The organism is Polaromonas sp. YR568 (assembly GCF_943372955.1).
GTDB lineage: Bacteria > Pseudomonadota > Gammaproteobacteria > Burkholderiales > Burkholderiaceae_C > Polaromonas.
Genome location: NZ_CALSAL010000001.1, coordinates 1,134,770 through 1,249,204, shown reverse-complemented (window position 1 = coordinate 1,249,204; position 114,435 = coordinate 1,134,770). Strand labels below are relative to the sequence as shown.

At 62.9% G+C, this 114,435-nt stretch carries 104 protein-coding genes, 2 tRNA genes and 2 pseudogenes (1 of these 108 running past the window's edge); 51 read left to right on the top strand and 57 right to left on the bottom strand.

The features are described 5' to 3' along the window. From AAG793_RS05935 to AAG793_RS05830, 22 genes and pseudogenes are all read right to left on the bottom strand, one after another. Positions 1-350 (bottom strand): annotated as a pseudogene (locus AAG793_RS05935) (efflux RND transporter periplasmic adaptor subunit); the annotation flags it as partial. Then, a complete protein-coding gene (locus tag AAG793_RS05930; RefSeq protein WP_341905299.1) occupies positions 347-1,633 on the bottom strand; it encodes a TolC family protein in 1,287 nt (428 codons plus the stop codon). The pseudogene AAG793_RS05935 and the gene AAG793_RS05930, both read right to left, overlap by 4 nt. A 76-nt stretch (positions 1,634-1,709) precedes the next feature. Then, positions 1,710-2,108, bottom strand: coding sequence for a hypothetical protein (locus tag AAG793_RS05925; protein ID WP_341905298.1), 399 nt, complete (start codon positions 2,106-2,108; stop codon positions 1,710-1,712). 340 nt (positions 2,109-2,448) lie between these two features. After that, positions 2,449-3,294: an S-methyl-5'-thioinosine phosphorylase gene (locus AAG793_RS05920; protein WP_341905295.1), complete on the bottom strand. Its 846-nt coding sequence runs from the start codon at positions 3,292-3,294 to the stop codon at positions 2,449-2,451. A 5-nt stretch (positions 3,295-3,299) separates the two neighbouring features. Beyond that, positions 3,300-4,298, bottom strand: a complete 999-nt coding sequence (locus tag AAG793_RS05915; protein ID WP_341905292.1) for a hypothetical protein — start codon at positions 4,296-4,298, stop codon at positions 3,300-3,302. After that, positions 4,295-4,777 (bottom strand): DUF302 domain-containing protein, encoded by a 483-nt coding sequence (locus AAG793_RS05910; protein ID WP_341905289.1) that lies wholly within the window; start codon positions 4,775-4,777, stop codon positions 4,295-4,297. The genes AAG793_RS05915 and AAG793_RS05910 overlap by 4 nt, the downstream gene beginning before the upstream one ends. Further along, on the bottom strand, positions 4,774-5,637 hold the full coding sequence (locus AAG793_RS05905) for an ATP-binding cassette domain-containing protein (protein ID WP_341905286.1): 864 nt from the start codon (positions 5,635-5,637) through the stop codon (positions 4,774-4,776). The genes AAG793_RS05910 and AAG793_RS05905 overlap by 4 nt, the downstream gene beginning before the upstream one ends. Beyond that, the gene (gene phnE, locus AAG793_RS05900; protein ID WP_341905282.1) at positions 5,634-6,524 is read right to left on the bottom strand and encodes a phosphonate ABC transporter, permease protein PhnE; all 891 of its coding nucleotides are present in this window, start codon (positions 6,522-6,524) and stop codon (positions 5,634-5,636) included. Before phnE ends, AAG793_RS05905 begins: the two co-directional genes overlap by 4 nt. Positions 6,525-6,531: 7 nt before the next feature. Further along, on the bottom strand, positions 6,532-7,428 hold the full coding sequence (locus tag AAG793_RS05895; protein WP_341905279.1) for a phosphate/phosphite/phosphonate ABC transporter substrate-binding protein: 897 nt from the start codon (positions 7,426-7,428) through the stop codon (positions 6,532-6,534). After that, on the bottom strand, positions 7,425-8,594 hold the full coding sequence (locus tag AAG793_RS05890; RefSeq protein ID WP_341905276.1) for an FAD-dependent oxidoreductase: 1,170 nt from the start codon (positions 8,592-8,594) through the stop codon (positions 7,425-7,427). The genes AAG793_RS05895 and AAG793_RS05890 overlap by 4 nt, the downstream gene beginning before the upstream one ends. A 55-nt stretch (positions 8,595-8,649) precedes the next feature. Further along, entirely contained in the window at positions 8,650-9,261 is a 612-nt protein-coding gene (locus tag AAG793_RS05885; protein WP_341905274.1) for a TIGR04282 family arsenosugar biosynthesis glycosyltransferase, read from the bottom strand. After that, positions 9,258-9,935, bottom strand: coding sequence for a TIGR04283 family arsenosugar biosynthesis glycosyltransferase (locus tag AAG793_RS05880; RefSeq protein WP_341905271.1), 678 nt, complete (start codon positions 9,933-9,935; stop codon positions 9,258-9,260). The genes AAG793_RS05885 and AAG793_RS05880 overlap by 4 nt, the downstream gene beginning before the upstream one ends. 1 nt (position 9,936) lies before the next feature. Then, complete coding sequence (locus AAG793_RS05875; RefSeq protein WP_341905268.1) at positions 9,937-12,102, bottom strand: FAD-dependent oxidoreductase; 2,166 nt, start codon at positions 12,100-12,102, stop codon at positions 9,937-9,939. After that, complete coding sequence (gene arsS / locus AAG793_RS05870) at positions 12,102-13,115, bottom strand: arsenosugar biosynthesis radical SAM (seleno)protein ArsS (protein ID WP_341905266.1); 1,014 nt, start codon at positions 13,113-13,115, stop codon at positions 12,102-12,104. The genes AAG793_RS05875 and arsS overlap by 1 nt, the downstream gene beginning before the upstream one ends. 98 nt (positions 13,116-13,213) lie before the next feature. Then, positions 13,214-13,906, bottom strand: coding sequence for a DUF3047 domain-containing protein (locus tag AAG793_RS05865; protein WP_341905264.1), 693 nt, complete (start codon positions 13,904-13,906; stop codon positions 13,214-13,216). An 870-nt stretch (positions 13,907-14,776) separates the two neighbouring features. Then, positions 14,777-15,472 (bottom strand): haloacid dehalogenase type II, encoded by a 696-nt coding sequence (locus tag AAG793_RS05860; protein ID WP_341905262.1) that lies wholly within the window; start codon positions 15,470-15,472, stop codon positions 14,777-14,779. Positions 15,473-15,502: 30 nt separating this feature from the next. Next, positions 15,503-15,811, bottom strand: a complete 309-nt coding sequence (locus AAG793_RS05855) for a hypothetical protein (RefSeq protein ID WP_341905260.1) — start codon at positions 15,809-15,811, stop codon at positions 15,503-15,505. 12 nt (positions 15,812-15,823) lie between these two features. Further along, a complete protein-coding gene (locus AAG793_RS05850) occupies positions 15,824-16,393 on the bottom strand; it encodes a carboxymuconolactone decarboxylase family protein (RefSeq protein WP_341905257.1) in 570 nt (189 codons plus the stop codon). Between the two features lie 161 nt (positions 16,394-16,554). Continuing rightward, positions 16,555-17,400 carry an AraC family transcriptional regulator gene (locus AAG793_RS05845; protein ID WP_341905253.1) on the bottom strand — a complete coding sequence of 282 codons (846 nt, stop codon included), beginning with the start codon at positions 17,398-17,400 and terminating at the stop codon, positions 16,555-16,557. Positions 17,401-17,437: 37 nt separating this feature from the next. Next, complete coding sequence (locus AAG793_RS05840; protein WP_341905250.1) at positions 17,438-17,797, bottom strand: thioredoxin family protein; 360 nt, start codon at positions 17,795-17,797, stop codon at positions 17,438-17,440. A gap of 133 nt (positions 17,798-17,930) precedes the next feature. Beyond that, positions 17,931-18,368, bottom strand: coding sequence for a carboxymuconolactone decarboxylase family protein (locus tag AAG793_RS05835; protein WP_341905247.1), 438 nt, complete (start codon positions 18,366-18,368; stop codon positions 17,931-17,933). 101 nt (positions 18,369-18,469) lie between these two features. Then, positions 18,470-19,303 carry a DUF547 domain-containing protein gene (locus AAG793_RS05830; protein ID WP_341905244.1) on the bottom strand — a complete coding sequence of 278 codons (834 nt, stop codon included), beginning with the start codon at positions 19,301-19,303 and terminating at the stop codon, positions 18,470-18,472. A 230-nt stretch (positions 19,304-19,533) separates the two neighbouring features. On the opposite strand from AAG793_RS05830, the gene AAG793_RS05825 reads away from it, so the two are divergent. Together AAG793_RS05825 and AAG793_RS05820 are read left to right on the top strand one after the other, a co-directional pair. After that, positions 19,534-20,100, top strand: coding sequence for a sigma-70 family RNA polymerase sigma factor (locus AAG793_RS05825; RefSeq protein WP_341905240.1), 567 nt, complete (start codon positions 19,534-19,536; stop codon positions 20,098-20,100). Next, a complete protein-coding gene (locus tag AAG793_RS05820) occupies positions 20,097-20,732 on the top strand; it encodes a DUF1109 domain-containing protein (RefSeq protein WP_341905238.1) in 636 nt (211 codons plus the stop codon). Before AAG793_RS05825 ends, AAG793_RS05820 begins: the two co-directional genes overlap by 4 nt. Positions 20,733-20,865: 133 nt before the next feature. On the opposite strand, the gene AAG793_RS05815 is transcribed toward AAG793_RS05820, so the two are convergent. From AAG793_RS05815 to AAG793_RS05795, 5 genes are all read right to left on the bottom strand, one after another. Next, entirely contained in the window at positions 20,866-21,351 is a 486-nt protein-coding gene (locus AAG793_RS05815) for a DoxX family protein (protein WP_341905458.1), read from the bottom strand. A 97-nt stretch (positions 21,352-21,448) separates the two neighbouring features. Then, the gene (locus AAG793_RS05810; RefSeq protein WP_341905455.1) at positions 21,449-22,213 is read right to left on the bottom strand and encodes a DNA-binding domain-containing protein; all 765 of its coding nucleotides are present in this window, start codon (positions 22,211-22,213) and stop codon (positions 21,449-21,451) included. Positions 22,214-22,215: 2 nt separating this feature from the next. Next, complete coding sequence (locus tag AAG793_RS05805) at positions 22,216-23,178, bottom strand: DUF692 domain-containing protein (protein ID WP_341905452.1); 963 nt, start codon at positions 23,176-23,178, stop codon at positions 22,216-22,218. Between the two features lie 126 nt (positions 23,179-23,304). Next, entirely contained in the window at positions 23,305-23,613 is a 309-nt protein-coding gene (locus AAG793_RS05800) for a DUF2282 domain-containing protein (protein WP_341905450.1), read from the bottom strand. 745 nt (positions 23,614-24,358) lie between these two features. Next, a complete protein-coding gene (locus tag AAG793_RS05795) occupies positions 24,359-24,649 on the bottom strand; it encodes a helix-turn-helix transcriptional regulator (protein ID WP_341905235.1) in 291 nt (96 codons plus the stop codon). Between the two features lie 64 nt (positions 24,650-24,713). Here AAG793_RS05795 and AAG793_RS05790 point away from each other — a divergent pair, with 64 nt between their 5' ends. The 5 genes and pseudogenes from AAG793_RS05790 to AAG793_RS05770 all read left to right on the top strand — a co-directional run bounded on the left by AAG793_RS05790 (position 24,714) and on the right by AAG793_RS05770 (position 28,398). Then, on the top strand, positions 24,714-25,172 hold the full coding sequence (locus AAG793_RS05790; protein WP_341905232.1) for a hypothetical protein: 459 nt from the start codon (positions 24,714-24,716) through the stop codon (positions 25,170-25,172). A gap of 58 nt (positions 25,173-25,230) precedes the next feature. Next, a pseudogene (locus AAG793_RS05785) lies at positions 25,231-25,359 on the top strand (transposase domain-containing protein); the annotation flags it as partial. Between the two features lie 759 nt (positions 25,360-26,118). After that, the gene (locus AAG793_RS05780) at positions 26,119-26,991 is read left to right on the top strand and encodes a PA0069 family radical SAM protein (protein ID WP_341905448.1); all 873 of its coding nucleotides are present in this window, start codon (positions 26,119-26,121) and stop codon (positions 26,989-26,991) included. 228 nt (positions 26,992-27,219) lie between these two features. Then, positions 27,220-27,912: an FRG domain-containing protein gene (locus AAG793_RS05775; protein ID WP_341905230.1), complete on the top strand. Its 693-nt coding sequence runs from the start codon at positions 27,220-27,222 to the stop codon at positions 27,910-27,912. Positions 27,913-27,951: 39 nt separating this feature from the next. Then, positions 27,952-28,398 carry an SRPBCC domain-containing protein gene (locus AAG793_RS05770; RefSeq protein WP_341905226.1) on the top strand — a complete coding sequence of 149 codons (447 nt, stop codon included), beginning with the start codon at positions 27,952-27,954 and terminating at the stop codon, positions 28,396-28,398. A 27-nt stretch (positions 28,399-28,425) separates the two neighbouring features. Here AAG793_RS05770 and AAG793_RS05765 read toward each other — a convergent pair whose 3' ends face one another. The 9 genes from AAG793_RS05765 to AAG793_RS05725 all read right to left on the bottom strand — a co-directional run bounded on the left by AAG793_RS05765 (position 28,426) and on the right by AAG793_RS05725 (position 39,455). Next, positions 28,426-30,108, bottom strand: coding sequence for a phosphoethanolamine--lipid A transferase (locus AAG793_RS05765; protein ID WP_341905224.1), 1,683 nt, complete (start codon positions 30,106-30,108; stop codon positions 28,426-28,428). A gap of 74 nt (positions 30,109-30,182) precedes the next feature. Then, positions 30,183-31,040, bottom strand: coding sequence for an S-formylglutathione hydrolase (gene fghA / locus AAG793_RS05760; RefSeq protein WP_341905222.1), 858 nt, complete (start codon positions 31,038-31,040; stop codon positions 30,183-30,185). Beyond that, on the bottom strand, positions 31,037-31,951 hold the full coding sequence (locus AAG793_RS05755; RefSeq protein WP_341905446.1) for an alpha/beta hydrolase: 915 nt from the start codon (positions 31,949-31,951) through the stop codon (positions 31,037-31,039). Before AAG793_RS05755 ends, fghA begins: the two co-directional genes overlap by 4 nt. A 25-nt stretch (positions 31,952-31,976) precedes the next feature. Further along, on the bottom strand, positions 31,977-33,083 hold the full coding sequence (locus tag AAG793_RS05750) for an S-(hydroxymethyl)glutathione dehydrogenase/class III alcohol dehydrogenase (RefSeq protein ID WP_341905219.1): 1,107 nt from the start codon (positions 33,081-33,083) through the stop codon (positions 31,977-31,979). A 136-nt stretch (positions 33,084-33,219) separates the two neighbouring features. Continuing rightward, positions 33,220-34,332: a glycerophosphodiester phosphodiesterase gene (locus tag AAG793_RS05745; RefSeq protein ID WP_341905216.1), complete on the bottom strand. Its 1,113-nt coding sequence runs from the start codon at positions 34,330-34,332 to the stop codon at positions 33,220-33,222. A 167-nt stretch (positions 34,333-34,499) separates the two neighbouring features. Continuing rightward, entirely contained in the window at positions 34,500-35,639 is a 1,140-nt protein-coding gene (dnaJ, locus tag AAG793_RS05740; protein WP_341905213.1) for a molecular chaperone DnaJ, read from the bottom strand. Positions 35,640-35,857: 218 nt separating this feature from the next. Further along, positions 35,858-37,801, bottom strand: a complete 1,944-nt coding sequence (gene dnaK, locus AAG793_RS05735) for a molecular chaperone DnaK (protein ID WP_341905210.1) — start codon at positions 37,799-37,801, stop codon at positions 35,858-35,860. A 158-nt stretch (positions 37,802-37,959) separates the two neighbouring features. Then, positions 37,960-38,520, bottom strand: coding sequence for a nucleotide exchange factor GrpE (gene grpE / locus AAG793_RS05730; protein ID WP_341905207.1), 561 nt, complete (start codon positions 38,518-38,520; stop codon positions 37,960-37,962). Between the two features lie 227 nt (positions 38,521-38,747). After that, a complete protein-coding gene (locus AAG793_RS05725) occupies positions 38,748-39,455 on the bottom strand; it encodes a GntR family transcriptional regulator (RefSeq protein WP_341905204.1) in 708 nt (235 codons plus the stop codon). 224 nt (positions 39,456-39,679) lie between these two features. Here AAG793_RS05725 and AAG793_RS05720 point away from each other — a divergent pair, with 224 nt between their 5' ends. Next, complete coding sequence (locus AAG793_RS05720) at positions 39,680-40,711, top strand: tripartite tricarboxylate transporter substrate binding protein (protein WP_341905201.1); 1,032 nt, start codon at positions 39,680-39,682, stop codon at positions 40,709-40,711. Between the two features lie 41 nt (positions 40,712-40,752). Beyond that, positions 40,753-41,916: a hypothetical protein gene (locus AAG793_RS05715; protein WP_341905198.1), complete on the top strand. Its 1,164-nt coding sequence runs from the start codon at positions 40,753-40,755 to the stop codon at positions 41,914-41,916. Positions 41,917-41,957: 41 nt separating this feature from the next. Here AAG793_RS05715 and AAG793_RS05710 read toward each other — a convergent pair whose 3' ends face one another. The 4 genes from AAG793_RS05710 to AAG793_RS05695 form a co-directional block, all read right to left on the bottom strand. Next, a complete protein-coding gene (locus AAG793_RS05710) occupies positions 41,958-42,284 on the bottom strand; it encodes a winged helix-turn-helix transcriptional regulator (RefSeq protein ID WP_341905196.1) in 327 nt (108 codons plus the stop codon). 165 nt (positions 42,285-42,449) lie between these two features. Next, positions 42,450-43,478 (bottom strand): Gfo/Idh/MocA family oxidoreductase, encoded by a 1,029-nt coding sequence (locus tag AAG793_RS05705; protein WP_341905193.1) that lies wholly within the window; start codon positions 43,476-43,478, stop codon positions 42,450-42,452. A 113-nt stretch (positions 43,479-43,591) separates the two neighbouring features. Continuing rightward, complete coding sequence (gene gudD / locus AAG793_RS05700) at positions 43,592-45,001, bottom strand: glucarate dehydratase (RefSeq protein WP_341905192.1); 1,410 nt, start codon at positions 44,999-45,001, stop codon at positions 43,592-43,594. A gap of 62 nt (positions 45,002-45,063) precedes the next feature. Next, the gene (locus AAG793_RS05695; RefSeq protein ID WP_341905444.1) at positions 45,064-45,831 is read right to left on the bottom strand and encodes a FadR/GntR family transcriptional regulator; all 768 of its coding nucleotides are present in this window, start codon (positions 45,829-45,831) and stop codon (positions 45,064-45,066) included. A gap of 240 nt (positions 45,832-46,071) precedes the next feature. Here AAG793_RS05695 and AAG793_RS05690 point away from each other — a divergent pair, with 240 nt between their 5' ends. The 11 genes from AAG793_RS05690 to AAG793_RS05640 all read left to right on the top strand — a co-directional run bounded on the left by AAG793_RS05690 (position 46,072) and on the right by AAG793_RS05640 (position 57,740). Then, on the top strand, positions 46,072-46,881 hold the full coding sequence (locus AAG793_RS05690) for an NAD(P)-dependent oxidoreductase (protein ID WP_341905189.1): 810 nt from the start codon (positions 46,072-46,074) through the stop codon (positions 46,879-46,881). A 68-nt stretch (positions 46,882-46,949) separates the two neighbouring features. After that, a complete protein-coding gene (locus AAG793_RS05685) occupies positions 46,950-47,930 on the top strand; it encodes a TRAP transporter substrate-binding protein (protein ID WP_341905187.1) in 981 nt (326 codons plus the stop codon). Positions 47,931-48,020: 90 nt separating this feature from the next. Further along, positions 48,021-48,548 carry a TRAP transporter small permease gene (locus AAG793_RS05680; protein ID WP_341905185.1) on the top strand — a complete coding sequence of 176 codons (528 nt, stop codon included), beginning with the start codon at positions 48,021-48,023 and terminating at the stop codon, positions 48,546-48,548. Next, positions 48,548-49,831 carry a TRAP transporter large permease gene (locus tag AAG793_RS05675; RefSeq protein ID WP_341905183.1) on the top strand — a complete coding sequence of 428 codons (1,284 nt, stop codon included), beginning with the start codon at positions 48,548-48,550 and terminating at the stop codon, positions 49,829-49,831. Before AAG793_RS05680 ends, AAG793_RS05675 begins: the two co-directional genes overlap by 1 nt. A 13-nt stretch (positions 49,832-49,844) precedes the next feature. Continuing rightward, positions 49,845-51,143, top strand: a complete 1,299-nt coding sequence (locus AAG793_RS05670; RefSeq protein WP_341905180.1) for a glucarate dehydratase family protein — start codon at positions 49,845-49,847, stop codon at positions 51,141-51,143. A 2-nt stretch (positions 51,144-51,145) separates the two neighbouring features. Further along, positions 51,146-52,156 (top strand): lactonase family protein, encoded by a 1,011-nt coding sequence (locus tag AAG793_RS05665; protein WP_341905178.1) that lies wholly within the window; start codon positions 51,146-51,148, stop codon positions 52,154-52,156. A 14-nt stretch (positions 52,157-52,170) separates the two neighbouring features. Continuing rightward, complete coding sequence (garD, locus tag AAG793_RS05660) at positions 52,171-53,760, top strand: galactarate dehydratase (RefSeq protein ID WP_341905175.1); 1,590 nt, start codon at positions 52,171-52,173, stop codon at positions 53,758-53,760. A gap of 93 nt (positions 53,761-53,853) precedes the next feature. Next, positions 53,854-54,840 (top strand): tripartite tricarboxylate transporter substrate binding protein, encoded by a 987-nt coding sequence (locus AAG793_RS05655; protein WP_341905172.1) that lies wholly within the window; start codon positions 53,854-53,856, stop codon positions 54,838-54,840. Positions 54,841-54,892: 52 nt separating this feature from the next. Beyond that, positions 54,893-55,669, top strand: a complete 777-nt coding sequence (gene garL / locus AAG793_RS05650) for a 2-dehydro-3-deoxyglucarate aldolase (protein ID WP_341905170.1) — start codon at positions 54,893-54,895, stop codon at positions 55,667-55,669. 132 nt (positions 55,670-55,801) lie between these two features. Further along, complete coding sequence (gene glxR / locus AAG793_RS05645; RefSeq protein ID WP_341905168.1) at positions 55,802-56,683, top strand: 2-hydroxy-3-oxopropionate reductase; 882 nt, start codon at positions 55,802-55,804, stop codon at positions 56,681-56,683. 7 nt (positions 56,684-56,690) lie between these two features. Beyond that, positions 56,691-57,740 (top strand): aldose epimerase family protein, encoded by a 1,050-nt coding sequence (locus AAG793_RS05640; protein ID WP_341905166.1) that lies wholly within the window; start codon positions 56,691-56,693, stop codon positions 57,738-57,740. Positions 57,741-57,809: 69 nt separating this feature from the next. On the opposite strand, the gene rpoD is transcribed toward AAG793_RS05640, so the two are convergent. Further along, entirely contained in the window at positions 57,810-60,005 is a 2,196-nt protein-coding gene (gene rpoD, locus AAG793_RS05635; RefSeq protein WP_341905164.1) for an RNA polymerase sigma factor RpoD, read from the bottom strand. Between rpoD and AAG793_RS05630 the strand changes: the two genes are divergently transcribed. Further along, positions 59,971-60,567 (top strand): hypothetical protein, encoded by a 597-nt coding sequence (locus AAG793_RS05630; RefSeq protein WP_341905162.1) that lies wholly within the window; start codon positions 59,971-59,973, stop codon positions 60,565-60,567. The two genes, rpoD and AAG793_RS05630, sit on opposite strands and share 35 nt — an antisense overlap. 122 nt (positions 60,568-60,689) lie before the next feature. Here the strand turns inward: AAG793_RS05630 and dnaG are convergent, their stop codons facing one another. The 3 genes from dnaG to AAG793_RS05615 all read right to left on the bottom strand — a co-directional run bounded on the left by dnaG (position 60,690) and on the right by AAG793_RS05615 (position 65,572). Then, positions 60,690-62,666 carry a DNA primase gene (dnaG, locus tag AAG793_RS05625; protein ID WP_341905160.1) on the bottom strand — a complete coding sequence of 659 codons (1,977 nt, stop codon included), beginning with the start codon at positions 62,664-62,666 and terminating at the stop codon, positions 60,690-60,692. A gap of 248 nt (positions 62,667-62,914) precedes the next feature. Further along, positions 62,915-64,723: a gamma-glutamyltransferase family protein gene (locus AAG793_RS05620; protein ID WP_341905441.1), complete on the bottom strand. Its 1,809-nt coding sequence runs from the start codon at positions 64,721-64,723 to the stop codon at positions 62,915-62,917. 81 nt (positions 64,724-64,804) lie between these two features. Further along, positions 64,805-65,572: a 3-hydroxyacyl-CoA dehydrogenase gene (locus AAG793_RS05615; RefSeq protein ID WP_341905158.1), complete on the bottom strand. Its 768-nt coding sequence runs from the start codon at positions 65,570-65,572 to the stop codon at positions 64,805-64,807. Between the two features lie 218 nt (positions 65,573-65,790). Here AAG793_RS05615 and AAG793_RS05610 point away from each other — a divergent pair, with 218 nt between their 5' ends. Then, complete coding sequence (locus AAG793_RS05610; protein WP_341905157.1) at positions 65,791-66,705, top strand: patatin-like phospholipase family protein; 915 nt, start codon at positions 65,791-65,793, stop codon at positions 66,703-66,705. Between the two features lie 198 nt (positions 66,706-66,903). On the opposite strand, the gene AAG793_RS05605 is transcribed toward AAG793_RS05610, so the two are convergent. Continuing rightward, positions 66,904-67,446, bottom strand: a complete 543-nt coding sequence (locus AAG793_RS05605; RefSeq protein WP_341905154.1) for a phasin family protein — start codon at positions 67,444-67,446, stop codon at positions 66,904-66,906. A 332-nt stretch (positions 67,447-67,778) separates the two neighbouring features. Between AAG793_RS05605 and AAG793_RS05600 the strand changes: the two genes are divergently transcribed. The 12 genes from AAG793_RS05600 to AAG793_RS05545 all read left to right on the top strand — a co-directional run bounded on the left by AAG793_RS05600 (position 67,779) and on the right by AAG793_RS05545 (position 80,240). Then, positions 67,779-68,783, top strand: a complete 1,005-nt coding sequence (locus tag AAG793_RS05600; RefSeq protein WP_341905152.1) for a histone deacetylase — start codon at positions 67,779-67,781, stop codon at positions 68,781-68,783. Then, on the top strand, positions 68,773-69,225 hold the full coding sequence (locus tag AAG793_RS05595; RefSeq protein WP_341905150.1) for a thioesterase family protein: 453 nt from the start codon (positions 68,773-68,775) through the stop codon (positions 69,223-69,225). The genes AAG793_RS05600 and AAG793_RS05595 overlap by 11 nt, the downstream gene beginning before the upstream one ends. Further along, positions 69,222-69,959 (top strand): nitroreductase, encoded by a 738-nt coding sequence (locus tag AAG793_RS05590; RefSeq protein ID WP_341905149.1) that lies wholly within the window; start codon positions 69,222-69,224, stop codon positions 69,957-69,959. Before AAG793_RS05595 ends, AAG793_RS05590 begins: the two co-directional genes overlap by 4 nt. Positions 69,960-70,013: 54 nt before the next feature. Further along, positions 70,014-71,897 (top strand): ABC transporter permease, encoded by a 1,884-nt coding sequence (locus tag AAG793_RS05585; protein ID WP_341905146.1) that lies wholly within the window; start codon positions 70,014-70,016, stop codon positions 71,895-71,897. Next, a complete protein-coding gene (locus AAG793_RS05580) occupies positions 71,897-72,709 on the top strand; it encodes an ABC transporter ATP-binding protein (protein WP_341905144.1) in 813 nt (270 codons plus the stop codon). Before AAG793_RS05585 ends, AAG793_RS05580 begins: the two co-directional genes overlap by 1 nt. Then, positions 72,702-73,364 carry an ATP-binding cassette domain-containing protein gene (locus tag AAG793_RS05575; RefSeq protein WP_341905142.1) on the top strand — a complete coding sequence of 221 codons (663 nt, stop codon included), beginning with the start codon at positions 72,702-72,704 and terminating at the stop codon, positions 73,362-73,364. The genes AAG793_RS05580 and AAG793_RS05575 overlap by 8 nt, the downstream gene beginning before the upstream one ends. Positions 73,365-73,472: 108 nt before the next feature. Beyond that, positions 73,473-73,826, top strand: a complete 354-nt coding sequence (locus AAG793_RS05570) for an FKBP-type peptidyl-prolyl cis-trans isomerase (protein WP_341905140.1) — start codon at positions 73,473-73,475, stop codon at positions 73,824-73,826. A 75-nt stretch (positions 73,827-73,901) separates the two neighbouring features. Further along, positions 73,902-75,089, top strand: coding sequence for a nicotinate phosphoribosyltransferase (gene pncB, locus AAG793_RS05565; RefSeq protein WP_341905137.1), 1,188 nt, complete (start codon positions 73,902-73,904; stop codon positions 75,087-75,089). Positions 75,090-75,209: 120 nt separating this feature from the next. Next, on the top strand, positions 75,210-76,595 hold the full coding sequence (locus tag AAG793_RS05560) for a sodium:proton antiporter (RefSeq protein WP_341905438.1): 1,386 nt from the start codon (positions 75,210-75,212) through the stop codon (positions 76,593-76,595). Between the two features lie 64 nt (positions 76,596-76,659). After that, complete coding sequence (locus AAG793_RS05555) at positions 76,660-77,646, top strand: D-glycerate dehydrogenase (protein ID WP_341905135.1); 987 nt, start codon at positions 76,660-76,662, stop codon at positions 77,644-77,646. A 19-nt stretch (positions 77,647-77,665) separates the two neighbouring features. Further along, positions 77,666-79,024 (top strand): DNA recombination protein RmuC, encoded by a 1,359-nt coding sequence (gene rmuC, locus AAG793_RS05550; RefSeq protein ID WP_341905133.1) that lies wholly within the window; start codon positions 77,666-77,668, stop codon positions 79,022-79,024. A 58-nt stretch (positions 79,025-79,082) separates the two neighbouring features. Continuing rightward, on the top strand, positions 79,083-80,240 hold the full coding sequence (locus AAG793_RS05545) for an MFS transporter (RefSeq protein ID WP_341905131.1): 1,158 nt from the start codon (positions 79,083-79,085) through the stop codon (positions 80,238-80,240). Positions 80,241-80,359: 119 nt separating this feature from the next. On the opposite strand, the gene AAG793_RS05540 is transcribed toward AAG793_RS05545, so the two are convergent. From AAG793_RS05540 to earP, 3 genes are all read right to left on the bottom strand, one after another. Then, the gene (locus AAG793_RS05540; RefSeq protein ID WP_341905129.1) at positions 80,360-81,223 is read right to left on the bottom strand and encodes a TIGR00730 family Rossman fold protein; all 864 of its coding nucleotides are present in this window, start codon (positions 81,221-81,223) and stop codon (positions 80,360-80,362) included. A 137-nt stretch (positions 81,224-81,360) separates the two neighbouring features. Beyond that, entirely contained in the window at positions 81,361-81,915 is a 555-nt protein-coding gene (gene efp / locus AAG793_RS05535) for an elongation factor P (RefSeq protein ID WP_341905127.1), read from the bottom strand. Between the two features lie 116 nt (positions 81,916-82,031). Next, entirely contained in the window at positions 82,032-83,180 is a 1,149-nt protein-coding gene (gene earP, locus AAG793_RS05530; RefSeq protein WP_341905125.1) for an elongation factor P maturation arginine rhamnosyltransferase EarP, read from the bottom strand. 66 nt (positions 83,181-83,246) lie between these two features. Here earP and uvrC point away from each other — a divergent pair, with 66 nt between their 5' ends. The 3 genes from uvrC (at position 83,247) to AAG793_RS05515 (ending at position 86,925) form a co-directional block, all read left to right on the top strand. Continuing rightward, positions 83,247-85,202: an excinuclease ABC subunit UvrC gene (gene uvrC / locus AAG793_RS05525; RefSeq protein ID WP_341905123.1), complete on the top strand. Its 1,956-nt coding sequence runs from the start codon at positions 83,247-83,249 to the stop codon at positions 85,200-85,202. A 188-nt stretch (positions 85,203-85,390) separates the two neighbouring features. Beyond that, the gene (gene pgsA / locus AAG793_RS05520) at positions 85,391-85,957 is read left to right on the top strand and encodes a CDP-diacylglycerol--glycerol-3-phosphate 3-phosphatidyltransferase (RefSeq protein WP_341905121.1); all 567 of its coding nucleotides are present in this window, start codon (positions 85,391-85,393) and stop codon (positions 85,955-85,957) included. 86 nt (positions 85,958-86,043) lie between these two features. Next, the gene (locus AAG793_RS05515) at positions 86,044-86,925 is read left to right on the top strand and encodes a DMT family transporter (RefSeq protein ID WP_341905436.1); all 882 of its coding nucleotides are present in this window, start codon (positions 86,044-86,046) and stop codon (positions 86,923-86,925) included. Between the two features lie 29 nt (positions 86,926-86,954). Here the strand turns inward: AAG793_RS05515 and AAG793_RS05510 are convergent, their stop codons facing one another. Then, positions 86,955-87,890, bottom strand: coding sequence for a LysR family transcriptional regulator (locus tag AAG793_RS05510; RefSeq protein ID WP_341905118.1), 936 nt, complete (start codon positions 87,888-87,890; stop codon positions 86,955-86,957). 153 nt (positions 87,891-88,043) lie between these two features. Between AAG793_RS05510 and AAG793_RS05505 the strand changes: the two genes are divergently transcribed. The 10 genes from AAG793_RS05505 to AAG793_RS05460 all read left to right on the top strand — a co-directional run bounded on the left by AAG793_RS05505 (position 88,044) and on the right by AAG793_RS05460 (position 100,482). Next, the gene (locus AAG793_RS05505) at positions 88,044-88,922 is read left to right on the top strand and encodes an alpha/beta hydrolase (RefSeq protein ID WP_341905116.1); all 879 of its coding nucleotides are present in this window, start codon (positions 88,044-88,046) and stop codon (positions 88,920-88,922) included. 16 nt (positions 88,923-88,938) lie between these two features. Next, a complete protein-coding gene (locus AAG793_RS05500) occupies positions 88,939-90,063 on the top strand; it encodes a tartrate dehydrogenase (RefSeq protein ID WP_341905114.1) in 1,125 nt (374 codons plus the stop codon). Positions 90,064-90,319: 256 nt separating this feature from the next. After that, the gene (locus AAG793_RS05495; protein ID WP_007874140.1) at positions 90,320-90,592 is read left to right on the top strand and encodes an HU family DNA-binding protein; all 273 of its coding nucleotides are present in this window, start codon (positions 90,320-90,322) and stop codon (positions 90,590-90,592) included. Between the two features lie 17 nt (positions 90,593-90,609). After that, positions 90,610-90,685, top strand: a tRNA-Val gene (locus AAG793_RS05490). Between the two features lie 83 nt (positions 90,686-90,768). Further along, entirely contained in the window at positions 90,769-92,694 is a 1,926-nt protein-coding gene (locus tag AAG793_RS05485; protein ID WP_341905112.1) for a SurA N-terminal domain-containing protein, read from the top strand. Between the two features lie 53 nt (positions 92,695-92,747). Beyond that, a tRNA-His gene (locus AAG793_RS05480) sits at positions 92,748-92,823 on the top strand. 133 nt (positions 92,824-92,956) lie between these two features. Beyond that, entirely contained in the window at positions 92,957-94,504 is a 1,548-nt protein-coding gene (locus AAG793_RS05475) for a class I SAM-dependent DNA methyltransferase (protein WP_341905109.1), read from the top strand. A gap of 277 nt (positions 94,505-94,781) precedes the next feature. Further along, entirely contained in the window at positions 94,782-95,798 is a 1,017-nt protein-coding gene (locus AAG793_RS05470; protein ID WP_341905105.1) for a restriction endonuclease subunit S, read from the top strand. Positions 95,799-96,107: 309 nt separating this feature from the next. Continuing rightward, entirely contained in the window at positions 96,108-97,187 is a 1,080-nt protein-coding gene (locus tag AAG793_RS05465) for a Fic family protein (protein ID WP_341905103.1), read from the top strand. A gap of 106 nt (positions 97,188-97,293) precedes the next feature. Further along, the gene (locus AAG793_RS05460) at positions 97,294-100,482 is read left to right on the top strand and encodes a type I restriction endonuclease subunit R (RefSeq protein WP_341905100.1); all 3,189 of its coding nucleotides are present in this window, start codon (positions 97,294-97,296) and stop codon (positions 100,480-100,482) included. Between the two features lie 122 nt (positions 100,483-100,604). Here AAG793_RS05460 and AAG793_RS05455 read toward each other — a convergent pair whose 3' ends face one another. From AAG793_RS05455 to AAG793_RS05420, 8 genes are all read right to left on the bottom strand, one after another. Further along, on the bottom strand, positions 100,605-101,531 hold the full coding sequence (locus AAG793_RS05455) for an alpha/beta hydrolase (protein ID WP_341905099.1): 927 nt from the start codon (positions 101,529-101,531) through the stop codon (positions 100,605-100,607). 190 nt (positions 101,532-101,721) lie between these two features. Beyond that, a complete protein-coding gene (locus AAG793_RS05450) occupies positions 101,722-102,003 on the bottom strand; it encodes a hypothetical protein (RefSeq protein WP_341905096.1) in 282 nt (93 codons plus the stop codon). Positions 102,004-102,011: 8 nt separating this feature from the next. Then, positions 102,012-102,494, bottom strand: coding sequence for a TspO/MBR family protein (locus AAG793_RS05445; RefSeq protein ID WP_341905094.1), 483 nt, complete (start codon positions 102,492-102,494; stop codon positions 102,012-102,014). Beyond that, on the bottom strand, positions 102,491-103,696 hold the full coding sequence (locus AAG793_RS05440) for a geranylgeranyl diphosphate reductase (protein WP_341905091.1): 1,206 nt from the start codon (positions 103,694-103,696) through the stop codon (positions 102,491-102,493). The genes AAG793_RS05445 and AAG793_RS05440 overlap by 4 nt, the downstream gene beginning before the upstream one ends. 87 nt (positions 103,697-103,783) lie before the next feature. Next, on the bottom strand, positions 103,784-105,211 hold the full coding sequence (locus AAG793_RS05435) for a BCD family MFS transporter (RefSeq protein WP_341905088.1): 1,428 nt from the start codon (positions 105,209-105,211) through the stop codon (positions 103,784-103,786). Next, the gene (gene chlG / locus AAG793_RS05430) at positions 105,208-106,098 is read right to left on the bottom strand and encodes a chlorophyll synthase ChlG (protein ID WP_341905085.1); all 891 of its coding nucleotides are present in this window, start codon (positions 106,096-106,098) and stop codon (positions 105,208-105,210) included. Before chlG ends, AAG793_RS05435 begins: the two co-directional genes overlap by 4 nt. Before the next feature lie 215 nt (positions 106,099-106,313). Continuing rightward, entirely contained in the window at positions 106,314-107,780 is a 1,467-nt protein-coding gene (gene ppsR, locus AAG793_RS05425) for a transcriptional regulator PpsR (protein ID WP_341905082.1), read from the bottom strand. Between the two features lie 53 nt (positions 107,781-107,833). After that, entirely contained in the window at positions 107,834-108,778 is a 945-nt protein-coding gene (locus tag AAG793_RS05420) for a cobalamin B12-binding domain-containing protein (protein ID WP_341905080.1), read from the bottom strand. 328 nt (positions 108,779-109,106) lie between these two features. Here AAG793_RS05420 and bchF point away from each other — a divergent pair, with 328 nt between their 5' ends. The 4 genes in view from bchF to AAG793_RS05400 are tightly spaced (at most 20 nt apart) and all read left to right on the top strand, a layout consistent with a single transcriptional unit that may run on beyond the window. Next, positions 109,107-109,640 (top strand): 2-vinyl bacteriochlorophyllide hydratase, encoded by a 534-nt coding sequence (gene bchF / locus AAG793_RS05415; RefSeq protein ID WP_341905078.1) that lies wholly within the window; start codon positions 109,107-109,109, stop codon positions 109,638-109,640. Continuing rightward, the gene (locus tag AAG793_RS05410) at positions 109,637-110,923 is read left to right on the top strand and encodes a ferredoxin:protochlorophyllide reductase (ATP-dependent) subunit N (RefSeq protein ID WP_341905076.1); all 1,287 of its coding nucleotides are present in this window, start codon (positions 109,637-109,639) and stop codon (positions 110,921-110,923) included. The genes bchF and AAG793_RS05410 overlap by 4 nt, the downstream gene beginning before the upstream one ends. Positions 110,924-110,943: 20 nt before the next feature. Then, positions 110,944-112,563, top strand: coding sequence for a ferredoxin:protochlorophyllide reductase (ATP-dependent) subunit B (bchB, locus tag AAG793_RS05405; RefSeq protein ID WP_341905074.1), 1,620 nt, complete (start codon positions 110,944-110,946; stop codon positions 112,561-112,563). Continuing rightward, on the top strand, positions 112,535-114,435 hold the 5' portion of the coding sequence (locus AAG793_RS05400; RefSeq protein WP_341905072.1) for a magnesium chelatase subunit H. The gene runs 1,888 nt beyond the window's last position; only the first 1,901 of its 3,789 coding nucleotides appear in the window; it begins with the start codon at positions 112,535-112,537; its stop codon lies beyond the right edge, outside the window. Before bchB ends, AAG793_RS05400 begins: the two co-directional genes overlap by 29 nt.

Here is a 114,435-nt window from a genome sequence, read left to right as displayed (position 1 = left end):
GCATAGACCGGTACCAGCATCATGTCCATGAACGGCGACTTGGCTGGCTTGTCGAACTTGCTGGCGGGCACCATGGGGTCGTGGTAGTACAAGACCTTGCGGCCTGTGGCTGGATCGGTATCGCCAGCCTTGATGCCGGCGCTGATGTGACGGCGGGTGGCCTCTTCCCCCTCGGCAATGCTTTGGGGGACAGCTGCCGGCTCCGTCCCTTGAGTCGGCGTTGCTTCACCTGGTGTGACAGTGGCCACTGTGCTGCTGCCGTTTTTCATTCCCAGGCTATACAGGCCATAGCCTGCCGCTCCCAGTACACCGACGGAAATCAACGCGCCAACGAAGTATTTCTTGTTCATTGCTGCTCCTTGGTGTGTGCTGGCAGGTTATGTTCGGGATTGAGGTACTTGAGCTGGGCCCACGAACGCGCGGTTTCCATTTCCACAGTCAAGGCCTGTATGCGGGTGTCAATCTCATCGCGGCGCGCGGCCAGTGCGCTGGCCAGATCGCCTTTGCCTGTGCGATAGCTGGTCAGCGCCGCCTCGGTGCGCTGCCGGGCTGTCGGGATCAATTCATTGCGATACCGGGCGACCCGGTCCTTACCTGTCTGCCAATCGTTGAGCCAGCCGCGCACCTCGGATTCGCGGCTTCGCAGCATGTCTTCGTAGCGAGCCTTGGCTTCGTCGACCAACGCCAGCTTGGCAGCCAGTTCGCGGTTCTGGCGATTCTTTTGATCCCATTGCAGCGGGATGGAGACGCCGATGGAGATCATGTTGGAGTAAGCCGGACCGCGCTGCGCATAACTGGCTTCAATAGCCCAATCCGATTGTTTGTTCGCTTGAGCCAGGCGGGCATCTGTTTCGGCTGAATCAACTTCAGCACTGATAAGCAGAAGATCAGGGTGCTGCTTCAAATGTCCGCTTGACACCTCACCACGCAGTGGGGTGGTGTGCCATGGCAGTGAGCCTGACAGTGGTCGGTCTGCATCCGGCGCGCCCACCCAACGGGTTAGCATCAGGCCTGCGTTGCGTGACTGTCGATCAATCTGGCTCAGGCGGTCCTCAAGCTGCATCACCGCGCTGCGTGCGGCGAACACATCGGCCTGACTGCCCCTGCCGGTGCTGTAGGAGGTGTCTGCCGCTTGCACCTGCAGCCGGGTTTCTTCGGCCTGCTGCCGCACCAGCTCACGAATGGCGTCGGCGTAATACCGCTCCAGCCAGGCCAGTGCCGTGTCGCGCTGCAGGTTGGCCAGGGTCAGCTGCCGCTGAGCCTGCACCTTCTGCGCGTCGCGTTCAAAGCGCTCTGCGCGTAACTGGCGCTTACCGGAGCGCGTGATTTCCTGCATCACGCCGATTCGGCGCATGGTCATGAAGTCACGCGTCAGACTGCCGCGATCTACGCCGTCCGCCGGGAGGTTGTCGATCCCGAACTTCAGTACCGGGTCAGGGAGCTGGCCGGCCGCAATGGCTTGCTCACGGGCAGCGGCCGTCAGCGCGCCTTGAGCGACCAGTTGCTGGGATCGACCGATGGCAATGCGCTGCGCCTCGACCAGAGTCAGAGGGTCAGCGGCCCAGGACGCAGACGCCACTGTGAGCGTCAGGCCGACAGCGACTGTCCGAAACTTCGGAAATGGGATGAACATAGAACCTCCAGAGCACGAATAACGGCCTGTCGATACACGCGAAATGCATCAGACAGGAGCTAAGTGGCCTGAAAGGTCAGAGTCGGAAGCAGCAGTTGCGGATGGCGACTGGAGGGGAGGTTGGGCGCTGAAGATGAGAAGCCTGCAGCGGCGCCTCAGAAAACACTGGTATGGCGATCTGCAAACTGAAGTCGGCAGGTAAACCGCCGATGGCAACAGGCGTTGGCACCTGGTACTTGTCAGCGGTCTGTTGGCCCGCCTGGCAATGCGCATGACACAGGTTGGGTTGCTGATCGTCCATGGTGAAGGCCATGGATTCGGCACACGGCATGCCGGCTTCGGCCATAGCGGCCGCTTCACTGAGTTTGGAACCTGAAGCAGGGCAGACATAGCTTGCCACCGCCAGCTGCATAAAGAGCAGGCTGACCAGCGCGAAGAGCGCTGTGATCAGGCGTTGGCGGCTATTTCTAGGCATGACGGGAGTTTAATGGAGCTCTGATTGGAGAGGTGTGCGAAAGTTCTTCCTTAGCCATCAGTGGCTGAAGATCACTACCGAACCTTGACTCTCGGCGGATACATATCAGCTCGCACCGTTGCAGGCATCATTCGCACGAAGCCTAGCGTAAAAGGTTCAGCTTCGGTGGTTGCCTGTAGTTACATACTTGCGTGGGCTTGAGAGGGCGCGAGGCTCTCTGTTGGATACTTCTTCATGGAGCCCCTTGAACTTCGTCCAACTTTTGGTGGTCAGTTCAAATCCGGAGCGACAGCCCCTCGCGAATTGTCTTGCACGGAGCAGAAAGTTGATTTTTGGCCGATCAACGGCGAAGGACCTCCAGCCATTCCTTTTGTGCTGGTGACAGCGCGACCTCCGGGGTGAGCAGGGCGTTGGCGAGGGCTTGCCGACTTTCAGGCTCCGGCTGCGGCAACGGCGCCTGCAGAAGCGCGTCCAGCATCTGCCGCGCCTGGGCCAGCGTCTGCCCATAGCGCTCAAAAATCGCGCCAACGCTTACATGCTGGGTGGGGTCGTCCAGCCAGCAGTCGTAGTCGGTCACCAGGCCGACCGTCGCATAGGCCAGCTGTGCTTCGCGCGCCAGAAAGACCTCGGGCACGTTGGTCATACCCACCAGATGGCAGCCGAGCTGTCGCAACATGTGGCTTTCCGCCTGGGTGCCCAGTCGCGGACCCTCCACGCAGGCGTAAGTCAAGCCACGTCGCACGGCGAGGCCGGCGCGTTGTCCAGCCGCGCACACCGCCTCCACCAGAGACGCGCTGACCGGCCGTGCCGTGGACACGTGCCCAGCAACTCCGCCACCGAAGAACGTGCGTTCACGCTGGCCGCGCGTCCAGTCGATGTACTGCGCGGGCATCGCCAGGACACCAGGTGCCACCTCCTGCGCCAGACTGCCAACGGCGGAAAACCCGAGCAGCTGCGTGGCGCCGGCGCGTTTGAGCGCAAAAATGTTGGCCCGGTAGTTCACTTCGTGTGGCAGCAGGCGGTGGCCAGCGCCATGGCGCGCCAGGAACAGCAACCGCTGACCGTGGAGGCGCCCCCTGAGAATCTCGCCAGAAGGCGTACCGAAGGGCGTGTCGCCTGCGAGGCGATCTTCCACCTCAAGTCCGTTCAGTTCGTAGAGGCCGGTGCCTCCGATGATGGCCAGCATGTTGGTCACTCCTCAATTCGAATTGTGTCGCCCACACGGTAGTCGGGGCCGTGTGCAATGCGGTGGAAATAGGATGCGTGCGCGTCGCTGCCTTCTGCCCATTGGCGCAGGAAGCGTGCGCGCACCTGAGCGGCATCGGTGTCGATGGCGATGGCGTCGATGAAGACCTCGCCCTGCTGCACCCCGAAGCGCCGCTGAGGACCTTCGAAGGGATGCAGCGCGACGCGCGTAAGCAGGCCAGCGCCATCTTCGCTGAAGTTGGGCATGCCTGCCGCACCGTTGTTGAAGATCCATTGCGCTGCTGCATCGCCGGCGCCGCGCAAGTGCTGGAACACCGGCAGGCAGGTGTGGGTGCAGGCAAACGCATCGACTTGCGCCTGGGCAAGCCAGCCTCGCACGGTGTCGCGATGGGCGTCATCTCGAAGGTGCTCCTGGGCGAAGCCCCAGCCAGCCAGCGACTGCGCGTCGCCATGGACGATACCCAGCTTCAGGTCGCCGACATCGGCCCGCAGCGTCATCGGCAGGGCCGCCAACTCAGCGCGCTGGGCGGGCGTAGCGGCCGTGCGCAGGCGTCTCAAGATGCGGTTGGAGCGCTCCACCACCGCGTTGCCGACCCAGTCTGGATAAGCGCAGCCACAGCCGGCATCGTCGTCTCCGCCTTCAGGTTCAGTAGCCAACTCGGTCTCCACGTTGCCGCGCAGCGCCGCGTGGGCTAAGACCTGGCGCTGTACCCGCGCAAACACCTCAGAGTCCACATCAAACCAATGGAAATCGCCATTGAAGACCAGCTGCGCACGCCCGCGTTCAGCGGCGAACAGTCGCAGCACTTCTTCGAGTGCCAGCTCGTTGCCGTACAAGCCACCCACCACGTAGAGCACGTCTGTGGTCGGCAAATCGGCCGCGCGGGCGAATGTTTCCGGTGCGTACCGGTAGTGCAGCGGGCAACTGCGACCGGGAGCATCGCCCTGGGTGGCGACAGCCAATGGATCGAGCCTGGCGTTCATCGTGCCACCGTCGCTTCGGCAATCGCGGCGAGCGCTTTGCGGACGTTCTCGGCGGCCGGGCACTCGGGCACACCATGCCGGTGAACCAGCCACGCCGGATCGTTGTAGCCAAGCCAGACCTGGCCGGTACCATCGGTCCAGACGAGAGCCTTTATCGGCAGGTCTATTCCCACAGTGGGAGCACATTGCATCAACGGAGTGCCTGCTTGTGGATTACCGAAGATCACCACCTCATTCGGGCGCAGCGACTGGCCGATGCGTTGAGCGGCCGCTGCGTGGTCGATTCGGGCAGTGACGTTGAGGTTGCGCTGGCGAACCTCAGCTTCCAGGCGGTTCACAGTGTCGGACTGGCTGTGCGGGCTCTTGACGGCCACCAGCCCATGCGGGCCCTGCATGCCGTGGTGCTGACGTCCGATGGCGCCGCAGCCGGCCAGCAGGATCAGCGAGGCGAGCAGCGTGCTCGTGCGAATAGGGCTCATGTGGAACTCCTGGAGTGGATGGAAGGTGCCGGGTGCAGGTACGGGATGCTGGTGGAAAGCGCAGGTGCAGACCCTGCGCCGCTAAAGAGTTCGCTGGTCCGTGACCGGTACAACTCGTGCAGACTTTCGGGCTGCACGGCCTCGATGGCAAGGTCCCACTGGACCTCGCCGCCGGCGACGCCGATCACGCGCGTGGCCAGCACGGGCAGCAATTCCGGGTCGTGGACCACGCTGATCAGCGTACGACCGGCCGGCTCAGACAAGGCGAGTAGCGCCTCGCAGACCTGCTGTGTGGCACTCGGATCCAGCGCCGAAGTCGGCTCGTCGGCCAGCACGAGCTGTGGCTGCTGTAGCTGAAGGCGCGCAAGGGCGACCTTCTGCCGCTCGCCACCGGAAAGCTGGTCTGCCCGCGCACCTGCGTACTCGCCGAGGCCGAGTGCCGCCAATGCCGAGTCCGCCTCATGCAACAGCGCCGCCGGGTACAGGCGCAGCCAGCTGCGCCAGGCGTCGGCACCATAAAGCCGGGCCAGTGCGCCGATGATGACGTTTTCTCGAGCGCTGAGCCGCGGCACCAGGTGCAGGCCCTGCATCAGCAGGCCCACCGCCTGCCGCGGGACTTCTTGCGCTGGACGTCCGAGGACCTGAACCTCCCCGGCAGAGGGCGCCAGCAGGCCAGCGAGCAGCCGCAGCAGGGTGCTCTTGCCCGCTCCGTTGGGCCCGACGATGGCCACGCGCTCGCCGCGGCGCACCTCCAGCCGGTGCACGCGCAGCAGGCACCGACCGGCAGCCTCTACGCGCACTTTGTCCAGCCGGACCGCGACTGGGGCGTCTGCCTGTTCGCTGGGAACCGGGATGCTCACAGCAAAGCCTCTCGCACGCGCCGGGACAGGGCATCGAACGCCATCACCAGCGCCACCACCACCAGAAGGATCGTGGCCAGCCGGCTCCACTGGAACAGGCTCACCGCCTCGCTGATCAGCAGGCCCAAGCCTCCGGCGCCGATCAGGCCGAGGATGGTCGAGTCGCGGATGTTGAACTCCCACACGTACAAATGGTGGCTGATGAACTGCGGCAGCACCGATGGCCACACACCATGGAAGAAGACCTGCACTGGACCGGCTCCGGTGGCCCGCACTGCCTCGATGGAGCCCATGTCCAGCGCTTCGATGCTTTCCGCGAACAGTTTGCCGTAGGTGCCCATCGAGTGCAGTGCGATGGCCAGGACGCCAGCGGTCGGGCCAAGACCGACGATGCCGACCAGCACCAGCCCGAACACCAGCGTGTGGATGGAGCGAGCGACGTCGAGCACACCCTTGGCCGCCCAAGCCAGGGCGCGCGGTGCACGCAGGTTGCGCGCCACGGCCATCGACAGTGGAAGGGCCAGGGCAGCAGCGAGCAACGAACCCAGTGTGGCGATCTGGAAGGTGGTCCAAGCGGCCCGACCCAGCGCCGCCAAAAAGTCGGCCTCCACCAGGCGGCGGTTCTCCACACGTAGCACCGTGCCATCGTCGCTTCGATACTCCAGCCTTTCCGGTCCGAACCAGACATCCAGGAAACTTGGCCTTGAGAAGTCGCCCAAAGACTTCAGCAGGTTGTCCCAGGGGTTGCGACCCAGGGATAGGTCGCCGGCCGCCGCCAGCGTCCACGCGCAGCCCAGCACCAGGGCGGCATACACCGTGGCCAGCGCGAGAAAGCCCAGACGCCCGCGCGCCACGGGGTCGCTGGGCGGGGCGAGCGCAGCACTCATCGCCGGCTCACTTCGCAGCCAGTGTTCCGGTGGCCAGGCCGGCGTCGCGGATCGGCTTGTAGAAGGCGTTGTCGGTGTCGACGAAACCGGTGTAGTTGGCCGGCAGCAAGGAGGCCTGCGTCTTGAGCAAAGGACCCACCTCGGCCAGCGCTGCCTGCAGCCGCCGCACGAACGCCTTGTCCTGGAACAGCGTTGCGCTGACGCTCACGGCGTCGTTGGGCAGCGGCGCCGACTGCCAGATGATCTTGCTGCGCTCGGCCCGGATCAACCCCTGGTCGATCATCGCAGTGCGGTTGCGGTTGTAGTCGGCGCCGGCGTCGATTTGTCCGGCCGTTACCTGGGTCTGGATAGCCTGGTGCTTGGTGTAGACCACCCGTCCGAAGTGCTTTTCGGGGTCGATGCCCTGCTGCATGAAGAAGTGCCGGGGAATCAGGTAGCCCGAGGTGGAGCCCTTGTCACCGAACGCGAAGCTGCGTCCCTTGCCCTTGGGGCCGAGCAGATCCTGGATGCTGGAGAGCCCCGAGTCAGGGTGCGTCACGATCATCGCGAAATACTCCGGCTTGCCCTGGTACAGGATGGTGGACACGACCTGCGCGTTGGCAAAGTGGTTGGCCAACACATAGCCCCAGGGACCCATCAACGCGATGTCGGTCTCGCCATTGGCCAGGCTCTTAGCCAGGCCCTCCCAGCTGTCGACCGTACGGAGCTCGACCGGCCGAGCCAGCCGCTGCGACAGGTGCTGCGCCAGTGGCCGGTAGGTGGCGTCGTTCTTCTCGCGATCAGGCTGGAACATGCCAACGCCGAACTTCAGTGGGGCGGCTTGGGCCAAGGCCAGCGGGGGCAAGGCAAGGACGGCGGCTGTGCCGGCTGCGCCTGTGAGAACTTGGCGGCGTGAGGAGCTCATGCGATGTCGCTTTCGTAGGAAGTGGAAGAAGTGGAAGAAGTGGAAGAAGTGGAGGAAGTGGTCTTGGCGTAGCGCGCGATGAAGCGCCGGTCGATGAAATCCTTCCAGCGCCATGCCCAGGATCCGCTCGCGCCGAAAGGTCCGCGCGACGCGATGGCGCGGCCGTCCGCGGTTGCCAGTAGCACCAGGAACTGGCGCTGCGGGCGGTAGGGCTTGCCGGCCACGGGACCGTCCAAGGCGGCGCGCAAGTTGTTCGAGAGGACGGGGCCCATGCGCACTGCGATCACGCCTGCCTTTGGCAACGCGTGGGGGCCGGATGCCCAGTCGGCGCAGTCGCCCACCGCGAACACTGCCGGGTGTGAGACTGAACGCAGTTGCGCGTCCACCTGCACAAAGCCCTGCGCGCTTACGGCCAGCCCGCCTCGGCGCATGGGATCGCGCTGCCAGTCGTGCGCTTCGGCGCCTGTCGTCCACAAGACCAAATCGCTGCTGCGGCCGATGGCATCGCACCATCGGCTGCCCAGTTGCACGGTCACGCCGGCACGGGCCAGCGCACGTCGTGCCGCTCGGCGGGCCGAAACCGACAGGCCGGGCAGCAATTGCGCGCTGCTGGTGACCAGGCCGCCTTGCACCGGGCGGTCGGGGCGCAAATGACGCAGCCGGGCCAGCACCGCCAGCAGCGATTCGACGCCGGCTGCGCCGCCACCGACCGCGGTCACGGTCCAGGGCCGATCCGTCGGCCCACGCGACCAGTCCGCCAGCACCGCTTCGTAGGCGGCGGGCAGCGCCGACAGCGGCCGCATGGCCAGCATTCGAGCGCATTCCCCCGGTGGCGGGCGCAAGGTAGAGCCGACGTTGAGCGACAGCAGGTCATAGCCCAGTGCCTCGCCGGTGGTCAGTATGAGTTGGTTGCGGTCGGGATCGAGCGTATCCACCTCGGCGGCGACCCAGCGCGCGCCGGCGGCGGCGCACAACCCCCGAAAGTCGATCACCATCTCGTCCAGCCGATAGGTGCCGGCCAGCCAGCCGGGCACCATGCCGGAATAGGGCGCCAATGCCTGTGGTGACACCACGACTAGCTCCACTCCGGACAGCGGCACGCGTGACCACTCGAGCAGCACCTGCGCATGAGCATGGCCAGCGCCAGCAAGTACCAGCCTCTTCATTGGAGACCTCCGCCTACGGCTGCGGTGCCGCAAGCCTTCGGAGTGGCCGGGCGGCTCATGTTAGCCACCCTGCAGGCAGGTGCACCAGGTCGGCAGGCTCGTCCACATCAGGGACTGGCGGCAGCTCAGCCCAGCGCAGGCCGGTGGCCTTCATGCGGCCGCGCGTGTTCGACATCACCTCGGCCGTGCTCCAGGCCATACCGTCGAACAGGCAAGCCTGCGGCTGTCGCAGGCCGATCAGCGCATAGCCGCCGTCCAGTGCTGGCACGAACACCGCGTCGTACTCTGCCAGTGCGCGCAGGGCCCGGCGCAGACAAGTCGTGTCGAGCCCCGGCGCGTCGGTGCCGATCATTACGGCGCAATCATGCAGCGCCAATACGCGTACGAAGGCGCGATGCATACGCTGGCCCAGGTCGCCGTCGCCCTGCGTGGCCAACTGCAGGCCATGGTCTCGCGCCAGTCGGTCGAACGCGGGATGGGCAGCATCGGGCGTAGCGCAGACCTCCAGCGTGTCGGGCGTCGCTTCGGCTGCAACCTGCGCGGCGTGCGCCAGCATGCGCTCTGCCAACGCCGCGGCACCTGCAGCGCCCAGCGCGGGGATTAAACGCGTCTTGGCCAGCCCCGCCACTGGCGCCTTGGCCATGATGACGACGGCGCTACGGCTCATCGGTAGGCCTCCGCCAGCGCCTGCGCTGGTGCGCCGCGCCAGTAGCGCCAGCGCAAGTGCCACATCAGGAAGATAGTGCGCCAGACGCCCCGAGTTTCCCAGCGGCGGCCCGAGGTCGTGACCCGCTGGCGCAGGCAGGCCGGGCGTCCCAGCGCGCGCAGCCGGCGCGACATCTCCACGTCCTCCATCAGCGGCTGGTCGGGGAAGCAGCCCACGCGGTCAAAAACCGCACGGGTTACGAAGATGGCCTGGTCGCCGGTGGCGATGCCGCTCCAGCGCGAGCGCAGGTTCATCAGCGCAGCCACCACGCGCAGCATCAGTGGCCGGCCGCTGATGCACACGTCAAAGCGGCCCCAGGTTGCATCGGCTACCAGCGCCCGGCGTACAAGATGGTCGGCGCCGTCGGGGAGTTGCGTGTCGGCGTGCAGGAACAGCAGCAGGTCGGAGGACGCCGCGGCAGCGCCGGCGTTCATCTGGCGCGCCCGGCAGGCGGGCGCTGCCAGCACCTGGTCCGCCAGCGGTCGGGCCAGCGAGATGGTGGCGTCGCTGCTACCGCCATCACAGACGATAACTTCGGCGCCCCGTGATCGCGGCAGCGCCAGCTCACGCAAAGTGGCCTCGATGCTTCCCGCTTCATTCAACACGGGCACGATGATGGACAAGGTGGGCTTCACGTCAGGCGCGCTCCCAGGCGTGGTAGCGCTCCGCCCATTGCAGCAGGCGCTGCGGTGCATGGGCGCGCTTCCACTCGCCGGCGGCGTACTTGTTGGCCTCCGCCAGCGTGGGGTAGGTGTGGATGGTTCCCAGAATCTTGTTCAACCCCAGGCCATGCTTCATCGCCAGCACGTATTCGGCTAGCAGGTCACCGGCGTGCTCGCCAACAATGGTCACGCCCAAAATCCTGTCCTTGCCCGGCACCGTGAGCACCTTCACGAACCCATGATCGGTGCCGTCGGCGATGGAGCGGTCCAGGTCGTCGAAGCCGTAGCGGGTAACCTCTACGGCAATGCCCTGCTCCTTGGCTTCGTTCTCCGACAGACCAACCCGGGCGACTTCCGGATCGGTGAACGTGGTCCAGGGAATCACTGAGTAGTCGGCCTTGAAGCGCCGCACCCGGCCAAACAGCGCGTTCACCGCCGCGTACCAGGCCTGGTGCGCCGCCGTGTGAGTTAACTGGAACGGCCCGGCCACATCGCCCACTGCGTAGATGTTGGGGAAGTGGGTGCGCAGGTAGGCGTCGGTCTCGATGGTCTTGCGCGCCGTGAGCGGCATATCCAGCTCCTCCAGGCCGTAGCCGGTGGTGCGCGGGCTGCGGCCCACGGCACACAGCAACTCATCGAAGGGGAGAGCCACTTCCTGGCCGTCGTGCTTCGCAATCAGGTGTTTCTCACCATGATTCATCTCGACCCGCAGCGCTTCATGCCCGGTCAGCACCTGGACGCCGTCATCGCGCAGCGACGCTGCCACCAGGGCCGAGACCTCCGGGTCCTCGCGCACGAGCAAGCGGTCGGCCATCTCCACCTGCGTGACCTGACTGCCGAGGCGCGCAAACGACTGCGCCAGCTCGCTGCCAATCGGTCCTCCGCCCAGAACCAGCAGGCGCCGCGGTAGTTCCTTCAGGCCCCACACCGTGTCGCTGGTCAGCACGCCGGCCTCGGCCAGGCCGGGGACCGGCGGCACGAAGGGACTGGCGCCGGCGGCGATGACGATGTTACGCGTGGTGAGCGTGCGGGAGCCGCCATCGGCTAACGCGACTTCTACGCTCCACGGGCTGGTGATGCGGGCATGGCCCTGCAGCACTTCCACCCCGAGCCGGGTGTAGCGTTCTACAGAGTCGTGCGGTTCGATGGTGCGGATCACGTCGTGCACCCGCTGCATCACGGCCGCAAAGTCCACCGTGCCGCGCGCATCCTTGACCCCGAAGCGGTCGGCCGTGCGGATCTGCCGCGCCAGCTTGGCACTGCGGATCAGTGCCTTGCTGGGCACGCAGCCGTAGTTCAGGCAATCGCCGCCCATCTTGTGACCTTCTACGAGGGTGACCTTGGCCTTAACCGCCGCCGCGATGTACGCACTGACCAGGCCGCCGGCGCCAGCGCCGATCACCACCAGGTTGCGGTCGAAACTTGACGGCTTCTTCCATCCTGCATAGCGCTTACGCGCCTGCAGTCTGTCCGCCACAGCCTTGGCCACCAGCGGAAACACGCCGAGCAGCACGAAACTGCCTAGTAGCCTGGCCGAGAACACATCGCCGGGCGTGTTGATGGCAGCCAGCTGGGTGCCGGCGTTCACATACACCGCGGTACCGGCGAGCATGCCGAGCTGGCTGGCCACGTAAAAACGCAGTGCCGTGATTGAAGTCAATCCCATCAGGAGATTGATCAGCCAGAAAGGGAACAGCGGGACCAGGCGCAGGGTGAGCAGGTACCAGACGCCGTCGCGCTTCATGCCATTGTTGATCGGCGCCAGCCGGCGGCCGAAGCGGGCCTGAATCATGTCGCGCAACAGGTAGCGGGCTGCCAGGAAGGCCAGCAGTGCGCCGATGCTGGACGCGAACGACACCACGAGCAGACCCATGCCCAGGCCGAAGATGGCGCCGGCGGCCAGGGTGAGAATCACCGCGCCTGGAATTGACAGAGCGGCTGCCGCCACGTAGAGAGCAAAAAACACCAGCACGGTGGCCAGCGGCTGGGTCTGGTAGCGGCCTACCAGCGCGTCGCGGCTGGCCTTGAGGTTCTCCAACGTCAGCAGTTGACCCAGCTCGTAGTGGCGATACAGCAGCACGGCCACGACCGCGGCAATCCCGACGCCGATCCAGAGCAGCATTGAACGGGCGGGCCGCATCAGAGGACTCCGGTGGGCGCGAATTTCAGGACGACCTCCAGCGGTGGGGTGGGCTCCAGAGCACCACCGCAGCTGCTGCCCTGACCGGCTGTGCAGCCGTAGCAGTGATCCGCAATGCGTATGTCCTCGCCGTCCGGGTCGTGTGAGAGCAAGTCGCGCAGGTGCGGACGCTGGATGTCGCCCAGCCGCGCGTTAAGGCCCAGCATCTGGTTGAAATCGCAGTCGTACAGGTAGCCCTGCCAGTCCACGCTGACCATGCTGCGGCACATCACCGTGTCAAGGTTCTGCGGTTGGTAGGCACCGCGCAGCAGCTGCATATAGCTGCCGAAGGTGCCCTTGCTCACCAGCGTACTGCCAAAGCGCTGCACCGGCATGTTGGTGAGCGCGAACAGGTGGTTGAATCGGATGCCGAAGTGCGCCAGCAGCTCGCGCTTGTAGTCGCTTTCCAGCGCACCCTGCGGTGGGGGTAGCAATGCACCCTGCGGGTTGTAGACCAGGTTAAGTACCAGGCCGCTGCCGTCCTGACCGTAGCCCAGGGTGTTGAGCTGCTGCAGTCCGGCGATGCTGCAGTCGAAGACGCCGTCGCCGCGCTGCCGGTCCACGTTGGCTGGCGAGTAGCAGGGCAGCGAGGCGGTGATCTCCACACCCTGCTGCGCGAGGAACTCTGCCAGGCCGTCCTGCCCAGGCTCCGAGAGGATGGTGAGGTTACAGCGGTCGATTACGCGCACGCCCAAAGCGCGGGCGCCACGGACAAGGTCCCGGAAATGCGGGCTCAGCTCCGGTGCGCCGCCGGTCAGATCCAGCGTGGCGATGCCGCGCGCGCGCAGCACGTCTAGCACCAGGGCGGCGTGCTCGGCATCCATCATTTCGGTACGCTGGGGGCTGGCCGCAACGTGGCAGTGCAGGCAACTCTGATTGCATTTGTAGCCGAGGTTCACCTGCAGTGTGTCGAGCTGGCGGCGGCGGATGGGCGGGAAGTCGGTGGCAGCGAGGAGGGGCAGTGTGGCGTGCATAATGGGCGTGGCGATCGATGATTGAGTGTTGTCCAGATGTGGGGGTTTGCAGGCCGTCAGCGCATTACGCAAGCGCCCTGTTCCGACACACAGTGCAGTTAGGCAAAGCCGGCGCGAGCCGACTCCCCGGCGTTGTTGGTGTCTGCCGTCACAGCCAGCTGCATAGGACGGGCCAATGTGCCCCAAAACCAGGTCACATCACGGCCGACATTGCGACGCTCCTGCACCCAAGCACCCGTATCTGCCGCGCTGCTAAGCAGCACGACCATGGCAGGACGATCGGTGTAAGCATTGGGGCGTTCTGTATCTGCGGGTTGGCGATTATCCAAGACATAGTTGACTGCTGCATCTGGCACCGAGGGACCCCAGATCGTGCGAGGGATGCGAAGCTGCGCACGCAGCCCGGGGCTTTTCTCAGATTCCGGCAACGCAAGGCTCATGTAGAGCCGGGCCGCGTAATCGTTGCCACTGCGCTGCGTCACATCGGCGGACTTCAGGGGGGCGTCGATCCACCAGCACCGCACCGGCGTACGCTGGAGGTCGACTTCCAGCGGCCGAGCAAGCAGCGAGATGCTAGTGGCGGATTTCACCTCCAGCGCAGGCACACCGTCCCAGTTGCGCAGAGTGAACGTGTTGGGCTGCAGGTCAGCTTTGATTCGCACCTCCTGCCAGGGTGCCATACCGAGGTCAAAGCGGCTGGCCCGAACCGCCTCGGCGACGTTTGGGAGTGCTGCCAGCATGGCGATGCAAAAAAGAACATGGCGCTGGGACGTACTTGCGTAAAGGTTCATGGTCCCCACGCAAGTCGCTCGGCTGCGCCGTTTGGTTACAGTACGGCAAAATAAAAGGTGGACATTGTTATAACCGAACCGGGGCTGCCGACAACTAGCAGCGGAGCAGATAACGGTCACACACGCACGGTTCGGCTCGTTCAAGCATAGCGAATACGGATCATGAACATAGTCGCATGGGTCGACACGCTGGCGCGCGGCGCCCGGTAGGGCCGTGCTGGCCGTGGTACTCATGATGGTTGGTTTGGGTGCGTCGATGATGGCCAGCTCAGCGCCTGAGCACCGAATGCACCTACGGACGGCAAACGGCGTATCCCAGTGTCCCTGGCTCGTGCGTACTGTTGCTGCCGGCGCTCGGCTTTTCGTTCTGGGCCATGTGCGGTCTCGTGCTGACTCAGCTGCGCATGGCCGGCTTCGCCGCAGGCCTGCTGGCGGGGGCAGTAGGTGCTTTTGGCTATTCACTCGCCTGCCCAAAAGCCTCGGGGGCTTTCGTGTCGGTCTGGTATACGCCGGGCATCGTGCCCGCTGAAGTGCTCGGCGCCGCCCTAGGGCCCCAAGACTTGAGGTGGCCAGGCAGCTTACGCGCCGAACGTCCGCCCAAAGACTGCCAGGTCCCACACGACGACCTCCGGCAGCGCAGCGAGCGGTAACCTCTGCTGCTACTCGCGCGCAATGAAGACGCTGCACCGACCCGCCCGCTGAGACCCGGCCCAACCATGGGCAGCGACCATACTGCAGGCAGCTAGTACCACGCCGATCTCTCCCGCGTACGGTTTGACGGGGAATGAGCATGGTGAGTTTCTGGTGATTCGTGATGATGTTAAGGTGTTTGGCGACCACATGACCGGGTGTGTAGTGAATTGAAATACCTCAGGCACCCAAGTGTTGTGCCAATGCTGGAAAGTCGTCCACCACGATGGTGCAGTCGGGATGTGGATGCGGATCGGGGGGGCCGGCGGTACCCCACTCCAAAGGGCGCCGCACGAAGGCGGTGTGGTAGCCGCATGCGCGCGCTGCATTGAGATCGAAGTTGTGGCAAGCCACCATCAATATCTGACCAGGCGCAACATTCATCCAGCGCGCCGCCTTTTCGTAGGCCACTGGCTGCGGTTTGTAGGCGCCGATCATCTCGCAGGAGATCACGGCATCCCATTCAAGGCCATTGCGTCTGGAGACGGCCATGACCATGGCCAGTGGCAGCATGGTGAACGAGACCACAGGAAGCTTGCGTTTCAAGCGACCCAAAGCCCCAGCAAAGTCTGGCCACGCGTCCAGCCCGTACCAGGCTCGATAGATATGAGCGCGGTCCTGCGATGTGAACATCTCGAGGCCGTGTTGCGACAACACGCCATCGAGCTCAGTGCGGTGCACGTCGTCCATGTTGAATGCCGGCTTCAGTTTGCCCACGATGCCGGCCATGGACGCGCGCCGGTAATCATTGGTTACCGCGTGCCAGTCACGCTCGACACCATAGCGCTGTCCGGCAAAGGCCAAGGCTTTGCAGACGCCGCTGTGCCAGTCGAGAACCGTACCACCGGTATCAAATGCCAGTGTCTGTATGTTCATTGAACTATTTCCTTTTGGTCGAGCTACGCTTCAACCGCCACCACGATGGGTCTGCAGGTCAAAGCATTTCTGAATCCGGTAGCGAGCTTCATCGTGCAGGTCTTTGTATGCGAAAGTCACTTGCAGCTGTGGAATCTCCAGCGACCCAATGCGTCTCGAAAGCAAGATGTTCCAGCGCAACTCCATCGACCCATCGATCCAGATGGCCACGTTGCGCTGACCGGTCACGTCGGTTGCTAGCTCGGCATCGGGCAGAGCGCGCGGCAACCACGAGACCAGCTCCGAAGAGGTGCAGCCCATGACCCGCTCAAACATCTGTGGAACAAATGCGGGGGTCATGGGTTTGCAGGATCAGTCGACTTTGTAGGCCGAAAAACGCTCGTCCACTGGCGTGGCAAAAGCGTGGTTGGAATAGTTGCTCAGAACCTTAACGGACACAGCCAGCATGATGTAGAGCAGATCACGCTCCTGGTAACCTGCCTCAAGGAACGCCTTTACCGTGGCGGGGCTGGGCTGGCCCAACGACTTAACCATCTCTGTGGTGGTTGCGAACAGCGCGGCAAGTTTGGCCTCGGGAATGGGTTGCTGTTGACGTATGGCCTGCAGGACTGGGGCGGGAACGCCAGACATCTTATCGGCGATCATGCTGTGCGCTGCTGTGCAGTAGGTGCAGCCGTTGGTTTGGCTGACCGCGAGGAACACCACTTCCTGCTCCGCGGATGTCAGGCCAGACTCACTGCGGAACAGTGCATAGCCATGCAGGTAGGTACTGAGAACGGCCGGAGCGTTGGCCATGTTGGCGTACATGTTGGGGATGAAGCCAACCTGCTTGAGGGCAGTGTCCAGAATGGCCTTCTGCGCGCCCTCTGCTCTGGCGTGGTTGATGGGTTGGAGTTGGTGGATGTACGGGGCGGCAGACATGGAAGGAAGGCTCCTGGGTTGTGTTTGCAATGCTTCACCGATCACCAGGTGATGTGCTCGATGAACGTTGCACAATGCTAGTTGGTCACCGTATCCAACTAGCAACCAGCCGTCTCCATTTCCATACCCGCCGTTTCCCGGAAGGTGAGTACACGGGAATATCAAGGACTGACCGCGTTTTCGGTCTGCTTTAGCAAGACTTGCTGCCGCAGCCATTGTCCCGGTGCTATCCCGAGCCGGCGCGCAAACGCGCGCGACAGGGCGCTCGCGCTGCCATAGCCCACGTCTTCGGCCACCTGCTTGACCGGCGCGCCGCGTGCCAGCAGGCGCTGCGCCGTCATTACGCGCCAGGCTGACAGGTAGTCAGCCGGGGTCTCGCCAGTCACTTCCCGAAACCGTACTGCAAAGCGGGCACGTGACATGCCGGCCAGTTGCGCCATGCTGGGCAGGTCCCACGGGTGCCGGGGGTCTTCATGCAGTGCGGCCAGCACAGGGCCCAGGCGCACATCGGCCAGGCCTGCGAGGGAGCCCCCTTGCGTCAGGCCACGGACCATGCAGTGGCGCAGCAGGCGCACCATGAGCACCTCACAGAGGCGGTCCAGCACGCCCTGGCGACCTGGGTGTTCATGAAAGGCTTCTTCAAACATCAGGTCCAGCAAAGCGTCCACGCCCGGCATCTGCACCAGTGGCACCTGCACCAGATCGGGTAGCGATGCCGTGATCGGGTTGACACCCGATCCTCCGAACTGCACCGTGGCACAGACCACGTCCGCGCCGGGCCCGTCATCGGTCACCAGCCGGTGCTGGTCTGGGCGGGGCAGGAACATCAAGGTGGGCTCATCGACCTTGAAGCGGCGCTGCGTCACGCCGCGCACCTGCACCGTTCCACTCCGGATCAGGTGCAGATGCCCTCGCCGTGCATCATGTTCAAAATCGTGAATGCCGCAGATGTTGCCGGTATAGAAAACACCGGCTTGTAGGGAGAAGCTGTTTAGCAGCGAGGCCATGATATCCATAGCCTGATGATACGACCGGTCAAAAAGATTACCGAATAAATGTCATTTCGTTTCGAAATTCCAGGGCGTTCAACAACGGTTGCCAGCTTGCGGCCTCGGCATCGCCCAGCCGCAGCGAGCCCTGCTGAGCTGCATCGCAAAGACGCTGCAACATGCCTGACTGAGGCGTGACCGGGCCGACAAAACACAAAGCGCCTTCTCCGTCCACAATCAGGACCATGGGGAAGGTCGTGATTTCGGTCTCGTCCAAAGCGGCCTCGAAGTCCTCCACATCGACCCAGTGCATGCGCCATTCGGGGCGTGCTTCTGCCATTGCAGTGAGCACGGGCAGGTAGTCGCGGCAGGTACCGCACCATGCGGCACACACGCACACCACTTTCAATGTCACGCCTGCGCCCCAGGTTTGACAGCCGCATCCAGATAAGCCGCGAGGGGTTCATAGCCCCGATTGCGAAGGGCCTGTCCCCGTGCGCTGAATACCCCGGGATTGCCCTTTACCCCATGACCCTCCAGCAGCCGGTTCATGAAGTCGAACAGGCACACGGTGAGAACGGCGTCGTGCAGCGCGGCCTCGGTCCACCCGGCGGCAAACACGGCTTGAGTGTCCCGCTCTGCTCTGTCATGCGGGTGAGTTCTAGGGTGAGCTTGCGTGCATAGAGCAGCAGGGCTCCGAGGCGTTCATCTATGTAGGCTGTATCGATATATGCCAGCAGGGCTTCCAGCGCTTGCGCATCCAGGCTGAAGGCCTGCGCGGTTTGCGAATGCACACCCCAACAAGACTGGCAGGCATTCAGCCGGAATACGTAGGCCAGGATCAGCTCTTTGTGGGCTGGCGTCAGCGGCCCAGCGTTTCTAAGGGCAGCGGTGTGGAACGCGACCAGCGCACGATCGGCCTCAGGGATCAGTGTGAGGATGTGGCGAACGCCGGCGTCGGCTGGCAGGGAGGGAAAGAAGCTCATGGATGGGTTCCTGGGTGAATTACGCGCACAGATGGGAGCACAGCGAACCCGAAAGAAGCCGCCCCCCGCTCAACAACGTCCCTGGTCAGTGACACGCCAGCTTATTGGCGGACATCGTTCAGGGACCAGTCGTAGTTGAGGAACGCGATATCGAATCGCCCGCTGCGGATTCGATCCCGGGCTGACGCAGAGTCCGACAGGAGGTCGGCATGCAGCCTGGCAAACGTCTGTAACGAGGCGATGCCCCGGTCGCCACGCTTGAAGTCGTCGCCGTACCAGTCAAAGATGCGTGACAGTTCAAGCCGACCGCTGGATTCGTCAAACCGGTTGCGCGTACGGTCGGCCATGAAGCGGCTCGTCTGCTCCTCCATCTGGGCGTCGATGCGCGTTGCTACAAAGGCTTCTTCGCGCAACATCGGGCACCCGATGGACGCGCAGTTCACGGCGAAATGCACCCTTGGATCGTCATGGACGCCCCGCTTGCGCAGCATGCCGTGTTCGATATCGTCAAGCGACACCTTGCTGCCCAACAGGGAGATCCATTTCGGCTTCCAGGGACTTGAGAGGATGCTGCCCAACTCTTTGATCGACGTCAGGTCCGGGTACTTGGTGAGGATCAGTTCGACGGTGAACGCGTTGTAGGCGTTGATCAAGAACGCTTGGCGCTGCGCCAGAGAGAAGGCCGAGAACCCGTTACTGGTTACAGCAGAAAGGGATGACAGATAGGCCGTGAGCGAGCTGCGGTCCTGTGCGAAGCCTGCGTAACGAACCTGCGATGCCTGCCCGCCTCGAAGCAGCACGACGTGCCGCTTGAGCAGACCGGTCCAGATGGCGTGGGTGTGATCGAACGTTACCGCATGGCTGTGACCCAGGGGCCAAAGGGCCGGCAGACTCCCTGCTGCGGAGATGAGGAAATGGCGTCGACCGGTGGTCATGGCGGCACTCAAGGACGCTGGCTCCGTCGGAGCCTCGCTGCAGGGTGGCGTTAAGGAAGATTGCATCGGAACTGCCTTGGCTCTCTAAAAGGGTTGGGGGTGTGCTCGTTTTACGCCGTCAAGAGTCGTTCGGTTACAGTCAGCGCAGAATTTCGAGCTGACCATGCCTTTAAACGGCACTTGTTCACACCATCCTCCGTTTGTGTAACCGAAGCAGCCGCTTCTACGACATGCCTATAGAGACAGGTCCCAACGACTTTGAAGCGAGCCTGAAAGCGTTGTGGCTGCGTGGGCAGCAGGGCGATGAGGTGGCTTACCGAGAGGCGCTGAAGAAGACTGCTTTGCGTATCCGCGGATACCTGCGGCGGCGCATGCAATCGACGCCGGATGAAATTGAAGACTTGGTCCAAGAAACCTTGCTGGCGCTTCACCTGCAACGCGGAACGTTTGATCCGACTTTGCCGGTCAGTGCCTGGGTCACGGCAATAGCACGTCACAAGCTGGTTGATCACTGGAGGCGCCGTGGGCGTCGGGAGAATCTCCACGACGCGCTGGACGATGTGGACGAGGCCTTGTTGGCTGCCGAGCCGGTCGAAGATGGTGCGCAGCGCGACCTCGAAAGGCTGCTTCAGGAGTTGCCGGATGCTCAGCGTCAGGCCATCGTATTAACAAAGATCGAGGGCCTGTCGGTGTCCGAGGCATCGATGCGCACCGGTATCTCGGAGTCGGCCATCAAGGTTCAGGTTCATAGAGGATTGAAGCGGTTAGCGCAATGGGTGAAAGACACAGGAACATGAAAACGCAATCGTTGATCGAAATGTTGGCCAAGGGCGCAGGGCCTGCCCCTCAGCCGCCCGTGCTGCGGCGACTGGCTCCAGTGGCGGCGCTTGGCTTGTTCGCCAGCGCTTTGTTCGCTATGGTGAGCGCGGGATCGATCCCAGCGGCCATATGGGCCACGTCGGCGCCGTGGCTGAAGCTGATCTACGGCGCCAGCCTGGCGCTGGCAGCGGGCTGGCTGACTGCGAGGCTCTCCCGTCCGGTGGCGCGTACACAATGGCCCGCACGGGCCGTGTTGGCTGTCTTCACCACCATGCTGGCCCTGGGCGCGCTCACACTGGTGACCAGCGCGCCGGATCAGCGTATGACGGCGCTCTTTGGCGAAACCTGGCTCAGTTGTCCTAGAAACGTTGTGTTGCTGTCACTGCCGGCGCTGGCCGGCGCCCTGTGGGCATTACGTGGGCTGGCTCCAACCCAACTGCGAGCCGCCGGCTTCAATGCTGGATTGATGGCCGGTGCACTGGGGTCAATGGGCTACTCGCTGATATGCCCCGAGGTCTCAGCCACATTTGTGGCGGTCTGGTATTCGCTTGGCATTTTTCTTACGGGCATTCTTGGTGCCTTCCTTGGGACCCGCGTGTTGAGGTGGTAGGGCGACGATTTCGCCGAGGGCCACGAATTTTTCTGAAGTGCTGTAACTTGGAGGATAGTGCTTGACGAACAATTAGCTTGAACTGGTTTGGTCCGACCCATTGCGCATGTCGTACTGGTAGATCAGGCGCTACTCAGCGTGTGTGGCGACTGGCGATCCAATCGTCTAGCGACAGCTTGCCCGGTCCGTGTGCCATGAGGTAGAGCAATACGGCCGCCCAAGTGCCATGGGTGGGGTAGGCATCGGGGTAGACGAAGAACTGGATCACCATCGTCATACCCAGCAGCCCCAAGGCTGAGAGGCGGGTGGCAAAGCCAAGCAGGATGAAGATGGGCAGAATGTGTTCGCCCAGCGCCGCCAGCGCCGCTCCCAACTCGGGCGGCAGGATGGGAAGCCTATATTCCTCCTTGAACAGGAACACCGCGTTGTCGGAGAGGCGCGGAATGCCCAGTGTGAAGCTCCCATTGACGATGTCGATGGCCAAGCCTTCGATCTTGGTCTGGCCCGATTTCCAAAATACAGCGGCGATGGAAAAGCGCGCGACGAAGGCCAGCAGCGTGTTGGGCAACTTGCCCATCACGTTGTGGACGCTGTGAAGCAGCGTGGTCAGGCGCGCCATCGGGCCGCCGCTGGTGGCGTCTGGGGAGGAGGTGAGTGTGTTCATAGTGGTCTCGTAGGTTGTTGTCGGAGAAAGACGATATTGGTGCTGGTGGTGTTCAATCCGGGTGATGAGCGCCGATCAGCAGCCGGTAGCGGATCAGGAGGGCCATGGCCTGTGAGAAATCGAAGGCGGGATCAGCGCCGAAGGCTTGTTCGACGGTATCGCCAAAGGGAATGCCGTTGAGCAAACCTGCCGCCACGATCACCATGGGAGCGTCGACCTGCAGCACCATCACGTCCAGCCCGCTGCGAAAGACCAGAGCCGATTCGGACCGTGCCAGATCGACGTCTTCAATGGCGATACTGCTGCCTGGCTGGTGAGCCGCCCATAGCGACACCGCCGCGTGTGGCGAATGCAGCAGCTGCAGGCTGGGATGCAGTTGCCAACGCAGCTCGGGGAGGCGCTCGGAATCGGCCAGCAGGGCGGCGATGGCGGCGGATTCAAGAGCCGATGCATCGGCCGCGTGCAGGGCCTGCAGGCGTTGCCATTCCAGTTGCGCCACATCAGCCACGTAAGGCAAGCCGGCGGCGGGTGGAAACTGCGCGATGAAGCTGGGCAGCGCCTGACCGTGTTGGGCGAGCACGCGGGTGCGAGGCGGGTGGGCGAGCACAAAAACCTGGGCCATGGCGCGGAAGAATTCTTCACCCACCAGTTGCAGGGTTACCGGAAAAGTCTGGGCCAGCGCGTCCACCAACGAGACCATCACATTGTTGCGGTGCACAGCCAGGCGCTTCGCAGGGTCGCTGCGGTTCCAGGTGCTGAGTCCCTGTGGTGCGGCTTGCAAGGGGTCCAACAGGGCTTGGGCCCAGGTGTGTTGCATGCTCACCGGACTACCCCTCCGTGACGCGCACTGCGGGGCTGAGAGTATTCGGTGCGGCCGGGCAGCGCCCATGATGTTGCTTCCTGCGCAGGGGCGTAGCGGGTCTTCGTCCGAGGGCAGGGGTTCACGTGGCTGGAACCGGACGCGGGGGCCAACATGTGCTTTTCGGCCACGCGTGCTTCCTGCTGCAGCACTTCGAATGCAGGGAGATCGTTGTCGCGCTCGATCAAGGTGGGCAGCGGCCCAGTGATGGCCAGTGCGGTGCCGTACAGCGCCCAGACAGCTTCGGCCACAGGCGCACCGTGGGTGTCAATGAGCAGGCGATCACCGGCGGCGTCCAGGTCTTCTGCGAAGCCCGCTAGGTGGATTTCACCAGCGGCGTGGCAGGGCAACTCGCAAAGGCTGAGGTGGGGGTCTCGGCCGTGGTTGGTGCTGGACACATACACGTTGTTGACATCGAGCAGCAGACCGCAGCCGGTGCGGTGTATCACCTCGCGCAGGAAGTCGCCCTCGCTCCATGTCGAGCTGATGAATTCGACATAGGTGGATGGGTTCTCCAGTAGCAAGGGGCGACCCATGCGGTTCTGTACCTGGTCGATGTGCTCGCACACGCGTTGCAGCGCGGGCAGGTTGTAGGGCAAGGGCAGCAGGTCGTTGAAGAACACTCCACCGTGGCTTGACCAGGCTAGGTGTTCAGAAAAAACTGCTGGCTGGTAGCGATCCACCAGACAAGCCACGGCTTCCAGGTGGACGAGATCCAGCGGATCCTCGCCCCCGATCGACAGGCCCACGCCGTGGATGCTCAGCGCATATCTTTCGCGGATGCGGGTGAGATGGTGGTGCATGGGCCCCCCTGCCACTAAGAAGTTTTCCGCGTGCACCTCGAAGAAGCCCACATCTGGCTGGTGCTCCTGGATGTGGGCGAAATGTTCGGGTTTGAGCCCGAGTCCCGCCCGATGCGGCAGCGGCCAGCGATCGGTTGAAATGTGGCGCGTGAGCGCGACCGGCGGGATGCATGCGGAGGCGGAAGCGGGCGTCGAGTTCATCGCAAAGTTTCCTCTGTCTGGCGTCCGACGGTCGCGCTCAGGGCGTCAGGCCTTTTCCTTGAATTCCTTGAGTTGACCGAACCCGGAGGGCGACTTTGGTGAGGCCGTTTTTTCGCAGCTGCCCTTGGGCACCAAAGACCAGGCATTGCCCTGGTAATCGACCTTGGATGTGCCTGCGCAGGTGGTGCCAGGTCCAGCGGCGCAGTCGTTTTTGCCTTTGAGCGCGACGCCGAAGCACTTCTCCTTGTCGGCGCTCTGGGCAGCGGCTGGACTGGCAGCCAACGTCAAGGCGGCGCCCATGGCGAGTGCGAGGGCCGCGCCCGAGGCAATCTGTGCGGCGTTGCGGCGGGTCATGCTGTGGTTCATGCTGTGGTTCATGCTGTGGTTCATGCTGATCTCCTGAAGGTGGATGAGGGTAGAGAGGGGAAGGTGCTCGCCAACAAGGTTGGCTTGCAAGGAGGTAGTCGTTGCAGCATTGAAATCGTTACACCGCTTTGCCCAAAATTGACGTTGGCTTGCCCTTGCGATGTGGTCCGCAGGTGGGCTGGCCTTGTGCTGCGTAATGAATGGCGCTGTGGTTGCGACCAAGCCTGTGAACACACAGGGAGTGAAGGTATGCGGTGGATGTATTTACGATGGAAGCCTTTTCGCGCTGCGCCCGTGTGCCGCTTTTTCTGCGGGAGAATCGCGTCCAGCGCTCCGGCATACCGATATGGCGTCAGATCCAACCCCTCACACGGAGCAGTAGATGCAGCCTTTTATGGCACGGTGTTTTTCCGGCCCATCGTGGCACCCAAAAGCGAACATTGATGCCTGGCAGCGATCGCTGCAACCCAGTCAATCGCCCGTGTACCTAAGTGGCTAGTCGAATGTCGGCTTTGAGCCGCCAAAACCAACACCTTGAACTTCCGGTTTGTCTCGATAGCGGTCATGCGCAGTGCTGACCAATGACACCAGATCAGCTGCATTTACAGCAGTACTTCTAGGCTCATCATCCAGTTTTTGTCATGCTCGGCTCATCCGTCGCTGACGACCTAAACATTTGCGGCCCCGGGATGCTGGCACTGATGCTAGGTGGTTAGGGTGGACGATCACTCCCCTAAGTAAGCTCTGCAATTTCTTCACTCACCAAGCCCAGCAGCGTGTTGACTGACCCAGTATCGTTGGCACGCAGGTATGCAAGGGTCAATAAAGTCAAAGGATGAACGCCCAATACCTGTGCTAGTACCTCCACCTTGCTTAGGGTTGGAGACTTTATGTTTCGCTCTAAGGTGCTGACGTATGTGCGACTAGAAACTTGGCTGAAATCCTCTTGGCTCAAGCCTTTGGATTTGCGAGTGGACTTAAGAGCCTTGGCAAAGTTGTTTGTTGACTTAGCGGCATATGACATGCTCGCTATTAGCAAGCAATGAGCTCTATAGGGCTACAATCTATAGTGTTCATTTGAAAAAACCATGTTCATTACACGCGAGGCTCACAGATCCCCCCTTTCGTCCCTTTTTTTGGACGATGGAGAAACAGGTTGGCTATCGACTGAGCTCGCTTTGCAAAAAATATGGTTTTTGGTCGAGGTCGAAGAATCTGACTGCGCCATTGATTTCGAGTTTTCCCGTAACCGAACAGTTCTCGTATTTGACTTTCGGGGTGTCGAACAGTTGATCCTGTCCAAAGAAAACAGCACCATCCAATTAAAGTCTGTCTATATGTTTACGCCTGGACATGTCAACGGCAGCAATAGCTGGAATATGGATCAGCTGCGTGCAGTCTGGCACGGCAGGGAACCAGTGGGACAGGACGCGGTTCCTATGGACATTTTTGAAACTGTCAGCGGGAAGAAATATCCAGCGTCTTTCTCGGCTTTATCAATTGAGGATTTGGTTACTGGCGCTCTAAAGTTTGAAATGCCTCATTAGCCGCCTTTTTGCTGGTTGCTTGGAAGTAGGCGGCGTCCAGTTAACAGTCGTCTTCTGGTCTGCCAGATAGCTCAAGCTCAATGGACACGACCCGTACGTCTACCTCAAGGATGTGCTGGCTCGGCTGCCGACACAGCGGGCCAGTCAGATTGGGGGGTTGCTCCCGCACCGTTGGCAAACCAACTGATCCAGCCACAATGTGTTTCCTTGGTAAGCGCGCGGCGAACCAATCTTGAGATAGCACCGAGAGTCATGGTGGTGCCACCATTGGCGTTGGCTGGTGCAGCATTTGTCTGGTGGCTTGTTTGGTCCTGCACTAGGCGCTCGAAAACCACCTTCTCGAATCGGGACGCCAATGCATAACCCGCCGCTCCAGCGCGACGCTACGCCGGCAAGCCGGCTTCGCGCACCTGAGCTAGCACGTTAAATTTCATGGGTAGTTGGGCCGTAATCATCATTTCAGCCGCTCTGATCGGCGTGCTTGGCTTGCTTATCATTCGCTCACAAGGAGCTACGAAGCGCGATCTAGTCCCTATGGACAGGGAGTATTAGGGGTCTAAGTAGGCCAGCATACTCTGGATTGTTTGCTTATTCGCTCGCCAATCGCAATGGAACTATAACCGTGCCGCCCTGAAAAACACCCCATAAGGGTGCCGAAGCGCCAGAGTTATGCTTCTAAGGACACAGTGTTTGATTCTATTGAGGCTGATCTGGTTTCGGGCTGGCCTTCAAAAGTCCTGTAATTGCCAAGCTATGACGATGCCTGAATGGTAAATCTATCAAATTAGCCTGAAATTTGGGGTGGGTCATTCTTGGCCTATTCAAAGTCGCAGAGTGCTGATCGTTAAGATTCAAGGCCTACAGGCAATCTATTGAGCACAGTCTGAACAGTCACCTTGTAGATTTCAGGTGTCAATCATATTTTTACCTCTGCCAACTAGGATGTATTGAAAGGGCTGAACAATTTAACCCGCGCAGAGGTGACAGTTGCATCTACTGCTACGCACGGCCCACGCACAGCTACCTCAACCTCTCGCCGGGGCTGGACTTTGAAACCAAGATCATCGCCAAGCGCAACCTGCCCGAAGTGCTGCGCGCAGACCTCGTACGCCGCAGCTATGTGCCGAGGCTGCTCAACATCGGCTCCGCGACAGACTGCTACCAACCGGTTGAGCGCGAGCTGCGCCTTACCCGCAGCGTGATCGAGGTGTTGCAGCAGGCGCGGCATCCGTTTTCACTCGTCACCAAGTCGAGCGGCGTAGAGCGCGACCTGGACCTAATCGCCCCCATGGCCGCAGACCATCTGGCTGCGGTCTACATCACCATCACCACGCTTGACGCTGATCTGGCCCGCACGCTGGAGCCACGTGCTGCCGCACCGCACCGGCGCCTGCGAACCATCCGCACGCTGGCCGAGCACGGCGTGCCTGTGGGCGTAAGCGTGGCGCCGCAAATTCCGTTTGTGAACGACGACATGGAGCAGGTGCTCGAAGCCGCCTGCGACGCTGGCGCGGTCAGCGCCTTTTACACCGTGCTGCGCCTGCCCTGGGAGGTCGCGCCCTTGTTCAAACAATGGCTGGAGCTGCACTACCCCCAACGCGCCAATCGCATCATGGCCCGCATCCATGAGATGCGCGGAGGCAAGGACTACAACAGCGACTTCGCCTCACGCATGAAGGGCGAGGGTCTGTGGGCAGATTTGATCAAGCAGCGGTTTGAGAAAACCTGCGCGCGGCTGGGGTTGAACCGTCAGCGGACGGAGTTGGACTTGGGGCAGTTCAGGCCGCCTGGGGTGGTGGGGCAGGGGAGGTTGTTTTAGCCACTGGCGTCAGCTTTGAGGTTGGTGTCGTCAAGAGATGTCATTAAACTGACGTGTGGTCACGCGTGTTTGAGAATCTGCGAAGACGTCAAAGTGTTAGCTCATACTGCGTGCAGAGGCAGTTCTTTGTATTCAAAGGGTTTGTAGCCGCACGGTCCGCTTACATCTACGCAGTGTCCGCGTTATTCCTCAGTTTTTCCGGATAAATCTAAGTTAGGCCTTTGCAAGATGCGTGAAGCTGAAGTTACGTCGTTTCTGTCCTTTATAAAAGAGACGGACGTTTTTGATTTGGTTGTCGACCTGGTGGTGTTCCGAGGGCAGCCAGTTAAAGGGAAGCTCCTGCCAAGCATCGCACGTGCAGACCCCAGTGTGGACACTACAAGCTCCGAAAAGGACGTACTTGAGCAACTAAAGCTCCAAGGGGCATCCCTGATCACAGGGGCGGAAGCAAACGACTTGGATTTACTCGTGCTTGCCCAACACTTCGGACTTAAAACACGTCTTCTTGACTGGACTAGCAACCCTCTTGCTGCCCTCTGGTTCGCGTGCTCAGATAAAGCCGAGGGCGATGTGTACGTATATGCCCTTGAAGCTGACAATCTGCTCGCTAAGGATGTCTATAAACAAGATCCTTTTTCGCGAAACCTGACAAAAGTCTTCCAGCCGCGGCTAAACAATACTCGAATCATCGCGCAGCAGGGCTGGTTCACACTTCATAGATACGCAGAGAAGAACAAAAAATTTGTCTCTATCGAAAATAATCCTCTGACAAATAAAAATTTGCACCAGTTCCACATACCAGCCGCTCGCCGCAGGGAATTGTTGACCGCACTTGACAGGCATGGAGTCAACGCCAAGACGATATTTCCAGATCTTGGGGGCCTGTGCCATCATCTGAATTGGAAATATCAGCGGGCCTAGCAGGTCGCTGTGATGGTCTTGTATAAGCTGGGAACTTATGTGGAATTTGAACCCGAAACCGATGGCGTCTTTGTAACCAGCCGCCTTTTGCCATTTCCAAGACTGGACGTTTTCGCCGCATTCAAGGATGGCACTCAGCTTGCAAAGTGGTGGGGCCCCGACGGCTTTCGCAATACCTTTGAGATTTTTGAGTTCAAAGCCCACGGGCGATGGAAATTCGTCATGCACGGCCCTGACGGGAAAGACTATCTGAATGAAAACACCTTCCTGGAAGCGACACCGTCACAGATCGTGATTCAGCACCTCTCGCGGCCGCACTTCACGCTGACGATCACGCTCACCGAGCAGGGAGGTCACACCTTGCTTGATTGGCATCAGGCGCTGGAAGATCTGCAGTTCGCGGCAAATCTCAGGCACATCATTGAGCCGGCCAATGAGCAGAACCTGAATCGCCTTCACGAGGTACTTGCAGGGCAGAAGCCCTGAGGCGCTAGCCTTGGAAGGCTTCAACCGTCAGGGCTTCGCGCAACCCGCGTACACATCCATCCCGGCCTTGTAGACCTGCGTCTGCACATTCATCAGGCCGAGCACCGAGTGGAAGTAGTTGTCGTGACTGATGCGGTCATCAATCTTTTTCCTCAGGCAGTCTGCCGTGATCCTGGTGCGTTGCTCGAAGGTGGGTGAGAGCCAGGTGATCCACGGCACCTGTTTTTGCACATCCGGTGCAATGCTGTACGGCATGCCGTGCAGGTACAGGTTGTTTTCACCCAGCGACTCACCGTGGTCTGACACGTAAAGCAGTGCCGGGGCGGCCTGCGCCTCCTTGCCCTTGAGCCACTGGATCGCCGAGCCGAGCAGGTGGTCGGTGTAGACGATGGTGTTGTCGTAGGCGTTGACGAGTTCGCTCGTTGAGCAGCTTTGCAGCGCGTTGGTGGTGCACTCGGGCAGGAATTTTTTCAGGGCCTGGGGCGAACGCTTGAAGTACGCGGGGCCGTGGCTGCCCATCTGGTGCATGGCCACCACCACGCCTTTGGCGCGACGCTCGGCGGGCAGGGCGGCGATGCGCTCGTCCAGGCCTTGCAGCATCACCTCGTCAAAGCACTCGCCTTTGGTACACAGCTCGGGCACCTGCAGCTGCGAGGTGTTGACGTTGGGCACGCGGTCGCACACGCCTTTGCAACCGGACTGATTATCGATCCACAGCACCGCCAGCCCGGCGCGCTGCAGCACGTCGAGTACGCCTTCGTAGTTGGCGGGGCGGTTGTCGTAGTCTTCGCGCCCGAAGTGGGAGAACATGCAGGGCACCGATGCGGCGGTGCTGGTGCCGCAGGCCCATGCGTTGCGCTGGCTGACCACGTTCTCCTGGCTCAGCCGTGGGTTGGTGGGCCGGTTGTAGCCGTTGAGGGAAAAGTTGGCGCTGCGCGCGGTTTCGCCGAGCACCAGCAACAGCAGCGGTGGTTTGGTTTGTGCGGCATAGCTGGCGCCCAGTTTGGCGTCTTCGCCCAGCGGAAGGAGCGCCGACTCGTCGCGCAGAAACGGCTTGGCCGCCACTGCGCCCAGTGCGTAAAACGAATTAAGCGGATTCATCAGGTAGCGCACATGGGTGTGGTTGCGCATGACCGATGCAATGCTCTGGAAGAACAGCATCACCACCAGCACCAGCAGCGCTGTGCTGACCAGAACCGCCGTAAGGTTGGCCAGTGCCTGACGCACCGGCCGCTGCATGCGGATGGCCTGGCGCCACAGCAGCACGCTGGGCAGTACGCCCAGCACCAGCACAGTGGCCAGCAGGCGCCAGTTGAGCAGGTCGCGCGTTTCGCGCACGTCCGTCTGCAGTGTGTTGACCATCATCGTCTTGTCGATGACGATGTTGTAGGCCTGCATGAAATACGCGCCCAGCGCGGCCGAGATGCAGAACAGGATGATGACGGGCTTGAGCGTCCAGCGCCATGCCAGCAGACTGATGAGCCCGGTGGTGGCCAGCCCGATGACCAGCGCCAGCGCGACGCTGATGGTCAGCACCTGGTTGGTACTCAAGTCGGGCAGGCGCGCCAGGGTGCGCCACAGCGCGAGATTACAGACTGTGGCAATCCAGAAGCTCGCCAGCATCACCACCCACAGGGGCCGAATGCCCTGCGGCGAGAGGTGGTTGGGGGCGGCGCGCCGGGACGCAGGAGAAGAAGGCTTCAGCGGCATGCCGGGCATTGTAGGGTGCGCATCCGCGCATTTCCTGCAGCGGCCAAGTGGTCCGACTGCGCTGTGGTGGTTTGCTAGGCGGCGAGCTGCCGGGCGTGATGCGTCAGGTGGTCGGCCATGAAGCTGGCGATGAAGTAATAGCCGTGGTCGTAGCCCGCATGGCGGCGCAGCGTGAGCGGTTGGCCCGCGGTTTCACAGGCCGCCTCAAACAGATGCGGGTGCAGTTGCTCGGCCAGAAATTTGTCGGCCAGGCCCTGGTCGACGAGGATGCCCGCCGGGTAGGGCGCTGCGGTGTACTGGCTCATCAAGGCCGTGGCGTCGTGCTGCGCCCATGCGGTCATGTCAGCGCCCAGGTAGCCGCTGAAAGCCTTGTGACCCCAGGGGCACTGGCTGGGCGCGCAGATTGGTGCGAAGGCAGAGACCGACTTGAACACGCCCGGGTGCCGCAGCGCCAGCGTGAGCGCGCCGTGGCCCCCCATGCTGTGGCCGAAGATGCCGATGCGGCTGCCGTCCATCGGCAAGGTCTGTGTGACGAGGGGCAGCAGTTCCCGCATGAGGTAACTTTCCATGCGGTAGTGCGTGGCCCATGGCGCCTCGGTCGCATCAAGGTAAAAGCCGGCGGCCACGCCGAAGTCCCAGCTCTCCGCCTCACCCGGCACACCGGCGCCGCGCGGGCTGGTGTCGGGCGCAATCAGCGCGAGGCCCAGCTCGGCGGCCATGCGCTGCGCGCCTGCCTTGATCATGAAGGTTTCTTCGGTGCAGGTCAGGCCCGCCAGATACATCACGGCTGGCACCGGCCCGTGGGCGGCCTGCGGCGGCAGGAACACCGAATAGCGCATCGGCAGGCCGATCTCGCTGGAGGCGTGCCGGTAAAAGCGCTGCACGCCGCCGAAGCAGGCGTGTTCGCTGAGAAGTTCGGGAGATGGGTTCATGACGTAAAACCTTGCTGTACCAGTTCCATCACGGCATCGGCAAACAGTTGTGGCTTTTCCTGCGGCAGGTTGTGGCCTGCGCCGGGCACGATGCGGTGGGAGCGCGGTCCGGTGAAGAGGTGCGCGTGTTGCGCGGCCGCGGCGGGCGGGCGCACCCCGTCGTCAGTGCCGTCGAAAGTGATGCTGGGAACCGTGATGGGCGGCTGTGCCGCGAGGCGCTGCTCAATGCTGGCCAGTGCCGGGTCGCCAGCCACCAGACCGAAGCGATGGCGGTAGGAGTGGATCACGATATCGACAAAGTCTGGATTGTCAAAGGCCGCTGCGCTGCGCTCGAAGGTGGCCTCGTCAAAGTCCCAGGTGGGTGACCAGGTTTTCCAGAGCAGGCGGCACAGGGCTCGCCGGTTGGCGGCGAGGCCTGCGTGGCCGCGCTCGCTGTGGAAGTAGTACTGGTACCAGAGGCTGCGCTCATTTTCGGGTGTGTCCGGCACCATCGCTTTGGCAATGTTCTGGATGTTGTAACTGTTCAGCGAAACCAGACCGGCGCAGCGCTCGGGCCAAAGGGCAGCCACCACGCAAGCCGCACGGCCACCCCAGTCGTAGCCGGCGAGAACGGTACGTGGCACCGCCAGCGCGTCCATCAGCGCCAGCAGGTCTGCGCCCAGCGCGGCCTGTTCGCCCGAGCGTGGCGTGCTGGCGCTCAGAAAGCGCGTGGCGCCAAAGCCGCGCAGCGTGGGTACATAGACCTTGCAGCCTTGTGCGGCTAGCAAGGGTGCCACCTCGGCGTAGGCGTGCATGTCGTACGGGAAACCGTGCATCAGGAACACGGGCGGGCCGTCGGCCGGACTGGTCTCGTACAGGGCTACATCCAGCACGCCGGCAGTAATCTGGCGCAGGGGCTGGAGCGTCGTCAAGGCAGGCATCGTTGGCAGATCAGACTCAGTAAATCACCACGCCGCGAATCGACTCGCCACGCTTCATCAGATCAAAGCCCTTGTTGATGTCTTCCAGCGGCATGGTGTGGGTGATGAGGTCGTCGATGTTGATCTTGCCATCCATGTACCAGTCGACGATCTTGGGTACATCGGTGCGGCCGCGTGCGCCGCCAAAGGCTGAGCCTTCCCATTTGCGGCCGGTGACGAGCTGAAAGGGGCGGGTGCTGATCTCGGCGCCGGCCTCGGCCACGCCGATGATGATGCTGCGGCCCCAACCCTTGTGCGTGCACTCCAGCGCCTGGCGCATCACCTGGGTGTTGCCGATGCATTCAAAGCTGTAGTCGGCGCCGCCGTCGGTGAGCTGCACGATGGCATCGACGACGTTTTCAGTTTCCTTGGGGTTGATGAAGTGCGTCATGCCGAACTTGCGCGCCATCTCCTGACGGGCGGGGTTGATGTCCACACCGATGATCTTGTCGGCACCCACCATCTTCGCGCCCTGAATCACATTCAGGCCAATGCCGCCCAGACCAAACACCACCACGTTGGCGCCTGCTTCTACCTTGGCGGTGAACAGCACCGCGCCAATGCCGGTGGTGACGCCGCAGCCGATGTAGCAGACCTTGTCGAACGGTGCGTCTTCGCGGATTTTGGCCAGCGAGATTTCAGGCGCCACGGTGTAGTTGCTGAAGGTGCTGGTGCCCATGTAGTGAAAGATGGGCTTGCCGTCCAGGCTGAAGCGGCTGGTGGCGTCAGGCATCAGGCCCTTGCCCTGCGTGCCGCGAATCAGCTGGCACAGGTTGGTCTTGCGCGACAGGCAGAACTTGCACTGGCGACATTCGGGGGTGTAGAGCGGAATGACGTGGTCGCCTTTTTTCAGGCTGGTCACGCCGGGGCCGACGTCAACCACAATGCCCGCGCCTTCATGGCCGAGGATGGCGGGGAAGATGCCTTCCGGGTCGGCACCACTGAGCGTGTAGTAGTCGGTGTGGCAAATGCCGGTGGCCTTGATCTCGACCAGCACTTCGCCAAATTTTGGACCTTCAAGGTCAACGGTTTCAATGGTCAGCGGGGCGCCTGCTTTCCAGGCGACGGCGGCTTTGGTTTTCATAGGGAGTGCCTTGCGTCAGTGGGTGTGCCCGCACTATAAGTCACGCCCCCTGCGCCCGGCGGTGGCAGGGGCATTCATGGTGTGGCAGGTGTTTCATTTTGAGAAAACCAGCGCCGAGTGGTGCGTGGCTGTCGGTTCAGTAACCGAGGTTCTTCAAGAACTGCGCTCGCGCGGCGATGGCGGTATCAGGGAAATCGGTGAACACACCATCGACCCCAGCCCGGTAGAACGCCAGATATTCCAGCTGCGGATTGCCCTGGTACGCAGGCGCCAGCCGCCGCTGTTCGTTGCGAAAGGTGTAGGGGTGAACAAAGAGGCGAGCCGCATGGGCGTCAGCCACCAGGCGGCTGGGTGGGCCGGGCGTGGCGCCGGTGTTCGAACCGATGACAAGGCCCTTCCACGGGCCAATGCCATCTGCATAGGTCTTGATCTCGGCAAGCCCGGCGGCCGTGGTCATGAAAGCGTAGTTGCGGCTGTCGCCTGCAACAGTCCAGTCATACGGACGTCCTCCGCCGATCAGTTGCACCACGCGCGTCTTCAGACCCTTGCTTCGCATGTACTGCAGGCTGCCCGGTTCAAAAGACTGCACCAGCACAGGCGCCTGCTTGCTGTTCCAACCGGCGCTCTCGAGGATCGCGATCAGTTTGTCCTCCATCGCCAAGCCGAGCATGCGGAAGTGGGTGGGGTGCTTGGTCTCCGGATAAATCGCGACGCTGCGGCCACCTCTGGCCGAATGGGACTTCACCAGGTCCACCACTTCCTGGAAGGTCGGTACTTTGTACAGACCGTTGAATTGTTGGGGCCGTTCGGGGTCGGTCGAGATGGCGCCCAGGGTCCGGATCTCGGCCAGTGTGAAGTCATGGCTGAACCAGCCGGTCTGCGTCTCACCATCGACCATCACGCTTTTCCTGCGCGAGGCGAACTCGGGGCGCTGGGCGATATCGGTACTGATGGCAAGGTTGGCATCGTGGCGGGTGATCAGTACCCCGTCCTTGGTGGAGACCAGGTCCATCTCGATCACATCAGCCCCCAGTTCGATGGCCCGCAGGTAGGCCTCGAGTGTTTCTTCGGGCAGGTAACCGGACGCACCCCGGTGCGCGATGACCAGTGGTGGCTTGCCGTCGAGTGTGGCAAGGCCGGTTTGCGACTGCGTGACCGACGGGGAGAGGGTCAGCAGGAGGCTGGCAACCAGGGCGGTACTGATCCGCTGTGCGAAGTGCTTCAGGCGTCGGCTGGCGAGTGCTGTCATGGCGCGTCCTGCAGATGAAAACCTCCATGGTAGAGGCTGCAAAACGGCAACCGTATGACAGCGGTTGTCATGCCGCAGAACTCAGAAGGCGTAGCCCATAAAAAATGCCGGAACGAATCCGGCATTTGTGGGTGCGCTGCAGGCCAGCCTCAAGCCAGCCTCAAGAGTCAAGCGCTGAAGAAATTCTTCAGCTTGTCGGCCCAGCCCTCTTCCGTCGGCGAATGTTTGGCGCCGCCTTTTTTCAGTGACTCGTCCAGCTCCTTGAGCAGCTTGCGCTGGTGCTCGGTGAGCTTCACTGGCGTCTCCACCGTGATGTGGCAGTACAGATCGCCCGGGTAGCTGGAGCGCACGCCCTTGATGCCCTTGCCGCGCAGGCGGAACTGCTTGCTGGCCTGCGTGCCTTCGGGGATGTCGATGGCAGCCTTGCCGGCCAGCGTGGGCACTTCGATCTCGCCACCCAGTGCGGCGGTGGTGAAGCTGATCGGCACCACGCAGTGCAGGTCGTCGCCGTCGCGCTCGAAGATTTCGTGCTTCTTGAGCCGGATCTCGATGTACAGGTCTCCGGGCGGGCCGCCGTTGGTGCCCGGCTCGCCGTTGCCGGTGGAGCGGATGCGCATGCCGTCGTCGATGCCGGCCGGAATCTTCACTTCCAGTGTCTTGTTGTTCTTGGTCTTGCCCACGCCGTGGCAGGTCACGCAGGGCTCGGGAATCAGTTTGCCGGTGCCCTTGCACTGCGGGCAGGTCTGCTGCACGCTGAAAAAGCCTTGGCGCATCTGCACCGCACCGTGGCCGTGGCAGGTGGTGCAGGCCACCACCTTGGTGCCGGGCTTGGCGCCGGTGCCGTGGCAGGTGTTGCAGTTGTCCCAGCTCGGGATGCGGATCTGCGCGTCCTTGCCGGCGGCGGCTTCTTCGAGCGTGACTTCCATCGCGTAGCTGAGGTCACCGCCCCGGTACACCTGACGCCCGCCGCGCTGGCCACCACGCTGGTTGCCAAACACGTCGCCAAAGATGTCGCCAAAGGCTTCGGCAAAACCGCCAAAGCCTTCTGCACCCGGGCCGCCGCGCATGTTCGGGTCCACGCCGGCGTGGCCGTACTGGTCGTAGGCGGCACGCTTTTGCTCGTCCGAGAGCATCTCGTAGGCCTCTTTGGCCTCCTTGAATTTCTCTTCGGCCACCTTGGACGCATCCCCCTGATTGCGGTCAGGGTGGTACTTCATCGCCAGCTTGCGATACGCCTTCTTGATGTCTTCGTCGCTGGCGTTCTTGGGAACGCCCAGCGTGTCGTAGTAGTCTTTTTTGGTGGCCATGTGAGGTCGTTGTTCAGGAATGCTTGGTCGTCGTGGGGCAGTTAATCAGCAGGCGGCAGGAACCATGAAAGTGCATGAAGACATCCGACAAACACAAAAGCGGAAATCCGGGATTGCTCCAGGTTTTCCGCCTTGTTGCATGCATCAGGCGTGCCACTCAAGGCACCACCCGATGCATCCATGGATGCGTCATTTCAGGCAGCCCGGGTTGAATGGCTTCAGCCCTTTTTGACTTCCTTGACTTCGGCGTCCACCACATTGTCGTCGGCGGGCTTGGCCTGTGCCTGGTCGTCACCGGCTGCGCCTGCAGCACCGGCAGCACCAGCGGCCTGCGAGGCCTGCATGTCGGCGTACATCTTCTCGCCCAGCTTCTGGCTGGCTTCCATCAGGGCGGTGTTCTTGGCTTCAATGGCGGCTTTGTCGTCGCCCTTGAGTGCCTCTTCCATGTCCTTGATGGCGGCTTCGATCTTTTCCTTCTCGCCAGCTTCGAGCTTGTCGCCGTACTCGCCCAGCGATTTCTTCACGCTGTGCACCATGGCTTCAGCGTTGTTCTTGGCCTGCACGAAGTCGACCTTCTTCTTGTCTTCTTCGGCGTTCAGCTCGGCGTCTTTCACCATCTGCTGAATTTCGGCTTCCGACAAGCCCGAGTTCGCCTTGATGGTGATCTTGTTTTCCTTGCCGGTGCCCTTGTCCTTGGCGCCGACGTGCAGGATGCCGTTGGCGTCGATATCAAAAGACACTTCAATCTGAGGCGTGCCGCGGGCTGCGGGCGGAATGCCCTCGAGGTTGAACTCGCCCAGCGCCTTATTGCCCGAGGCGATTTCGCGCTCACCCTGGAACACCTTGATCGTCACGGCCGGCTGGTTGTCTTCAGCGGTCGAGAAGGTCTGTGCGAACTTGGTCGGGATGGTCGTGTTCTTCTTGATCATCTTGGTCATCACGCCGCCCATGGTCTCGATGCCGAGAGACAGGGGAGTGACGTCCAGCAGCAGCACGTCGGTGCGGTCACCAGAAAGAACCTGGCCTTGAATCGCTGCGCCGACTGCAACCGCCTCATCGGGGTTCACGTCCTTGCGCGGGTCCTTGCCGAAGAACTCCTTGACCTTGTCCTGCACCTTGGGCATGCGGGTCATGCCGCCGACCAGGATCACGTCGTGGATGTCGCTGACGCTCACGCCGGCATCCTTGATGGCCACGCGGCAGGGGGCGATGGTGCGCTCGATCAGTTCGTCGACCAGGCTTTCCAGCTTGGCGCGGGTCATCTTGATGTTCAGGTGCTTGGGGCCCGAGGCATCAGCGGTGATGTAAGGCAGGTTGATGTCGGTCTGCGCGCTGTTGGACAGCTCGATCTTGGCCTTCTCGGCGGCTTCCTTCAGGCGCTGCAGGGCCAGCACGTCCTTGCTCAGGTCCACGCCCTGTTCTTTCTTGAACTCGGTGACGATGAAGTCGATGATGCGCTGGTCGAAGTCTTCACCGCCGAGGAAGGTGTCGCCGTTGGTGGAGAGCACTTCAAACTGCTTCTCGCCATCGACATCGGCGATCTCGATGATGGAGATGTCGAAGGTACCGCCGCCCAGGTCATACACGGCGATCTTGCGGTCGCCCTTTTCCTGCTTGTCGAGGCCGAAGGCCAGCGCTGCAGCGGTGGGCTCGTTGATGATGCGCTTGACTTCGAGGCCCGCGATGCGGCCGGCGTCCTTGGTGGCCTGGCGCTGGGCGTCGTTGAAGTACGCAGGCACGGTGATCACCGCTTCGGTGACCGGCTCGCCGAGGTAGTCTTCGGCGGTTTTCTTCATCTTGCGCAGGATGTCGGCGCTGACCTGTTGGGCCGAGAGCTTCTTGCCGCGCACTTCCACCCAGGCGTCGCCGTTGTCGGCGGCCACGATGGCGTAGGGCATCAGGTCGATGTCTTTCTGGACTTCTTTTTCGCTGAACTTGCGGCCGATCAGGCGCTTCACCGCGTAGAGCGTGTTCTTGGGGTTGGTCACTGCCTGGCGCTTGGCCGAGGCGCCGACCAGCACTTCGCCGTCTTCCTGGTAAGCGACGATGGACGGCGTGGTGCGCGCGCCTTCCGAGTTCTCGATAACGCGGGGCGTGTTGCCCTCCATGACGGACACGCAGCTGTTGGTGGTGCCGAGGTCAATGCCGATGATTCTTCCCATGGTGTGCTCCTGCTTTTTGATTCGTTAAAGGTTGAAAAGGTGAAATTGGGGGCGGCGCTGCAGTGCAGCGACCGGGTCAGTAAACGTGTTGATGACTTGTGGATAACTTATGGATACGCTGTGCAAGTTCAAGGGACAAGTCGCGTTTTTCTGTGGATTTATTTCGGTGCAGCCACAGTGACCAGTGCCGGGCGCAGTACGCGGTCGGCAATCAGGTAGCCTTTTTGCAGCACGCTGACCACGGTGTTGGCCTCTTGTTCGGCAGGCACCATGCTGATGGCCTGGTGCTGGTGCGGGTCGAACTTGCTGGCGGGCGCCGGGTTGATCTCGATCACCTTGTTGCGCTCCAGCGCGCTTTTGAGCTGCTTGAGCGTGGCCTCGGCGCCTTCGCGCAGCTGCTCGGGCGTCACGTCCTTGATGGCCAGACCGGCTTCCAGGCTGTCGGTGACCGGCAGCAGGCTTTCGGCAAAGCTCTCGACCGCAAACTTGCGGGCCTTGGCGATCTCGTCTTCGGCGCGGCGGCGGGCGTTTTCGGCCTCGGCCTTGGCGCGCAGGAAGCTGTCGGCCAACTCGGTGTTCTTGGCCTGCAACGTGGCGACTTCGGCCTGGGCGATGGTCAGCGCGTCGAATTCATTGGCCGCCTGTGCCGCTTCCAGCTCTTCGGGGGAGGACGCTTCGCCGGCCGGCTGGTTTTGTTCGGGTTGTGTGTTTTCAGACATGCTCAAAGACAGGTATTGAAAGTGGTGGGCAAAGTGGTTGGAGGGGTCGAATGACAGCCAGCGAGGCACTTGGGGCCTCAAAAGCCCTTTTCAAGGCAGGGAATTGAAATCGGCCGGAAGAAATACGGCCGCTTTCAATACGTCCGTTTTCGGGACCCTTCAGGTGCCGGCTGCGCGCGGCAAACCCAGCATTGTAGGCGGGCCGAAGGTGGCAGAACGGGGGGCGGTCAGCCTTCAGCCGCCGCGAGCCGCTGCATCTGGGTGATCAGCTCACGCTTGTTGTCGCGGCTGCGGTGGGCGTGCTCGCGCATCAACGCCTCGGCCCGGGCACCTTCACCGGCCAGCAGGGCGGCCAGCACGTCTTCATGGTCGCTCTGGGCGCGCTGGATGTAGCGAAATTCAAGCCGCGGCAGCACGCCATTGAGGCTGAGCGCCCCTGCGCCGGCCATCGGGGTCTTGCTGACATGCGCCAGCGCCGAGGCCAGCGTGCTATTGCCAGCGGCCTCGACCAGCGCCGCATGAAAGCGGGCATTCATCGGCACCCAGCGCGAGGCATCGATCAGCCCATCGGCCCGGGTGGCGCCCTCCAGCAGGGCCTGGCCCTCGGCGATACAGGCCCGCAGCTCGCCTTGGGTGGCGGCGGTCAGCCCACGCTCGGCGGCCTGGCGTGCGGCCATGCCTTCGAGCACGCCGCGCACATCGACCGCCTGGGCCACTTCGTCCACGCTGAATTGCCGCACCCGGAAGCCCCTCGTGGGCAGGCGTTCCAGCAGGCCTTCCTTTTCCAGCTCGCCAAGCGCAATGCGGATCGGGGTGCGTGACACCTTCAGCTGCGCCGACAGGTCCAGCTCCACCATGCGCTCGCCGGGGGCGATCTCGCCGCTGAGGATGCGCCTGCGCAGTTCGCGGGTGGCCTGGTTGATGTGAGAAGACATGGGTTGGTGGTGGACGCGGGGCGGGTTGGGAGTCAACAGCAATACAAATTATTGCATGCAATAAATCGGTTAATTAGGGTAAATAGGGGTTATTGACTAAATATTGCGTGCAATAAAATAAGATGGCTAAGTATTTGTGGCCGTACTCTCGTACTCTGTCAGGGCGGCCAGTGCCCAGTGTTCGTCACTGTTCCATACATCGCTCACCCGCAGGAGACATCGCCATGCCCATCTCGCCCACCTCAAAGCCCTTGCTGGCGCAGCGCCGATCTGTGGTGTTGGCCCTGGGACTGGCGCTCGCCGCGTCGGCCACGTTTGCCCAGGCGCCTGCTGCTTCTGTTTCGACCGGAGCGACCACCTATCCGACTAAGCCCATCAAGCTGATCGTGCCGTTCCCTGCTGGCGGTGGCGGCGACACGCTGGCGCGTCTGGTGATGCTGCGTGCCGCCAAGGAGCTGGGGCAGCCCATCGTGGTCGAGAACATCGGTGGTGCCGGTGGCAATGTGGGCAGCGCTGCGGCGGCCAAGGCACCCGCGGACGGCTACACCCTGCTGTATGGCACCAACGGCACACACGCCATCAACCACGCCATCTACAAGTCGGCGGGCTTCAACCCGCAGCGCGACTTCGAGCCGGTGACCCAGCTCACCCGCATCGCGGCCATGGTGGTGGTGCGGCCCACACTGGGCGTGAACAGCATGGCCGAGCTCACCAAGCTGCTCAAGGCCAGCCCCGGCAAGTACACCTTCGGCTCGGCCGGCAACGGCACCACCTCGCACCTGGCCGGTGAAATCTACAAGTCGCGCGCCGGTCTGGCGGTGGTGCACATTCCTTACCGCGGCGGCGCGCAGGCCATGACCGACCTGATGGGCGGGCAGGTGGACCTGATGATCGAGGTCATGCCCAATGCCGCACCGCAGGCCCGTGGCGGCCGTGTGAAGCCGCTGGCCGTCAGCACCGCGACCCGCGTGGCAGGCTGGACCGAGATTCCGACCATCGCTGAATCGGGTCTGCCCGGTTTTGATGTCAGTGCGTGGGACGCCATCTTCGTGCCTGCCGGCACGCCGCGACCCATCGTCAACCAGCTCAATGCCGCGATCCACAAGGCGCTGGCCGACCCGGAGCTGAAGGCGCAGCTGCAGTCGCGCGGTGCTGAAGTGGCGCCGGGCACCCCCGACGAACTGGGCAAGCACATTGCTGCCAGCCTCACGCTGTGGGGCGATGCCGTCAAGCGCTCGGGCGCCTCGGTGGACTGATCGCGTCCGTCCCTCAGTTTCATTTTTCAGAACGATTTCACATGTCCATGCCCGAACTCGCCACCGACCCCTTGGTGGGCTTGCCCCCCGCACTCAACCCGGAGGTCACCCACACCAAGAACTACTTTGCCGCGCTGGAGAACTTCCAGCGCACTTTTGCCTTCGGGCAGGGCGACAAGGTGCTGCTGCTGACCGACCCGCTGCTCGACACGCGCGTGGCCGATGCCGTGATGGGCCTCGCCCGTGCACGCGGCGCCACGGTGCGGCAGTACATGGAGTCCAGCAGCCAGATCACCGAAGTGCCGGAAGCCGTCAAGGCACTGGTGGCAGAGGCCGACTTTGTGGTGTCCACCTGGTTCTGCTCGATCTTCGATCCGTACTTCATTGCCCGCCGTGCGGCAGGGCAGCGCTGGGTCAAGATCACCTACTTCCGCGATCTGGATTTGCTGCACACGCCGCAGGCGCGCTTTCCGGCCGAGCTGGTGGGCGAGATCATCCGCGCCACCGCCACGCGCTACCCGGCGGGGCGTGACTTCACGGTGCGCTTTGCCGATGCGCGGGGCAGTGACTTTTCCATCGACTACACGCCCGCCATGCGCGAGCTGCTGCTGGCGCACAACCGCTGGCGCGGCAAGATGTTTGCTGACGAGCCGGGCTGCTATGTGCACTATCTGCCCACGCACGGCCCCAACCTGTGGGACCGTACGGCGCACCGAAATGACTCGACAGCGCCGGTCACCATGTCGGGCACGCTGTATCCGCAGTGGGCCGTGGGCTTTGCGAAGCCGTTCACCGAGCGCATCGGCTGCCGCTTCGAGAGCGACACGATCGTGGAAGTGACCGGCGAGGGCAGCGACGCCGCCATCCTGCGCGAGATGCTGGTGGGTGGCCGCCTGATCGAGCTGGGCTGCGGCTTCAATCCCAAGGCACCACGCCACACGATTTACCCGGCGGGCTCCAACGCACCGGGTGCGCTGCACTTCGGCATCGATCTGGCCCGGCCGAGCGAGTACATCCTGCGCACCATGCCGCAGTGGGAAGAGCCACCGGTGCACATGGATCTGGTCACGCTCGACAGCACGGTCACCGTGGACGGTCAGCCGCTGATTGAAGGTGGTTTTCTCAGCGCGCTGCGCGACCCTGCGGTGCGCGCGGCGGCGGCGAAGTTTGGCAACCCGATCGAGTTGTTGGAGACAGCGATCTGATAAGGACGATCTGATCAAGGCGATCTGATCGCCGGTCGCCTCTATTTCGTCTTCTTGACCGGCACCACCCGGGTCTGGCTCACCGCCCATTTGCCGGCGAAAGCCTGCAGGTCGTTCAGGCGCCTCAAAAGGTCGGCGCCCATCGGCGTGACGTTGTAGCCGTCGCTGCCATGGCCCATCAGGCCGGCGGCACGCAGTTCCTTGATGCGGGTGTTGAGGGTGTTCGGTGTGATGTGGCCAATGCTGTCCTGCAGCAGCCGGAAGGTCTGCGGATGACCATCCTTGAGCGCCCACAGCACGCGCAGGGCATAGCGTGCTTCCAGCAGTTCGAGCAATTGGCCGACTGCGGCATTCTCTTTGGCACTCATCAACTTATCTCCTCGGATCCCAGGGGTAGCAGCGGTCGTGATCGCTGCGGTGTCATCGGGTTTCAAAACCTCTGCATCCAAATATAACGCAATTTTTGAGGTGCTACGAGTTTTATAGCTGTGAATGCCCACAGTGCATGGACTCGCAGGGTTCGTGTCGTGCGATCAGTGGTTCAACAACACGGCTGTGCCATTGTGCGACGAGGTGATGATGGCCTCGATGACCTGCTGCACCGCCAGTGCTGAGCGGCCCGTTACGGCAGGCGGCTTGCCGTGCCACACCGCCTGAGCGAAGTCCTTTAGCACCGCGCGATGTGCCGCATGGTCGAAGGCCATTGGGTCGGCGCCACCACCGGTGGCCTGCGTTGCGCCCACGGTGAGTGTGCGGCCATCGGTCATGCGCGCCTGCAGTTCGCCAGCTTCCAGCGTGGCGCTGCCCAGCGTGCCGTTGATTTCAATGCGCTCGGCAAAGCCGGGCCAGGCAGCGGTGGTGGCCTGCACAGTCGCCACTGCTCCGCCCTGGTAATGGAGCAGGGCCGCGGCGGTGTCTTCGCCTTCCATGCGGTGCAGCGGGCTGGTGAAGGCTGTGCCGGTCACGCGCTCGGGCAGACCGGTGAGGCTGAGCATCAGGTCCAGCGCATGGATGGCCTGCGTGATCAGCACGCCGCCACCGTCGCGCGCCAGCGTGCCGCGGCCTGGCTCGTCGTAATAGCTTTGTGGCCGCCACCAGCGCACCGACACTGAGGCGCTCACCAGCGTGCCCAGCGCACCGCTGTGCACCAGCGACGAGAGCGCCAGCGCTGCTTCACGCAGGCGGTGCTGCAGCATGATGCCCAGCGTGACGCCTTCCGACTCGCAGGCCTCCACCAGCTCGCGGGCGCGGGCAAGGTTGATTTCCAGCGGCTTTTCCACCAGCACGTGTTTGCCTGCAGTGGCGATCTGCTGCACCAGCGCGAGATGGGTGTTGGGCGGCGTCAGCACCAGCACGGCTTCAACGCTGCTGTCTTCCAGCAGGTCCTCCAGGCGCGTGGTCTTGCGTGCGCCGGCGGGTGTGGTGGCCGCAGCCAGCCGCGCTGCATCACGCGCATGCACCCAGGCGACATCAATATCGGCCGTCAGGTCTTGCAGGCTGCGAAAGTGCGGCGCCGATCCCAGGCCAGCGCCGATGACCGCCAGGCGCAGGGGCCAGGTCATTCGAGCTTGAAGGTGCGGCGTTTCATGTCTTGTCTCTTTGTAGTTGGTTGTGCGGAAAGCCGGTGAACAGTGACAGCAAATGAATGAGGGAAGAGGGTCAGCCAGTGGCGGGTTCAGCGTGACATGCAAGGCATCTTCGGATTGAACTTCCAGTTCGGGATCAGGAACTGCATGGCGATGGCGTCATCGCGCGCGCCCAGGCCGTGCTGCAGATAGAGCTGGTGGGCTTTTTCCACTTCCACCATGTCCAGTTCCACGCCAAGGCCGGGCTGTTGGGGTACTGCCACTTGGCCGTCGACGATCTGCAGCGGTGCCTTGGTCAGGCGCTGGCCGTCCTGCCAGATCCAGTGGGTGTCGATTGCGGTGACCTTGCCGGGCGCCGCAGCGGCCACATGGGTGAACATGGCCAGTGAAATGTCGAAGTGGTTGTTGGAGTGCGAGCCCCAGGTCAGGCCCCAGGTCTGGCAGATCTGTGCAACGCGCACCGAGCCCTGCATGGTCCAGAAGTGCGGGTCGGCCAGCGGGATGTCGACCGACTGCAGGTGGATGGTGTGCGAGAGCTCGCGCCAGTCGGTGGCGATCATGTTGGTCGCCGTGGGCAGGCCGGTGGCGCGGCGGAACTCGGCCATCACCTCGCGGCCCGAGAACAAGCCTTCGGCGCCGCAGGGGTCTTCGGCATAGGCCAGTTCTTTGTGGCGGCCCTGGCAGATGCGGATGGCGTCTTTGAGCAGCCAGCCGCCGTTCGGGTCCAGCGTGATGCGCGCCTCGGGAAAGCGCTCTGACAGGGCAACGATGGCCTCCATCTCTTCTTCGCCGCGCAGCACGCCGCCCTTGAGCTTGAAGTCCTTGAAGCCATAGCGTTCGTAGGCGGCTTCGGCCAGCGCCACGATGGATTTCGCGTCCATGGCCGGCTCGTGGCGAAGGCGCTGCCAGTTGTCGGGCGCGTCTGGCTCAGACCGATAAGCCAGGTTGGTCTTGCTGCGGTCGGCAATATAGAAAAGGTAGCCCAGCATGGCGACCGACTGGCGCTGCTGGCCCTCGCCGAGCAGTGCGGCCACCGGCACGCCGAGAAACTGGCCCAGCAGATCGAGCAGGGCGCTTTCCACCGCGGTGACGGCGTGGATGGTGACGCGCAGGTCAAAGGTCTGGTTGCCGCGCCCGCCGCTGTCGCGCTCGGCAAAGCGGGTGCGCAGGGTGGCGAGGATGTGGTTCCAGTTGCCGATGGACTCGCCTTCAATCAGGCTGCGGGCGTCTTCCAGTGTCTGGCGGATTTTCTCGCCGCCGGGCACTTCGCCCACGCCGGTGTGGCCGCTGCTGTCGGTCAGGATCAGCAGGTTGCGGGTGAAGAAGGGGCCGTGGGCACCGCTCAGGTTGAGCAGCATGCTGTCGTGGCCGGCCACCGGAATCACCTGTACGCGGGTGATGCGCGGTGCCGATGAAGTGGCGGAGGAGACAACAGGGGAACTGGCAGGCGTGGAAGCGCCGGAAAGAGCGCCGGAAAGGGAGGCGGATGGGGCTGGCATGTCTGAAGGAGTGAGCGATGAGTAACAAAAATTAGTCAGTCATCGTACAACTAAGACCTCAGTTATGCAAGCGGGGAAGTCGCCACCGCTGGTTGCGTGGTGTGCAGGTTGCTGCCCCGGCGCAGCCGTTCGCGGCTGTTCGAGAGGTGGGTGCGCATGGCGGCGCGGGCCGCTTCGGCGTCCTGGTTGCGGATGGCGTTGTAGATGCTTTCGTGCTCGCCATTGACCCGCTGCAGGTAGTTGAAGCGGCCTTCCGGCGCGTTGTGCGCGGTGTTCACCCGGGTGCGCGGAATGATCATCGTGCCCAGGTAAGTCATCAGGTCGGCAAAGTGCCGGTTGCCGGTGGCGCGGGCCACTTCCATGTGGAACTGGAAGTCGGGCGGCACCGCGTCGGAATCGAGGTGAATGGAGTCGTGAAAGGCCTTCAGCGCCTGCTCCATGGCCAGCAGGTTTTCAGGCGTGCGGCGCTGTGCGGCCAGGCCCGCTGCCTCGGTCTCCAGGCTGATGCGTAGCTCCAGCACCGAGATGACATCGGCCACGGTGGCGAAGTCCTCGGCGTTGATGCGGAAGTTGCCGGACGCCTGCGGTGCCAGCACAAAGGTGCCGATACCGTGGCGGGTTTCGACTAGCCCGGAGGCCTGCAGGCGCGACAGCGACTCGCGCACTACGGTGCGGCTGACATCGAAGCGGGCCATGATTTCGGCCTCGGTCGGCAGCTTGTCACCGGGCTGCAACTGCCCCTCGCGGATGCTGGCGGCCAGGCTGTCAACGATCTCGCCGACCAGCCCGCGCGGGCGCCGTGCGCCAGTGGGTGCAGCGGCCGTCCGCAGCGGCGGCGCAGGCTCGTCTGCGAAGGCCAGTGCGGAGCCCAAATCTGGGCGACTGTTCGGGCGACTAGGGGTTTTCCTTGGTTCCATGCAAAAAACGTTGACAAGCTGACAGGGGGCTTGGAGAATCCAAGTCATCAGACAACCTACAACTCAAGGTGTCTGGAGCGACTTTAACAAACTTCCCGGAAAAGTCCAGTGTTTGCCGCAGCTGCTGCGCCCACATTGGCAGTCAAAACACCCATGACGATCAAGGTTCACCAAAAATTGCTGTTGACCGGCGCCGCAGGCGGTCTGGGCCAGGCCCTGCGCGAGCGGCTCAAAGCCAACTGCGATGTGCTGCGGCTGTCTGACCTGAAAGCCTTTGGCGATGCCGCTCCAGGCGAAGAGGTGGTGCTGGCCGATCTGGCCGATGCGGCTGCGGTTGATGCCATGGTGCAGGGCGTGGACGCCATCGTGCACATGGGCGGTGTGTCGGTCGAAGGCCCGTTCCATCCCATCATGCAGGCCAACATCCTCGGGGTGTACAACCTCTATGAATCGGCCCGCAAGCACTGCGTGAAGCGGGTGGTGTTTGCCAGTTCCAACCATGTCACCGGGTTTTACCGTCAGAGCGAAACCATCAACGCCAGCCACCCGGCAAGGCCCGACGGCTTTTATGGCGTGAGCAAGGCTTTTGGCGAAGACATGTCGCGTTTTTACTTCGACCGCTTCGGCATCGAGACGGCGTGCATCCGCATCGGCTCCTCGTTCCCCGAGCCGCGCGACCGCCGCATGCTCGCCACCTGGCTGAGCTACGACGACCTGCACCGCCTGATCACCGCCTGCCTCACCACGCCGGTGCTGGGGCACAGCATTATTTTTGGCATGTCGAACAACGCCGTCACCTGGTGGGACAACAGCCAGGCACGGCACGTCGGCTTTGTGGCGCAGGACAGCTCAGATGTGTTTCGTGACGCGGTGTATGCGCGCACCACACAGCCCGACCTTGATGACCCAGTGGCCCAGTTCCAGGGTGGGGGTTTTGTCAAGGCAGGGCCGTTCGGCTTCTGACTGAAGATTTTTTTATCAACCCGTTCCCGTTCCCCCGTTCTCAACCCCGGTCAATTCAGGAGACAACCATGACCTTCCGCCGCAACTTTATCGCCGCAGCCATTGCCGCCGTGGCATTCACCGTATCGTTCCAGGCCTCGGCCCAGATCGTGCTCAAGGCATCCGACACGCACCCGGCGGGCTACCCGACGGTTGTGGCTGTCGAGAACATGGGCAAGAAGCTCGAAGCCCAGACCAATGGCCGTATCAAGATGCAGATGTTCGCCGGCGCCGTGCTCGGCCAGGAAAAGGAAACCGTCGAGCAGACGCAAATCGGAGCGCTACAGATCAACCGCATTTCGCTGGGTGTGATCGGCCCGGTGGTGCCGGACGTTGACGTGTTCAACATGCCCTTCGTCTTCCGCGACATTCCGCACATGCGCAAGGTCATTGATGGCCCCATCGGCGACGAACTGCTGGCCAAGGTCACGGCCAGCCCGGCACGCCTGGTGGCGCTGGGCTGGATGGACGGCGGTGCGCGCAGCCTGTACACCAAGAAGCTGGTCAAGTCGCCGGCCGACCTCAAGGGCGTGAAGGTCCGCATGATGGGCAACCCGCTGTTCGTCGACACCATGAACGCCATGGGCGGCAACGGCATCTCCATGGCCTACGGCGAAGTGTTCAGCGCGCTGCAGACCGGCGTGATCGACGGCGCGGAAAACAACCCGCCCAGCATGTTCACCTCCAACCACTACACCACGGGCACCAAGTACTACGCCCAGACCAACCACCTGATCATTCCCGAACTGCTGGTGATGTCCAAGGTGGCATGGGACAAGCTGACGCCTGCCGACCAGGCCCTGGTCAAGAAGCTCGGCCGCGAAGCCCAACTGGAGCAGCGTACCCTGTGGGACAAGAGCGTGGAAGAGTACTCGGGCAAGCTTAAGGCAGCCGGTGTGGAGTTCGTGGCTGTGGACCAGAAGCTGTTCTTTGACGCGACCGCACCGGTGCGTGCCAAATACGGCGCCAAGTTTGGCGACCTGATGGCGCGCATTAACGCAGTCAAGTAAACCAGTTGCAGAAATTGCCGAGGGCCCCGCCAGCGGCGGCGCCCTCGGCAGCGCCCTTGCTGTCATCCGCTGTTTCCAGGCGAAACCAACATGAAAAAACAAATCCTGCGCTACAACGACTGGTTGTACCTTGCGTGTATCTGGATCTCTGGCATGGCGGTCATCGTGATGTCGCTGATCATTCCCTGGGGCATCTTTACCCGCTACGTCCTGGGCACCGGCTCGCAGTGGCCCGAGCCCATCTCGATTCTCCTGATGGTGATTTTTACCTTCTTCGGCGCGGCAGCAGGCTACCGCGCCAATTCGCACATTGCCGTGGCCATGGTGACCGACCGCCTGCCTGCGGGCCTTCGCGGCGCAGTGGCCCGGCTCATGGATGTGCTGATGGCCGTCGTCGCCGTCTTCATGGCGTACTACGGCACCAAGCTCTGCATTCAAACCTGGGGCCAGAACATCGGTGAGATCCCCTGGATGCCGGTTGGCGCCACCTACCTTCCGGTGCCGCTCGGCGGCGCCATCACTTTCGTCTTCGTGCTTGAGCGGATCTTCCTGGGCGTCCAGTGTGACCGCGACGTGGTTACCTATGACCACGAAAAAGTTGAAGCAGGAGCACTCTGATGGACGCATTCATACTGCTTGGGTCTTTTGTCGGCCTCATGATCATGGGCTTGCCGGTGGCCTATGCCCTGGGCCTCTCGGCGCTGATCGGCGCCTGGTGGATCGACATTCCGCTGGACGCGGTGATGATCGCCATCGCCAGCGGCGTCAACAAGTTCTCGCTGCTGGCCATCCCGTTCTTCGTGCTGGCGGGCGCCATCATGGCCGAGGGCGGCATGTCACGCCGGCTGGTGGCCTTTGCCAGCGTGCTGGTGGGCTTTGTGCGGGGCGGGCTGTCACTTGTGAACATCCTTGCCTCCACCTTCTTTGGTGCAATCTCCGGCTCGTCCATGGCCGACACGGCGTCGATTGGCTCGGTACTGATTCCCGAGATGGAAAAGAAAGGCTACCCGCGCGACTTCGCCACGGCCGTCACGGTCAGCGGCTCGGTGCAGGCCATCCTGATTCCGCCCAGCCACAACGCAGTGATCTACTCGCTGGCAGCCGGCGGTGGCGTGTCCATCGCCGCGCTGTTTCTGGCAGGTGTGCTGCCAGGCCTGCTGCTGGGCCTGACGCTCGCAGTGATGTGCCTGTTCATTGCCAAGAAGCGCAATTTTCCCAAGGGCCGCGTCATCCCGATGCGCGAGGCCATCAGGATCTGCATTGACGCACTCTGGGGCCTGATGACCATGGTCATTATTCTGGGCGGCATCCTCTCGGGCATCTTCACCGCGACAGAGTCGGCGGCGATTGCCGTGATCTGGGCCTTCTTCGTCACCATGTGCATCTACCGCGACTACAAGTGGCGCGATCTGCCCAAGCTGGTGCACCGCACGGTGAAGACGCTGTCAATCGTGATGATTCTGATCGGTTTTGCCGCTGCCTTCGGTTACATCATGACGCTGATGCAGATCCCGCAGCAGATCACCAATGCGTTCACCAGCATTTCCACCGACAAGCTGGTCGTGCTGCTGATGATCAACGTCTTGCTGTTGATCCTGGGCACGCTGATGGATATGGCGCCGCTGATCCTGATCATGACGCCCATCCTCCTGCCAGTGGTGACCAATCTGGGCGTTGACCCTGTGCACTTCGGCATGATCATGATGGTCAACCTCGGCATGGGTCTGATCACGCCGCCCGTCGGGGGGGTGCTGTTTGTCGGGGCTGCGGTGGCCAAGCTTCCCATCGAGAAGGTGGTGCGGGCGCTGTACCCGTTCTTCGGCGCGCTGCTGTTTGTGCTGGCCATCGTGACCTACGTACCCGCCGTGTCGTTGTGGCTGCCCAACCTGCTGCTCAAGTGACGGGGCGCGACTGATGACCAAGATCGTTGCGGTGCGGGTCACGCCCATCGCCTTCCGTGACCCGCCGCTGCTGAACGCAGCGGGCATCCACGAGCCCTGGGCGCTGCGCTCGATCATCGAGATTGAAACAGCCTCGGGCCTGGTGGGCATCAACGAGAGTTACGGCGACTTGCCGATGCTCGAGGCGCTGGCCAAGGCGGCGCCTGCGCTCACCGGCCTGTCGCCCTGGGCACTCAACGAGATGGAAACGCGTGTGGCTGCGCTTGTCGCACCGCGCGCGGATACCGCGTCGGAGTTTCTCGGGCAGCAGATTTCGCTTGCGCCGGGCACGCATGTGTCCAAGACCGTTGCCAAAGTGGTCAGTGCCTTTGAGGTTGCCATGCTCGACCTGCAGGGCCAGCTGGCCAATGCACCGGTGGTGGACCTGCTGGGCGGCGCGGCGCGCGACCGGGTGCCTTTCTCGGCCTACCTTTTCTACAAGTACGCACAGCACATCGACAAACCCGCTTCGTCAGGCTACCTGGCCGACCCGTGGGGCGAGGCCATCACGCCGGAGCAGCTCGTGGCGCAGGCGCGCCGGATGATCGGTGAGTACGGATTCAAAAGCATCAAGCTCAAGGCGGGTGCCTTGGCGCCTGAGGATGAGGCGGCAGGACTGCTGGCCCTGGCCAAAGCCTTCCCCGGCACGCCGCTGCGCATCGATCCCAACGCCAACTGGACGGTAGCGACGAGCCTGAAGATCGTCGAGCAGCTGCGTGGCGTGCTTGAGTATTACGAGGATCCGGCCCCCGGCCTGGATGGCATGGCGGCCGTAGCGCGTGAGTGCGATGTACCGCTGGCCACCAACATGGTCGTGACCGACTTTGCCGAGTTCCGCCGCAATGCCGACATGGGCTGCCCGGTGAAGATTGTGCTGAGCGACCACCATTACTGGGGCGGCTTGCGCGCCACGCAACAGCTGTCGCGGCTGTGCAGCACCTTCGGCCTGGGCCTGTCGATGCACAGCAATTCGCACCTGGGCATCAGCCTGGTGGCCATGACCCACCTGTGCGCCAGCGTGCCACTGCTGAACTATGCCTGCGACACCCACTACCCCTGGCAGGACGAAGAGGTTGTTGAAGGGGGTCGGCTGAAGTTCGAGGATGGCAGCCTGCGCGTCCCCACTGGTTCTGGCCTGGGCGTGACGCTGGACCGCACCGCACTGGCCCGGCTGCATGACAACTACCTGAACTGCGGCATCCGCAACCGCGACGACCTGGCGCAGATGCGCAAGTACGACTCGACGTTTACCGGCAAGCAACCCCGTTACTGACGATGAACACCTGGGTCTATATCTCCGCCGCCGATAGCCAGGAAGTCCTGGTGATGCGGCTGGACCGTGCCGCTGGCAGCCTCACCCCGGTGGGCCGTGTGCCTGTGGGCGGCGCGGCCATGCCGATGGTGGTAAGCAAGGACAGGAAATTCCTGTACGTGGCATTGCGCTCGCAGCCGTTCCGGGTATTGACGTTCGCCTTTGACGGTTCCAGTGGCGGCCTGAAGAAGCTGGGTGAGTCCACGCTGGCCGACAGCATGTGCAACATCGACCTCGACGCTTCAGGCCGGTGGTTGTTTGCGGCATCCTACGGCGGCAACAAGATCACGGTCAACAATGTGGGTGACGATGGTGTCATCGGCCCGGTGCAGCAGCTCATCCGCACCTCGCCCAACGCCCATGCGATCCATGCCGACGCTTCGGGCAAGTATGTGTTCGCCACAAGCCTAGGCGGGGACAACCTCTCCAGCTGGAAGTTCGACGCGGCCACTGGCATGCTCAGCCCCAACGCCCCGCCGCTGGTGAATGTCGCGCCCGCCAAGACAGGTCCGCGCCACTTTCTCTGGGACAAGGCGCAGAAGCATGCTTACCTGATCAACGAGCTGGACGGCGGCGTTGACGTGTTCGCCTATGACGCAGGCAAGGGCGCGATGAGCCACCTGCAGCGCAGCAGCGTCGTGCCACCGGGCTTCACCGGCAAGGTCTGGGCCGCCGATCTGCAGATCGCGCCAGACGGCAGGTACCTGTACGGCTCCGAGCGCACATCGAGCACGCTGACCACCTTCAGGGTGGACGCCGTCACCGGCAGGCTGCAGGTGGTAGGTCAAACGCCGACCGAGAAGACGCCGCGCGGTTTTGCGGTGGACTCCACTGGCCGCTTCCTTGTTTGCACCGGGCAGGACTCGCACGGCGTGTCGCTGCACACGATCGACGCTGCCACCGGCATGCCCGGCGCGGGCAAGAGCCAGCCGGCCGGCAAGAACCCGAACTGGGTCGAGATCGTCGACTTCTGAGCACAGGTGCCTGAATGACCACTGCCGACGCCCGCAAGCCGCTCTTCATCCGCATGCATGATGCGGACAACGTCGCCATCGTCGCGAACGATGGCGGCCTCGATGCGGGCGCCGTGTTTGGCAACGGCCTGGCGCTGGTGGACCGTGTGCCGCAAGGCCACAAGGTGGCGCTGGTGGACTTGCCCAGGGGCACGGCCGTCAGGCGCTACAACGTGACCATTGGCACCACCAACAAGGACATTCCGGCCGGCAGCTGGGTGCATGAGCGCCTGCTGGACATGCCGGCCGCGCGCGAGCTGGAAGGCCTGCCGATCGCCACCGTCAAGCCGCCGGTGCAGGCGCCGCTGGAGGGCTACACCTTTGAAGGTTTCCGCAATGCCGACGGCTCGGTGGGCACCCGCAACATTCTGGCAGTTACCACCACGGTGCAGTGCGTGGCCGGCGTGGTGGATTTTGCGGTGCAGCGCATCAAGGCGGAACTTCTGCCGAAGTTCCCCAACGTGGACGATGTGGTGGGCCTGGAGCACAGCTACGGCTGCGGCGTGGCCATTGACGCGCCGGACGCCATCATCCCCATCCGTACGCTGCGCAACATCAGCCTGAACCCGAACTTCGGCGGCGAAGTCATGGTCGTGAGCCTGGGCTGCGAGAAGCTGCAGCCCGAGCGGCTGCTGCCGCCGGGCAGCTTTGCCATCGTTGACGAAAGAAGTGTGGTGGGCACCGGCTCAAGCGCAGAGCCGCAGCTGGATGTGGTGTGCCTGCAGTCCGAGAACCACATCGGCTTCATGTCGATGATCGACTCCATCATGACGGCTGCGCAGCTGCACCTGGAGCGGCTGAATGCCCGCAGGCGCGAGACGGTGCCGGCCAGCGAGCTGGTGGTGGGCGTGCAGTGCGGGGGCAGTGATGCCTTCAGCGGCGTCACCGCCAACCCGGCCTTGGGCTTCTGCACCGACCTGCTGGTGCGCGCCGGCGCCAGCGTGATGTTCTCCGAGAACACCGAGGTGCGCGACGGCATCGACCAGCTGACCTCGCGCGCCAGCACGCCTGAAGTGGCCGAAGGCATCATCCGCGAGATGGCCTGGTACGACGCCTACCTGAAAAAGGGCCTGGTGGACCGCAGTGCTAACACAACGCCCGGCAACAAGAAGGGCGGCCTGTCGAACATTGTCGAGAAGGCCATGGGCTCCATCGTCAAGTCGGGCAGCGTACCCATCACCGGCGTGATCTCGCCCGGTGAAAAACTCAAGGCAAAAGGCCTGACGTATGCGGCCACACCCGCCAGCGACTTCATCTGCGGCACGCTGCAGCTGGCTGCCGGCATGAACCTGCATGTATTCACCACCGGTCGCGGCACGCCGTATGGCCTGGCGCAGGTGCCAGTGATCAAGGTGGCCACGCGGACCGACCTCGCGCGCCGCTGGCATGACCTGATGGACATCAACGCCGGCCGTATCGCCGATGGCGAGGCAACGATCGAGGACGTGGGTTGGGAGCTGTTCCGCTTCATGCTCGACGTGGCCAGTGGTCGAAAGAAAACATTCGCCGAGCAATGGAAGCTGCACAACGCGCTGGTGCTGTTCAATCCCGCGCCTATTACCTGACTTGATACCTGGTTCCTTGCCTGACTCACCCACTGATTCATCAACTGATTCATCACCTTTTTTTGCTGTACCAAACCCAGAGGAGACATCACCATGCAACGCCGTACCCTGATTCATACCGCCATCGCCGCAACCGCCGCCGGACTCGGCGCCATGCCTGCATTTGCGCAAGGCGCCTGGCCTTCGGGCAAGGCCATCACCTATGTCGTGCCTTTCCCGCCCGGTGGCAACACCGACACGCTGGCCCGGCTCATCTCGCAGCCGCTTTCCGCCGCACTGGGCACGCCCATCGTGATCGAAAACAAGGGCGGTGCCGGCGGCAGCGTGGGCTCGGCCATTGCGTCGCGCGCACCGGCTGACGGCTACACCATCCTGGGCGGAACCATCAGCTCGCACTCCATCAACGGCAGCCTCTACACCACGCCGATTGGTTATGACATGGTGAAGTCGTTCTCGCCGGTCGCCATGCTGGGTGTGGGCGCGCTGATCCTGACGGTGCCCGCCAACAGCCCGCTGCGCACGCTGGACGACGTGCTCAAGGCCAGCCGTGCGAAGAATGGCGGACTGTCCTCGGGCTCGCCCGGCATCGGCACCTCGCCGCACATGGCGCTGGAGCTGCTGGCAGACCAGTCGGGCGTCAAGTTCACGCACGCCCCCTACAAGGGCTCGGGCCCGGCGGTGCAGGACCTGATCGGTGGCCAGCTGGACATGATGTTCGACACCAGCCTGATCGTCGGCCCCCATATCCAGAGCGGCAAGCTGCGCCCGATCGCCGTGACCGGCAGTCAGCGCCTCTCGGGTTTCCCGAACGTGCCCACCATTGCCGAGAGTGGCCAAAAGGGCTTCGACATGGTGTCCTGGCAGGCGATGTTCGTGCCTGCGAATACACCGCAGCCGGTCATCGACCGGCTGCATGCCGAGGTGATGAAGATCATCGCATCGCCCGACGTGCAGGCCAGGCTCAAGGGCTTCGGCATGGAGCCGTCCACCATGACGCCGGCGCAGCTGGCTGCCTACCAGAAGGTCGAGGTGGAGAAATGGGCGAAGGTCATCAAGGCCGCCAACATCAAGGCTGAATGACTGAATACCTGACCAGCCAGCTCTCTATTCCAGAGAAAAGCAGAAGACCTCTATGACACAAGCCAATTCCTATCAACCCTTCCCCAACAGCTTCAAGCGCGATCTGCTCGCCGGCAAAACGCTGATCGGCTGCTGGTCGTCGCTGGCCAACGCCATCACCACCGAGGTGCTGGGCGTGGCCGGCTTCGACTGGGTGCTGCTCGACGGCGAGCATTCGCCCAACGACGTGGGCACCTTCATCCCGCAACTGATGGCACTGAAGGACAGCCCGAGTGCGCCCATCGTGCGCCCGACCAGCAACAACGCGGTGGAAATCAAGCGCCTGCTTGACGCTGGTTTCTACAACTTCCTGGTGCCCTTCATCGAAAGCGCCGATGAAGCCCGTGCCGCTGTGGCGGCCACACGCTATCCACCGCAAGGCATACGCGGTGTATCGGTCTCGCAGCGCAGCAACCGCTACGGCACCGTAGCCGATTACTTCAAGGGCATCAACGACCAGATTTGCGTCGGTGTGCAGATTGAAAGCCGTGCCGGTGTGGCGGCCTCGCGTGCCATTGCCGAGGTCGACGGTGTGGACTGCGTGTTTGTCGGCCCTTCCGATCTGGCAGCGGGCTTTGGTCACCTCGGCCATGCCGGCCACCCCGAAGTGCAGGCTGCCATTGCCAGCGTATTTGCGAACGCCAAGGCCTGCGGCAAGCCCACTGGCATCCTCGCGCCGGTGGAAGCCGACGCGCGGCGTTACATGGAGATGGGTGCGACCTTTGTCGCTGTTGGCAGTGACCTGGGTGTGTTCCGTTCGGCCACGCAGGCGCTGCGCGATAAATTTTGACGCCCCCCGAAGCACGCTGGCGCGCGCCTCCCCCCACTGGGGGGCAATGCTGCGGCCCGGCGGAGCCGGTTCCACGCATTCCCGCTCTTTGTTATCGTGCCTTGCAGCAACAACTATTTAGGAGATCTACAAATGACAACGCAAAAACTTGGCTTCATTGGCCTCGGCATCATGGGTGCGCCGATGGCAGGGCACCTGCTCAAGGCGGGCCACACGCTTTTCGTCAACACCCGCAGCAAGGTGCCGCAGGAGCTCGCCAGCGCCACGGTTTGCAAGAGTGCGAAAGAAGTGGCCGAGAAGGCCGACATCATTTTCATGATGTTGCCCGACACGCCGGACGTAGCCAAGGTGCTGCTGGGGGAGGGCGGTGTGAGTTCCGGCCTCAGCAAGGGCAAGACCGTGGTGGACATGAGTTCCATCTCGCCGATGGACACCAAGGACTTTGCCAAGCAGATCAATGCGCTGGGCTGCGACTACCTTGATGCGCCCGTATCCGGCGGTGAGGTCGGCGCCAAGGCCGCCAGCCTGACCATCATGGTCGGTGGGCCTGATACTGCGTTTGAACGCGTGAAACCGCTGTTTGAGCTGATGGGCAAGAACATCACGCTGGTCGGTGGCAATGGCGACGGGCAGACCTGCAAGGTGGCCAACCAGATCATCGTGGCGCTGAACATTGCGGCTGTCGGCGAGGCGCTGCTGTTCGCAAGCAAGGCCGGTGCCGACCCTGCCAAGGTGCGGCAGGCGCTGATGGGCGGTTTCGCTGCCTCGCGCATTCTCGAGGTGCATGGCGAGCGCATGATCAAGCGCACCTTCAACCCCGGCTTTCGCATCGGTCTGCACCAGAAGGATTTGAATCTGGCGCTCGCCGGTGCACGCTCCCTGGGTGTGGCACTGCCGCAGACGGCCGGTGCTGCGCAGCTGATGCAGGCCTGCGCCGCCAACGGCATGCAGGACCTGGACCACTCCGCGCTGGTGCGGGCACTGGAGCTGATGGCAGCGCACACGGTGGCTTGACGATACCGTGAAGCCATTAGACCCCGCTCGCTTTCACGCCGAGCTGGATGGCAAGCGGGTGGCGCTGTTCACGCTGCGCAATGCCAGCGGCATGTCGGTCTCGCTGACCAATTACGGCGCGCGGATTGTCCAGGTGCTGGTGCCCGACCGGCAGGGCGTGCCCGGCGATGTGGTGTTGGGCTATGACAGCCTGGATGCTTACCTCGGCGGCTCGCCTTCCATGGGCGCCTTCATTGGCCGCTACGCCGGGCGCATTGGCCATGCCAGTTTCACGCTGAATGGCCAGCTGCACCGGCTCACAGCCAACAATGGTGCGCACTGCCTGCACGGTGGCATCAAGGGGTCTCGTTTCCGCATGTTTGATGCAGAGCAGACCAGCGAGCGCAGCGTGCGCATGTCGTATGTGTTCGCTGCTGGTGAGGAGGGCTTTCCGGGTGCCCTGGCGCTGCAGCTCAACTACACCGTGACCGACGCCAACGAGCTGATGCTGGACCATGAGGCGGTGGCGCTCGACGAGCCCACAGTGGCCAGCTTCACCAGCCATGGGTTTTTCAACCTGAACGGGGAAACCAGCGGGAGTGTGCTGGATCACCGCGTGACGGTGATGGCTGACCAGTGTTTTGGCATGAGCCCTGAACTGGTGGCGAATGGTCACATCCTGCCAGTGCAGGGCACGGCCATGGATTTGCGCGCGCTTACAGAACTGGCCAGCCGCATTCCGGCGCAACTGCCGTGCTACGACGACTGCTTTCTGATTCGTCGGCAGGTCGTTGATGAATGGGCCTTGTGCGCGCGGGTAGAGGCGACGAAGAGTGGGCGGACCATGGAGGTCTGGTCCACCGAGCCTGCGCTGCAGTTCTACACCGGCATGGATCCCTCAGCACGCCTGCCGGGCGGGTCAGGCAAGGGCGGCCAGCCTTACTTTCAGCAGCAGGGTCTGTGCTTTGAAGCGCAAGGCTATCCAAATGCACCCAATCTGCCCGGGTTTCCGTCAGCGGTCCATGAGCCAGACCGGCCTCGCCGAGGCAGGACCAGCTACCGGTTTGGAACTTGTTGACGCAGAAAAGAAAAAAGCCAACACCCTTTTACGGGTGCTGGCTGATAGGGATGCCCTCAGGCCGCTGGCTTACAGCGTATCGATAAAGCTGCGCAGCTTGTCCGAACGTGATGGGTGCTTGAGCTTTCTCAGCGCCTTGGCTTCGATCTGGCGGATGCGCTCGCGCGTCACGTCGAACTGCTTGCCGACTTCTTCCAGCGTGTGGTCGGTCGACATCTCGATACCGAAGCGCATGCGCAGCACCTTGGCTTCGCGTGGTGTCAGGCTGTCGAGGATGTCTTTCACCACATCGCGCAGGCCGGCCTGCATCGCTGCTTCCAGCGGTGCGGTGTTGGCGCTGTCTTCGATGAAATCACCGAGGTGGCTGTCGTCGTCGTCACCGATCGGCGTTTCCATGGAGATCGGCTCTTTGGCGATCTTCATGATCTTGCGGATCTTGTCTTCAGGAATCTCCATCTTCGCAGCCAGGATGCTGGCGTCCGGCTCGAAGCCGAACTCCTGCAGGTGCTGGCGCGACAGGCGGTTCATCTTGTTGATGGTCTCGATCATGTGCACCGGGATGCGGATGGTGCGGGCCTGGTCAGCGATGGATCGCGTGATCGCCTGGCGAATCCACCAGGTGGCATAGGTCGAGAACTTGTAGCCGCGGCGGTATTCGAACTTGTCCACCGCCTTCATCAGGCCAATGTTGCCTTCCTGGATCAGGTCCAGGAACTGCAGGCCGCGGTTGGTGTACTTCTTCGCAATCGAGATCACCAGACGCAGGTTGGCCTCGATCATCTCTTTCTTGGCATCGCGCGAGTTGGACTCGCCTTCGTTCATGCGCTTGTTGATGTCTTTCAGCTGGCCGAGCGGCACCACCACGCGCGCCTGCAGTTCGGCGAGCTTGGTCTGCAATTCCTGGATGGGCGGAATGTTGCGCGCCATCACGGTGGACCACGGCTTGCCCGCAGCGACCTGCTTTTCCACCCATTTCAGGTTCAGCAGGTTGGGCGGGAAGTCCTTGACGAAAATCTCCTGCGGCATGCCGCACTTCTCGACGATGATGCGACGCAGTTCGCGCTCTTTCTTGCGTACGTCCAGCACCTGGCCACGCAGCAGGTCGCACAACTTTTCGATGGTCTTGGCGGTGAAGCGCACCGTCATCAGCTCGTCGCTGAGTGCTTTTTGTGCCTTCACATACGCAGGGGTGCCGTAGCCCTCCTTGTCGTAGGTCTTGTGCACTTTTTCGAACAGCGCGGCGATGCGGTCGAAGCGCGTCAGCGCTTCCTTCTTGAGCTCTTCGAGCTTCTTGGTCAGCGCCTTGGAGCCGCCTTTGCCGTCGTCATCGTCTTCTTCGTCGAATTCGTCGAAGTCTTCCTCCGCCACATAGTCGTCGGCTTCGTTCGGGTTCGAGAAGCCGTCCACCACGGTGGAGATGACGATCTTGCCTTCGCGGATCTCCTCACCCAGGCGCATGATTTCAGCGATGGTGGCCGGGCTTTCCGAGATGGCTTCCATCATCTTCATCAGGCCGCCTTCGATCCGCTTGGCGATCTCGATTTCGCCTTCACGGGTCAGCAGCTCGACGGTGCCCATTTCGCGCATGTACATGCGGACTGGGTCGGTGGTGCGGCCGAACTCGCTGTCCACGGTGGAGAGCGCGGCTTCGGCTTCTTCTTCCGCTTCTTCTTCGGTGGCCACGGTCGGGCCGGTATTGTTCAGCAGCAGGGTTTCGGCATCGGGTGCCTGTTCGTACACCGCCACGCCCATGTCGTTGAGCATGTTGACGACGACTTCCAGCGTCTCGGCATCGACCAGCTTGTCGGGCAGGTGGTCGGAAATCTCGCCGTGCGTCAGGTAACCGCGCGTCTTGCCGAGCTTGATCAGGGTCTTCAGGCGCAGGCGGCGCTTGAGCATGTCTTCTTCGGAGAGCACGGTCTCGTCGAGGCCGAACTCCTTCATCAAGGCGCGTTCCTTCGCCTTGCTGATCTTCATGCGCAGTGGCTTGACCTTCTCGGTCGTCTCCGCCACAGGTTCGCCCACCAGATCGTCTTCAATGTCGGACAGGTCCAGGTCTTCGCCAGACTTGGCTTCTGCATTCTTGGGCTTGCGGCCGCGCTTGGCGCCGGTCGCAGCCGGAGCACCATCGGCAGCAGCCGGGTTCTTCGGTGGGCGGCCCGGCTTCTTTTTCAGCGATTCATCTGCAGCAGCGACCGCAGGTTTGGCTGCGGACTTGGCAGCAGGCTTGATGGACTTCGATTCAGGACTGGACTTGGAGGGCACGGACGGGGCTTTCTTCGGGGAACTGGCGATGGGGCTGGCTTTGGATGAGATGGCGGGTTTTCCGGGCTTTTCAACCTTGCTGCTCTTTGGGGGAGTCTTTGGGGCAGCTTTTGGGGCAGGCTTTGCTGTCGCCTTTGCAGCGGGTTTGGCCGCTGGTTTGGGAGCAGCTTTCACCGAAGGCTTGCCAGCCGGCTTGGCCACCTTCACCGCTTTCGTGGCCGCTTTGGCGGCTGCCTTGGGCTGCGCGCCCTGCGGCTTCTTCGGTGGGATGGTCTTCTTGGGTTTGGCAACAGGCATGGAACCTCCAGTGAACGGAATGTTTTTGACGATCTATCGGCTACCAGTGAACAAAAAATACGTCGCAGGCCCGACCGCAGCCAGGCGCATTGGCAATCGCAACTTCAGGAACGGGAGAGTTGAAAAAGCGCACCACCCACGTGCCAGGGCACAGGGGAAGCAGGCGATTTCAGGCAAGCTGTTTGGGCGAACATTTGGTGTGCAGTCCTTGCGGAAATTCCGTGGAGGAGGTGGCCGACTCTTGTGCGAGTTCCCTTTGATTTAAGGGCTGGCCGGTACCGGAGGTGCTGCTGTCGCGCTTACCGAAAGGTGGATTATACCCTGATGCCTCATTTTTAGGCAGAAAACAAGGCAAAAAAGCAGAGCAAGAAGGGTGGAAAAACGAACTCAGGCTTTCTTGAGGTTCGCTTCCAGCAGCGCCTGATAGCGCTGCCGCGCGGCCGGGTCGGTGGTGACCAGCGGCACCAGCGCGTCCATCTCCCGCTGGCGTTCCAGCCGGACCAGCTGGTCGAGGATGGCGCGCACCTCGTCCCAGTGCAGCTCGATGCCTTCGGGGATTTGCGAGATCTGGGCGATGGCGTGCTTCTCGTGCGGATGGCCGCGCAGGCCCTCGCGCAGCGCCGCCCAGGGCTGGGGGCCGTGTTCGTGCAACTGGCCTTCCAGCCAGACAAACAGCGGGCCGTGCGGCGCGGGCAGGCCGAGCAGCAGGTGGTGCTCTTCGGTGCTCAGCTTGTCCCAGCTTTGCGCGTCGGTCAGTAGCAGGCGCAGTACGCGGTCTTCACGGCTGGCGGGCAGCATGCGGCCTGCCACGCGCCGCGGTGTGCTGCTGCGCCCCGGTGTGGACGTGCCCCGGCTCCACCCTTCTGATGCGCCCGGCGGCAAGTCGATGGGCGGGTAATCCGGGGCATAGGCGCCTGCATAGGCCTCATCGGGCGGGTAGTCGCCGGGCGGCGGCATCTGGCCTGCGGGCTCGGCACGCGCACCAGGGCTGGCAGCGCGGGAAGGGCTCGCTGGCTTGTTCTTGTAGTTGCTGCGGTTGCTGGTGGCGGCAGGCTGCCAGATCTGCAGCAGTTCGCGGCTGTCGATCAGCACGCGGTCGGCAATTTCGGCCAGTAACTGGCGTTTGAGCGCGCCGTCGGGCAAGAGGCTCCACAGCGGCCGGGCGTTGCTGGCCATGTGGGCGCGGCCTTCGGCGGTGTCGAGGTCGCAGCCCTCGGCTGCGGCGTCGAGCATGAAGCGGCTCAGCGGCACGGCCTTGCTCACATAGTCGGCAAAGGCCTCCTTGCCGTGCTCGCGGATGTAGCTGTCGGGGTCGTGCTCGGACGGCAGGAACAGAAACTTGACGGTGCGCACATCGGTGGCAAAGGGCAGGGCGGCGTCGAGCGCCTTGCGGGCCGCGCGCCGACCGGCGCCATCGCCGTCAAAGCTGAACACCACCGAGTCGGTGAAGCGGAACAGCTTTTGCACATGGTCGGCCGTGCATGCCGTACCGAGCGTGGCCACCGCATTGGCAAAGCCGAGCTGGGCCAGCGCCACCACGTCCATATAGCCTTCGGTCACCAGCGCGTAGCCGTGCTCGCGCAGCGCGGGCCGGGCCTCATACAGGCCGTAGAGCTCGCGTCCCTTGCTGAAGACCGGCGTTTCGGGCGAGTTGAGGTACTTGGGCTTTTCATCGCCCAGCACGCGTCCGCCAAAGCCGATGCATTCGCCCTTCACGTTGCGGATCGGGAACATCACGCGGTCACGGAAGCGGTCGTAGCGCTTGGCTTCGCCTGCGGCGTTTTCCTCGCCAGCCTCACCGGTGATGACGAGGCCGCTTTCCACCAGCAACGGGTCGTTGTAATCGGGAAACACGCTGGCGAGACTGCGCCAGCCTTCGGGCGCGTAGCCCAGGCCAAAGGTCCTGGCGATCTCGCCCGACAGGCCCCGGCCCTTGAAGTAGTCGATGGCACGCGGCGAGCTGCGCAGGTGCTTGATGTAGGCGGCAGCGGCTTTTTCGAGCACGCTGGTCAGCGTCGCCTGCTGCTCGCGCATCTGCGCGGCGCGGGCGCGGTCCTGCGGCGAGACATCGTCTTCCGGCACCTGCAGGCCATACTGCTGGGCGAGGTCTTTCACCGCTTCGATGAAGGTCATGCCCGAGTGGTCCATCAGGAAGCTGATGACGTTGCCGTTCTTGCCGCAGCCGAAGCAGTGGTAGAACTGCTTGGACGGGCTGACGCTGAACGACGGCGACTTTTCGCCATGAAAGGGGCACAGGCCCATGAAATTGGCGCCGCCTTTTTTCAGCTGCACCGAACGGCCGACGATGTCCACCACATCCGCGCGTGCCAGCAGTTCCTGGATGAATGTTTGGGGGATCGCCATGGTTAATTATCGCCCCCACGGTCGTTCGCTTCGCGTAACTCCCTGCCCCCCGAGGGGGCCGTCCGCCTGTGGCCCGGCAAAGCCGGTTCCACGGCTCCGCTGGTATGAATACACAGCCTTTTCGACATGCTGCGGCTTGTTGAAATCCGTTCGTCCTGAGATATGGAACGATGCGCCTGAGGTCTGGCGAAGCTGGCCCTGCGGCACTCGCTTGCCAAGAGGCCGTGGCTACGCCGAGTGGTGCGGGCTCAGTCGCCCATCACCACGCCTTCGCGTCGCGGGTCGGCGCCGCCGACGAGGCCGTTGGGTGTTTTCCGGATCACCTGCAGGCCGCTGGTCATGGGCTGTTCGCGCACCTCGGCGCCTCGGGCGCGCAGGGCCTCGACGGTGGCGGGGGTGAAGCGGCGCTCTTCCAGCAGACTGGGGCCACCGAGTGATCCGAAGTTGGGCAGGTCGATGGACTGTTGCGGTGACAGGCCCCAGTTCAGCATGCCGTAGAGCGACTTGGCTGTGTAGTGAATGATCAGCGCACCGCCCGGGCTGCCACCGGTCAGCACCAGCTGGCCGGTAGCCTTGTCGAACACCAGCGTGGGCGACATGGACGAGCGCGGCCGCTTGCCGGGTTGCACGCGGTTGGCCACCGGTTTGCCGTCAGCACCCGTGGGTGAAAAACTGAAATCGGTGAGCTCGTTGTTGAGCAGGAAGCCGCCGGGCTTGCCGGTGCCGCCGTCCGTCATCAGTCGGGCGCCGAACTGGTCTTCAATCGTCGTGGTCATGGCCACTGCCTGGCCGTACCCGTCGATCACGCTGATGTGGGAGGTGCCGTACTCCACCTGTTCCGGCATCGGTGCATACGCAGTTTTCACGGGCCCCGGCACGCCAGGTTGTGCCGTCTTCATGCTGGGGCCATCCGGCTGAATGAGTCTGGCGCGGCTGGCGAGGTAGTCGGGCGCCAGCAGGCTCTGCCAGCTGCCACCGGGCGGTGCCACGAAGTCCGGGTCGGCCACATACTGCGCCCGGTCAGCAAACGCGAGTCGCGCGGCCTCGGTGTACAGATGCAGCCAGTCGGCCGAAGGCGTCGGTGCCACGGTGCCGGCCACACCGCCGAAGCCTGGGACCAGCCCGTGTGTGGACGCGGGCGTATGGCCGAGGATGCCCAGGATCTGCCCCACCGCGATGGCGCCGGAACTGGGCGGCGGCATGCCGCAGATGCGGTAGCTCTGGCGGGCCGCGCTGTAGTCGGCGCACAGTGGCTCGCGCTTGACGGGCTGGTAGGCCGCCAGGTCGGCCATGGAGAGCCGGCCCGGGTTGCCGGGGTGGCTTTGCACCTTGTTCACGATGGCCTGCGCCACCGGGCCTTCCAGCAAGGCGCGCGAGCCCCGGGCTGCAATCTGGCGCAGCACGTCGGCCAGCGCCGGGTTGCGCAGCAGGGTGCCGGTGCTCACTGGGCGGCCATCGGGCTGGTAGAAGTAGGCGGCTGCGGTGGCGTCCTTGCTCAGAAAGCGCTCGGTGGTGAGCTGGGCGTTCAGGCGCGGGCTGACACGAAAGCCGGCTTCAGCCAGTTGAATGGCAGGGACAAACAGCTGCGCCCATGGCAGGCGGCCGTGTTGCCGATGCGCCATCTCCAGCATGCGCACGGCGCCGGGTGTGCCGACCGAACGGCCACCGACCGCGGCGTCGTGGAACGGCAGTGGTTTGCCGTCAACGCCGAGGAGCAGTTTTTCATCGGCAGCGGCAGGTGCGGTTTCCCGGCCATCAAAGGCCTCGACATCACGCCCGTTGGTGTGCAATAAAAACGCGCCACCGCCGATGCCGCTCGATTGCGGCTCCACCAGCGAGAGCACCGTTTGCACGGCAATTGCTGCATCGACAGCGGAGCCGCCGGCGCGCAGGATTTGATAGCCCGCCTCGGTGGCCAGCGGGTTGGCCGCAGCGACGGCGAACTTCTGTGTGGTCCAGCCGGGCTTGGGTGCGAAGCCCGAAGCGCTTTCGGGTTGGCTGGGTGTGCCCTGGCGAAGGCCGGTCGAGGGGCTGGTGCATGCCGCCAGAAGCGACACCCCAAGGCAGGCGACGACGAATGATCGCCGTGGCGCTGGATTCACGCAACGCATCATGACGCCTTGCCGTCCGCAGGCTTTTCAGCGCGGTGCGAGCCGGATTGCGCCGTCGAGGCGGATCACTTCGCCGTTGAGCATGTCGTTTTCAAAGATATGCTTCGCCAAGCGTGCGTAGTCCTGCGGCGTACCGAGGCGCGAAGGAAAGGGCACGCCTGCGGCCAGCGAGTCCTGCACTTCCTGCGGCATGCCGAACAGCATGGGCGTGCCGAAGATGCCGGGCGCAATCGTCATGTTGCGGATGCCGTTGCGGGCCAGGTCGCGCGCGATCGGCAGCGTCATGCCGACAATGCCGCCCTTGGAAGCGCTGTAGGCCGCCTGACCGATCTGGCCGTCATAGGCGGCAACCGAGGCGGTCGAGATCAGCACGCCGCGCTCGCCGGTGGCTTCTGGCTCGTTCTTGCACATTGCATCGGCGGCCAGGCGGATCATGTTGAAGCTGCCCACCAGATTGACGGTGATGGTCTTGCTGAACAGAGCCAGGCCGTGCGCGCCGTTCTTGCCCACGGTTTTCTCCGCCGGGGCAATGCCCGCGCAGTTGACCAGACCCATCAGCTTGCCCATGGACACGGCCTTGGCCACCACGGCCTGGCCGTCGGCCTCCTGGCTGACGTCGCATTTCACAAAGGCCGCCTTGTCAGCGCCCAGTTCCTTGGCGATGGCTTCGCCCTTGTCGGCCTGCATGTCGGCTATGACGACCTTGCCGCCATTGGCGACCAGCATGCGCGCCGTGCCTTCGCCCAGACCGGATGCGCCGCCCGTCACGATGAAAACTTTGCCTGCGATGTCCATGGTGTGTCCCGGAAAAATGGAGATGAAAGAGGAAACGCTGGCGTCACTGCAGCAGCTATCGCGTATGGCTCGTGGGCTGAAAAGTGACGTTGACGTAAACGTAAAGTGGCATTATGGCCGAAGGGGCTTGGTCATCAGCCGTGTGCTCACTGGCAGGCAGAATACGCCTCTTTGCTCTGGTGCTGCGGCCCGCGTGGCGCCCCTCCATGTCAATTTCAATGTCAAAACTCTTCCCTGGTCGAGCTGGTCTTGTGTTGGCGCTCGCGGCGCTATTGGCTGGGTGTGGCACTGCGCCCCCGCTGCCACCAGGCAAGCCTGCCGATCCGGTGGTTATCGAGCCCACCAGAAAGCCAGTCAGGCTGGGCCTGGCCTTGGGCGGTGGCGCTGCCCGGGGCTTTGCGCATGTTGGAGTGATTGCCGTGCTCGAAGAGGCCGGGCTCAAGCCGCAGCTGGTGGTGGGCACGTCGGCAGGCAGTCTGGTGGCAGCGCTCTATGCCAGCGGCAGAACCAGTGCCCAGCTGCAGCAGGTGGCGCTGAACATGGATGAGGTAGCAATCACCGACTGGACCTTGCCGATTTTCAGCCGGGGCATGTTTCGCGGTGAGGCCTTGGGCCGTCATGTGAACGAGCTGGTGGCCGGGCGACTGATCGAGAACATGGCCATGCCGCTGGGCATTGTGGCCACCGACCTGGGTTCCGGCGAGCCGGTGCTGTTTCAGCGCGGCGATACCGGCACGGCGGTGCGGGCGTCGAGTGCCGTGCCGGCGGTGTTTGTACCGGTCCGGATCAATGGGCGTGAGTATGTGGATGGCGGCTTGGTGTCACCGGTGCCGGCCCGCTTTGCGCGCCAGATGGGGGCGGATGTGGTGGTGGCGGTGGATATTTCCAGCCCGCCCGAGGGCAACCCGGCAGGCGACACCCTGCAGATATTGCTGCAGACCTTTGCCATCATGGGGAAAAGCCTGAACCGCTACGAACTGCGCGATGCCGATGTGGTAGTGAAGCCCTCGCTCGTGGGACTCAAGAGCGCAGACTTTTCCGCCCGTCAACGCGCCATCGATGCCGGCCGTGCGGCCATGCTGGCAGCCTTGCCCGCACTCAGGGAACGGCTGGCCGCTGCCGCCATGCGCTGATCCACGCGGATTTCAGGGCAAAAAAAAGCCCGGTCGTGAGACCGGGCTAATTGGATCTGTGAAAGTGGCTTTCAGCGAAGATCCAAGGAGACAAGGGGTCGGAAGTGATGCAACGAATTGCAGTATTTCCAGATCAGGCTCCTGAGCATTCCGGCGCGCTGGGCACCGGAAACTCAAAACAATCAATTAACGCTCAAATCAGCGCTTTTTGGCAGCGGTCTTCGTGGCGTTCACAGCGGTCGTTGCCACGGTGTTGAAGTTGGCTTCAGCCATGTCGGTGGCTTGCTTGACAGCTTTCTGCATGGATTCGAAAGCGTTGTTGGCAGCAGCCACGGCGCTCTTCATCACAGCCACGGCGGTCTCGGAGCCGGCAGGTGCGTTCTTGGCAGCGTTGTCGACCAGGCCGACGAATTTCTTCTGGGCTTCAGCAGTCTGGCTTTCGAAGGTCTTGCCGATGTCGGCGCCAGCAGCAGAGGCGATGTCGTACAGGTGACGGCTGTAGGCAGCGGTCTTCTCAGCCAGGGGCTGGACCATGCCGGCTTGCAGAGCCAGCAGTTCCTGTGCGTCTTTCACGCCCATCACGGCTTGTGCGTGGTTGGCGGTTTCAGCCAGGGCAGCCTTGGTGGCTTGCACGTTCAGTTCGACCAGTTTCTCAACGCCTTCGAAGGCTTTGTGGGTCAGACCAAACAGGGTTTCGATGTTGGCTTTGTGCGAGGCCATGATTTGTTCAGCGGTCAGCATAGTGTGTATCTCCGATAAGTTAATGAAGGTCAATTAGTTGCTTTGCGCTGAATTGCTGCACTGCAACATGATTCGAATTATAGGGATAACCCGGGTCAATGCAAGCGATTTTTGTTGCGCTGCAGCATTCTAGGTAACAAGGCCTAAATCCCGGGGTCGGGCTGAGGTTCACCAGAGTGAAGGAGTCGGGATTTACACCCCTCGGCAGCCGCCGGTTTGTGGGTCCCCACGGGGCTGTTTGGCTCGATTCGCTACACAATCGAACAACTTTCCTGCCTTTCCGGATGCCTTTCGGGGGCCTCTTCAGCCGATTTCTCCGTCCCTGTTCCCCTGTGCAAGCCTTTTACGCCGACCACTTTGTGTTGCCCCTGCCCGAGGGTCACCGCTTCCCGATGGCCAAGTACCGCCTGCTGCGCGACCGGCTGGCTCAGGAACTGCCGGCTGTGCGACTGGCGCAGGCGCCCGCTGCCAGCGACGGAGAGCTCGCGCTGGCCCACGCGCCGGACTACATCAGTGCCATCGCCCACGGCAGCCTGCCGGCACCGGCGCAGCGCGAGATCGGTTTTCCGTGGAGTCCCGCCATGGCCGAACGGGCGCGGCGCTCGGTCGGCGCCACGGTGGCCGCCGCCCGCGTGGCGCTGGCGCATTCCGTTGGTGGCCGTTTGGGTAAGGGATCGTCTGGGGCAAGTGAAGGCGTGGCGGCCAATCTGGCCGGTGGCACACACCATGCCTACGCCAGCAAAGGCGGGGGGTTCTGCGTCTTCAACGATGTGGCTGTCGCAGCCCGGCTGATGCAGGCTGAGTGGGCCAGGGCGCATGGCCCGGCGCGCAAGCCGCTGCAGGTGGCGGTGATTGATCTCGACGTGCATCAGGGTAATGGCACGGCCAGCATTTTTGCGCGCGACCCGAGTGTGTTCACGCTGTCGCTTCACGGCCAGAAGAACTTTCCTTTCCGCAAGGAGGCCAGTGACCTCGACGTCGAATTGCCCGACGGCTGCACTGACGCGCCGTATCTGCAGGCGCTGGAGCATGCCCTCGACGAGCTGGACCGCCGCTTTGAACCCGGGCTGGTGTTCTTTCTCGCCGGGGCCGACCCGTTCGAGGGCGACCGCCTTGGGCGCCTCGCCCTCAGCTTTGACGGCCTGGAGGCGCGCGACCGCCGGGTGTTCGACTGGGCCTGGCAGCGGCGCATTCCGCTGGCGTTTTCGATGGCTGGCGGTTATGGCGTGCAGATCGACCAGACCGTGCAGGTTCAGATGAACACCTACCGGGTGGCGCTGGAGTACTGGGCCAAGTGGAATGCCCTCACTGGCAAAATACCCGCGCATGAGTCCTGAGTCCACAACGCCGCGTCCGCAACCTGAGCCACGCGGCGCTTATAAAGCCTTTCGCCCCATCAGCACCCGCTGGTCCGACAACGACGTGTACGGCCATGTGAACAACGTGGTGTACTACAGCTGGTTCGACACCGCCGTCAACGGCTTCCTGATTGAGCAGGGCGCCATCGACATTCACACCGGTCCGGTGATCGGCTTTGTGGTCGAAACCGGCTGCAACTACTTTGCACCACTGGCCTTTCCGGAGCCTGTGGTGGCTGGCATTCGCGTGGCCCATGTGGGGCAGTCGAGCGTGCGCTACGAAGTCGGTCTGTTTCCTGCTGATGAGCGTCGGCCGTGTGCGGCCAGGGGTTATTTCGTCCATGTGTATGTGGACCGCGCCACACAGCGGCCGGTGCCGCTTCCGCCTGAATTGCTTCGTGTTCTGGAGACTTTGCGATGAATGCTGCCATTTCTTCCGCCCCGGCGCCATCGGTTGACGATGCCCGCAACCCCGTCGAGGAAGCCATCCTCAGCCGCCAGTCGATGCGCGCCTTCCTGCCCAAGCCGGTGCCGCGCGAGACGATTGCCCATCTGCTGGATTTGGCCGCTCGCGCACCGTCGGGCACCAACACCCAGCCCTGGAAAATCTACGTGCTGCAGGGCGCCAGCCGCGATGCGCTGGTGGACAAGGTGTGCGCCGCCCATGATGCGATCCGTGACAACCCGGCGCTGGCGGCCAGCTACCAGGAGCCTTACGACTACTACCCCGAGAAGTGGGTGTCGCCCTACATCGACCGCCGCCGCGAGAACGGCTGGGGCCTGTATGGCCTGCTGGGCATCACCAAGGGCGACAAGGACAAGATGCACCTGCAGCAGCAGCGCAATTTCCGTTTCTTCGATGCGCCGGTGGGTCTGATGTTCACGCTGGACCGCGTGATGGGCCGGGGCTCGCTGGTGGACTACGGCATGTTCATGCAGACGCTGATGCTGGCCGCACGCAGCCACGGCCTGCACACCTGCCCGCAGGCCGCATGGAATGCGTTTTCCAGCATCATCCTGCCGCATGTCGGCGCCGGAGAGAGCGAGATGCTGGTCTGCGGCATGTCGCTCGGTTATGCCGAAGAGGGCGCGCTGGTCAACACCTTCCGCACGCCGCGGGTGCCTGCGGCGGCCTTGACGACGTGGCTGGACTAGATGAGAGCCCACGTTGGGTGACCGTTATGAACTGCGCTTGATGGACTTCAACCGGTGACTTTCTCTGTGGTCCAACTGCTGGGCGGGTTGTCGTACGCCACCACGCTGTTTTTGATGGCGGCGGGGTTGACGCTGATTTTTGGCGTCACCCGCATCGTCAACTTTGCCCACGGCAGCTTTTTCATGCTGGGGGCGCTGTTTACCGCGCACTGGGTGACGCACTGGTTTCCGGCGTGGGGCGAGAGCGCGCCGCTGTATCTGCTGGCGATGCTGCTGGGTGCAGCTTGTGCTGCAGTGGCGGGCGCGGTGGCCGAGTTCCTGCTGCTGCGCCGCATGACGGGCGCACCCGAGCTGTACCAGCTGGTGGCCACCTTTGGGCTGACTCTTGCCATGCACGATGCGATGCAATGGGGCTTTGGTCCGGAAGAAGTGTTCGCGCCGCGCTTTCCCGGCTTGAAAGGATCAGTGCAGATCGGGGAGGAGTTCTTTCCGGTGTACCAGCTGGTGATGATTGCGCTCGGCCCGCTCGTCTGGGGCGGGCTGCATCTGCTGCTGCGGCATTCGCGCTTTGGCCAGCACCTGCGCGCCGCCACACAGGACCGCGGCATGCTGGCCGCGCTGGGTGTGAACCCCAAGCCGCTGATGCTGGGCGCGGTGGTGCTGGGCTGCGCGCTGGCCGGGCTGGGTGGGGCGCTGCAGCTGCCGCGCGAGCCGGCCCATCTGCAGATGGACACCAACATCATCGTCGAGACCTTTGTCGTGGTGGTGATGGGCGGCCTCGGCAGCATCGGCGGGGCGTTTGTGGCGGCCTTGCTGATCGGGCTGGTGCATGCCTTCGGCATCAGCCTGTTTCCGCAGGGAACGCTGGTGGTGGTGTTCCTCACGATGGCGGTGGTGCTGGTGTTCCGGCCGCAGGGTCTGGCCGGGTCTTTGGCTGCGTCGCACGCGGGTGATGCTGCGGTGCGCGAACCGGCGCAGAAGTTTCAGGGCCTGGCGTCGGGGCCCCGGTGGCTGGCTGCCGGTGGGTTGGCCCTTGTCGCATTGGCTGCGCTGGCCTGGTGGGGTGGCCCCTACTGGCAGGCCATGGCGGCCGACGCCCTGATCCTGATGATCTTCGGCATCAGCCTGCAGGCCATGATGGCCCTGGGCGGGCTGGTGAGTTTTGGCCATGCGGCTTTCTTTGCGCTGGGGGCGTACGGTGCGGCGCTGTCCCACACGGCGTGGGGTGCGTCCCTGCCGGTGGCATTGGCCACCGGGTGCCTTGCCGCGCTCGCGGTGGCGGCGGTGTTTGGTGCTGCAGTGATCCGCAGCAGCGGCGTGTATCTGGCCATGCTGTCGCTGGCCCTCGCGCAGGTGATCTGGGCCGGCGCCACGCAGTGGGTGGCGCTGACGGGCGGTGACAACGGCATGATTGGCCTGACGCTGGTTTCAGAGGACGGACGGCCGCTGTTTTATGTGCTGCTGGTGGGGATCGCGCTGGTGGCTGTGCTAGGCCTTCGCGTGCTCGGACGCTCGGTGATGGGCGCAGCGCTGCAGGCACTGCGGGATGCGCCCGGCCGCGCTGCCGCCTCGGGCTTGCCGGTGGCCGGACTCAAGTACCGCATTTTTGTGGAGAGCGCTGTGCTGGCCGGCCTGGCAGGCGGGTTGCTGGCGGCGCACAAGGGGGCCGTGTTCCCGTCGGTCGCGGCGGTATCGACCTCGGTCGATGCGCTGCTGGTGGTGCTGCTCGGCGGCGTGCACCAGCTCTGGGGTGCAGTGGCCGGCAGCGTGGTGCTGAGCTATGCGGGTGCCGAACTGGGCCGCGAGGTGACGTATTGGCGCGGGCTGCTGGGCGTGTTCATCATGCTGATCATGGTGGCGTCACCCTTCGGACTGCTGGGCGTGGTGACGCGCCTGCGCAGCCGGGTGCAAGCAGCCAATGCTCGGAGGGCGGCCTGATGCTGCAGGTCCGGCAACTGGTCAAGCACTTTGGCGGGGTGCATGCGGTCGATGGCGTGAGCTTTGAGGTTCAGCCCGGCGACTGCGTGGCGCTGATTGGCCCCAATGGTGCCGGCAAGTCCACCACCTTTGCATGCATCGCAGGGCAATACCCGGCTACCTCGGGTCAGGTGCTGTGGAAGGGCCAGGCACTGGACCGCCTGACGCCAGCCCAGCGTCTGCGGCAAGGGGTGGGGCGGACCTTCCAGGTGGCGCAGGTGTTCGAGGCGCTGACCGCACTGCAGAACGTGCAGCTGGCGATGGAGGCTGCTGATGGCGCGGGCGGAACGAGTGAACGGGGCGCGCGCTCCACGCTGGGGCTCTCGGCCGGCTTTCGCCGCCTTGGCAGCCGCTCGACCGATGCCGCGATGGCCCTCTTGACGCAAACAGGTCTGCAGGCACAGGCCAGCGTGGATGCACTCAATCTGCCCTATGGCGCCAAGAAACGGCTGGAACTGGCCATGGCGCTGGCGGCACGACCGCAGTTGCTGCTGCTCGACGAGCCCGCAGCGGGCCTGGCCGAAGAAGAGCGCGCCCGCCTGATGGCGCTGGTCAAACAGGTGGCGGCGCAGGGCATGGCGGTGCTGTACACCGAGCACAACATGGACGCGGTGGCCGGCATGGCCGACCGGGTGCTGGTGCTGATTGAAGGCCGGCTCGTCGCCGAAGGCCCGTTTGAGGTGGTGGCCCGCGACCCGGTGGTACGGGCGCGCTACCTTGGCGAATCGTCGGGCGCCGTGATTCAGCCCGCTGCAGGGGTTTCAGATGCTTGAAGTCGATCACCTCGATGCGTTTTACGGCCCGGCGCAGGCGCTTTTCGGCGTCTCGCTGCAGGTACACCCCGGAGAAATGGTGGTGCTGCAGGGACTCAATGGCGCGGGCAAGTCCACGCTGCTCAAGAGCGTGATGGGGCTGGAGGTGCAGACCCGCGGCACCATCCGCTACCAACCGCCGGGCGACCCCGGCTCGGCCGGGGTGACCATTCAGGGCTGGGAGACCCACCGCCGGGCGCAGGCCGGGCTCGGCTATGTGGCGGAGGACCGGCGGCTTTTCACCGGCCTTTCAGTACGCGAGAACCTGCGCATCGCGGCGCGCGGTCCGGCAGCGGCCGTGGCGGCGCTGGAGGCACAGGCGCTGGACCTGTTCCCGGCGCTCAAGTCCATGCTGGCGCGGCCTGCCGCCCACATGAGCGGCGGCGAGCAGCAGATGCTGGCGATTGCCCGCACGCTGATGACCGGGCCGCGCATCCTGCTGCTGGACGAACCCTGCGAAGGCATCGCCCCGGTGCTGGTTGAATCGATCCGCGACGCCCTGCTGGCGCTGAAGGCCCAGGGCATGGCGCTGCTGGTGGCGGAGCAAAACCAGTTGCTGGCCTCCCGGGCCGACCGCCTTCTGCACCTGGTTGCGGGTAAAGTCAGGGGTTCGTGAAAGCGACCGGCGCAGCGGGCCACACGCTCCAAATGCTTCCCATGCTCCCAACGCGCCAAAGTTGCATCGACCTTCCATTGTTCGTTTGAGCTCCAGAAAGAGACACCCATGACCATCATCACCACACCCTCCGGCCTGCAATACGAAGACACCGTGCTCGGCTCGGGTGCCATCGCCAAGGCGGGCCAGAACGTCAAGGTCCACTACACCGGCTGGCTGTACAACGGCGGCGTGCAAGGCGCCAAGTTTGATTCCAGCAAGGACCGCGGCCAACCCTTCCAGTTCTCGCTGGGCGCCGGCCAGGTGATTCGCGGCTGGGACGAGGGCGTGCAGGGCATGTCGGTCGGCGGAACCCGCCGCCTCATCATTCCAGCAGAGCTGGGCTACGGCGCACGCGGCGCCGGCGGCGTGATTCCACCGAATGCCACCCTGCTGTTCGAAGTGGACTTCCTCGGCACCTGAGATGCAGGCATCTGCGGCATGGATCTTCAGGCCGCAGCGGACCAGTGATTGCCCGAAAGGGCGCCGGGCGACTTCATGATCATCACCAGCCTTCTCGACACCGACCTGTACAAGTTCACCATGATGCAGGTGGTGCTGCACCAGTTTCCCGGTGCAGAGGTCGAATACCGCTTCAAGTGCCGCAATGCGGGCGCCCCCGGCATGGGCGACCTTGCGCCCTACGCGAATGAAATCCGCGAGGAGATTCGCCACCTGTGCAGCCTGCGCTTTCAGGATGCCGAACTGGCCTACCTGAAGGCGATGCGCTTCATCAAGAGCGACTTCGTGGATTTCCTGGGCATCTTCCGGCTCAACGAGAAGTATGTGAAGGTGTCGGCCTTGCCCTCCGGCGAGATCGAGGTGTCGATCAAGGGCCCCTGGCTGCACACCATCCTGTTCGAGATTCCGGTGCTGGCCATCATCAACGAGGTGTACTTCCGCAACACCCAGAAGCAGCCCGACCTGGAGGAGGGCCGCAAGCGCCTGTCGACCAAGATTCTGGAGCTTCAGGAGGGTGGCCTCGGCGAGCTCAAGATCGCCGACTACGGCACGCGCCGGCGTTTCGGCAAGGAGTGGCACGAAGAGGTGCTGCGCACGCTGGTCTCGCGTCTGGGCACGGGTACGCAAGGCCAACTGGCGGGCACCAGCAATGTGCTGTTTGCGATGAAGCTGGGCCTCACGCCGCTGGGCACCATGGCGCATGAATACCTGCAGGCCTGCCAGGCCCTGGGCCCGCGTCTGCGCGACAGCCAGGTGTTCGGCTTTGAATCGTGGGCCAAGGAGTACCGGGGTGACCTGGGCATTGCGCTGTCAGACGTGTATGGCATGAGCGCTTTCCTGCGCGACTTCGACATGTATTTCTGCAAGCTGTTTGATGGGGCGCGCCATGACAGCGGGGATCCGTTCCAGTGGGGCGAGCGCATGATCGAGCATTACGTCAAGAACCGGGTCGATCCGAAGACCAAGACGCTGATCTTCAGCGACGGCCTGACCGTGCCGCGCACCATCGAGCTGTATCAACAGTTCCGTGGGCGCTGCCAGCTGGCCTTCGGCATTGGCACCAATCTGACCAACGACATGGGCTATGAGCCGCTACAGATCGTCATCAAGATGATCCGCTGCAACGGCCAGCCGGTGGCCAAGCTGTCGGATACACCGTCGAAGAACATGTGCGACGACGAAAAATACCTGGCCTATCTGCGCCAGGTGTTCGAGATTGTTTGACAGGGCGGTCAGCGGGCTGCAGCTGGCCTGAAAAAAGATACACAACCTTTTGGAGATGTGATGACTGAGCGGAAATCAGGGCGTGCACGCCGTGCGATGCGTGCCGTGGGTGCGGTGTCAATGGCGGGCCTGATGGCCTTTCTGCCGGGCGTAGCCGCTGCCGCAGAGATCAACGGCGCGCAGCTGTCGCCGATGTGGGGCATTCCGTTTGCGGGCATCCTGCTGTCCATCGCGCTGCTGCCTTTGTGGGTGCCCTCGTTCTGGCACCACCACTTCGGCAAGGTGTCGGCGGCCTGGGCACTGGCATTTTTGCTGCCGTTTGCGGTGGTGTTCGGGCCGGCGCTGGCCGGTACCAGTCTCGTCCATGCGGCGGTGGCTGAATACATTCCGTTCATTGTGCTGCTCACGGCCCTGTACACCGTATCAGGCGGCATTTTCATCCGCGGCAACCTGCACGGCAGCCCGGCGCTGAACACCGGCATTCTGGCCATCGGTACCGTGCTGGCCAGTTTCATGGGTACCACCGGTGCGTCCATGCTGATGATCCGTCCGCTGATTCGCGCCAACGACAACCGGGCCCACAAGGCTCATGTGGTGGTCTTCTTCATTTTTCTGGTATCCAACGCCGGGGGCTCGCTCACGCCGCTGGGTGATCCTCCGCTGTTCCTCGGCTTCCTCAAGGGCGTGGACTTTTTCTGGACGGTGCGCCACATCTTCCCGGAAACCCTGTTCCTCGTCGGCAGCCTGCTGGTGATCTTTTACTTGCTGGACAGCTGGTACTACCGTCGCGAAGGCGTGCTGCCTGTGGACCCGACGCCCGACACCCGGCGCTTTGGCTTCGACGGCATCGCCAATTTCTGGCTGCTCGGTGCCGTGGTGGGGCTGGTGTTGATGAGCGGCATCTGGAAGTCTCCGGTCGTGTTCGAGGTGTTCGGCACCGAGGTCGGCTTGCCCGGCCTGATGCGCGATCTGGGACTGATCGCGGTGACCTTCATCTCGCTGAGCATCACGCCGGCCAAAGTGCACTCGGAAAACCAGTTCTCCTGGGGCCCGATGCAGGAGGTGGCCAAGCTGTTCGCCGGCATTTTCCTCACCATCATTCCGGTCATTGCAATGCTGAAGGCGGGCGTGCAGGGCCCGTTCGGTGCGGTCGTCGCGGCAGTGACGCGCCCCGACGGGCAGCCCGACCCCGCGATGTACTTTTGGGCGACCGGCGTGCTCAGTTCTTTCCTGGACAACGCACCAACGTATCTGGTGTTCTTCAACACGGCAGGCGGTGACCCGCAAACGCTGATGACCACGCTGGCGCCCACTTTGGCGGCTATTTCGGCCGGCGCTGTTTTCATGGGTGCCAACTCCTACATCGGCAACGCGCCCAACCTGATGGTCAAGGCGGTGGCGGAAGAGCGTGGGGTGAAGATGCCCAGCTTCTTCGGCTACATGGCATGGTCTGGTGCCGTGCTGATTCCGCTTTTTGTCATCATGACCCTCATCTGGTTCCGCTGACTGGAACCGACATTTTTCATTTCCTGCGATCCCAAAAAATCAAGAGACAAACGAAAGGCATTCCATGAGCAAACCGAAAATTTTTGTCGCACGCGCCGTATTCCCTGAAGTGCTGGAGCGACTGTCCCAGCACTTTGAAGTGGAGAGCAACCAGGCGGACGATGTGCTCACCAAGGAGCAGCTGACGGCCCGCCTGAAAGACAAGCAGGGCGCCTTCACCACCGGCAGTGACCGCATTGATGCCGAGGTGCTGGCAGCCTGCCCGCAGCTGAAAATTTGCGCCAACATGGCCGTCGGCTACAACAACTTCGACATCGACGCGATGACCGCCGCCGGCGTGTTGGCCACCAACGCACCGGATGTGCTGACCGAGACCACCGCCGACTTTGCATTTGCGCTGCTGATGGCCACCGCCCGGCGCGTGACCGAGAGCGAGCATTACCTGCGTGCCGGTCTCTGGAAGAAGTGGAGCTTCGACATGTTTGCCGGCTCTGACGTGCATGGCGCCACGCTGGGTATTCTGGGCATGGGGCGCATCGGTCAGGGCATTGCCAAACGCGGTGCACATGGCTTTGGCATGAAGGTGATCTATCACAACCGTTCACGCCTCGACGCTGCGACCGAAGCCGCCTGCAAGGCCACGCTGGTCAGCAAGGAAGAGCTGCTCAAGACCGCCGACCATCTGGTGCTGGTGCTGCCGTACTCGCCTGCAGCGCACCACATCATCGGGGCGGCAGAGCTGGCCCAGATGAAGCCGACCGCCACACTGATCAACATCGCCCGGGGCGGCATTGTGGATGACGCGGCACTGGCGGTTGCCCTGAAAGAGCGGCGGATTGCCGCTGCCGGGCTGGACGTGTTCGAGGGCGAGCCCTCGGTGCACCCCGATCTGCTGACCGTGCCCAACGTGGTGCTGACGCCGCACATCGCCAGTGCCACCATTCCGACCCGCATGGCCATGGCCAACCTGGCAGCCGACAACCTGATCGCCTTTTTCACGGGCAAGGCGCCGCTCACGCCGCTCAATCCTGCCGTCCTGACCCAGGCCTGAGCAGCGGCCGGACACCGCGATGGAACTCTGGCTGATTCTGGGCTTGCTGCTCATCAACCTCGTGTTGATGACCGTGCTGCTGTTGCGCAAGCCGGCAGGTGACGGCAGTGAGAAAGTGCTGGCCGGCATCACGGCTGGCGACGACAAGCTTGAACGCGAATTACGCCGCGAGATCACCGAAAGTGCACGCAGCAGCCGGCAGGAACTGGCCGCCACCTTCGCCACCTTCCAGCAGACGCTGGTGCAGCAGAGCGCCGAGGCGATTCGCACCCAGAACGCGCAGATCGATGCTTTTGCCCAGCAGCTCACCCTGCTGCAGAAAACACTGTCGGACACGCTGACCACACAACTGCAGTCGGTCAGCGAGTCGAATGCGCGGCGCATGGGTGAGGTGCGCGACACGCTCGAAAAGCAGCTCGCGCAACTGCAGCTCACCAACTCCGCCAAGCTAGACGAGATGCGCAAGACGGTGGACGAAAAACTGCAGACCACGCTAGAGACGCGCCTGGGCGAAAGCTTCAAGCAGGTGGCTGACCGGCTGGAGCAGGTCCACAAGGGTCTGGGCGAGATGCAGACGCTGGCGCAGGGTGTGGGTGACCTCAAGCACCTGCTCACCAACGTCAAGACGCGCGGCATCTTCGGCGAGGCACAGCTGTCGGCCCTGTTGGAGCAGGTGTTCACGGTGGACCAGTACGCCGCACAGGTCATTACGCGGCGGGGCGGCAAGAACCCGGTGGACTTTGCCATCAAGCTGCCGGGGCGCTCCGATTCGGGGGAACCGCTGTGGCTGCCGATTGATGCGAAATTCCCCAACGAGGACTATGAGCGCCTGCTGGACGCCCAGCAGCGCGCCGACGTGCTGGGCGCCGAGATCGCCGGCAAGGCGCTGGAAGTGCGCATCCGGACCGAGGCCAAGTCGATGTCCGAAAAATACATCGAGCCGCCTTACACCACCGACTTCGCCATCCTGTTCCTGCCCACCGAAGGCCTCTACGCCGAAGTGCTGCGCCGGCCCGGCCTGATGGAGAGCCTGCAGCGCGACCACCGCATCACGCTGGCTGGCCCGACCACCTTGCTGGCCATGCTCAACTCGCTGCAGATGGGCTTTCGCACTCTGGCGCTGGAAAAGCGGTCCAGCGAAGTCTGGCAGGTGCTAGGTGCGGTGAAGACCGAGTTCGGCAAGTTCGGCGATGTGCTGGCCAAGGTCAAGTCGCAGACCGAAACCGTACTCAACACCCTCAGCAGTGCTGAGCAGCGCAGCCGGGTGATGGGCAAGGCGCTGCGCAATGTCGAGGCGCTGCCCGAGGCCGATTCGGCCCGCCTGATTCCGCTGGATCCAGCGGACAGAGAGGCCGACCGGGACCTCGATGAACGGTGAGTCCCGCTGCCGTCTTCAGGGGCGGCATTGATGCCTTGCTCCGCCGCACGCCTGCCCCATGACCCGTGAACTGATGCGCCTGATCCTCGCACAGGTGTGCCTGCACGCCTGCATGGCCGGCACGCGCCTGGCGGCGCCGCTGCTCGCGCTGCGCGAAGGCTACAGCCCTGCGGCCGTGGGTGTGTTGCTCGCGCTGTTTGCGTTGACCCAGGTGTTTCTCGCACTGCCCGCCGGGCGGTTTGCCGATCGCCATGGTCTCAAGCGGCCGATTCATTACAGCGTGATCGCAGCAGTGCTGGGCGCCAGTGCGGCGGTGGCCTTCCCGGTGTTTCCGGTGCTGTGTCTGGCCGCGTTGCTGACCGGCGGGGCCACCGGCGCGGCGGTGATCGCGCTTCAGCGCCATGTCGGGCGTGCGACGTCTGGCGCCATGCAGTTGCGGCAGGTCTTCAGCTGGCTGGCCATCGGGCCGGCGGTGTCCAACTTTGTGGGCCCTTTCTGTGCGGGTCTCCTGATTGACCATGCCGGTGCGGCACCCGGTAGCATCACCGGTTACCGTGCGGCATTCCTGCTGATGGCCTTGCTGCCGCTGGTTAGCTGGTTCATGGTGCGCCACACCACCGAGCTGCCACCGGTGGAAACCGCGTCTGGCCCGCAACCCCGTGCGTGGGACCTGCTGCGCGATGCGTCTTTCCGCCGCCTGATGATGGTCAACTGGTTTCTCTCCTCCTGCTGGGATGTTCACACCTTCGTGGTGCCAGTGCTGGGCTTCGAGCGCGGCATCAGTGCGTCGGTCATCGGCACGATTCTGGGCGCCTTTGCGATTGCTGCCGCCTTGATCCGCATGGTGATGCCGCTGATTGCCGCCCACCTGAGCGAGTGGAAGGTGCTGGCCGGCGCCATGCTGGCCACGGCGGTGTTGTTCGGCATTTACCCCCTGATGGATTCCGCGCTGGGCATGGGCATCTGCTCGGTTCTGCTGGGCTTTGCGCTGGGCATGGTACAGCCCATGGTGATGAGCATGCTGCACCAGATCACGCCGGAGGCGCGCCATGGTGAGGCGCTGGGGCTGCGCCTGATGGCGATCAATGCCTCCAGTGTATTGATGCCCATCCTGTTCGGAACAGCCGGTGCGCTGGTCGGGATCGCCGCCGTGTTCTGGGCGACTGGCGCCGTGGTGGGGGCGGGCAGCCGGCTGGCGTGGCAATTGAGGAACTGAGCCCCTCGAAGCGAACGACCGTGGGGATCAAGTTTTTCCGCAGGGCCGCCCCAAGGAAAAATGCGCCCCCTCGGGGGGGGCAGGGAGTTACGTGAAGCGAACGACCGTGGGGGTCATATTTACAGTTTGTAGAAGTCCCTGATCTTTTCCCACGCCGTTTGCGGGTCGTCCACGTAGCGGAACAGATCGAGGTCTTGCGGAGAGATCGCGCCTTCTTCAATCAGCACATCGAAGTTGATCAGCCGCTTCCAGTAATCCGAGCCGAACAGGATGATGGGGACCGCCTTGGCCTTGCCGGTCTGCACCAGCGTGATGACTTCAAACAGCTCGTCCAGCGTGCCGAAGCCGCCCGGGAATGCCACCAGCGCCTTGGCCCGCATCATGAAGTGCATCTTGCGCAGCGCGAAGTAGTGGAACTTGAAGTTCAGTGTCGGCGAGATGTAGGGGTTGGACGACTGCTCGTGCGGCAGTGCGATATTCAGGCCCACCGTGGGTGCGCCGATGTCATGCGCGCCCCGGTTGGCGGCTTCCATGATGCCCGGGCCGCCGCCAGTGCAGATGAACAGCCGTTCGGCGGGCTTGCACTGGGTGCTGTACTCGGCCACCAGCCGGGCAAACTGGCGGGCCTGGTCGTAGTGGTGGGCATTGCGCATCTGGCGCTGCGCGATTTTCATCTGTTGTGCGTCACCACTGGCTTCGGCCTGGGCCAGCGCGGCCTGTGCCTGCTCGGGCGAGGGAAAACGCGCGCTGCCAAACACCACCACCGTGCTTTCAATGCCCTGCGCCTGCTGCTCGATATCGGGTTTGAGCATCTCCAGCTGAAAACGGATGCCGCGGGTTTCGCGGCGCAGCATGAACTCCGGGTCGGCAAAGGCCAGACGGTAGGCGGATGCATCGAGCGCCGAGCCGCTGTTGGCCTGGGATTGCAGCTCGGCCCAGGCGTCGGCCAGGCGGTTGGCGGAAAGGTCTTGTGTTTGATCCATGACTGATTGTGAATGATGAAACATGCCCGCCGTGTTTGACAAACCCCGACCTTCAAACCCCAACGTGAATGAGGTGAATGGTGCGCAAAGCAAAAAGGCCCCTTGCGGAGCCTTTCTGTTGGACGAGCGGGGAAGGCTCAGACGCGTTTGCGGTATTCGCCGGTGCGGGTGTCGATCTCGACCACATCGCCCTGTGCCACGAAGATGGGCACACCGATCTCGAAGCCGGTGGCGATCTTGGCAGGCTTGAGCACCTTGCCCGAGGTGTCGCCCTTGACGGCAGGTTCGGTCCAGGTGATCTCGCGCTGCACGCTGGTCGGCAGTTCCACCGAAATGGCCTTGCCATCGTAGAACACCACTTCGAGTTCCATGCCGTCCTGCAGGTAGTTCAGCGAGTCGCCCATGTTCTCGGCTTCCACTTCGTACTGGTTGTACTCAGAGTCCATGCAGACATACAGCGGGTCGGCGAAGTAGGAGTAGGTGCAGTCCTTCTTGTCGAGCACGATCTGGTCGATCTTGTCGTCGGCCTTGAACACCACTTCGGTGTTGAAGTTGGCGACGAGGCTCTTGAGCTTCATGCGCACAGTGGCGGAATTGCGCCCGCCGCGGCTGTATTCGGTCTTGAGCACCACCATCGGGTCTTTGCCGTGCATGATGACGTTGCCAGCGCGGATTTCTTGAGCGATTTTCATAGCAGTTTCTACTTGAAGCTAGGCCGCTGAGCCTGGGTGCAGGTGTGCACCGCTGTGGGCGCTTGCGGCGGGTTGTGCGGTGTGCCAGGTCAGGCTGGTCCGCAAAGCCTCTGATTTTAGCCGTTTTTCAGGGCAAAGCCGCAGAGCTGGGTGGCGAGGTCGTCCTGCGCCTGCAGGCGTTGGGCAGCGGCAGTAACGCATGCCTGCCAGGCTGGCAGGTCGCCGAGCAGCCCGGAAAGCGTGTCGGTCAATGAGTCTGGTTCCGCGCCTGCGGGGTGGAGGCCGTTCCAGTGGGCATGAAAGGCCTGCAGTGAGCCCGGCGCCTGCAGCATCTGCAGGAACGCGTCGAGTTTCATGCGATGGGCCTCATCGTCCTGGGGGTAGATTTGCCAGATGAAAGGCTTTCCGGCCCAGATCGCCCGCACCACCGAGTCTTCACCGCGCACAAAGTTGAGGTCGCAGGACCACAGCAGGTGGTCAAAGTCGGCCTGGGTCAGCCACGGCAGATACGAGATCGTCAGCATCGGCCCATCGCTAACGTCATCGACTGCCGCCGCAGCGCTTTCCGCCTTGACCGCATCCGTGGCCCGGCCAGCAGCGACCAGCAGCCGCACCGGCTGCCCGCGCAGACCCTGCTGTTTGAACGAGTGCAGCAAGGGCGCCAGTGCCGCAGGCTCGTAGCAGAACAGGCTGACCAGCGCCTCGCCCTGCCCGCCGACGCCTTGCGCCCGCAGCCATTCACCGCGCTGGAATACTGCCTGCTTGTCCTGCAACCCGGGCTCCCGCAACAGCCCGCCGGTGGCTTGCGTAAAGCCTGGGTAGAAGAACCATTTGGTCCAGCCTGCCGCTGGCCCCTGCAGCACCGGCGAGGGCAGGGCGTGACTGCGCTCCACATAGGGCTCAGCCGACAGGTATTCCAGATTGATCCAGACGGGCTGCGGCGCCGTGCCCCGCTGGTGTACGCACGCGGTCAGGAAGGCAGGGTCGGCATCACAACCAAAGGCTTCAATCAGCACATCGGGCGGTGTCGCGTTAACCGCTGCTTCGGCGAGGGCCTGGGGCTCCAGTGGGGTCTTCCAGTCAAGCACACGGACGCCCGCGTGGCCTCGCGGCGCCATCCACTGCAGGGCTGAAGCATCGTCCACCCACAACCGCACGCGATGCCCGCGCGTGGCGAGGTCCGCCGCCAGGCGCCAGCACACGCCGATGTCACCGAAGTTATCGATGACTTTGCAAAAAATGTCCCACTGCAGGCTGCGCATCATGCGGGGATTGTCCACAATACGGGCTCGGCTCTCGTCGAACCCTGATGTCCTCGTTGATCTGCCTGCATGACCAAAGCCCACGAATTCGACCCCCAACTGCTCAGTGAAGTGGCGGCCTTGCCGGCCTTGCCGGGGGTGTACCGCTACTTTGACGCCGAAGGCGGCGTGCTGTACGTGGGCAAGGCCCGCAACCTGAAGAAGCGGGTCGCCAACTATTTCCAGAAGAACCATGGCGGCACCCGCATTGGTCACATGGTGACGAAGATCGCCCGCATGGAAACCACGGTGGTACGTTCGGAGGCCGAGGCGCTGCTGCTCGAAAACAACCTGATCAAGACGCTGAACCCCCGGTTCAACATCCTGTTCCGCGACGACAAGAGCTACCCCTACCTCAAGCTCACCGGTGCGCGCACTGCCGAAGAGGGCAGCGCACCGACGGCGCAGGTGTTCCCCCGCATCGCCTACTACCGCGGCGCGGTGGAGAAAAAGCACCGCTACTTCGGTCCCTACCCCAGCGCGTGGGCGGTGAAAGACACCATCCTGCTGCTGCAAAAGGTGTTCAGGCTGCGCACCTGTGAAGACACCGTGTTCAACAACCGCACCCGGCCCTGCCTGCTGTACCAGATCAAGCGCTGCTCGGCACCCTGTGTGGGCCATGTGTCACCAGAGCAGTACGCTCTGGACACGGCCAATGCCGAGCGCTTTTTGCAGGGGCAGGCGCAGGAGGTGTTGACAGCGCTGGAGAGCAAGATGCTCGCGCACGCCGACCGGCTGGAGTTCGAGCAGGCAGCCGAGTTGCGTAACCAGATGTCGGCGCTGTCCAAGGTGCTGCACCAGCAGTCGATGGAGACGGGTGGAGACAAGGATGTGGACATCCTCGCGGTGAAGGTGCAGGGCGGCAAGGCCTGTGTGAATCTGGCCATGGTGCGCGGCGGGCGGCACTTGGGCGACCGGCCGTACTTCCCCACTCATGTGGAAAACGCCACGGATGTGGCGGCGCTGGATGCCGAGCTCGCGACCGATGGGGCTGCAGTACCTGTCGGCAAATCGCTGGAAGCCCTGGTGCTGGAAGCCTTCATTGCCCAGCACTACATCGATGTGACGGTGCCACCCACGCTGGTGTGCAGCGAGCCAGTGGACCGCGAACTCATCGACGCGCTGGTCGCGCAAGTGGGCAGCAAGGTGCACGTGGTTCATCAGCCGCGCGAGCAGCGCCGCATCTGGCTGGAGATGGCGCAGAAAAACGCCGGCCTTCAATTGGCCCGGCTGCTGGCCGAGCAGGGCTCGCAGCAGGCGCGCACCCGGGCATTGGCCGAGGCGCTGGACCTGTCGCGGGACGATCTGGAGAGCCTGCGCATTGAGTGCTTCGACATCTCACACACCGCAGGTGAGTCCACCCAGGCATCGTGTGTGGTGTTTCAGGGCCACAAGATGGTCAACAGCGAGTACCGCCGCTACAACATCGACGGGATCACGCCGGGCGATGACTACGCTGCCATGCGCCAAGTGCTCACCCGCCGCTACACCAAGCTGGCCGAGGCGGTGCGCAACCCTGACACGCAGGTCGGTGTACGCCTGCCTGATCTGGTGCTGGTCGATGGCGGCAAGGGCCAGGTCTCGATGGCGCGCGAGGTGTTTGAGGAACTGGGCCTTGACCTCGGCCTGATCGCCGGCGTCGAAAAAGGCGAGGGCCGCAAGGTGGGTCTGGAAGAGCTGGTGTTTGCCGACGGACGCGACAAGGTGTATCTGGGCCGCGACTCAGCGGCACTGATGCTGATCGCGCAGATTCGCGACGAGGCGCACCGCTTTGCCATCACCGGCATGCGTGCCAAGCGTGACAAGGTGCGCACGGGCGGCAGCAAGCTGGAAGACATTGCCGGCATCGGCCCGAGAAAGCGCGCCAGCCTGCTGCAGCGCTTCGGTGGCATTCGCGGTGTGGCGTCGGCCAGTGTGGAAGACATCGCCTCGGTAGAAGGCATCTCGCGTGATCTGGCGGAAGAGGTTTACCGCGCCTTGCATTGACTCTGGATCGGCCCCTGCAGGGACCGGGTCGGTGCTTCTTGCGCCGTGCATGGATGGGCAGGCGCCTTCAGCTCAGACGTATTCACGCAACGGAATGCACCCTTAAATGCCCTGATCAGGCGTGACTGGCGGTAACGACGCCCCGGCGTTGAGCGTGATGCACAGGGCTCGTGCCAAAATCGAGGCATATGTTCCTGACTATCCCCACTTTGATGACCTGGACGCGCATCGTCGCGATTCCCCTGATCGTCGGGGTTTTTTATCTGGATATCCCCACCGCTGACCGCAACCTGATCGCCACCGTGATGTTCGTGGTGTTCGCCGCCACCGACTGGCTGGACGGATTTCTGGCCCGCAAGCTGAACCAGACCTCCTCGTTCGGCGCATTCCTTGACCCGGTGGCCGACAAGTTTCTCGTCTGCGCCTCGCTGCTGGTGCTGGTGCATCTGCAGCGGGCCGATGTGTTTGTGGCCCTTATCATCATTGGCCGTGAAATTGCGATTTCGGCCCTGCGTGAATGGATGGCGCAGATCGGCGCCTCGCGCAGCGTGGCCGTGCACATGATCGGCAAGGTCAAGACCACGGTGCAGATGATCGCCATTCCCTTCCTGCTGTTTGACGGCACGCTGATGGGCTTGATCAACACTCACGTGTGGGGCACCTGGCTGATCTGGCTGTCGGCCATTCTCACGGTGTGGTCGATGGTGTACTACCTGCAGAAAGCGATTCCGGAAATCCGGGCCCGCGCCAAGTAGCTGCACTTGTGCGGCGCTGTTGAATTGACTCGACCGTGAGTTCCACGTCTTCCGCCGGAGCGCCCGTGTCGCTGGTGCTCCGCGCCATGCCAGCGGTGTTCGTGCTGATCTGGAGCACCGGCTTCATCGTCGCCAAGTTCGGCCTGCCTTACGCGCCGCCGCTGACCTTTCTGGCGCTGCGCTATTTCCTGTCCATCGTTTGCTTCCTGGTGTGGATACGGGCCTCGGGTGCGATTTGGCCAGCCCGTGGCAAGCAGTGGTTGCATCTGGCCGTGACGGGTGTGCTGATGCACGCCGGCTATCTGGGCGGTGTTTGGGTGGCGGTGAAGGCCGGCATGGGTTCGGGCCTTGCGGCGCTGATTGTGGGCCTGCAGCCGGTGCTGACGGCGGTGTGGGTGTCGTGGGCGTCGGACCATGGTGGCGATGGAGGTGGTGAGGGCAGGGTGCAGCCGCGCCAGTGGGCCGGTCTGGTCCTCGGTCTGGCCGGGCTGCTGCTGGTGGTGTCCGGCAAGTTCGGAAGCAGCCAGGAGGTGACTCTGCTCACGCTGCTCGCGACCGTGCTGGCCTTGCTCAGCATCACTGCAGGCACGCTCTACCAGAAGCGTTACCTGAAGCCGACCGATGTACGCACCGCCAGTGCCATCCAGCTGATGGCCGCGCTGGCCGTGACGCTGCCGCTGACCCTGCTGGAGAGCGAGGCCATCGTCTGGAACAGCCATTTCATTGGCGCCATGGTGTGGGCGGTGCTGGTGTTGACCTTGGGCGGTGGTTCGCTGCTGTATCTGCTGATACAGCGCGGCGCCGCGACCTCTGTTACCAGCCTGCTGTATCTGGTGCCGCCCACCACGGCAGTAATGGCGTGGTTGCTGTTCAACGAGCCCATCACCGCCATCACGCTGGTGGGCACGGCACTCACCGCGATCGGCGTGAGCCTCGTGGTGCGGGCTGCAGCGCCGCAGGCGGGCTAGGGCCTGCCAAGGCATCTTGCCAAATAGCTTTAGCGGGCCCTGGTGCTCCACGGGGCATCGCGGAACTCAGCCACCAGGTGGTCAATCAGCAGGCGAATGCGCCGGGGCTGACCGGGCCGGTAGGGGGCCAGCCAGTGGATGTCAGCGTCGGGCATGGTGTAGCCCGGCAGCACCCGCACCAGTTGGCCGCTGGCCAGTTGCGGCGCAATGTCCCACAGGCTGCGCAGCATGATGCCGCGACCTTGCAGGCACCAGTCGCGTACCAGCTCGCCGGAGTTGCTCGACATCGGGCCCGACACCTGGATTCGTTCCGGTGTTTTTTCCCGCTCCTTCTGCAGAGTCCAGGTGTCAAAGCGTTGACCGGGTGCATTGCCGTTTTCGCGTACCGTGAGGCACGCGTGCTGCTGCAGATCGTTCGGCACCTTGGGTGTGCCATGGTGGCGCAGATACTGCGGCGAAGCAACCAGCACCCGCTGGTTGCGTGCCAGCCGCCGGGACACCCATTGCGCCGCTGGACCGCTTTGCACCGACCACAACCAGATGGCGCCGTCGAAGCCGTTTTGTGCGAGGTCGGGCAACTGTTCGGTCAGCTGCACCTGAATCTCCACGCGCGGGTAGCGCTGCTGAAATCGCGCCAGCGCCGGGCCCAGCCACAGGCGGCCAAAGCCCAGTGTGGCGGCCAGCCGTATCAGACCTGTGGGTTCAGCCTTGCGCTCCTGCAGTTCTTCCTCAAGCGCGACAAATCCCTGCAGCAGCATCTGCGCGCGCTCACACACGGTTTCACCTTCGGCCGTAGGGCTCACGCGCCGGGTGGTACGCTGAAACAGGCGTTGGCCCAGCGTGGCCTCCAGCGCGGCCAGCCGTTTGGTCACTGCGGAGGGCGTGAGCCCCATCTGGCTGGCTGCACCTGCCAGGCTGCCTGTGTCGCGAACCGCCAGCACCATAGTTAGATCCATGCGTTCCATTGTTTCTTTTTGGGAAATAATCGATTGCCTGATTATTGCTTGAATTGATTCCACCGTTTACTCACAATTCCTCCATGCCATTCGACGACCCCATGCCCTTCATGCCGCCCGCCATCCTCGTGATAGCGAGGTGTGTCACGCGGGGTCGCTTCGATGTTTGAAGGATTCAGCATCGCTGACGTTGCCGGACCAGCCGGAACACTGCGCACGCGGCGCCTGGGCAGCGGCTCCCCCTTGCTGCTGCTGCACGGGCATCCGCAGAGCCATTCCATGTGGCATGCTGTGGCACCTGCGCTGGCGCAGAAACACACCGTGGTGATGATGGACCTGCGCGGTTATGGTGACTCGGCCCGGGTGCAAGGCGATGCCGCGCACGAGGCGCATTCCAAACGCGCCATGGCCGAAGACGCCGTGGCTGTGATGCAGTTCCACGGCTTCACGCGCTTCCAGGTGCTGGCGCATGACCGTGGTGCGCGCGTGGCCCATCGTCTCGCAATGGATCACCCCGCGGCGGTGCAGCGCCTGATGCTGCTGGACATCGCGCCCACGCTGGCCATGTACGAGCACACCTCGGACGCGTTCGCGCGCGCCTACTGGCACTGGTTCTTCCTGATCCAGCCACCACCGCTGCCAGAAGCGCTGATTGAGTCCGACCCAGTGCGCTACCTGCGCAGCGTGATGGGCAAGCGCCACGCGGGCCTGTCGGCCTTTACCCCCGAAGCGCTGACCGAGTACGAGCGCTGCATCCGAATTCCCGGCACGGCGACCGGTATTTGCGAGGACTACCGTGCCTCTGCCAGCGTGGACCTGCAGCATGACCGCGACGACGTGGCTGCGGCACGCCGCCTGTCGCAACCACTGCGGGTGCTGTGGGGTGAGCATGGCACCGTCGGCACCTGTTTTGATGTGCTCGCCCTGTGGCGCGAGCGCGCTGTCGATGTGTCTGGTCGCAGCCTGCCCTGTGGCCATTACATCGCTGAAGAATCTCCCGCCATGCTGTTGGCGGAAGCCCTTGAATTTTTTGAAACCTGAACCTGAGGAGACACCCATGAGCACCAGCAAACCCACCGCCGGCGCCACCGGCAAAAAGCGCATCGCCGTCATCGCCGGCGACGGCATCGGCAAGGAAGTCATGCCCGAGGGCGTTCGCGTCATGGAGGCTGCCGCCGTCAAGTACGGTATTGACCTGCAGTTCGACCACTTTGATTTTTCGAGCTGGGACTACTACGAGAAGCACGGCCAGATGCTGCCCGACAACTGGAAAGACCAGATCGGTGGGCACGATGCCATTTACTTCGGTGCGGTCGGTTGGCCTGAGAAGATTGCAGACCATGTGTCGCTGTGGGGATCGCTGTTGTTGTTCCGCCGCGAGTTCGACCAGTACATCAACCTGCGTCCTGCGCGCCTGATGCCCGGCATCATCGCGCCGGTGGTGCGCCGTGATGGCAGCGCCCGGGCGCCAGGCGAAATTGATTTCTACATCGTCCGCGAAAACACCGAGGGCGAATACTCCAGCATCGGCGGCAAGGCTTTCCCCGGTACGGATCGCGAGTTCGTGCTGCAGGAATCCGTGTTCACCCGCATCGGCGTGGACCGCGTGCTCAAGTTCGCATTTGAGCTGGCACAGTCGCGCCCCAAGAAGCACCTGACCAGCGCCACCAAGTCCAACGGTATTTCGATCTCCATGCCCTACTGGGACGAGCGTGTGGCCGAGATGGCCAAGAACTACGCCGACATCAAGCTCGACAAATTCCACATCGACATTCTCACAGCGCACTTTGTGCAACGCCCTGACTTCTTTGACGTAGTGGTGGCCAGCAATCTCTTTGGCGACATCCTGAGCGACTTGGGCCCGGCGTGCACCGGCACCATCGGCATTGCGCCCAGTGCCAACCTGAACCCCGAGCGCAAGTTCCCCTCGCTGTTCGAGCCCGTGCATGGTTCGGCCCCCGACATCGCTGGTCGCGGTCTCGCCAACCCCATTGGCCAGATCTGGTGCGGCGCCATGATGCTGGAGTTCCTCGGGCACAAGGCGGCGCACGATGGTGTGCTGGCAGCCATCGAGAAGGTGCTCAGCCCCGACAGCGGCGCGCCGCGCACGCCCGATCTGGGTGGCAAGGCCAGCACCGCCGATGTCGGCAAGGCCATTGCAGCCGCTGTTGCAAGCGCCTGAACGGGTTTTCTGTCAAGCCTCAAAATCACATCTCGTGCACAGCGGCGGGCGCGGAAGGCGTGAAAAAAACGTCTAGAATCCGCGTCCGCACGTTGTAAAAGCTTGTTGCTGTATTGACAGGTCGGAGCCCCATCGCTCTAATTGAACACAGCAGCCAACCTGCACATGCCGCTCCCGCTGACACCCCCACCACTGTGTCCCGGGAGATATTTTTTGAGACATCCAGATTAACTCACCCATCTACGAGGGGCTCCTTGTGAACAAGACTGAACTGATCGAGCACATTGCAAAGCATGCAGACATTTCCAAAGCCGCAGCCACCCGTGCGCTGGAATCCACCATCGGCGCCGTCAAGACCACGCTGAAAAAAGGAGGCTCTGTGTCTCTGGTGGGTTTTGGCACCTTTGCCGTTGGCAAGCGCGCTGCCCGCACCGGCCGCAATCCACGAACCGGCGATGCGATTAAAATCAAGGCAGCCAAGGTTCCCAAGTTCCGTCCGGGCAAAGCGCTCAAGGATGCATTGAACTGATGAACAGTGTTTGAGTGGGGTGCTTAGCTCAGTTGGTAGAGCAGCGCCCTTACACGGCGTAGGTCGGCGGTTCGAGCCCGTCAGCACCCACCACCATCTCAAAAGGCGAACCTGGTTCGCCTTTTTTGTTGTTGGGCTTCCGGTATATCCCCACGCAGTCGCACAGGAATTTCGAGATGTTTGATTTCATTCGCAAGCACACCAGAATCACCATGGTGCTGTTGTTTGTGTTGATCGTTCCGTCCTTCGTCCTTTTCGGTCTGGAGGGCTACAACCCGTCCAGCGAAACCGGCACGACGGTAGCCAAGGTCGACGGCAAGAGCATCGTTCAGGGCGAATGGGACCGCGCCCATCAGCTGGAAGTGGATCGCGTGCGCGAAAGCATGCCCTCGCTCGACGTCAAGCTGCTCGATTCACCTGAGGCACGCTACGGCACGCTGGAGCGCTTGGTGCGCGACCGCGTGATCGCTGCCGCCGCAGAGAAATTCCGGCTCACCACCAGCGACCAGCGCCTGGCGCGTGAGCTGCAGCAGAGCCCCGAAATTGCCTCGCTGCGCCGCGCAGACGGCACGATGGACATGGAGCGTTACCGCCAGGTGCTCGGCTCGCAGGGCATGACGCCGGAAATGTTTGAGGCCAATGTCCGCAACGACCTGTCGCTGCGTCAGGTGCTCGGTGGTGTCGGCATCAGCGGCTTTGCGCCGTCTGCAGCGGCCGATGCTGCGCTCAATGCGTATTTCCAGCGCCGTGAGATCCAGCTGGTGCGCTTCAGTGCGGCTGATTTCGCTGGCAAGCTCAACCCTTCAGACGCTGATCTGGAGCAGTACTACAAGGCCAACGAGAAGCTGTTCCAGGCGCCCGAGCAAGCCAGCATCGAATATGTGCAGCTTGATCTGGAGGCCGTGACAAAAGGCATCAGCGTCAACGATGCCGATCTCAAAACCTATTACGAGCAAAACGCCCAGCGATTGAGCAGCGCGGAAGAGCGCCGCGCCAGCCACATCCTGATCTCGGCAGCCAAGACCGCCAGCGCCGCCGAGCGCGAGAAGGCCAAGGCCAAAGCCGAAGAGCTGCTCGCAGCCGTGCGCAAGGCGCCCGAGAGTTTTGCCGATCTGGCCAAAAAGAATTCGCAGGACCCAGGCTCTGCCCCTTCCGGCGGTGATCTTGACTTCTTCGCCCGTGGCGCGATGGTCAAACCTTTCGAGGACGCGGCCTTCACGCTGAAGAAGGGCGAGATCAGTGGTGTGGTCGAGTCTGATTTCGGCTATCACATCATCAAGCTCACAGACATCAAGGCGCCCAAGCAGCGCTCCTTTGAAGAGATGAAGCCCGAGCTGGAAGCTGAGCTGAAGAAGCAGCAGGCACAGACGAAGTTCGCTGAAACTGCCGAAGCCTTCACCAACGGTGTGTACGAGCAGTCCGACGCGCTCAAGCCAGTGGCCGATCGCCTCAAGCTGGAAGTCAAGACGGCCACCGGCGTGACCCGTCAGCCGCCGCCCGGAACCACCGGCGTGCTGGCCAATGCCAAGTTCCTGGGTGCACTGTTCGCCCCCGATGCTGTCGAGAAAAAGCGCAATACCGAAGCCGTCGAAACGGCGCCGAGCCAGCTGGTTTCGGGCCGTATCGTGCAGTACACACCGGCACGCACCCAGCCTTTCGCTGAGGTGAAGGCCACCGTGCGCCAGCGCTGGATCGCCGAGCGCAGCGCAGAAGAAGCGCGCAAAGAGGGTGCTGCACGTCTGGCAGCGTGGAAAGCATCGCCCGCTACGGCGACCGGCCTGTCGCCCGTGGTGACAGTCTCGCGTGACCAGACGCAGAACCTGCCATCGCCCATCATCGACGCCGCCCTGCGTGCCGATGGCGCCGCCTTGCCCGCATGGGTGGGTGTGGACCTGGGCAACCAGGGCTATGTGGTCGTCAAGGTGGCCAAACTGGTGCCGCGCACGGCCCCTGCAGCCGCCGTGGCCGCGCAGGAGCGCGAGCAGTACAACCAGTGGTGGACCACTGCGGAAAACCTGGCCTACTACAACGCCCTCAAGGAACGTTTCAAGGCCGAGATTCTGGTGCCCAAACCAACGCCGGCCACCAAGACCAGCGTTTGATGGCACGTCTGCCCGTGCAACACCGCCACTTTGTTTTATAATCTGCGGCTGCGGTGGCTGTAGCTCAGTTGGTAGAGTCCAGGATTGTGATTCCTGTTGTCGTGGGTTCGAGCCCCATCAGCCACCCCAAGTGATTCAAGAAAACCTGCTACCAAATCGGTAGCAGGTTTTTTTTTGCCAGTTAGTTTGAGAAAGTCATCGGGGGTGCCATGCTCATGCTTGGCCAATGACCGATGCTTCAAGCCACTGACCTGGGACCTACATGCTCGACGACATCAAGAAAACCCTTTGGGCCACGGCCGACAAGTTGCGCGCCAACATGGACGCCGCTGAATACAAGCACCTGGTGCTGGGCCTGATCTTCGTCAAATACATCTCTGACACCTTCGCCGCGCGCCGCACCGAGCTGCAGCGCCGCCTCACCGACCCGGCCGACGACTACTTTCTGCACGGCCACACGCCCGAGCTGCTGGCGCAGGAGCTGGAAGACCGCGACTATTACAAAGAGGTCAACGTGTTCTGGGTGCCCGAAGCCGCGCGCTGGGAGTCGCTGCGCGCTGCAGCCAAGCAGCCCACCATCGGCAAGCTGATCGACGACGCGCTGACGTTGATTGAGCAAGAGAACCCCAAGCTCAAAAACATTCTTGACAAGCGCTACGCCCGCGCCCAGTTGCCCGACGGCAAGCTGGGTGAGCTGGTGGATTTGGTTTCAACCATTGGCTTTGGTGAAACGCCGGGCAGCGCACGCGATGTGCTGGGGCAGGTGTATGAATACTTCCTCGGCCAGTTCGCCAGTGCCGAGGGCAAGCGGGGCGGCCAGTTCTACACGCCGGCCAGCATTGTGAAAACACTGGTCGCTGTGCTGGCGCCGCACCACGGCCAGGTGTACGACCCGTGCTGTGGCAGTGGCGGCATGTTTGTGCAGAGCGAGAAGTTCATTGAGGCCCACGGCGGAAAAATTGGCGATGTGTCCATCTACGGGCAAGAAGCCAACCCCACCACCTGGCGGCTAGCCGCCATGAATCTGGCCATTCGCGGCATTGACTTCAACCTGGGCAAAGAGCCGGCCGACACCTTTGTGCGCAACCAGCACCCCGATTTGCGCGCCGATTTCATTCTGGCCAACCCGCCCTTCAACATCAGCGACTGGTGGCACGCCAGCCTGACGGGCGACCCGCGCTGGGTGCATGGCGACCCACCCCAGGGCAATGCCAACTACGCGTGGCTGCAGCACATGCTGCATCACCTCAAGCCGACTGGTCGTGCTGGAATCGTTTTGGCGAATGGCAGCATGAGCAGTAGCCAGAACAACGAAGGCCAAATCCGCGCCGCGATGGTCGAGGCCGACGTGGTGGAGGTGATGATCGCGCTGCCCGGCCAGCTGTTCTTCAACACGCAAATTCCGGCGTGCCTGTGGTTCCTCACCAAAGCCAAACCGGCGCACCGCCAGGGACAGGTGCTGTTTATCGACGCCCGCAAACATGCCACCATGATCAGCCGCGTGCAAAGCGAGCTGAAAGACGAGGTCATCGAACGTATTGCCAACACCGTGGCTGCCTGGCGTGGTGAAGGCGACTACCAGGACACCCCCGGCTTTTGCCGCAGCGTGCCGCTAACTGAAATTGCCCAGCACGGCCACGTGCTCACCCCCGGCCGCTACGTGGGCGCGGAAGCAGTCGAAGACAACGACGAAGACTTTGCAACCACCATGCAACAGCTCACGGAAAAGCTGGGCGAGCAGATGGCAAGGGGCGCGGAACTGGATGCGTTGATTCGCAAGAAGCTGGGGGGGCTGGGGTATGAGTTCTGAGTGGGCAAAGTTCACAGACCTACTCGCAGCTATTGTCGATAACCGAGGGAAGACTTGTCCGGTTGGTGAGACTGGCTTACCACTCATCGCCACAAACTGCATAAACGGCAAGGACCTCTATCCAAGCTACGAAACTACTCGTTTTGTTTCGGATGAAACTTACAGAACATGGTTTCGCGCGCATCCGAGGCCAGGTGATATTCTTTTTGTTTGTAAGGGTAGTCCGGGTCGTACCAACTGGGTTCCGGACCCTGTGGACTTTTGCATAGCACAAGACATGGTGGCGGTTCGGGCGGATCCGCTGAAGATTTACCCCAAGTATTTGTTTGCTGTACTACGCTCAGATAGCGTTCAGTCGCAAATCGACAATATGCATGTCGGCACGATGATTCCGCATTTCAAAAAAGGGGACTTCGATAAGCTGTACATCCCACTGCTAGATAGCAAATCACAAATTGCTGTTGGTGATCTCTACTTTGAGCTCTCTGAACGCATCACCCTCCTGCGCGAAACCAACACCACCCTCGAAGCCATCGCCCAGGCCCTGTTCAAGTCCTGGCTTGTCGATTTCGACCCCGTGCGCGCCAAGATGGAAGGCCGCGCCCCCGAAGGCATGGACGAGGCCACGGCGGCGCTGTTTCCGGATGGGTTTGAGGAGTCGGAGTTGGGTTTGGTGCCGAGGGGGTGGAGCCTGCTCCCATTGTCTAAAGCGTTTGATATAAACCCCGCGCGCAAACTAAAGCGCGGTGACGTCGCGCCGTACCTTGACATGGCTGGCGTCGGCATTCAGTCGCATGTCGTTCAAGGCGTCATTCAACGTGAGATGGGCTCGGGCACTAAATTTTTGAACGGCGACACCCTCCTTGCACGCATTACCCCATGTCTTGAAAACGGGAAGACCTGTTTTGTTGATTTTCTCTCCGGCGACAAAGTTGGCTGGGGTTCTACAGAATTTGTCGTGTTACGACCAAAGGCGCCGCTGCCGCCTTACTTCGGGTATCTGTTGTGCAGGCATACTGCTTTTCGCGATCACGCCGTTCAAAGCATGTCGGGGACCAGCGGACGCCAAAGAGTGCAGAACGACGTTCTCGGTATGTATCCGGTTGCGGTGCCTTCTGCTTCTGTTGCTGCTGCATTTGACGGCGTAGTTACGACCGCACAGCGCAAGATATCTGAGAACCACAATCAGGCCCAAACTCTGGCCTCCCTCCGCGACACCCTTCTCCCCCGCCTGATCTCCGGCCAACTGCGCGTGCCCGACGCCGAGGCCCTGGCCGAAGATGCCGAGGCGTAAGCCAGCCCTTGCGCGTCACAGCCTGTCGTGATGTTGATGCTGCTCCCTCAACGGGCGGTCTGCGGCGGGAGCTGAGGGCCGAATGAAATTCAGAGTCGTCGCAAACCAGGCATTGAAGAATTTGGCCTTACTTATTTGGCCGTACTTTTTTCAAAATCGAGAAACGTACCGCTAATCCGTACGCCAGTGGGTGTCGGGTATCTCGCACCCATGCAGCTTATTAACGTCCAAAATCCCGTGCTTTTTCGACACGTCGTGGGTAACATGCATAGAAAATAACCATTCTCCATACAGATACCCAGTCGCTCCATGCCGTTTGACCGCCTTCAGCCCTACAACGAGTTGCCATTGCTGCCACCTGCCGTGGAGCTGGAAACCAAGGCGGTGCTCAAGCAGGCCATTGCTGCCAACCGGGTGCTGGCCAGCCTGCGTGGTCTGGCGGCGCAGATTCCCAACCAGGGCATGTTGATCAGCAGCATCGTGCTGCAGGAGGCACGGCTGTCGTCAGAGATTGAAAACATCGTGACCAGCAACGATGCGCTGTACCGCGCAGATGCTGACGCCGACGGCAAGGCCGACCCTCAGACCAAAGAGGTGTTGCGCTACCGGGAGGCGCTGTATCACGGATTCCATGCGCTGAAAGCCCGGCCACTTTCAACCAATCTGTTCATCGAGATTGTCCAGCTGATCAAGCAGTCGGACATGCAGGTGCGTGCAGTGCCGGGCACGGTGCTGAAAAACCCGGTCAGTGGTGAAGTGGTGTACACACCGCCAGTGGGGGCCGAGGTAATTCGCGACAAGCTGTCGAATCTGGAGAAGTTCATCCATGCGCAGGATGACCTGGACCCGCTGGTGAAAATGGCGGTGATGCATTATCAGTTTGAGGCGATCCACCCTTTCCCTGACGGTAACGGGCGGACCGGGCGCATCCTGAACCTGTTGTATCTGGTGGACCAGAAGTTGTTGGATATTCCGGTGATGTTTCTGTCGCGCTACATCATTGCCAACCGGCCGGCTTATTACGAAGGCCTGCGTGGCGTGACCGAGCGGCAGGAGTGGGAGTCGTGGATTTTGTACATGCTGCGGGCCATTGAAAGTACAGCGCAGCAGACCTACGAACAAGTCAGCCGGATACGCGACCTGATGGAGCAGGTGCGTGAGCGGGTGCAGCGCGAAAGCCCGGTGGTTTACAGCAAAGATCTGGTCGAGGCGATTTTTCGCCATCCGTACACCAAGATCCAGTTTTTGGTGGACGCGGGAATTGCCAAGCGCCAGACGGCCTCTAGCTACCTGCAGGCGCTGGCGGGCCTGGGTGTGCTGCGAGAACTGAAGCATGGTCGTGAGAAGTACTACATCAACGATGCCTTGTTGGCAGAACTGGCGGCTTGATATGGGTTCCGAATCGACATTTCCTCTTAATATGTCGATTTATTTTGTTTTTTTAAACATATTATAGGAATCTGTCGATGCTGCAGACAGATTCCGTGGCCAGCCTATGACCGAAGACCAGCTCGAACAAGACACCCTGGGCTGGCTGGCCAATGTGGGCTACACCGTGGCCCACGGGCCCGACATCGCGCACGACGGGCCAGCGCCCGAGCGCAGCAGCTACCGCGACTGGCTGCTGGCCGGTCGCCTGCGCAGCGCCATCGCGCGGCTGAACCCGGGTGTGCCTGCCGCTGCACGCGAAGACGCACTCAAGCAGGTGCAAGACCTGGGCACGCCTGCGCTGCTGGCGGCCAACCGGCAGTTCCACCGGCTGCTGGTGGGGGGCGTACCAGTGCAGTACCAGGTGGCGGGCGAGACGCGGGGCGACTTCGTGCGGCTGATCGATTGGGCCAACGTGGCCGCCAATGACTGGCTGGCGGTGAACCAGTTCAGCATCAAGGGGCCGCACCACACACGCCGGCCCGACATCATCCTGTTTGTGAACGGCCTGCCGCTGGTGCTGTTGGAAATCAAAAACCCGGCCGACCAGAACGCCAGCATCTGGAAGGCCTATGACCAGTTGCAGACTTACAAAGAGCAGATTCCGGATGTGTTCCAGGCCAACGAGCTGCTGGTGATTTCTGACGGCGCCGAGGCGCTGATGGGCTCGCTCTCCAGCAACAGCGAGCGCTTCATGGCCTGGCGCACGATTGACGGTGTGGCGCTGGATCCATTGGGCGAGTTCAACGCGCTCGAAACCCTGGTGCGCGGCGCACTGGCCCCGGTGTGGCTGCTGGATTATCTGCGGTACTTTGTGCTGTTTGAAGACGACGGCACGCTGGTGAAAAAGATCGCGGGCTACCACCAGTTCCATGCGGTGCGCATGGCGATTGCGCAGGTGGTGGCGGCATCGCGGCCCGACGGTAACGCGGCTGTGAAGGGCAAGGGCGGCGTGGTCTGGCACACGCAGGGCAGCGGCAAGAGCATCACCATGACCTGCTTCGCCGCGCGCGTGATGCAGGAGCCCGCGATGGAGAACCCGACCATCGTCGTTATTACCGATCGCAACGATCTGGATGGGCAGTTGTTCGGCGTGTTCAGCCTGGCGCAAGACCTGTTGCGCGAGCAGCCGGTGCAGGCCCGCACCCGGCAGGAGCTTCGGGCGCTGCTGACGAACCGGCCATCGGGCGGCATCGTGTTCGCCACCATCCAGAAGTTCATGCCGGGGGAAGACGAAGACCAGTTCCCGGTGCTGAGTGGTCGCGCCAACATTGTGGTGATGGCTGATGAGGCGCACCGCACGCAATACGGCTTTGAGGCCACGCTGAAAAAGCGCAGCAGCCCCCAACCGCCCTCGGTGGTGACGACCGACGGCCAGGCCTCGCGCGCAGCCACCGCACAGTTTGCCCCGCAGGCTGAATACGTTTACCAGGCCGGCTATGCCCAGCACCTGCGTGATGCGCTGCCCAACGCCACTTTTGTGGCATTTACCGGCACGCCGGTGAGCAGTGAAGACCGCGACACGCGTGCCGTTTTTGGCGACTACATCCATGTGTACGACATGCAGCAGGCGCGAGAAGACGGCGCCACTGTGGCCATCTACTACGAATCACGCCTGGCCAAGCTGGGCCTGAAGCAGGACGAGCTGGCCACGCTGGACGACGAGGTGGACGAGCTGGCCGAAGACGAGGAAGAAAGCCAGCAGGCCCGCCTCAAGAGCCGTTGGGCTGCGCTGGAGAAGGTGGTGGGCGCCGAGCCACGCGTGGCGCAGGTGGCGGCTGATCTGGTGCAGCACTTTGAAGAGCGCAACCAGGCCCAGACCGGTAAAGCCATGGTGGTGGCCATGAGCCGCGACATCTGCGTGCACCTGTACAACGAGATCACCCGCCTGCGGCCCGACTGGCACGACGCCGACCCGGAGAAGGGCGCCATCAAGATCGTGATGACGGGCAGCGCCAGCGACAAGCCGCTGCTGCGCCCGCACATCTACAGCGCGCAAACCAAGAAGCGGCTGGAAAAGCGCTTCAAGGACCCAGCCGATCCGCTGCGCCTGGTGATCGTGCGCGACATGTGGCTCACCGGCTTTGACGCACCTTGCGTGCACACCCTGTATGTGGACAAACCCATGAAGGGCCACAACCTGATGCAGGCGATTGCGCGGGTCAACCGCGTGTTCCGCGACAAGCAGGGCGGGCTGGTGGTGGATTACATCGGCATTGGCAATGAGCTGAAGGCTGCGATGAAGGAATACACCCAGGCCAGGGGGCGCGGGCGGCCGACGGTGGATGCGCATGAAGCGTATGCACTGCTGATGGAAAAGATGGATGTGCTGCGTGCCATGCTGCATGGGTTTGACTACGGCGGTTTTTCAAAGGGCGGGTACAAAACGCTTTCTGGCGCGGCTGACCATGTGCTGGGTCTGACCACTGCGCAGGGGCGCGACGGCAAGAAGCGATTTGCCGATACCGCACTGGCCATGAGCCATGCCTTCACCCTGTGCTGCACGCTGGACGAGGCCCGCGCCGTGCGAGACGAGGTGGCTTTCCTGCAGGCGGTGCGTGTGTTGCTGACCAAGAAAGACCTGACAGCGCAAAAACGCACCGATGAGCAGCGCGAACTGGCCATTCGGCAGATCATCGGCCAGGCGGTGGTATCAGAGGAAGTGGTGAATATCTTCGACGCGGTGGGGCTGGACAAACCCAACATCGGTATTCTGGACGACGCGTTTCTGGCGCAGGTGCGCAATCTGCCAGAGCGCAATCTGGCGGTGGAACTGCTGGAGCGACTGCTGCAAGGTGAGATTAAAAGCCGCTTTGCCGGCAACGTGGTGCAGAACCGCAAGTTTTCAGACCTGCTGGGCGACGTGATTCAGCGCTATCAGAACCGCAGCATCGAAACTGCGCAGGTGATGGAAGAGCTGATCGAGATGGCGAAGAAGTTCCGCGAAGCGGCTTCGCGTGGTGAGCAGTTGGGACTGAGCGAAGACGAGGTGCGCTTTTATGACGCGCTGGCCAACAACGAATCGGCGGTGCGTGAACTCACCGACGAGACGCTCAAGAAAATCGCCCATGAGCTGACCGAGAACCTGCGCCAGAACATCAGTGTGGACTGGTCAGCGCGCGAGAGCGTGCGGGCCAAGCTGCGCCTGATGGTCAAGCGCATTTTGCGCAAGTACAAATACCCGCCTGACCAGCAGGACGCGGCTGTCGAATTGGTGCTGCAGCAGGCTCAGGCGCTGGGGGAAAGTTGGGTTTGAAGCTGCGTGTCTGATTCTTAAAATCCCCGGCGCTCATTTGATGCCCTTGCCATGCGCGAGTTCGTACCGTTCGGGCTGAGCCTGTCGAAGCCCTTCGACAAGCTCAGGGCGAGCGGTTGCAATCAACTGGCCGTGATCGAAGGCGCGGCATGGCTTGCTGCCCCTGCCGAGCCGAGAAACGCCTCATAGGTCGAACAAAACAGCGCCGGTATTTCAAAATGCGGCAGGGCGCCGGTCTGGAACACGTTGACTCGCCAGTTGCTGCGGCCTTGCAGAGTCGTTTTGCGCCGGTAGTCGGTGAAGTCGCCCCGCACGCCATGGCACATCCACACCGGGAGTTGCAGGGTGTCATAGACGTTGTGGATGTCGCGGCTGAAAAGCGCGGCCGACAGGAAGTGCAGTGGCGCAAACTCGGCGCCAGGTTGCCTGGCGGTCAGCACGTCATAGCGCCAGAGTGTTTCATCAATGTCGCGCGAGCCCCAGGTCTTGTTCAGGAAAAAGCGGATCACCCCAGGGCGGGTGAGGCTGCGAAACACGGCGCCGCCCCATCCCGGCCCGCGCAGGGCCTTCATCAGCCAGGGCAGGTAGAGCGTGCTGCCCGGTGGCCCGCGGCGTTTGTCCTGGGTGCCGTTGAAGCCGGTGGGGCTCACCAGGGCAGCGCTGCGAAAGTTATGCGGCTGCTCCATAGCTGCGCGCGCCAGAAATTCACTGGAGAGTGAAAGGGCCAGTGCATCAACGGGCTGCTCGCCGCAGCGCTGCCGGATGACAGCCGTCATGGCGTGAAGAGCCTGCGTCATCAGCGCGGGTGTGTAGGCGCGGTCACTGCGCTCTGAGAACCCGTAGCCCGGCAGATCGATGGAGAACACGGTGCGTGTGCGGCGAAAGTGCTCGTGCAGGGGCCGGACTTCCGCCGCACTGGCTGCAGCGTTGACGCTGTGCACCAGCAACAGCGGTGGGCCATTGCCTTCGACGTAATAACTCAGCCGGCCAGCAGGGCTGTCGAATTCGATGCGTTCACCGCTGAGTGCGTGCACGAGAGGTGAGGTCATGGGTGATGGCGCCGGTTGGGGTCGGTTGGGGTTAGCGGCCCTGCATGCGGTTGTATACGAAAGCAAAGGCAAAGACGGCAGCGAGGCACTGATGTACCCGCTGGCTCAGGCTGCTGAATGATAGCCTGCCAGACTCGCACGGAGCATGGCAAGCCCCAGCTGCTCTGGTCAGTTGATGGTCAGTCGAACATCAGGAGGCGCGGCGCCAGCGCATGATGAGGTCGCTGGCGTGGGCGATGCCCGCCGCGCTCAGGCACAGCACCGTCAGCGGCCAGGCGGTGTTCACCAGCACACTGCGTACGGCGAGCATCAGGCACAGGCCTGACACTATGTTGAGCAGGTAGGCGCGTGGCGGCAGGCCTTTGCCCGTCATGCGGTGGTAGGCCAGCAGGGTGAGCGTTTCGAGCACTGTGAGGGCAATCACGGCATCGACCAGCCAGCCGCTCTGCCACAGCAATTGCATGGTGTCCATGAAGGCAGTCAAAACGGGCCGTTCAGCCGCACCGTCGACAGGTTCAGCAGGGAGGCGAAGGACACCCACAGCAGGTAGGGCAGAAGCAGCAGGGCGGCCGCCTTCGACCAGTCCTTGAAGCGCCACATCAGCACGGCAATCGACAGCCACAGAAAGCCGATTTCCATCAGGGCCCAGTCGGGTCGCTGCAGCCGGAAGAACAGCACACTCCAGAGCGTGTTGAGCGCGCCGTTGATGGCGAACAGCACAATCACCGCGCGGCGACTGGCGCTGTCAGGGGCTGCTCGCCACGCCATCACGCCCGCCGCAGCGGCCAGCGCGAAGATGGTGGTCCAGGCGATGCCAAACCACGCGTCGGGCGGTTGCCATGGCGGGCGCACCAGGGCGCGGTACCACGGGCCCAGCACAGTCAGCCAGGCGCCGAGGCTGGACACCGCCAACGCGGCGGCAGAGGCAATGAGGATCGGTGCGAGGAGGGCCTTGCGCGTCATACCCGGGCAAGCCCGAGCAGGTGCGCCATGTCCTTGAAGAAGATGCGCACATGCGCCATCGGTTTCTTGCGGGCCAGTTCCTTGTTCATGTAGGACTCGAAGGTGAGCTGCTGCACGTCGCGGTCTTCGCAGATCTTCACGAAGCGCTCGCGGCGCTTGTCGGTGCGGTACCAGAAGGACTGCATGATGCCCAGCACCCAGAACACCGTACCGTGGGTTTTCATGAAGCGTTTGCGTGCCAGCTTGAGCGCACCGACGTTGCCGGTTTGCAGCAGCTCATGCACCGACTCCGCTGCGAGTTGACCACCGACCATGGCGTAGTAAATGCCTTCACCGGAAGCAGGTGCCACCACACCCGCTGCATCGCCGGCCAGCACCACATCCCTGCCGTTGTCCCAGCGGGGCAGGGGCTTCATCGGGATGGGTGCGCCTTCGCGGCGCAGGGTTTCGGTGCCGTCAAGGCCTGCTGTGGCGCGCAGCCGCGAGACCGCCGCCTTGAGCGAGAAGCCCTTGTCGGCGCTGCCGGTGCCTATGCTCATGGTGTCGCCGTGCGGGAAGACCCAGCCGTAAAAGTCGGGCGACAGCGTGCCCTGGTAGAAGACGTCACAGCGTGCGGCGTCATAGCCGGGGGTCTGGGCCGCAGGTGCGCGGACGATCTCGTGGTAAGCGAAGACGTATTTGGTTTTCTCGGCGCCGGGCACCGCCTGGCGGGCGACTTCAGACCGTGCGCCGTCTGCGCCGATCACGCTTCGCGCCTTGACCGATGCGGGCACGCCTTCGCCACGGGTGTGCTTGTCGCGCACGAGGTAGTGAACGACGCTGGTGCCTTGTTCATCGCGCTCCAGTTTGACAAAACTGCCCGTGCGCCGGACAGCACCCGCAGCGGCTGCACGCTCGCGCAGCCACTCGTCGAATGCGTCGCGATTGACCATGCCGACAAAGCCGTTCTCGATGGGAATGTCCACATGCCGCCTTGAAGGCGCAATCATGCGGGCACAGCGGGCGCGCGCCACCAGCAGGCTGTCGGGGATGGCGAAGTCCTTGATGAGCCGGGGTGGTATCGCGCCGCCACAGGGCTTGATGCGACCTGCCCGGTCCAGCAGCAGCACCGAATGGCCCTGACGGGCCAGCTCATGGGCCGCCGTGGCGCCAGAAGGGCCGCCGCCGACGACCACCACATCGAAAGTTTCAGTTGAGTCCATTGTGATCACCTTGGTTCTGTTTCACATTGCATCGGGCCGCGTGGCGGGTTTTGTTGTTCATGGATTCCCTGATGGCCGGTCTGCATCTCAGGCCTGCGGTGTCAGTGAATAGCTGCCGGGTGCCGTTGGCCCTGTGGCCTGTGGCGCTGCTGCTGTCGGGGATAGGGATGAAGTCGGGCTGCTGATCTTCCAGGCCAGTGCTGCAGAGACCAGGAAGAGGGCGGCCTCCAGACCGAAGACCGAGGCGTAAGCGACGCCCGGAGAGGCAATCAAAAAGCGCGCGATGTCGCTGGCGGCTGTGCCGACCAGCCCACCCAGCCCGAAGGCCACCGCTTGCGCTGCGCCCCACAAGCCCATGCGCACGCCTTCGCGTGACTGCCGGCCTTCGTTGGCCATGCGCATCATGGAGCCGATGGCGCCAATGGAGAAGGCGCCGTTGGCGACGCCCAGCAGAAACACGTTTTCCTTCAACGGCCAGCCAAGGCCTGTCAGGCCAGCGGCTACCAGTCCGGCCATCGCGATGCCAGAGGCCACGCAGCCTCCAATGGTCCAGCCGCGCAGCGAGCCCACATGCCGCCACAGCGGATGGTGGGCCTGACGTGCGCCCCAGGCCCCTGCTGCGGCGACCAGCAGCATGCCCAGCAAGACGCCTGCGTGCTGCACACCGGCCAGCTGCGTCGATGCGCCGGGAGTAAAGCCGAATACAGTGCCGGCGAAGGGTTCCAGAATCAGGTCCTGAGCGCTGTAGGCCAGCATGGAGACGAATACAAAAATGGTGAAGCGGCGCGCTGCGGGCTCACTCCACACCTGCTGCAGCGCCTCCAGAAACTGAGGTCGGCCGGTGGAAGGTGCAGCTTGTATAGGGGCCTGCTGCAGTGGGGAATTTGCCGGAACCCGCGGAGCGCGTTCTTCCAGTCGGTACAGCGCAGCCGCTGTCAGTGTCAGGGCCGCTGCAGCCACGATGCAGGTCACCAGCACCAGCCGTGCCGGGGAATACGGGTCCAGCCAGTGGCCGGCCAGGCCGGCCGTCATGGCAAAACCGAAGATCATCATCATCCAGACCATGGTCGCTGCGCCGGCGCGGCGGCCCGATGGAACGCGCTTGGCCAGCAAAACCAGCAGCGATGTACCGCTGGCACTGACCCCCAAACCGATCAACACAAAACCTGCAACAGCCAGCGCCATACCGGCAGGGCGGTTGGTGGCCATCCATGCGGTGGCCAGCGACGCGGTGATGCCGCCTGTGGCCAGCACAGCCATGCCGCCCATGATCCACGGGGTGCGTCTGCCGCCGACATCCGAGCCATGGCCCATGCGCGGACGCGTGATCTGCACCAGGTAGTGCAGGGCCACCAGAAACCCGGGCAGCAGCGCGGGCAGGGCCAGTTCCACCACCATCACGCGGTTCAGGGTCGAAGTGGTGAGCACCACGATGGCACCCAGCGCCGCCTGCACCAGACCGAGGCGGGCCACGCTGAGCCAGCCAAAAGTCTGTAAGGGCGCGGGGTTGTTCATCCGGCTGTTGCCATGCTGATCGAACGAAGTGCGAAGGCGCTGACCATCATGCCGGCCACGAACAGTGGCACACCGAAGCCGCTGTACCAGAGCGCACGCGATGTGGGTTCCTGCATGAAGCGCCGCATCATGAACGCCTGCAGCAGCACCAGCACCGCGACACCTGTTGCATGAAGGGGCCGCTGCCATTGGATCAGAAGAAGAATTACCAGCAGTTGGGGCACAGCCATGAAGAGGCATGCCACCCGAGCCGCCTTGTCCACGCCGAGCTGCACGGGCAGCGAACGCACGCCCATTTGCCGGTCGCCGGCCACTGCCTTGAAGTCGTTCAGCGTCATGATGCCGTGCGTCGCAGCGCTGTAGAGCGCGGCAAGAATCAGCGAGTGCCCGTGCGGCATGCTGCCGCCAGCCATCACCGCCGCACCGGTGACCCACGCGATGCCCTCATAGCTGATGCCGCAGGCCGCGTTGCCCCACCAGCCGTTTTCTTTCAGCCGCACAGGCGGCGCGCTGTAGGCCCATGCCAGCAGCAGGCCGATGGCGGCAGCACCGAAGCCCCACGGACCCAGCACGGCTGCGACAAGCAGGGAAACAAAAGTCCAGCTGATGGCCAGATACAGGCCCCATCGGCCCGGCATGCGCCCGGAGGGAATGGGGCGCTGCGGTTCATTGATGGCATCGACATGGCGGTCAAACCAGTCGTTGACGGCCTGGCTGGTGGCGCAGACCAAGGGCCCGGCCAGCGCTACACCGACAATCGCCAGTCCCCAGCGCCCATCCATCGAAATGCCAGAGGCCACCACGCCACACGCGAAAGCCCACATCGGCGGAAACCAGGTGATCGGCTTGAACAGCTCCGTGACGGTGGCGAGAGAGGGGCGTGTCATGGATAGGTTTTACATCGGACACCATCAAGTGTCAATTGAGATTGACACTTAAATCTGGGCCAAAAACTGGACGTGATCCATCGGCTGAAAGTGCCGCAGCGCAACAAAAAGCTCAACAAACACCTTAAAAAACAGCACATCAGCCAGCCCTGAACGCAAAAAAGGCACTGCGAGAGTGCCTTTTTGTTGGAGCGGGCGGGAAATTCCGCGCCAGGTCAGTGTTCCACTTCACCGGTCGATTCCCCGATGCCAAAGCGGCGCAGCTTGATGTACAGGCTTTGACGGGACAGGCCCAGCATCTCCGCTGCGGAAGCACGGTTGTCACCGGTCAGCTGCAATGCCGCTTCAATGCACAGCTGCTCGATCAGGTCGGTCGTTTCGCGCACGATGTCTTTGAGCGGCAGGCGGCCGACCAGTTCGGTCATCTGGCTGGCTGAGCGCGGCAGTTCCTTGGCGCCACGGCCGTCGCTGGTGAGGCGCCGGCCCATGTCGCGGATGGTGAAGCCCAGGCAGCGCTGATCGCCAGCATCCACGGAGACCGCAGAAATTTCCACCTCGCTGCTCGCGCCCAGTTCGCCGCGCAGCTGCGTCGCAAACAGTTTGACCGAGCCATGCTGGCGCAGGTTGGACAGCAGCACGCGGAAGTCCACGCCGCTGCGTCCCAGCCATTTGTCAAGCAACTGGCCGCGCGCCTGGTCTTCGGTGCCGATCTGGCCCAGATCGAGGAAGGCGCGATTCACGGTGAGGATGCGGCCTTCGATGTCGGTCACCACCAGCGCGTCGGGGGCGCTTTCCATCACCTGCAGCAATTGCTGCTTGCCGTTGTCGGTGTTCACCGCTGCGGCCGAGTCCTGGGTCGAGAAACGCAGCAGGAAGTGGAGGGAGTTTTCCTGGCGGAACTGCGAGGCCGTCAGTGTGAGCGGCTGGTTCTGCTCCAGCAGACGCACCTGCACTGCGTCTGCACGGCCAGTGGCGCGAAGGCGATCAAGCATGTGGCGAACCGCGTCAGCACTGGTCGAGTCAAGGCTGTCTGCCAGTGCCCAGCCGGGGCGCTTGGCCTTTTCGCCAAACAGTTCGAGGGCCGCCGGGTTGGCTTCTTCCACCTTGTCGATGGAGCCACTGAGGATCAACACTGGCTCGGTGGCCATCTGGAACAGCAGGCGATACCGCGTCTCCACCTGGCGAAGGCGCCAGTAGTCGCGTTCCATGGAGAGTTGTGCCGTGACCAGCCGCTGCTGCAGCGCCACCTGCGCGCGCAGGTCGCGGCCGAAGGCGAGGGTGAGCGTGGTTTCGCTCGAAGCGGGCTGGCCCTTGCGGCGCACAGGCACCACTGAATAGGACAGGGGCAGATCCGCCGCACCGCCAGCCACCGGGTGGTTGACATGGCGCCAGCGAACGCCGTCACCCGAGACGGGGTTCTTCAGCAGTGCTTCAATCTTGGGCTGGCTTTCGACGGTGACGGTTTCAGACCATGTCTTGCCGAGCCATTCGTGGCAGCCCTGAGTGCGGAGATCGTCGCTGCCAAGCGCCAGATCGCGAATGACGCCAGAGTCGTCAAGCACCAACACGACATCTGCCGCGGCTGTGATCAACTCTGCCGCCGTATCGACGTCCAGATTGGCAAGGAATTGACTCGGCATTTCAAAATGCCGGTCAATGAACGCTTGCGTTACCTGTTGCATGAGTTGTCTTTCATCCGGATATTAGGTGTAAGGTGGGGGCGTGAGCTGAGGTTTCAACTGCTGACACCGATGCGCGTGTTGCGCGCCGCGAGTTTTTCGGCCATTTCAGGGGCTGTACCGCCGTTGATGATGATGGCATCGGCGGAAATCTGCGCGGCATATTCCGGATGGAGTGCAAACACTGCACCCCCGGCGATTATAGGGACGCCGGTATTGACGCTTGCGCGGCGCACCTCTGCAATGCATTCGGCCAGTCGCAGGATGCTGGTTTCGCTGCCCAGCGAGAAGCCGACAACGTCATACCAACCCTGCTTGACCATGACCGCGGGAGACACGTCGCTGGCGCCGAAATTGGTCGATACGTCCCAGCCGGCGCGGTGGAAAAACTCGGCCACGAGAGAAAGACCAAAGGTGTGTTGTTCGCCGGGGCAGGGCACCAGCAGAATGCGGCGTCCGGGGTTGGCATCGGTTTGTGTGGGCGGCGGTGCCGCTGCTTCGCTGTTCTCGCGCAGCACGTGCTGCAGGCGGCCCAAGCCCATGGTCACTTCGGTAAAGTCGCAGAGATCGCGCTCCCACAGCTCGCCCAGATGTCGGGCCACTGGCGCCAGCAGATCCAGAAAGATCGACTGCATCGGGATGCCGCGCGCCCGGAAGGACATCACGCTGCGCTGAAGCGCTGCATCGTCGTCGTGAAGCACCATGCGCGCAAATTCAAGCACGTCTTCAGGCGAGACCTGCTCCATCACGGGCAGGTCCATCGAGCATTCGTGCGGGAAGCGGTGTGCCAGCATCAGGCGCGGGATGATTTCGTATTCGACAGCCTTGGCCAGCAGCATGGTACGCAGACTGGTCTGGTCGGGCATGTCTGCACGTTCGGACTGCAGGAATCCCTCGACGCCCTGCGCGTAGTTGTTACTGGCATCCGGCCACGGATCCGATGCGGAGCCGAACCCTGATCCCTCTGGCTTTTCAGATTCATATCTGGAAAACGAGCCCATCTCACTTCTCCTGCGCCGCCTTTTCATGGCGCGGTTGGTGCCAATGCGCACGGGCTACGGTCCTGGCCGGAGCTCTACTACGTCATCAGATTTTGCAATTTCTCCCGGCGACCCTGTTTTGCCTCTTTTGCAAAACACACTCGCCAGATCAGCTTGTACCTGTCCACTTGTGTCACCGTCAAAACATTTGTGCAGATGCCCGGGTAAGTACTAAGTACTTGTTTCAGTATCTGGTCGGTCAACGATTTCTATTCAATGTAAATAAATATATACGTCAATTTAAGTTGACACAAGTCCCAAGCGCGTCTAAATTCAACCCAAACCCCACATGAGCACCAAAACAATGCAACCTGGCGCCCCGAGACCAAAAACCAGCGCCCCGCTTTACACACCGCAGCAGCGTGTGCGGCGCGATGGCACTGTCTGGACCCTGGTGCAGGGCATTCTGGCCCCGGTGCAGTTTCTGGTGTTCCTGGTCAGTCTGGTGCTGGTGCTCCGCTTCCTCTGGACGGGCGAGGGCGAGTACGCCGCCACGGTGTCTGTGGTCATCAAGACGCTGACGCTCTACACCATCATGATCACCGGCTGCATCTGGGAGAAGGTGGTGTTTGACTGCTACCTCTTCGCTCCAGCCTTCTATTGGGAAGACGTGTTCAGCATGCTGGTGCTGGCACTGCACACCGCCTATCTGGCTGCGCTGATGTCCGGCTGGCTCGATGCGCGCGGACTGATGCTTCTGGCGCTGGCGGCTTACGCCACCTACGTCATCAACGCTGGCCAGTTCATCTACAAGCTGCGCATGGCCCGGCTTCAGGGGCAACCAGCCGCATCGGCCGATCAGCCTTCAGGAGTCGCCGCATGAGCCCGGTCATTCCGATTCATGCAGCCACCGGTGGCTGCTCTGATGCGCCGGTGCTGAAGGAGCGCGGCCAGCGCGAGGTGTTCTGCGGTTTGACTGGCATCATCTGGCTGCACCGCAAGATTCAGGACGCATTCTTCCTGGTGGTCGGCTCGCGCACCTGCGCGCACCTGATCCAGTCCGCCGCTGGCGTGATGATTTTTGCCGAGCCCCGCTTTGCGACCGCGATCATTGACGAGCGTGACCTCGCTGGTCTGGCCGACTGCAATGAAGAGCTTGACCGCGTGGTCACCCGGCTGATTGAGCGGCGCCCTGAAATCAAGTTGCTGTTTCTGGTGGGTTCCTGTCCATCGGAAGTCATCAAGCTCGATCTGTCGCGCGCAGCGTCGCGCCTTTCGGGTCGCTTCTCGCCGGATGTGCGGGTGCTGAATTACTCTGGCAGCGGTATCGAGACCACTTTCACCCAGGGCGAAGACGCCTGCCTCGCGTCGCTGGTGCCCAGCCTGCCCGTGTGCATTGCCGATACACCCACCGAACTGCTGGTGGTGGGTGCACTGGCCGATGTGGTGGAAGACCAGTTTGCCCGGCTGTTCAAACAGATGGGCATTGAGCGCGTTCGCTTTTTCCCGCCGCGCCATGCCACCGACCTGCCTGCGGTTGGCCCCAACACCGTGTTTCTGCTGGCGCAACCCTTTCTGGCGGACACCGCCGTGGCGCTGGAAGCTCGCGGTGCCAAGCGCCTGCCTTCACCGTTTCCACTGGGTGTGGAGGGCACCACCGCCTGGTTGCAGGCAGCAGCCAGCGCCTTCGGTGTGGAGGCTGCCACATTCGAGGCCGCCATAGCCGCCAGCCGCGAGCGTGCCACCACCGCTGTCGCACGCCAGCGCACGCAACTTGCTGGCAAGAGCATTTTCTTCTTCCCCGATTCCCAGCTGGAAATTCCGCTGGCCCGTTTTCTTTCGCGTGAACTGGGCATGACGCTGGCCGAGGTGGGCACGCCCTACCTGCACCGCCAGCACATGGCCGAAGAGCTGGCCTGGCTGCCTGAAGGCACCTTCCTGTCAGAAGGCCAGCATGTGGAAAACCAGCTCGACCGTTGCCGCGCAGCGCAGCCCGACATCGTGGTCTGCGGTCTGGGGCTGGCCAACCCGCTCGAAGCCGAGGGCATGACCACCAAATGGGCCATCGAACTGGTCTTCACCCCGATCCAGGGCTATGAACAGGCGGCCGATCTGGCTGAGCTCTTCAGCAGACCACTGGTTCGCCGAATGCGGCTAGCCGCCTAGATTGATCAAAGGCCACCACGATGCAGCTCACACTCTGGACCTACGAAGGACCGCCGCATGTGGGGGCGATGCGTATTGCCACCGCCATGAAGGACGTCCACTACGTCCTGCACGCACCCCAGGGCGACACCTACGCCGATCTGCTGTTCACGATGATCGAGCGCAATGCCAAACGGCCACCGGTCACCTACACCACCTTCCAGGCGCGTGACCTGGGTGGCGACACCGCCGAGCTGTTCAAGAACGCTGCCCGCGAGGCCTACGCCCGCTTCAGCCCCAAGGCCATGATGGTCGGCTCCTCATGCACCGCCGAGCTGATTCAGGACGATCCGGGTGGCCTGTGCAAGGCGCTGGATCTCCCCGTACCCGTGGTGGCGCTGGAGCTGCCTTCGTACCAGCGCAAGGAAAACTGGGGCGCTTCGGAGACTTTCTATCAGATGGTTCGCCAGCTGGCCGACACCAGCGTGCGCCGTGCGCCACAAACCGAAGGGGAGAGCGAAGGCGAGACCCGCCGCCCACGCTGCAACATCCTCGGCCCGGCGTCGCTGGGCTTTCGCCACCGCGATGATCTGCGTGAGATCACCGGTCTGTTGACCGACATGGGCGTGGACATCAACGTCACCGCACCGCTGGGCGCCACGCCCGCCGATCTGGCTCGTCTGGGCGACGCTGATTTCAATGTGGTGCTCTATCCAGAGATCGCCATGCTGGCCGCCAGCTGGCTCAAGCGCACCTTCAACCAGCCTTCCACACGCACGGTGCCCATCGGCTCTGGCGCCACGCGTGATTTCATCGCTGAGGTAGCCGAACTCGCCGGTGTGGATCCTTCGGGTGTGCTGGCCAACGCCGAGGCGCGTGCCCCTTGGTATGCCAAGTCGGTGGATTCGACCTACCTCACCAGCAAGCGTGTGTTTGTCTTTGGCGATGCCACCCATGTGGTCGCCGCAGCCCGCATCGCCGCGCAGGAAATGGGCTTCACCGTGGTCGGACTGGGCACCTACAGCCGCGAGTTCGCCCGCGAAGTGCGCGAAGCCGCACAGCTCTATGGTGTCGAGGCTTTGATCAGCGACGACTACCTTGAAGTCGAGGCCCGCATTGCCGAACTGCAGCCCGAACTGGTGCTGGGCTCGCAGATGGAGCGCCATATTGCCAAGCGCCTGGGCGTGCCCTGCGCCGTCATCTCGGCGCCGGTGCATGTGCAGGACTTTCCGGCGCGGTATTCACCGCAAATGGGTTTTGAAGGCGCCAACGTGTTGTTTGACACCTGGGTGCATCCGCTGATGATGGGGCTCGAAGAGCACCTGATCGGCATGTTCCGCGGTGATGCCGAATTCCATGAGGACGCCGCGCCGTCGCACCTGGGTGGCGCTGTGACCCCTCGGGCGCAGACCGTTGCAGCGTCGGCCGAGCCTGCCCATGTACTCGCAGCAGAAGCCACGACTGCAGTAGAAGCAGCCAATGAAACGCTGTCCCCTGCAGAAGCCACCTGGGGCATCGACGCTGAAAAAGAGCTCAAAAAGATTCCCTTCTTCGTGCGCGGCAAGGCCAAGCGCAACACCGAGCGCTTTGCGATGGATCGCGGGGTGTCCCTGATCACCGTGGAGACACTGTATGACGCCAAGGCTCACTATGGCCGCTAAGCCGATGTCTGCAGTCAATCACCAAAGGGTTCGTCTGGTCGTCGTGACCATGGACACCCACTTCGCAGGCGCTGTCGAGCGGGCGCAGGTCACACTGGCGCGCGAGCTGCCCGGCCTGTCGGTGGCCTTTCACGCCGCTTCTGAATACGCGGGTGACGAAGCCGCCGTGGCGCGTTGCTGCGATGACATTTCCAAAGCCGACATCGTGGTCTGCGGCATGCTGTTTCTGGAAGACCACTTCCTGCCGGTGCTGCCCGCACTGCAGGCCCGGCGTGACCATTGCGATGCGATGGTGTGCATGGCTTCGGCTGCTGAAGTCGTCAAGCTCACTCGCCTCGGCAACTTCGACATGGCCAAGCCCGCCAGCGGCCCGATGGCGCTGCTCAAGAAGCTGCGCGGCAACAAGGAAAAAGCCTCCACCGGCGGCGCGGCGCAGATGAAGATGCTGCGGCGCATTCCGCAGCTGCTGCGCTTTGTGCCCGGCACCGCACAGGATGTGCGCGCCTATTTCATGACGCTGCAGTACTGGCTGGGCGGCTCGGACGAGAACATCCTGAACCTGATCCGCCACGTGGTCAATCGCGGTGCAGACGGCGAGCGCAAGGAGCTGCGCAGCGTGGTTCGTGCAGAGCCACCCATCGAATATCCGGAGGTCGGTGTATACCATCCGCGCATGGCTGGCCGCCTGGCGGCTGAAGTGTCTGCCTTGCCGATGCCTGCAACCCCGGTGGTGGGCACGGTCGGTCTGCTGGTGCTGCGCTCGTATTTGCTGTCGGGCAATTCGGCGCACTATGACGGCGTGATTGCGGCGATGGAGGCGCGCGGCTTGCGCGTGATTCCCGCCTTCGCGGCCGGTCTGGATGCGCGGCCCGCCATTGATGAATTTTTTGTGCGCAACGGCCAGACCATGGTCGATGCCGTGGTGTCGCTCACCGGCTTCTCGCTGGTCGGTGGCCCGGCCTACAACGATGCCAAAGCTGCCGAAGACATTCTTTCCAGGCTGGATGTGCCTTATGTGGCAGCCCACCCGGTGGAGTTCCAGACCCTCGCGCAGTGGGGTGGTTCCGAGCGCGGTTTGCTGCCAGTGGAAAGCACCATCATGGTGGCGATTCCCGAGCTGGACGGCGCGACCAGCCCGATGGTGTTCGGTGGTCGCCCTGGCCATGCCGGCGTGACCTGCACCGGCTGCCACCACGCCTGCACCTTCACCGCGAACGACACCGCACAGGACATGCAGTCCTGCCCCGAGCGCGCGCTGATGCTCGCCGCCCGTGTGAGCCGGATGGTGGCGCTGCGCCGCAGCCAGCGCGCCCAGCGCCGCGTGGCCGTGGTGATCTTCAATTTCCCGCCCAATGCCGGAAACATCGGCAGCGCGGCTTACCTCTCGGTGTTCGAGTCAATGTTCCACACGCTCAGCGCGATGAAGGCGCAGGGCTACACAGTAGACATGCCCGCCAGCGTGGACGAGCTGCGCGACGGCGTGCTGCAGGGCAATGCCAGCCGCTACGGCGCAGACGCCAACGTGCACACCCTGATCAGCACCGATGACCATGTCCGCCGCGAGCGCTGGCTCAGCGAGATCGAAGCCCAGTGGGGCCCGGCACCCGGGCGCCAGCTCAGCAACGGCACCGACATCCTCGTGCTGGGCAAACAGTTTGGCAATGTGCTGGTGGCTGTGCAACCTGCCTTCGGTTATGAAGGTGACCCGATGCGCCTGCTGTTTGAAAAAGGCCTGTCGCCCACGCATGCGTTCTCGGCGTTCTACCGCTACCTGCGCGAGGACTTCAATGCCCACGCGGTGCTGCATTTCGGCACCCACGGCGCGCTGGAGTTCATGCCAGGCAAGCAAAGCGGCATGTCCGGCAACTGCTG

Bases quoted from the DNA above. Each gene is read 5' to 3' on its own strand.
- AAG793_RS05930 (WP_341905299.1), bottom strand. From the start codon at position 1,633: ATGTTCATCCCATTTCCGAAGTTTCGGACAGTCGCTGTCGGCCTGACG.
- AAG793_RS05925 (WP_341905298.1), bottom strand. From the start codon at position 2,108: ATGCCTAGAAATAGCCGCCAACGCCTGATCACAGCGCTCTTCGCGCTG.
- AAG793_RS05920 (WP_341905295.1), bottom strand. From the start codon at position 3,294: ATGCTGGCCATCATCGGAGGCACCGGCCTCTACGAACTGAACGGACTT.
- AAG793_RS05915 (WP_341905292.1), bottom strand. From the start codon at position 4,298: ATGAACGCCAGGCTCGATCCATTGGCTGTCGCCACCCAGGGCGATGCT.
- AAG793_RS05910 (WP_341905289.1), bottom strand. From the start codon at position 4,777: ATGAGCCCTATTCGCACGAGCACGCTGCTCGCCTCGCTGATCCTGCTG.
- phnE (WP_341905282.1), bottom strand. From the start codon at position 6,524: ATGAGTGCTGCGCTCGCCCCGCCCAGCGACCCCGTGGCGCGCGGGCGT.
- AAG793_RS05895 (WP_341905279.1), bottom strand. From the start codon at position 7,428: ATGAGCTCCTCACGCCGCCAAGTTCTCACAGGCGCAGCCGGCACAGCC.
- AAG793_RS05890 (WP_341905276.1), bottom strand. From the start codon at position 8,594: ATGAAGAGGCTGGTACTTGCTGGCGCTGGCCATGCTCATGCGCAGGTG.
- AAG793_RS05885 (WP_341905274.1), bottom strand. From the start codon at position 9,261: ATGAGCCGTAGCGCCGTCGTCATCATGGCCAAGGCGCCAGTGGCGGGG.
- AAG793_RS05875 (WP_341905268.1), bottom strand. From the start codon at position 12,102: ATGCGGCCCGCCCGTTCAATGCTGCTCTGGATCGGCGTCGGGATTGCC.
- arsS (WP_341905266.1), bottom strand. From the start codon at position 13,115: ATGCACGCCACACTGCCCCTCCTCGCTGCCACCGACTTCCCGCCCATC.
- AAG793_RS05865 (WP_341905264.1), bottom strand. From the start codon at position 13,906: ATGAACCTTTACGCAAGTACGTCCCAGCGCCATGTTCTTTTTTGCATC.
- AAG793_RS05860 (WP_341905262.1), bottom strand. From the start codon at position 15,472: ATGAACATACAGACACTGGCATTTGATACCGGTGGTACGGTTCTCGAC.
- AAG793_RS05855 (WP_341905260.1), bottom strand. From the start codon at position 15,811: ATGACCCCCGCATTTGTTCCACAGATGTTTGAGCGGGTCATGGGCTGC.
- AAG793_RS05850 (WP_341905257.1), bottom strand. From the start codon at position 16,393: ATGTCTGCCGCCCCGTACATCCACCAACTCCAACCCATCAACCACGCC.
- AAG793_RS05845 (WP_341905253.1), bottom strand. From the start codon at position 17,400: ATGGCCTCGCTGCTAAACAGCTTCTCCCTACAAGCCGGTGTTTTCTAT.
- AAG793_RS05835 (WP_341905247.1), bottom strand. From the start codon at position 18,368: ATGAGCTTCTTTCCCTCCCTGCCAGCCGACGCCGGCGTTCGCCACATC.
- AAG793_RS05830 (WP_341905244.1), bottom strand. From the start codon at position 19,303: ATGACCACCGGTCGACGCCATTTCCTCATCTCCGCAGCAGGGAGTCTG.
- AAG793_RS05825 (WP_341905240.1), top strand. From the start codon at position 19,534: ATGCCTATAGAGACAGGTCCCAACGACTTTGAAGCGAGCCTGAAAGCG.
- AAG793_RS05820 (WP_341905238.1), top strand. From the start codon at position 20,097: ATGAAAACGCAATCGTTGATCGAAATGTTGGCCAAGGGCGCAGGGCCT.
- AAG793_RS05815 (WP_341905458.1), bottom strand. From the start codon at position 21,351: ATGGCGCGCCTGACCACGCTGCTTCACAGCGTCCACAACGTGATGGGC.
- AAG793_RS05810 (WP_341905455.1), bottom strand. From the start codon at position 22,213: ATGCAACACACCTGGGCCCAAGCCCTGTTGGACCCCTTGCAAGCCGCA.
- AAG793_RS05800 (WP_341905450.1), bottom strand. From the start codon at position 23,613: ATGACCCGCCGCAACGCCGCACAGATTGCCTCGGGCGCGGCCCTCGCA.
- AAG793_RS05795 (WP_341905235.1), bottom strand. From the start codon at position 24,649: ATGTCATATGCCGCTAAGTCAACAAACAACTTTGCCAAGGCTCTTAAG.
- AAG793_RS05790 (WP_341905232.1), top strand. From the start codon at position 24,714: ATGTTCATTACACGCGAGGCTCACAGATCCCCCCTTTCGTCCCTTTTT.
- AAG793_RS05775 (WP_341905230.1), top strand. From the start codon at position 27,220: ATGCGTGAAGCTGAAGTTACGTCGTTTCTGTCCTTTATAAAAGAGACG.
- AAG793_RS05765 (WP_341905224.1), bottom strand. From the start codon at position 30,108: ATGCCGCTGAAGCCTTCTTCTCCTGCGTCCCGGCGCGCCGCCCCCAAC.
- fghA (WP_341905222.1), bottom strand. From the start codon at position 31,040: ATGAACCCATCTCCCGAACTTCTCAGCGAACACGCCTGCTTCGGCGGC.
- AAG793_RS05750 (WP_341905219.1), bottom strand. From the start codon at position 33,083: ATGAAAACCAAAGCCGCCGTCGCCTGGAAAGCAGGCGCCCCGCTGACC.
- AAG793_RS05745 (WP_341905216.1), bottom strand. From the start codon at position 34,332: ATGACAGCACTCGCCAGCCGACGCCTGAAGCACTTCGCACAGCGGATC.
- dnaJ (WP_341905213.1), bottom strand. From the start codon at position 35,639: ATGGCCACCAAAAAAGACTACTACGACACGCTGGGCGTTCCCAAGAAC.
- dnaK (WP_341905210.1), bottom strand. From the start codon at position 37,801: ATGGGAAGAATCATCGGCATTGACCTCGGCACCACCAACAGCTGCGTG.
- grpE (WP_341905207.1), bottom strand. From the start codon at position 38,520: ATGTCTGAAAACACACAACCCGAACAAAACCAGCCGGCCGGCGAAGCG.
- AAG793_RS05725 (WP_341905204.1), bottom strand. From the start codon at position 39,455: ATGTCTTCTCACATCAACCAGGCCACCCGCGAACTGCGCAGGCGCATC.
- AAG793_RS05720 (WP_341905201.1), top strand. From the start codon at position 39,680: ATGCCCATCTCGCCCACCTCAAAGCCCTTGCTGGCGCAGCGCCGATCT.
- AAG793_RS05715 (WP_341905198.1), top strand. From the start codon at position 40,753: ATGTCCATGCCCGAACTCGCCACCGACCCCTTGGTGGGCTTGCCCCCC.
- AAG793_RS05710 (WP_341905196.1), bottom strand. From the start codon at position 42,284: ATGAGTGCCAAAGAGAATGCCGCAGTCGGCCAATTGCTCGAACTGCTG.
- AAG793_RS05705 (WP_341905193.1), bottom strand. From the start codon at position 43,478: ATGACCTGGCCCCTGCGCCTGGCGGTCATCGGCGCTGGCCTGGGATCG.
- gudD (WP_341905192.1), bottom strand. From the start codon at position 45,001: ATGCCAGCCCCATCCGCCTCCCTTTCCGGCGCTCTTTCCGGCGCTTCC.
- AAG793_RS05690 (WP_341905189.1), top strand. From the start codon at position 46,072: ATGACGATCAAGGTTCACCAAAAATTGCTGTTGACCGGCGCCGCAGGC.
- AAG793_RS05685 (WP_341905187.1), top strand. From the start codon at position 46,950: ATGACCTTCCGCCGCAACTTTATCGCCGCAGCCATTGCCGCCGTGGCA.
- AAG793_RS05680 (WP_341905185.1), top strand. From the start codon at position 48,021: ATGAAAAAACAAATCCTGCGCTACAACGACTGGTTGTACCTTGCGTGT.
- AAG793_RS05675 (WP_341905183.1), top strand. From the start codon at position 48,548: ATGGACGCATTCATACTGCTTGGGTCTTTTGTCGGCCTCATGATCATG.
- AAG793_RS05670 (WP_341905180.1), top strand. From the start codon at position 49,845: ATGACCAAGATCGTTGCGGTGCGGGTCACGCCCATCGCCTTCCGTGAC.
- AAG793_RS05665 (WP_341905178.1), top strand. From the start codon at position 51,146: ATGAACACCTGGGTCTATATCTCCGCCGCCGATAGCCAGGAAGTCCTG.
- garD (WP_341905175.1), top strand. From the start codon at position 52,171: ATGACCACTGCCGACGCCCGCAAGCCGCTCTTCATCCGCATGCATGAT.
- AAG793_RS05655 (WP_341905172.1), top strand. From the start codon at position 53,854: ATGCAACGCCGTACCCTGATTCATACCGCCATCGCCGCAACCGCCGCC.
- garL (WP_341905170.1), top strand. From the start codon at position 54,893: ATGACACAAGCCAATTCCTATCAACCCTTCCCCAACAGCTTCAAGCGC.
- glxR (WP_341905168.1), top strand. From the start codon at position 55,802: ATGACAACGCAAAAACTTGGCTTCATTGGCCTCGGCATCATGGGTGCG.
- AAG793_RS05630 (WP_341905162.1), top strand. From the start codon at position 59,971: ATGGACTTCGATTCAGGACTGGACTTGGAGGGCACGGACGGGGCTTTC.
- dnaG (WP_341905160.1), bottom strand. From the start codon at position 62,666: ATGGCGATCCCCCAAACATTCATCCAGGAACTGCTGGCACGCGCGGAT.
- AAG793_RS05615 (WP_341905158.1), bottom strand. From the start codon at position 65,572: ATGGACATCGCAGGCAAAGTTTTCATCGTGACGGGCGGCGCATCCGGT.
- AAG793_RS05610 (WP_341905157.1), top strand. From the start codon at position 65,791: ATGTCAAAACTCTTCCCTGGTCGAGCTGGTCTTGTGTTGGCGCTCGCG.
- AAG793_RS05605 (WP_341905154.1), bottom strand. From the start codon at position 67,446: ATGCTGACCGCTGAACAAATCATGGCCTCGCACAAAGCCAACATCGAA.
- AAG793_RS05595 (WP_341905150.1), top strand. From the start codon at position 68,773: ATGAGTCCTGAGTCCACAACGCCGCGTCCGCAACCTGAGCCACGCGGC.
- AAG793_RS05590 (WP_341905149.1), top strand. From the start codon at position 69,222: ATGAATGCTGCCATTTCTTCCGCCCCGGCGCCATCGGTTGACGATGCC.
- AAG793_RS05580 (WP_341905144.1), top strand. From the start codon at position 71,897: ATGCTGCAGGTCCGGCAACTGGTCAAGCACTTTGGCGGGGTGCATGCG.
- AAG793_RS05575 (WP_341905142.1), top strand. From the start codon at position 72,702: ATGCTTGAAGTCGATCACCTCGATGCGTTTTACGGCCCGGCGCAGGCG.
- AAG793_RS05570 (WP_341905140.1), top strand. From the start codon at position 73,473: ATGACCATCATCACCACACCCTCCGGCCTGCAATACGAAGACACCGTG.
- pncB (WP_341905137.1), top strand. From the start codon at position 73,902: ATGATCATCACCAGCCTTCTCGACACCGACCTGTACAAGTTCACCATG.
- AAG793_RS05560 (WP_341905438.1), top strand. From the start codon at position 75,210: ATGGCGGGCCTGATGGCCTTTCTGCCGGGCGTAGCCGCTGCCGCAGAG.
- AAG793_RS05555 (WP_341905135.1), top strand. From the start codon at position 76,660: ATGAGCAAACCGAAAATTTTTGTCGCACGCGCCGTATTCCCTGAAGTG.
- rmuC (WP_341905133.1), top strand. From the start codon at position 77,666: ATGGAACTCTGGCTGATTCTGGGCTTGCTGCTCATCAACCTCGTGTTG.
- AAG793_RS05545 (WP_341905131.1), top strand. From the start codon at position 79,083: ATGACCCGTGAACTGATGCGCCTGATCCTCGCACAGGTGTGCCTGCAC.
- AAG793_RS05540 (WP_341905129.1), bottom strand. From the start codon at position 81,223: ATGGATCAAACACAAGACCTTTCCGCCAACCGCCTGGCCGACGCCTGG.
- efp (WP_341905127.1), bottom strand. From the start codon at position 81,915: ATGAAAATCGCTCAAGAAATCCGCGCTGGCAACGTCATCATGCACGGC.
- earP (WP_341905125.1), bottom strand. From the start codon at position 83,180: ATGATGCGCAGCCTGCAGTGGGACATTTTTTGCAAAGTCATCGATAAC.
- uvrC (WP_341905123.1), top strand. From the start codon at position 83,247: ATGACCAAAGCCCACGAATTCGACCCCCAACTGCTCAGTGAAGTGGCG.
- pgsA (WP_341905121.1), top strand. From the start codon at position 85,391: ATGTTCCTGACTATCCCCACTTTGATGACCTGGACGCGCATCGTCGCG.
- AAG793_RS05515 (WP_341905436.1), top strand. From the start codon at position 86,044: ATGCCAGCGGTGTTCGTGCTGATCTGGAGCACCGGCTTCATCGTCGCC.
- AAG793_RS05510 (WP_341905118.1), bottom strand. From the start codon at position 87,890: ATGGAACGCATGGATCTAACTATGGTGCTGGCGGTTCGCGACACAGGC.
- AAG793_RS05505 (WP_341905116.1), top strand. From the start codon at position 88,044: ATGTTTGAAGGATTCAGCATCGCTGACGTTGCCGGACCAGCCGGAACA.
- AAG793_RS05500 (WP_341905114.1), top strand. From the start codon at position 88,939: ATGAGCACCAGCAAACCCACCGCCGGCGCCACCGGCAAAAAGCGCATC.
- AAG793_RS05485 (WP_341905112.1), top strand. From the start codon at position 90,769: ATGTTTGATTTCATTCGCAAGCACACCAGAATCACCATGGTGCTGTTG.
- AAG793_RS05475 (WP_341905109.1), top strand. From the start codon at position 92,957: ATGCTCGACGACATCAAGAAAACCCTTTGGGCCACGGCCGACAAGTTG.
- AAG793_RS05470 (WP_341905105.1), top strand. From the start codon at position 94,782: ATGGTGGCGGTTCGGGCGGATCCGCTGAAGATTTACCCCAAGTATTTG.
- AAG793_RS05465 (WP_341905103.1), top strand. From the start codon at position 96,108: ATGCCGTTTGACCGCCTTCAGCCCTACAACGAGTTGCCATTGCTGCCA.
- AAG793_RS05460 (WP_341905100.1), top strand. From the start codon at position 97,294: ATGACCGAAGACCAGCTCGAACAAGACACCCTGGGCTGGCTGGCCAAT.
- AAG793_RS05455 (WP_341905099.1), bottom strand. From the start codon at position 101,531: ATGACCTCACCTCTCGTGCACGCACTCAGCGGTGAACGCATCGAATTC.
- AAG793_RS05450 (WP_341905096.1), bottom strand. From the start codon at position 102,003: ATGGACACCATGCAATTGCTGTGGCAGAGCGGCTGGCTGGTCGATGCC.
- AAG793_RS05445 (WP_341905094.1), bottom strand. From the start codon at position 102,494: ATGACGCGCAAGGCCCTCCTCGCACCGATCCTCATTGCCTCTGCCGCC.
- AAG793_RS05440 (WP_341905091.1), bottom strand. From the start codon at position 103,696: ATGGACTCAACTGAAACTTTCGATGTGGTGGTCGTCGGCGGCGGCCCT.
- AAG793_RS05435 (WP_341905088.1), bottom strand. From the start codon at position 105,211: ATGAACAACCCCGCGCCCTTACAGACTTTTGGCTGGCTCAGCGTGGCC.
- chlG (WP_341905085.1), bottom strand. From the start codon at position 106,098: ATGACACGCCCCTCTCTCGCCACCGTCACGGAGCTGTTCAAGCCGATC.
- ppsR (WP_341905082.1), bottom strand. From the start codon at position 107,780: ATGCAACAGGTAACGCAAGCGTTCATTGACCGGCATTTTGAAATGCCG.
- AAG793_RS05420 (WP_341905080.1), bottom strand. From the start codon at position 108,778: ATGGGCTCGTTTTCCAGATATGAATCTGAAAAGCCAGAGGGATCAGGG.
- bchF (WP_341905078.1), top strand. From the start codon at position 109,107: ATGAGCACCAAAACAATGCAACCTGGCGCCCCGAGACCAAAAACCAGC.
- AAG793_RS05410 (WP_341905076.1), top strand. From the start codon at position 109,637: ATGAGCCCGGTCATTCCGATTCATGCAGCCACCGGTGGCTGCTCTGAT.
- bchB (WP_341905074.1), top strand. From the start codon at position 110,944: ATGCAGCTCACACTCTGGACCTACGAAGGACCGCCGCATGTGGGGGCG.